The sequence below is a fragment of the Archangium lipolyticum genome (assembly GCF_024623785.1).
In the GTDB taxonomy this organism is placed as follows: domain Bacteria; phylum Myxococcota; class Myxococcia; order Myxococcales; family Myxococcaceae; genus Archangium; species Archangium lipolyticum.
Genome location: NZ_JANKBZ010000016.1, coordinates 113,265 through 221,462, shown reverse-complemented (window position 1 = coordinate 221,462; position 108,198 = coordinate 113,265). Strand labels below are relative to the sequence as shown.

Here is a 108,198-nt window from a genome sequence, read left to right as displayed (position 1 = left end):
ACTACCAGGCCATTCCCATGATGCCCGAAGACACGCTTCTGCCCTTGATGGCTCGATTCGTTGAATTGCTGGCCGAACAACCCGTTTTCCGGGAAGTTTTCGGTCCAATATGAGGGGATGGCTCAGGAGAAGATGTGCTCTCGAACCATCCATGGGGGCAGAGCATGAGCAAGAGACCGATCCGGATCATCCAGTGGGGTTGCGGCCTGATGGGGCAGATCCTCATCCGCACCCTGCGCGAGAAGGGCGCCGAGCTGGTGGGAGCCATCGACCACAACGCGGCACGGAGAGATAAGGACGCGGGGGAGGTCGCCGGGCTGGGCAAACCGCTGGGTGTGCGCATCCACCATCCCGAGCAGGCCGAGGCCGTCTTCCGCGAGGCGCGGGCCGACGTATGCATCCTGTGCACGCGCAGCACGGTGAGCGAGATGGCCGAACCGCTGCGCATGGCCGCGCGCCACGGCGTCAACGCCATCACCATCGGTGAGGAGGCGTTCTATCCCTGGACCACCTCCAAGGCGCTGACCGAGGAGCTGGACCGGCTGGCCAAGGCCAACGAGTGCACCATCACCGGCTCGGGCTACCAGGACGTTTTCTGAGGCAACCTCATCACGGTGCTGGCCGGCTCCACGCACCGCATCGACCGCATCGTGGGGCTGACGCAGTACAACGCGGATGACTACGGGAGCGCGGTGGCGCAGAAGCACGGCGTCGGACTCGACCCGGACACCTTCGCGGCGAAGATTGGCGCCAGCAGCGCGCCCTCCTACTTCTGGAACTCCAGCGAGTGGCTGTGCGCGAAGCTGGGCTGGCGCGTGCGCGACATGCGCCAGCAATTGCTGCCCACCACGCACACGGGGCCCCTGAGCTCGACGACCCTCGACCGCGAGATTCCCGCCGGGCACGCCACGGGCATGAAGGCGGTGGTGGTGACGGAGACGCACGAGGGCCCGGTCATCGAGACACACTGCGTGGGGAAGATCTACGCACCGGGCGAGGTGGACCTCAACGAGTGGACGCTCCGGGGCGAGCCCGACACGACGGTGACCATCCGCCAGCCAGCGACGCCCGCGCTCACGTGCGCCGTGGTGCTCAACCGCCTGCCGCAACTGCTGGCCGCGCCCGCGGGGTTCGTCACCACCGACCGCTTCGAGCCCGCCCCCTACGTCACCCGCCTGGAGACGGAGGCTCCGCCATCTTTTCCATCGGCGGGGTAACCACCTCATTCGTATCCGAGCGCCTTGACCAGCGCGGAGCAGGAGCGGAGTCGCTCGACGGACTCGAAGAACGACCGCTCGGCGAACCACACGTCTTCAGCTGGAAAGGTCTTGGCGAGCTCTTCGTTGTGGTGGTCAGCGACGCACGGCAGCACATCGTCCTTTGGTTTCAGGACGTCGTCGAGAAGCGCCCGGTTCGCGGACCACGACTCGATGAGCCGCACATGCTCATCACGTTCGTGTCTCCCTCGGCAATACTCGAGCAGCTCTTTCGTTGCCTGGTAGAGCCAGGACTCAATGCTGTAACAGGGAGACAGGATGATGAGACGCTCCAGAGCCGCCTCGATCTGCTCGGCCGTCAGCGTTGGGCGTGGGCGCGGATCGATGGGCTGAGCAGCCTCGCCACGCAAGATGCGCCGCACACCCTCGCGGATGATCTCCTCGAACTTCTGGCGGTTCTCGCTCTCGTGGCGCTCGGTCCACACGCGGTCGGTATCGAAGTGGAAGACGACGAACCCCGTAGACTGCATCAACTGAGCGGCGATCCGCCCGAGAAGAAGAATCGTCTCCCGAGTCGGTGGCCGTTCCTTCCACTGATTGGCACGAACCGCTTTGCGCGCGCTCTCATTCTCCGGCAGGGGATCGAGCCGAATCCGCTTCGGATTCAAATCGGCGCCCTCCACCACGAGCTTGAGCGCCTCCTTCAAGAGCTTCTGGATCGTCGGCTGCGCTTGATCACCAGAGTCCTCGCTCAGGACGAGGATACGTGCCCGGGCTTCCATGAGGTGTCACCAGAGCCCATTGGTGAGCAAGATGTCCGAGACACGCTGAATCCCTGTCTGATACGCCAGGAAGAAAGACTCGGCTTCGTCCAGAGTGGGATTGCGCCAGACGAGCTGTGCACCGGCATCACCGCTGGTGCGCTCGCAAAGAATGAACGTACGACGGACCTCATCAACGCTGTCGAACCGCAAGAAATCGAGCAACAGTGGGTTCTGGCTCGTCAAGAAAGCCTGCCGTCCACCAATTTCATCCAGACACGCCCGGATCCACTCGTGATGAAGGCCGTTGACGAGCTCGTCCGCGATGATCAGATCTTCCGATGCGTCCGCGTGGGCGAAGAAAGCGAGCAATCGCTTTTGACCGTAGCTGAGCAGGTCATGTGAGACCTCTTCGCCTGGCCGTTTGAAGAAGAACCGGAGATTGCTCAAGCGTACGATTCGCCGGCTCGGCTCTGGACTGAGCCGCTCGACATCGAAGCGCGCATTCGCGGAGTCATAACCGAGCACGCGCGCAGCCCGTTCGAGAAATTCCAGTTGAAACGTCGTCGATGTTTCCTCGAGTGTCATCTTCGAGAAGATCGAGTTCAACGTCTTGAGAATCGATCGCGGAGTTGCCACGAGATTCCACGTAGAGCGATTACCCGCGGAAGACTCTTCCCTTCTCACATCCAAGCCGAGCAACGTGTTGAATCGCTCGAGGCTTTCATCCATGCGGCCCGCGCTCTTGATTTGCGCTGAAAAAGCCGCGTTCGCCAGCTGCGTCAACGCGGAGTCCCTTTCATCCGTCACCAGCGCCATATAGAGCGCGGCAAAAGGTGCCCTCCGAGACCGCAGCTCCATACGACTCCGCTTGCCTGCCCTGTCGAGCAGGACTTCGTTCGGGAACACCTCGGCGTTCATGACGACCCCGCCATCCTTCTCGAAGACGAATGAGTCGGTCTGCTGGATGCTGGTGAGCTCTTCCCTGACAGGTCGATCCGGGTCGAGAGAAAGGGCCGGCTCCTTGCCCCGCACTCTCTTGATCGTGTGCTCGAAGTCGAGCGACCCGCCGGAGACGCGGTAACTCACATCAAGCACATCCTCATCGAGAGCTTCGCTTCGAGCGCCCACCGCGGTAGACAACAAGCGAAGAAGGGTCGTCTTTCCGGCCGCGTTCTTGCCGAGGAGCACATTGAGGCCTGGGCGGAACTCGAGGGTCGTCGGAGCAACGTTCCTGAACTTCTTGATCGAGAACTTCGTCAGCGTGTTCATCGTCCGGTCCCGCACCCGAGCGCCACGCAGAGTGACGCGGCGTCAGGACCGGACCACACGCCCTCTGATGGGTCAAGAACTCCATCACCGGCAGCCCCCCACTCCACTGGCCTCCGTGCGGGAAACTCAACCCACGACACGCGCCAGGAATGGCGCCGTGCGGCTCGCTGACGCGGTGGCGACCTCCGCGGGCGTTCCAGACGCCACCACCCGGCCTCCCTCATCACCCGCTCCCGGGCCCATGTCGATGACCCAGTCGCTCGCCGCGATGACTCGCATGTCGTGCTCCACCAGGATGACGGTGTTGCCCGACTCCACCAGCCCATCCAGCTGCGCCATCAGCTTGTCCACATCCGCTGGATGCAATCCCGTCGTGGGCTCGTCCAGGATGTAGAGCGTGTTGCCTCGCTGCACCCTTTGCAGCTCCGTCGCGAGCTTGATCCGCTGCGCCTCTCCGCCCGAAAGCTCCGTCGCCGGCTGGCCCAGCCTCAAGTAACCCAGGCCCACCTCCCGCAGGACGCTCAGCGAGCGCAACACCTGTGGATCCTCGGCGAAGAACTCGTGGGCCGCGTCCACCGTCATCCCCAGCACCTCGGCGATGTTCTTCCCCCGGTATTGAATCTCCAGCGTCTTCGCGTTGTAGCGCGCACCGTGACACGTCGGGCACGGCGCATAGACGCTCGGCAGGAAGAGCAGCTCGACGCTCACGAAGCCCTCGCCCTCGCACGTCTCGCAACGCCCCTTCGCCACGTTGAACGAGAAGCGCCCGACGTCGTAGTGACGGGCCCGTGCCGCCTTCGTCCCCGCGAAGAGCTTGCGCACGCTGTCGAACAGCCCCGTGTACGTCGCCAGGTTGGACCTCGGCGTCCGTCCGATCGGCTTCTGATCCACTCGCACCAGCCGCTTGATGCCCTCCATCCCCTCGGTGATCCGGCCTCCCGTGGTCAGCACCACGGTGCGCTCCAGCTCCTCACCCTCCTCCTCGTCCTCGGCAACCTGCTGCCCGAGCTGCTCGGCCACCAGCTCCACCAGCACCTGGCTCACCAGGCTCGACTTCCCCGAGCCGGAGACGCCCGTCACCGTGGTGAAGACGCCCAGTGGGAATCCAACATCCAGGCCGTTCAGGTTGTTGCGGGTGACGCCCTCGAGCCGCAGCCACCCCTTCGGTGAGCGCGGTGTGCGGCGTGGCACGGTCTCCCCGGCCCCGAAGAGGTAGCGCCGCGTCTGCGACGCCTCCACCGCTTCGAGCCCTTCCAGCGGACCACTGTAGAGGACCTGCCCGCCCTTCTCGCCCGCGGCCGGTCCCACGTCGACCACCCAGTCCGCGTGCCGGATGACGTCCACCTCGTGCTCCACCACGAACAGCGAGTTCCCCGAGCCCTTCAGCTGGTCGAGCGCCTTCAGCAGCGCCTCGGTATCCGCTGGATGCAGTCCCGCAGACGGTTCATCGAGCACGTACACCACGCCGAACAGGTTCGAGCGCACCTGCGTGGCCAGCCGCAACCGCTGGAGCTCCCCGGGCGAGAGCGTCGGCGTGCTGCGCTCCAGCGACAGGTACCCCAGCCCCAGCTCCGTCAGCACCTGGATCCGCGCCAGCAGGTCCTTCGCGATCCGCTCGGCCACCAGCGCCTTCTCCGGGTGCTCCCGCGCCAGCTTCGCCGCCCCGGGGGCCGTCCCGTCCGTCGCCGGCCTCAAGATGTCCGCCACCCGCTTCAGCGGCAGCCTCGACAGCTCGCCGATGTCCAGCCCCGCGAACGTCACGGACAGCGACTCGCGCCGCAGCCGCTTGCCCTGGCACAGCCGGCACTCCCCGCTCACCATGTACTGCGACACGCGCTTCTTCATCAGCGCGCTCTGCGTCGTGGCGAACGTCTGCAACACGTACTTCCTGGCGCTCGTGAACGTCCCCATGTAGCTGGGCGGTTCCTTGCGCTTGAGCGCTCGCCGCGTCTCCGCTGGCGTGAAGCCCGCGTACACCGGCACCGTCGGCTGCTCCTCCGTGAAGAGGATCCACTCCCGGTCCTTCTGCGGCAGCTCCCGCCAGGGGCGGTCCACGTCGTAACCGAGCGTCACCAGGATGTCGCGCAGGTTCTGCCCGTGCCACGCTGGCGGCCACGCCGCCACCGCCCGCTCTCGGATGGTCAACGAGTCATCCGGCACCATCGAGCGCTCGGTCACCTCGTACACCCGGCCCAATCCATGGCAGTTCGGACACGCCCCCGCCGGGGTGTTCGGCGAGAACGCGTCCGAGTCCAGGTGCGGCTGGTTCGGCGGGTACGTCCCCGCTCGCGAGTACAGGAGGCGCAGCGAGTTCGCGATCGTCGTCACGCTCCCCACCGACGAGCGGGTCGTGGGCGCGCCCCGGTGCTGTTGCAGGGCCACCGCCGGGGGCAGTCCGTCGATGGAATCCACCTCGGGTACGCCTGCCTGGTCGATCAGCCGCCTGGCGTACGGCGCCACGGACTCGAAGTACCGCCGCTGCGCCTCCGCGTAGAGCGTCCCGAAGGCCAGCGAGGACTTGCCCGACCCGGACACCCCCGTGAAGACGACCAGCGCGTCCCGGGGGATTTCCACGTCCACGTTCTTCAGGTTGTGCTCGCGCGCCCCCCGTACCCGGACGAACCCCGTCCTCGTGTCGCCTGAAGTCTCTGGAGAGGGATGACCGCGGAGTCTGCGCATTCGCACCACACAGGGAGAGCGTGAAGGCCGGGCAGGGTGCCACACCTTCGACCCAAGGTAGCCCGCGCGTTTCAATACGGCACCCCCTCTGGCGCCCGGCCCGCCCTTCGGGCTCAGCTGAATCCCCGGGCACTCGCGAAAGGAAACCCCAGGCCATGAAGCTGAACGAATACACACAGTACGACGGACTCGGACTGGCGGAGCTCGTGCGCGGCGAACAGGTGACCCCCGGGGAGCTCGTCGAGACCGCGCTCGCGGCCATCGAGCACGTGAACCCGCGCATCAACGCCGTCATCTCCCCCCTGGTGGACGAGGCGAAGGCCACGCTCGCGCGAGGTCTGCCTCGCGGGCCTTTCACCGGAGTACCCTTCCTCATCAAGGACGCCGTCCTCCACGCCGCCCAGCTCCCGTGTGAGATGGGCAGCCGGCTCGCCCAGGGGCTCGTCATGCCCTACGACTCCGAGCTGATGGCCCGCTTCCGCCGAGCGGGCATCGTCCCCGTGGGCCGCACCAACACCCCCGAGATGGCCTTCAACATCACCACCGAGCCGCTGCTCCACGGGCCCTCGCGCAACCCGTGGAATCCGGAGTACAGCACCGGCGGCTCCAGCGGAGGCGCGGCGGCGGCCGTGGTGGCCGGCATCGTCCCCCTCGCGCACGCCAACGATGGAGGCGGCTCCATCCGCATCCCGGCCTCGCTGTGCGGCGTCTTCGGCCTCAAGCCCACGAGGGGCCGCACGCCCCTCGGACCGGACATGTCCGATGGGTTGAACGGGCTGGGCATCGAGCACGTCGTCTCCCGCTCGGTGCGCGACAGCGCGGCCATGCTCGACGCCACGGCGGGCCCGGACGCGGGAGAGCCGTACCAGATTCAAGCGCCCGAGCGTCCCTACCTGAAGGAGCTGGAGCGCGAGCCGGGACGCCTCCGCATCGCCCTCTCCCGGGTGCCCCCGACCGGAGTGCCCGTCAGCCCCGAGTGCGTGACGGCCGTGGAGGACGCGGCGCGGCTGTGTCTGGAGCTGGGCCATGAGGTCGTCGAGGCCTCGCCCCAGTTCGACACCTCGGGGTTCGACCACGCCAACCTGGTCATCTGGAGCTCCAACCTGGCCATCTGGGTGGAGGGCATGGCCGCCGCGACCGGGCGCTCCCCGGAAGCGACGCTGGAGGCCACCACCTGGGCCACGGTCCAGTACGGGCGCGGCCTGAAGGCAACCGACCTGCAGCTCGCGTTCGCGACCATGAACCAGATTTCACGCGCGGTGGGCCGGTTCTTCACCAACTACGACCTGCTGCTGACGCCAACGGTGGCCGTGCCTCCGTACAAGCTCGGCGTGGTGGACGCCAATGTCCCCATGACCGCCGAGGAATGGGTGAAGCGCATCTTCTCCTTCTGCCCCTTCACCGCGCTGTTCAACTTCACCGGCCAGCCAGCCATGTCGGTGCCGCTGTACTGGAGCGAGGGCCTGCCCATCGGTGTCCAGTTCGCCGGCCGCATGGGTGACGAGGCCACGTTGTTCCGCCTCGCGGCCCAGCTCGAGCGGGCCCGTCCCTGGGCCGCTCGCCGGCCTCCGATCCACGCCGCCCTGTAGTGTTCAATGCCGGGCGGTCTCGGAATCTTGTAATTTGATTCCCAAGCAAGTTCCTACTACCAGGGAAAGCCCGATCGGAAAGACTCTCACCTCAAGGAACTTCATGGTCATGCGTACCTCCGGCCGCTGGCGGCTGTCTTTGCCGTGCTCCCTCCTGAGCGCTCTTTGCCTTTTCCTGGCATCGAGCCAGGCACGAGCCGCCTCGGGTCTTCCCAATGGCAGAATCGTGTTGAAGTCGATGAACGGCGTCTATGTCTCCGCCATGAATGGCGGTGGCGCCGACGTCCAGGTCCAGGGCGCGCGCCCCGACGACTGGGAGTATCTGGATGTCTTCAACCAGAGCGAGTCCTGGGAGCTGTGGCACGGCAGCCAGGTCAACTTCCGCGCGAACGATGGCACCCACTTCCTGCAGTCCGCCTGTGGCGGCAGCTGGGACCTGGGGGACACCTCGTGCGGCGTCGTCAACGCGAGCACGACGAACCAGCTGGGCTGGGAGACCTTCACCGTCGAGAAGCTCAACAACTGGCACCAGGGCGGGAAGATCCACACGGGAGACCAGGTGGCCCTCAAGGCCTTCAATGGCTCCTACTGCGCGGCCCTGAATGGCGGCGGCGGCACCCTGACCTGCGCGGCCGGCTCGGCGCAGGGCTGGGAGACCTTCACCGTCGAGTTCATCGACCCCAACGGGGGTGGCGATCCGGGCGGTGGCACGGGCGGGGATGTGCCGGGGACCTTCACCCGCATCTACCGCGAGGACTTCAACGCGCCCCTGGACCTGTCCCTCTGGAACCCGGACAGCGGCTTCCAATACCAGAACAGCTGGGTGACGAACGAGAACACCTGGGTGGGCGATGGCTACCTCAACCTCGCGTTCCGCAACTGGGGTGGCTACACCACGGGCTGGGCGAGCCTGAACCGGGGGAACGCGCCGTTCATCCACTACGGCAAGGTGGTGGCCCGCCTGCGGGTCGACCGCGCTCCGGACGTCACGCTGGCGGCCCTGCTGTGGCCGAGGCCGGGACAGGGCACCTACAGCCAGTCGCATCCCTGCGAGCTGGACTGGTTCGAGGACTTCGACGCCAACCACGACGGCGACCGCACCCCCATGGGCGCCTTCACGCACTACGGCTGCGGCCCGAGCGACGCCTGGGAGACGCACACCGCGCCCGACTGGGCCGCCGGCACCGACTGGCACGAGTGGAGCGTCGAGTGGACGCCCAACAAGCTCGTCTACAAGGTCGACGGCGTCGTCTGGGGCACCGTGACCGACCCCGCGAAGATTCCGGACGAGCAGATGTACGTGGGCTTCATGCTCAGCGTGTACAACAACCGCTGGCCCACCGTGAGCCAGGCCCTGTTCCAGATCGACTGGCTCGAGGTCCACTCCTGGAGCCCGTGACCCGCGTATGCTGTGAGCCATGACGCGCGGGACAGCGGTGGGAGGGGGAATCTGGGTCATCCTTCTGGGGTGGCGGTGGGCCACGGAAGGGTTCCACGAGTTCCTCCTGGCCCAGACGCTCTTCCTGCTCGCGCCCCTCGTGCTCGTCCCGCTGGGCCTCCCGCTCACCGCCGTCCCCGTGCGCTCCGGGCGCGTCTCCCGGCTCTACACCCTCGCCCGGGTCCTCCTGCCCATCGGGGCCCTGGCGCTCGTGCCAGCGTTCGTCCTGGAGCCGCCCTGGCAGGTCCGCTTCGCCCTGGGCCTGCCCTATCTGCTCTTCACCGCCTGCGCCGCGCTGCACGGGCTCGCGCGGCTGGCCGGACGCAGCGCGTTCCTCGTGGAGGAGCTGGCCCTCGACGTGGCCCTGCTGTTCCTCCCGGGCGGTGCCGTCTGGATGCTCGCCTGGTTGGGTGACTTCTCCTTCCTGGGCTTCCAGGGCCTCTGGGTCCTGCTCACCGCCATCCACTTCCACTTCGCCGCCTTTGGAGCCCTGCTCCTCGTGGGGCTGCTCGGCCGGCTCCTCTGGCACCACCGCGCGTCCGCGCCTCGCGCCTGGCGGCTCCATCCCGTCCCCGCCGTGGGGCTCATGGGAGCCTTCCCCCTGCTCGCCGCGGGCATCGCCGGCAACCGTGTCCTCGAGGTGCTCGGCGTGTCCCTCTACATGCTCCTGTTGCCCGGGGTGGCGGGGCTCCTGTTCGTGGGCGCCTCGCGGGTGCGCTCCGGGGGCGTGGGCCGCTGGCTGCTGGTGGGCTCGGGCCTCGCCGTGCTCGGCTCCACCACGCTCGCCGTCCTCTGGGGCCTCTTCCGCCCGAGCCTCGTGGCGCTGCCCACCATGCTCCGCTTCCACGGCACGCTGAACGCCCTGGGCTTCGTGGGGCTCGGGGTGCTCGGGCTGCGCCTGCTCAATCCCGCCTCGCGCGCCAACGTGGCGGGCGTGGTGTTCAGCCGGCTGAGCTCCCGCGGGCGCACGGGCCCGCGCTTCTTCGAGCGTCTCGCGCCACCGGATGGACGCCAGCCCACCGGCCTCGTGGACGACTTCTCCGAGTACGCGCGTCCCGACTTCGACCCGCTCCGGGTGGACCCCGAGGTCCGCCGCTTCTACGAGCACACCGCGAGCTACACGCTCTGGGTCGTCCCGGACTGGAAGCCCGGCTTCCGGCTCGGCGGTCGGCTGTGGGGGTGGTTCGCGCGGCACGTGCAGCAGCTCGTCCTGCCGAGCGCCACGAACCTCCAGCGTCACGGGGTGAAGGGCGCCATCGTCGCGGTGGATGACGGGGCGGACGGGCGCGAGCGGGTGCGCGGGTGGATCCGCACCTACGAGAGCGATGGGAGCCCCATCTACGTGGCCGCCTACTCCAGCCACGTGGCCGGGGCGATGCGGTACATGAACATCGCCTTCCCCCTGCCCTTCTCCAACATGACCAGCATCTTGCGGCTGGACCATGACGCGCCGGGAGGCACGGGGCTGCGGCTCACCTCGTGCGCGCAGGAAGAGGCACCGGGCGGGGACCAGGGCGTGTACCTGGCCAACCCGCTGCTCCCGCTGCGGCTGCCCCTCAACGAGACCATCTGGGTGTGGAGCGCCGGGGGCACGCCCGCGACGGAACCGCCCTGCGACGACCCGGCGGTGGTGCTGAGGGCCCGCCACGAGATGTGGTTCTTCGGCCGGAAGTACCTGGAGCTGCACTACTTCATCCAGCGCGTCGGCGAGGCCGATCCGGCGTAGGAGTAGCTGCCGTTTGATGGGAGCCGGGCGCTACTCCTCCAACGCATTCAATTGTGTTTGCGCAATCTCCCGGTACAGCGGCACGACCTCAACGGCCAGGACGTCCTCGAACAACTTCCGCGCGCCCTGTATATCCCCGGCCTCCTGGCGACGGCTGGCATCCACGATGGCGCGGGACAGGCGCCGAGAGCCTACGCGGATTCGTCGAGAAATCTTCGCTACAAGAGCTGCCGCGTCTGAAGGTGAGCGGAGACCCTGTTCAGCTTCATCATCCGACAGAGCCACTTGCCGCGTCACACGTCGCAAGAGATCGCACAGAGGCGCACTGAGCTCCAGGGGTTGGCCTCTCTCGAGCTGTTCCGCCAACCCTCGTAGCTCTTCCCAATCTGTCTCTTCGTTCATGCGTCACGTTCTCGGCTTGCACAGGTGAAATGGCCACTGGCGTTGGCCCTCGCACAACCGGAAGCAGGCATGGCAGTCACCTTTCCAACGTGGGTTCATCTGACTCTGACACTGGAACCGCGCCCGCCGACGTCATTGACTCGTCACCGGCCCGGAGAGTTCCCGCCACGAAGCACCCCATCCGGCGTAAAAATGTAAAAAGCAGGTTACACCCGGAAAACGGTTTACCCCGTCGAATGAGAGTCATTTAGTGGTGCGCCTGAAAGGAAGGGCCACTGATGCGATCCATCCGCCGCACTGTCGTTCCATTCGCCGTGATGCTGCTGTCCGCCTGCGGGCCGAGCTCGTCGTTGGAAGAGACCACCGGGGAGACCCAGGAGGCGCTCGCGACGGGCGTCGGCTCGACGGCCTTCCGCGCCGCCCTCGCCAAGCGCTGGGCTCCCATCCACTACCAGGACGTGGACGTGACGGGCTCGCACAGCCTCAATGGCCGCGCCGACTACATCTCCCGCATCGACTTCGATGGCGACTGGAGCGGGACAAACAACTGGGACAACGCCGCCTCCAAGCCGCTCACCGCCCATGCCTACCACTCCGTCGTGGAGACCAGCTCGCACTGGTACATCGTCTACACCTTCTTCCACCCGCGTGACTGGTCCGACACCATCTTCGACACCGAGCACGAGAACGATGGCGAGGGCGTGCTGCTCATCGTGGAGCGCGACGGGACGGAGTACGGCAAGCTCATCGGCGCCGTAACCGTGGCGCACAAGGACTTCTTCTCGTTCCTGCCGGATGGCAGCCCCATCACCTCGGGTGCCGAGTCGTCCGATGGCAAGCTGTCCTTCGCCACCTTCGAGGGCGTCCAGCACCCCATCACCGCGCAGGAGGCCAAGGGCCACGGCCTCAAGGCCTGGCCGGCCTATGACATCGTCGGCGACGGCGTGAAGTACTACCCCTCGCTGACCACCGCCGAGGAGCCCTCGTCCGCCACCGACTCCGACGTGCGCTACAAGCTCATCGACATCTACGGCTCCGAGGGCTTCTGGGCCCGCCGCGGCCTCTCCGAGCTGTTCGCCTCCGAGGGCACGTTCCGCGGCGACACCAGCGGTGGCTGCGGCCTCATCGCGGGCCTCTGCTCCACGAACTCGGCCAACGCGCCCTGGGGCTGGGACGACGGCAACGACGGCTCCATCCAGCGCGGGGAGATCGCCACCGACCCGGCGAAGCTCGCGGCGTACTACTTCAGCCCGTCCTCGCGCTTCTCCACCACGTACACCTTCAATCCCTTCAAGGGCGTGGGCTCGGACCCGAACGCGCCCTGAGCGCGCCGAGCAACCGCCGGGGTCCACGGGCTCCGGCGGTTGGCCCCCCCCGGGGGAACGCGCTTCACCTCGACGCCTTCACCTCGCGCCCGTGGAACGTGAGCAGCGGCTCACGCTGACCCTCGCGCCACAGCTCCGACGAGGCGTGCTCCCAGATGCCGCCGCGCTTGTCGAGGAGGATGTTCGCCTCGACCTTCCCCTTCGGACCCACGAAGCTCGTGGTGAAGCGCGCGTGGCCCGTGAGGCCCGAGCCGCCAATCTTGAAGTTGTAGAACCAGCCACGCTCCACGGGCTCGCCGAGCTCCGCGCGCAGGACCGGGTTCTCCGTCATGCGCGCCACCGACGACTTGAAGAGGGCGAAGCAGTCGGACAAGCCCGACGAGTAGAACAGCACGGTCACCAGCACGCTCGTGAGGACCAGGCCCGAGATGAGCATGGCCACCGCCTGGGGGCGGCTGAGTTGAGTCGGTGCCGGTCTGGAAGCCACTGGAAGCTCCGGCGACAAGTCTCGTTTCATACGCGCAGGTTATCGCTGGTTTCCAACAGGTGTCGATGCAATAGGTTGCCCCGGACCACCGACTCCCACCGAGGCATTCATGGATTGGAAGACGCTCTTCTTGACGCCGGAGGGCCGGATCGGCCGGCGCGATTTCTGGATTGGCTTCCTCATCGTCATGGTGGCGAGCACCGTGCTGCAGATCATCCCCTTCATCGGCCAGCTGCTCGGCCTGCTACTCGTCTGGCCGCAGATCTGCATCCACTCCAAGCGGCTGCACGACATGGGCAAGAGCGCCTGGCTCATGCTGGCGCCGTTCATCGTCAGCGGCATCTGCTTCGCCCTCTCCACGAGGACCAGGAGCATGGCCAGGATGATCGAGGCCAATACCAACGTGCAGAACGACAACGCCGCCCCCATGGGCGCCGCCGTGGCCGGGATGGCCCTCATTGCCCTGGGCCTCCTGGTGGGCATCGCCTTCCTGCTCTGGGTCGGCCTCTCCAAGGGCGAGCCCGGCCGCAACCGCTTCGGTCCACGGCCCGTCTCGCTCACGGGCGCCCCCTCCTGAACCGCCTCCCGCTGACGCGGACCGACGCTCCGTGAACGGCGCCGGGAATCCCTCCGGAAAATCCCCGGGAAGATCCGTCCCGAGGCTCGTTCTCTCCGCCGAAAGGCACGAAGCGGTGGCGGGGAGGCCACCGCACGGAGGAACGAGCAATGAATCACATTGAAAAGTGGAGAGGGTTGTCGCTGCTGTGCACCACCGCCGCGCTGGGCCTCACGGCCTGCGGGCCGGCCGAGTCCCTGGACATGCAGCCCGAAGTGGAGGCCGCCGCCACGGGCCAGGTGGCCCAGGCCGTGGGCCGCACCTTCGGCACCCTGTGCACCGAGGGCTACCAGAACGGCTGGCAGAAGACGCTGCCCCAGTCCTACGAGCGTTGCAGCTGGTTCAACGACGAGCTCAACGACACCGACACCCAGTCCTTCTATTACGGACTCAAGGGCGCCAGGCCCTACATCGAGAACTCGCTGGACAGCTCCCTGGTGGAGACGGTGGACCACGTCTTCCTCAACACGCATGGTGGCGCGTGGTCGGACGGCGCGGTGTACGCGATGTGGGACCAGAACTCGCTGGCCAACACGAAGAACATGCGCCTGGGTGACGAGTCCACCGGCCTGAGCCTCCTGTCCACCTACGCGTGCGAGACGCTCTACCACGGGGACGGCAAGCTCATCTCCCGGTGGAAGAACACCTTCCGCGGGGGCCTGCGCTTCGTGACGGGGAGCTGGAGCAAGCTCTACGACGGCATCACCACCAACGAGGTGGGCGAGGACTACGCCGACGAGCTGCAGAGCGGCTCCACCATCCGCAGTGCGTGGCGTTACGCCACCTCCGACTGGGCCACGGACCAGGACCCCTCCGTGATGGCCACCGGCACTGGCGAAGCGGACTGCGTCTCGCGCCTGAAGAACATGAAGTGGACCAACCTCACCAGCTACCCGCGCCGCGTGGACGGTGCCGTCACCTGGTACTGCATCACCTACTGGTCCAACCTGTAGTGCTCCGCCCGGAGCGCTCCCATCTTCCCAACCCTTTTCGATTCGAAGGTTCGAACGTCATGAACTTCATGAACACCCGACGTGTGCTCAACGTGGCCGGAACCGGCCTGCTCGGATGCGCCCTGCTGCTCGCCGGCGCTCCCTCCACCGCCGAGGCGGCGGACTACCCCTACCGCCGCAACTGGAACGCCAACTCCCGCGAGACGGGCCTCCAGGGCGCCGTCCTCCCCGTGCTGGAGCGCGCGCCGGGCCGCGGCGCCCGCGTGGTGGCCGATGAGCTGGTGGCGCGCTTCCGCACCTCCACCTCCGGCATCACCACCGCCGGCAACTACTCCATCATCCTCCAGCGCAATGGCATCCGCTACGTGGGCGACAGCGGCTGGCAGCTCACCGTCTACGGCGATGGCACCGCGGTGCGCTACCACAACCCCGTGGCCCTGGACGCCGGCCGCGCCGTCCCGCTCGCCTCGCGGCTGAGCAACACGGACCTGGAGGCCCTCGGCCGCCGCTTCGTCACCGAGCAGCTCGGCCGCCACGTGCTGCTCGGCACCGGCGAGACGCTCGAGGCCCTCAAGACGGAGCACCAGGTCGAGGCGCGGCAGGCGGACTCCACCACCGCTCCCCTCATCCAGGAGGTGAGCGCCAGCACCGTCATCTTCTCCCGCACCATCAATGGCGTGGGCGTGGTGGGCTCCGGCTCCAAGGTCGCCGTCATCTTCGGCAATGACCGCCTCCCGGCCGGCTTCGAGTTCGACTGGACCGCGTACCAGCCCACGGGCCGGCGGCAGCAGACGATGGATGTGAACTCCATCCACCGCCGGGCTTCGTCGGTGCTGCCGGTGGATCCGAACGACCCGAGCACCACGCTGGAGCGCCTCGAGTGCGGCTACTTCGACAACGGGACGCGGCGCCGCGACACGCTCGCCCCGGTGCAGCCCGCGTGCTTCTACCACTACACGAAGCAGGTGGTGGGCGACCCCATCCTCAACCGCGCCAACCCGGCGGACGGGCTCTTCAAGAGCGCCTACGGTGAGGCCGTCCCCGCGGGCACCACGGTGGAGCCGGATCAGCGCTGGCCCCAGGCGATGCTGCTGTGCACCGGCCACAGCCTGTGCGGCACCACCGGCACCACCACCCCGGGCCCCGTCTCCGGCCCCGGCCCTCAGTAGACCGTCACCCACCGCGCTCGCGGTGGGCCCCGCCCCGCGCCCGGCTCCACTCCCCGGGCGCGGGGCGGTTCCTTTTCCGCGACCAGTCCCTCAGTTCCAGGGGTTGGCGGGCTGATCATTGATGGCCACCCAGAACCGGGTGGTGGTGCTCAGCGAGCCCTGGGCCCACCAGCCCCAGCCACCATTGCCATCGTGGAACTCCGCCATCCGGTAGCCGGGACCGTAGGTGTTGGAGCAGAGGGTGTCCGCGGCGCCCCGCGAGGTGAGCATCGAGCCCATCACGGGAGCGCTGAGCTTCACCACGCCACCCGCCCAGCCGTTGTAGAAGTCGATGGCGATTCCCGAGGGAGCCGCCCGCCCGTCCTTGTAGAGGCAGAGGATGGGCAGCGACGTGGAGGGGCTCGTGTCGCCGCTGTACGGGTTGGTGATGCTGTCATAGCCCACGTTGACGTAGGCGCCGTTGTGCTGACGCACCTTCCACGTCATGCCGTAGTGCGTGGCGGTGCCGCCACCCGTGGTCACCTGGATGTTGCGCGACGTCGTCTTGTTGAACTGGCGGCCGTGCGAGTCATTGCGAGCCATCAGCGACAGCCCCTTCGTCCCCGTCGACGACCAGGCATGCGACACCGACACCGGGGAGGCGGGCGCGCCGCTCGGGTACGACGTGGAACCATCACCCCAGCCGAGCTGGTAGTTGACGGTGTCCCCATACGGCCAGCAGGGCCGCATCCGGGCGCTGTACGTCTGCGAGATGTTGGCGGGCACGGTCGCCGAGCCGAGCAGCATGGGCTGCACCGCCCGGGAGCCCGAGCTCAGCAGGTCCCAGAAGTTGAGGTGCCCGCGCGAGTTGTTCCACAGGTTCCACCGCTTCTCGCTGGTGAGGAAGGAGTCCGCCTGCGCGGTGACGTAGACCTGCCAGTCCAGATCGAAGGTCAGCGCATCCACCGTCTCGAAGATGCCGTCCCCGTCCGCGTCGCCGCACTGGTTGCCGTAGTAGCCCCACAGGTCGCCATACAGGTACGGGCGCACGCCCACCTGCGCATAGGCGAACCCTTCATCGTAGAGGAAGCCACGGATGGCCAGCTGCGCGTACAGCGTGGGCTGGATGCGCCCTGTCACGTTGCCGCTCAACGTCGTCGGCGCCTGCAGGTTGCTCGAGGAGAAGCTGGACCAGCCGCTGCACCCGTCGAGCGTGCAGGTGTAGTCGAAGGAGCCCGTGGCCGCCTGCGCGCCATTGTAGGTGATGGAGCCGGACGCGCTGGCACTCAGCGACAGGCCCGCGGTGATGGGAAGGTTGAAGCCCACGTACACCGGGATGGGGCCGATGAAGAAGGCGAAGGAGAAGAGGAAGGGCTTGGCGATCTGCCACTCCCACGGCTGCGAGGTGGCGTAGTTCACCGAGCCGCTGAGCGTGGTGCCATAGTTCACCACCGCGTTGCCATGCGCGCGCGCGTAGTCGAACCGGACGCCATCGGGGATGCACACGCCGAAAATCTTGAAGCGCTTGAGCCGGACCCGGATGTCTCCCGTCGCCGAGGCCTGCGCGTTGCCCGTGAGCGAGACGTTGCCCGAGAAGCTCCCGCCCGTGCCAAAGCTGCTGTTGAGCGGCGTGCTGATGTTGAAGGTCTGGCTCTTGTTGATGACCTTGTCGTCGCACCGCCCGAAGAGCCGGGCCTGTTGCTGGTACGGGACGGGCTCGTACGGAACCGGCTCGTACGGGTCATATGGGTCATACGGGTCGTACGGATCCGGCCCGGTGCCGTCGTCATAATAGTCGAGCGGCTCGGCGATGGCCTGCAGCGCCGGCGTGAGGTAGCCCTGCTGCTCGGAGATGGCGATCTCGTTGAGGATGTTCTGGCTGAGCGCGAAGGCCGAGCTCTGCGAGTCCAGCGAGTTGAGCAGGTCCTGCCGCACGCTCTCGGGGATCGGCGCGTTGTAGAGGCCGTCCACGTTCTGGATCATGAACATCGGCTCGTTGAAGTACCGCCCGTCCTCGGCGTAGCCGTAGGACTGGACGAGCCGCCAGTTGTAGCCCTCCTGAAGCGTGTACTGGGAGTAGGGCCCCGCCGGCATCGCCAGGGCGGCCGTGGCCCCCTTCGACGGCTTCTTCGCCCACGCCGGGGATGCCCCCAGCGTGAGCAGCAGACCCGCCATCAGCCCCGACGCCCATCCCGCCAGCCTGCCGGGCCTGGCGAACTCGTTCCTCGAATCCCGCATATGCGCTCCCCTCTGAAAGCCTGGGAGCGGAATATTCCATGGGTATCACTTTCAAATCAAGTGAGAACCCATTTTCTGGGGATTCGAGGAAGAGCCTGGATGTGGGGAAAAGGCGTCTACCCCTCCAGGTGGTTGATGATGCCGCCCACGGGGGACGGCTCGTTGCCGAACGTCTTGTTGAACCAGGAGCGGTCGTCCGTCTTCGAGTCGATGTTGTTGAGAAGCTCGTCGGTCTTGGCCGGGGTCTGCCTCGAGTAGTCATTGCGGCGCGGCAGGCCGTGCTCGTTGCGGATGAGGTTCTCGTTGGGCGCCCAGCCGTGGGGCGTGTGCGGGGTGGGCTTCAGGCCGACGGTCTCGAACTCCTCCTGCATGTGCGAGTGGTGGCCGATGACGTCCCCGACGATCTTGGGATTGTCCCGGATGACCGGGTCGTTGCGCCGGGGGCTGACCTCCAGCGGGCTGACCTGGAGGCCGTTGGAGGCGCGCCAGGCGTGGACCGACTCGTGGCCCAGGCTGTTGAAGCGGTTGGCGCTGGGAGCCGTCTCGTCATAGTTGATGTGGCTGGCCTGCCCGGCGCCGGGCTTGCCGTCGTAGCGGTACGCTTTCTGGATGGACTCATCGGTGCCGTCGTTCAGGGGCCTGTGCGACATGGGCATGTTGGCGTCACGGCCCGAGTAGATGTCCGCCACCGTCAGCGGCCTGCCCGGCGTGCCGATCTTGCCGGGGTTGACGGCCGAGGTGCGGCCGTTGAGCTCCTCCAGCATTTGCCGGCCATTGGGCTGCCCCATCAGCCGATGCGTGGACTGCCGCGCGTCCGTGGTCAGGTCAGTGAACTGGTGCGCCGACTCACCGTTGCCGCGGCGGGTGCGGATGCCCGGCAGATCCGGGTGCACGACGCCGAAGTCGGTGGGCCTCAGGTTGTTCTTCCCATTCAGGAGCTCCGCCGGCGTGGGCACCGAGCGGCGGGACTCGAAGCCGTCACCGAGCGAGCGCGGGCTCGTGGGCGAGGAGGGCAAGCTCCTGGTCTCCGTGGGCAGCGAAGGCGTCCTGGGACGGAGGGGGGAGAGGGAGGGGAGCGAAGGGGTACGGAAGGGGATCTTCATGGCGGAGGGTCCTCGGGGGTCGGTGCGTCCGGTGCCTGGCGACTACTGCATGGGGCGTTCCAACTCCCTTCTGGGACCCGAGCTCCTGTATTTCCAAGGGTTTGGGGCGCGCTCCCGCGAAACCGGGAGACAGCGGGCCTCCCGCCGACCGGTGACGGCGGTCACCAGGGGCGGTGACTGTTGTCACCAGGGGGCACACCTGGCGATGCCCTCCCTATAGTGGCGGGGCGATGAGCGACACGAGCGGCGGGCCGGTACGCAAGCTGGCCATCGAGGTGAGGGACCTGCACAAGTCCTTTGGCGACAACCACGCCCTGCGGGGCGTGGACCTCGCGGTGCCCGAGGGCACCACCTGCGTGCTGATGGGCATCTCCGGCTCGGGCAAGTCGGTGCTGATGAAGCACATCATGGGACTGCTGCGGCCGGACCGGGGGACGGTGCTCGTCGAGGGCCAGGACGTGGCGAAGATGGACGAGGCCGCGCTGAACCAGATGCGCCGCAAGCAGGGCATCCTCTTCCAGGCCAACGCCCTGTTCGACTCGCTCACCGTCTTCGACAACGTGGCCTTCCCCCTGCGCGAGCGCACCCAGATGCCCGAGGAGGAGATAGAGAAGACGGTGAACCAGACGCTGGCCAAGGTGGGCCTGTCCCACGCCGCCACGCGCTACCCGGGCGAGCTGTCCGGCGGCATGCAGAAGCGTGTGGGCTTCGCGCGCGCCACCATCCTCCAGCCGAAGATCCTCCTCTACGACGACCCCACCGCCGGTCTGGACCCGCTCACCACGGCGGCCGTCAATGAGATCATCACCACCGGCAAGCAACAGCTCGGGGCGACCTCGCTCGTGATTACGCCGGACGTGGCGTCCGCCTTCGGCATGGCCGACACCCTCGCCATCATGGACGAGGGCCACATCGTCGCCGTGGGCCCGCCGGACGTGGTCCGCGAGTCCCCACACCCCGCCGTGAAGGCCTTCCTGCGCAACTGGCTCGCGCGCCGCTCGAAGAACCGCCCACCCCCCGGTGAGTGACGAAGCACTCCCCTCGGGGAGGGCAGCCTGTAGACTGGACGGATGCTGCCTCTGCAACGCTGGCTGCCGCCAGACGAAGCCGCTGCCTGGCTGAGCCCCTACCAGCGGTTCTTCCGCAGCCGCGGAGCACGGCTTGGCATGGATGTCGATGCCCAGGTCCTCTCGTCCGGGTTCTCCCGCGGCGGGGCTGGCCTGTTCTCGGGCGGCCGCTTCGCGTCGCTCGCTCTCGAGAACCCCCGTGGCACGACCTTCGTCGACGGCGACCTGCTCGTCGACGGCTGGCTGGAGAATGTCGGCGGGCTCGTCTTCGTCCGGGGCAACCTGATCGCGCAGACGCTCTTCACGAGCGGCTATCTCGTGGTCCTCGGAGAGCTCCGCGTCCGGCGCCTGCTCGGGGATGACGAACCGCACGGCACGTACGTCTTCGGCGACGCCCACGTCCAGAGCGCCGTCTTCTCCCACAATCACCACTTCGACGTGTGGGGTAGGGCCGAGCTCGGAGAGGAGATCCACGATGAATCGCACGGACGCACCGCGATGAGGGAACGGCTCGTCGCCTGGAAGGTGCTCTCCGACAAGAACCAGGAGAAGTACCTCGAGGAGGCACGGCTCGGCTTGCGCGCCCAGGCCGGGACGTGGGGCCCGCTCCCCGAGGACTGGGCGGCACGGCGCTACACGCCGAAGCCAGAAGCAGGCGGAGCGCGGCCCCCACCCCCTCCCCGGTCAGCGCTCGTCGTCGAGTTGGAGCAGTGGCTCGGCTCGGAGGGAGCCACCCAGCGGCAACAGCTCGAGGGGCTCCGCACCCACTGGCTCTCCCGCCTGAACGGCGCGGCGGACCGGGAACAGGCCCGTCACTTGATTCGCAAGGCCATCAACTCGAAGAAGCTCGTCGCGGAGCGGGACGCCCTCCTGCGCGAGTTGGAGTAGCCATCCCCGCGGTCCCGCGTATCAACGCTCTCTGCAGATCCTGACCGGCAAGGTGCATGGGAGATAGGCGGTTTCCACGTCCCTCCAGTGCCCGCCGACGGCCAGGCCCAGCCCGCCCTCATCGAGCTCGGCCAGGGCTTTGCCGGAGGGGTTCTCGGGGAGCTCCGCGCGTTCCTCGGGGGCGAGGCTCGCACGGAACGCGGGATCCTTCCAGGCTCTGACAATCACTTCCTTTTTCATGACGGCCTCCCGGGTGAATGCCAGCCCTGAAGAATGAAGCTGGCACCGGGAAGGAGCCCACGCGCGTCATTTGTGACGAAGGCGGCGGCCCAGACACGCGGCGGGGGTCGGCCCACGAGCCCCGTGCTCCTCAAGCGATTGCGGCGGCCGCGGGGCGGCTGTCAGGGGCAACGGACCAGCGCGAATCCTCCACCTCCAGGGCCAGATAGCTGGGAGAGGCCGAGGAGACACAACGCACCCGCCAGTCCTTCAGCGGCACCTCGCCCTCCACCGTGGCGGGCTCGAGCACCAGGGTCGTCGCCCCATTCTGGAGCCAGCGCGCATCGCGTGATATCTTTGACATCCTCAACACCGCCGCTCCCCAACCCTTCTGAGCAGGCCGCTGCCGTCGAGAAACTGCTGGATGCGGCTGCCGAGCGCTACGTGCTTCTCAACTGCCCCGTCCACGCGCTCAGGGCTGAGGATGACGAGCGTCCCCTTGTCCTCCACCTGCCCGACTTGCACTGGCTCCGGGAGGGGCGGCACATCCCCCCACTGACGCGAGTAGTACGTCAGCCACCCCACGAAGGTGCCGGGAAGCCCTGTCTCTGAAAGATGGTCCCGGAAGTCCCGTGGAGTGGCGACCGCCCACTCTGGCTCCCATGCCAGCACCATTGCCCGCATCACTCCAGAGACCACCGGAAGGGTGACCAACCGATCCCTGCCAGGAGGCTCCGATGGAAAGTAGAGCTGAGCGAGGTTCGTGACCCCCTCGGTATCCGCGCCACAACCTAGAAGGACCATCCCCCCCTGGTTCTCCGGATGGCCCGTCCATGCACCGAAGCTGAAACCATCATCACCCGCCTGGTACTTCTTCTTCTTGAAGAAGCGCACGAAGGTGTCGGAGGTCGGCTCGAACTGGAGTTGGAGCGCACGTTTCGTTGAGCTGGCTTGCTCATACCAGCGGCTGTAGTCGGCATGGCAGGCAGACAGAAGGTGGAAGAACGTCTCAGCGCGTTTGGCACATTGCTCGGCCGACTCACGACGTCGTCCCCAATAGGCGGCTGCATAATACGGTTCGCTCAAGCGTGACCCCCTTCACCGCAACGACGTGTGGACGACCTCAATACCCGTGACGTTCCACTCCTTGAACAGCCTCTTGAGAATGTCGACCATGCGCGGCTCAGCGACCTGCCATCGTACGGGTGTACCTCCCGCGAGCCGAGCTTGCTTTTGAGCCTGCTCTCGCAAAGCCTTCAGACCCTTGAACCCGAACTTGGGTTCCAGATTACGGTTGAACCACTTATCGTACCCAGGGCCCTTCGCCTCCTGCAGGACCCCGGTTTCAGGGTCATACCCATCGTAATCCACACACTTGCCGGCGCGGCACACCCGGTAACACCACCGCCTGGGCGCGCCCGTCACCTGGGACTGGTAGTCCCGGGCCTGCTTGGACATGCTGGAGGTGTCCTCCACCCACTGCCCGGGCCCGCCCACAGGAGGCCACCCAGAACCGCCACCTGCTCCCTGGGCGCCCGTGTTGGCCATGTGCAACACGTAGGTGGCACTCATCGCGTTCCCCGCCACGGCGACAGCACCCCCCACGGGCACCGCCACCAGGCGCACCGCCAGGAGTCCTTCCCCCGAGAGTGAAAGTAGCGGCACGGCCACGCTCCCGAGCTTCCCTCCCCACGATGCCGCCTTCGCCGCCCCCGCTCCCGAGGTGCCCACCGTCAGGACCACGCCCGTCGCGAGCCGGGAGACGGTCCGCACCTTCTCCGCGTACGGCTTGTGACGAAACTCCTCCCACAGTCGCGGCGAGCTCTCGTAGAGCTGCCGCACCGCGCCCGGCAGCTGTGCCAGTCCCTCGAGCGTCTCGCCCGTATGGAAGACGAGCCGGTAGAGGCCCTCAACCATATCCACCACCGCCAGCACCGCGCCCTCGGCCACCGCCAGCCCGGGGTTGTCGTCCGGCTGGTAGATGCCCACTGGACGGGCCCCCTTCGGCACCTCGAGCCTTCCATCCACCGGAAAGAGGCGTCCGCCGTCGATCGCGTAGAAGGGGCCCACCTCGAAGTTGTCGGCTCGCAGCGTCCCGTCCCCGGCCAGCACCACCCGGCCGGCCTTCTGCACCGCCACTCCCGAGGTGGCCTTCACCAGGTAGCCGTCCGGGCGTAGCACCAGCAGCCGCGAGAAGCGCCTCATGCGCGCGTGGAGCTCGTCTCGCGTCACCAGCTCCCCGCCCGTGGCCACCTCCAGGAGCAGGTGCGCCGCCATGCGTCTCGAGCCGAAGTTCCCCAATGTCACCGGCGTGGACAGCAGGTGCGGCACCAGCTCCAACGCCTGCCGAGGCGACAGCGCGCGCCCGTCCCCGGGCAGCGCGGTGGTAGGCACTCCGGCCTGCACGAGGAAGCCCTGGAAGTAGTCGAGGCTCATGGGCACCTCGTACGGCCGACCGTCGCCCACCCCATCCGGCCACCCAACGCCCTCACCCTCGGCCGCGTTCACATCCAGCCCAGTTCCTTCCCGGTCCTCCGCGCCGGCCTCAGCGTTCTCCAGGTCCTCGCTGGGCGCGTCGGGCCTCGCCACGGCCGCCAACCGGGCCCCGCCAGCACGCTCCTCTTCTCCTGGACTCACCCTCTGAGCGCGTCCCCAGTGGCGCGCGGTGCCCGCCAGCCTCCCGCCCATGGGGTAGCCCGTGGCACACGCCGCCTGCAGCCCAAGGCCCCACAGCGCCAGCACACCCAAAGCCCACCACGATCGGCCGCGTGAGTTCCGGCGAGCCTCGAGCTGCGTACCGCCGCCCTCCCCCGCCCCAGGACTCCGGTACTCCTTCGCCATGACGCTGACCTTTCCCCCAGGTGGAACAACCCTGAAGGATAGTATTCGGCATGGCCAACCCTACAGGGAGGGCCCGCCTCTGCCCCGCCCAGTGCGACGCTCGTCCGGCTTCCGATAGCCGCGCCACGCAGTTCCCCCCCGGGCAGAAATCCGCGGTCGACATCTGGGCCGTGCGGACGCCGAGGCGGGCCCTCCCATCCCGCCCCAGCAGCCTCACCCCACGCGTTACGCGGGGATACGCCGAATCGAGATGTTCCTCGCATCACCGGTGCCGGTGAGCTTGAACTCGATCTTCTTCCCCTCGGGGCAGGCCCACTTGCTGTCCTGTGGACCGGAGGCCGCGAAGTCGACGTGGACGTAGACGCATTGCCCATCCGCGTCCTTGTCGGTGACCCACCCGTGGACGGTCGCATTCTTGCCCGACTTGCACTCCGTGCCGAGCGCATATCCCCACTTGACGCTGCTGGGGGAGTGCCAGTTCTCGCACGCCGCCCCGCTCGCGCCCTTCTCGACCTCGACCTTGGCCTCACTCGTCGCCCCGGCCGCCAACGCCGATTGGCTGAACGAGAAAACCGCGACTGCAGCACTGAGGACTCCCATGATTGCCTTACGCATCATTCTCCTCCGTGGTTGATGGCGCCCATCGGACGCGGTTCTCGAAGAGGGAGTCGGTGGAGCGGATTTGTGATGGCGGGGTTCAGCCTGTCGGACTCCTCGCATGAGAGGGCCGGCCCTCCACTGCACGCTCCCCACTCCCACGAGATGACGAGCGATGGCCGCCCTTGTCCTCGAATCCTCGGGACGGAGTGCTAATGCCGCTCCAGCTCCCTGTACCAGTCCCACAACGGCCCGCTCACCGCGTGGCTGTAGGCGCTGGAGAGCTCCTCGAACTTCTTCGGCGGAAGCGTGGAGAGACGCTCGCGCAGGAACCCCATGTCCCTGAGCACTTCGCGGCGCTTCAAGCCCGCGTCCATTTCCACCACGGTGGGCATGACCCGAAGCACGGCCTCCAGACACTGGGGCACCAGGCCTCCAGCATCTTGCGCCAGAGGTCTTCCATGAGCTCTTCCAGCGTGTACTTCCTACTCTCGAGGTACTCCCGGGCCCACCGCCTCACGCGGGCCCGGGGCAGGGTCCAGCTCAGGCGCAACGCCTGTCAGGATTCAGGATTGGCGACGCCAGCTCAGAAGTTGGCGCAGCCAGCGCACTGCACGGCGCCACTGGTCACGTTGACACAGGCGCCCGCGGTGCCACTGGCGATGCCGCAGGTGCCAGTACAGTCGGTCGTCGGGCACACGAAGGTGCTGCCACAGCCCAGGCTGAAGGAGCGGATGGAGATCAGACTCCCGACGCTGCCAGCCGCGTTGCCGCAGTTGACGGCCAGGCGCAACGTCCAGCCAGTGCAGTCCGCGGCGTCATAGAAGAGGCACTGCTCGGTGGTGCCCGTCGCGGACACGTCCGCATTGGGGCACTGCGCGCCCTTCTCGGCCACGTAGGCGTCGAACTCCTCCGTCGTCCGGTAGGCTCGCGCCACTCCCGTCTTCAGGCTCTCGTCATCCACGATGATGGAGATCCGTCCCTCGAGCTTCGACAGCGCGTTCATCGGGTAGAGCGCTCCGTCCAGCATCACGACCATGTCCGACAGCTTGTACTGGGCGCCTCCCGTCATCTTCACCTGGCTCACCGCCACCTTGCTCTCGGTGGCCTTGAGCTGGACGGAGCCCGCCTTGTCATCAGACGCCTGGGCTTGAAACGCAGACAGCATCAGCCCCACAACGAGGGACGCACCCCAGAACATGTTCTTCACTTTGGATTCTCCCGCTTTGATATGGATTGGACCCGGTAAAGGCAGCAAGACGCGCTCCCCCCCGGAGGCCCGCCTCGCGTAGGCGCTGGTTAGACTCTGTCTGTTCCGGTACGCGCAGTGATTGGACATGATCTGTCCAGCTCCCCCCAAGCGCAGGCAGGGTGATTTATGCGATATTACTCGTTTACACGTCAAGTACGATCCAACCGCTCTTGGGGTGAATACAGGAATTACAATACTCGTCAAGATGACCGCTTTTTCTGGAAATAGAGAATCGTGGCAGGACCCAGCACTCCGTGCCGTAAGCGGTTGAAGAGGAAGTGGAGATTTACACGCCGGCCCTGCGCAACGAATTGAACGTAGCCGTCCGGCGAGCTCTCCGTGAGCGCCGAGGAGCCAATATCGGGGCGGAGTGCTAATGCCGCTCCAACTCCCTGTACCAGTCCCACAACGGCCCGCTCACCGCGTGGCTGTAGGCGCTGGAGAGCTCCTCGAACTTCTTCGGCGGAAGCGTGGAGAGACGCTCGCGCAGGAAACCCGGGTCCCTGAGCACTTCGCGGCGCTTCAAGCCCGCGTCCATTTCCACCACGGTGGGCATGACCCGAAGCACGGCCTCCAGACACTCCTCCCGGGTGGCGCGAGCCATGCGCTCCACGGAGAGGGCCAGGTGCTCACGGACCGAAGCGGGGCCTTCGGGGCACCAGGCCTCCAGCGTCTTGCGCCAGAGGTCTTCCATGAGCTCTTCCAGCGTGTACTTCTTCCCGAACCGGAACGCGTAACGAGGACCCTGGAGCACCTCCCAGAAGCGCAGCAGCGAGGCGAGCCGGTTCGCCATGCGCGCAGCACCATGCGGTGGGGGCGGAGACACTCCATGGTGGAGCGCTCCCCAAGGGGTACTCAGGCAGAAGGACTCGAAGGCCGCTTCCGTGCGTTCACGCTCCTCCTTCGGGATGCACTCGTCCAAATGGGTGAAGATCTCCGCGAACAGGTGCACCCACCAGCCCGTGCGGCCCAAGTCGAAATCGGCCCCCGCGTGCATCACCAGTACCTCGCCGGGAGCCACCTGGCGCATCCGCCGAGGCTGGGCAAAGGCACCGGTCTCGAGGTACTCCCGGGCCCACCACCTTCCCTCGGTTCTCACCTTGCGAAGGATGGCGGCGGTGGTGCCGTGGAGCCACGCTGGAAACTCGAGCACCAGGGATTGTTCCGGGGTCATGGCGTCTGGCCCCTACCATCGTGGTCAGCCCGGGGGAACTCTACCGGGCCAGGCGAAAGCGGTTGAAGAGAAAGTGGAGATTTACACGCCGGCCCTGCGCAGAGAATTGAACGTAGCCGTCCGGTCATCTCACTTCTGACGGACCGCCCATCCTCGGACATGATGCGGGCCCCTCATTCCACCCCAGGAGCACCCATGCATCGCAGCCGGCTCGCCGCCTTCGTCATCGACTGCAAGACCGAGGACATCGACGCGGCCACCACCTTCTGGAGCAAGGCCCTCGGCAAGCCCGTCGCGCCCCCTTCTCCCGACAGCGGCAACTACCGCGAGCTCTCCGTGAGCGCCGAGGAGCCGATGATCCTCCTGCAGAAGGTGGATCATCCCAGCCGCATCCATCTGGACATCGAGGCCGATGACATCGAGGCCGAGGTGAAACGGCTCGAGGCACTCGGCGCCAAACGGGTGGAGTTCATCAAACGCTGGTGGGTCATGGAGGCGCCGACCGGCCAGCGCTTCTGCGTCGTCCGCCCCCAGCGCGGGCCCCTCGAGTCCCACGCCAACACGTGGAACGAGTCGGAATGACGGCCACGCGGCGGGGCCCGGCCCACGAGCCCCGCGCGCCGGGCGCTCAGCCCATCTTCATTCCCTTGGGACGCGCCAGCAGCCGATCCACATACGCGTCGATCGCCGACCTCCCGGTCGGCTTCCCCCACATCCGCATCCAGATGAACATCGAGCCGATCATCACATCGGCCGCGGTGAACCAGTCGCCGAACAGGTAGGGCCCCTTGCCCAGCTCGCGCTCGACCACGTCCAGCGTCGTCTCGAAGTCCGTCCAGCCTCGCTGCGGCGTCGTCTGCACGTTCATCAGCTTGTCGCCCATCGAGGGCTCGAGCTGCGACGTCGAGTACACCATCAGCGACAGATAGCGGCCCCGCTCCGGCGTGCCCGGCTTCGGCGCCAGGTTCGCCTGCGGGTACTTCTCCGCGAGGTACATACAGATGGCCGTGCCCTCGAACACCCGCGTATCTCCATCCACCAACGCCGGCAGCTTGCCCGCCGGGTTGATCTTCAGGAACTCCGGCGTCTTGTGCTCCCGCTTCTCGAAGTCGATGAGCACGAGCTCGTACTGCGCTCCGCACTCATCGAGCATCCACTTGCTGATCACCGCGCGGCTCTTCGGGTTGTAGTAGAGCTTCATCGGTTGTCCTCCGTGATGACGGGCGCCCTTCACCCGGCGGGGCGCACTTCATCAGAAGCGCGCCCCCCATCCGAGCACCAAAAGGTGCCAGCCCGCCGCCCTCGAGGTCGTTGACACTTGGACCCGGGGCGAAGCTCCGGAGTCCCTACCGGTTGCGCGGTGGCGGCTTGTAGTCTCCCGGCTTCGCGCGCATGGAGATGCTCAGCCGGTTCCACGCGTTGATGGTGGAGATGGCCAGCGTCAGGTCCGCCAGCTCCTTCGGCGTGAAGTGCGGACGCACGGCCTCGTAGACCGCATCGGACACGAACCCCTCCGTCACGAGCGTCACCGCCTCGGTCCACTCCAGGGCCGCCCGCTCCCGCTCCGTGTAATAGGGGCTCTCGCGCCACGCGTCGAGCCCGTACAGGCGATGCTCCGGCTCGCCCAGGGCCCTCGAGTCCTTCCAGTGCATGTCGATGCAGTACGCGCAGCGGTTGAGCTGTGACGCCCGCAGCTTGATGAGGTGCAGCAACCCCTCCTCCAGCCCGCACTGGTGCAGATACTTCTCCAGACCCAACATCGCCTGATAACCCGCGGGAGCGACCGCCCCCATGTTGAAGCGCTGTTCCATGTTCATCCTCCGCGGTGACTTCTAACGGCCACCTCCGCGGTGGACGAGTGCCACTCACGCGCGAAGTCATGGGGCCACTTCTCGCGGGCAGCCGTGTCTCAGCCCAGGGCCTGGCGCAACCGCCGGACTCCTTCGGAGCACTCGGGCTCCGGCACGGCCGCATAGCCGAGCACCAGCGCCCCGCGTCCAGACGTCTGACTCCGGAACGCGGAGAGGGGAAGCGCCACCACCCCGGCGGCCGCGGCACGCGCGGCGGCGGTACGATCGTCCATCCCCGGCGGCAGCCAGCCCACCAGGTGCATCCCCGTCTCCGCCGGGCCCACCTCGAGCAGGCCTCGCAGCTCGCGCCGGGCCTCCTCGACCAGCAGGGCCTGCCGCTCGGCATACAGCACGCGCATCCTCCGCAAGTGCCGGCTGAAGTGGCCCTGGTTGATGAAGTCGGTCAGCACCGCCTGCTCCAGCGAGGGCGAGCGCAGGTCCGCGAGCATCCGGGCCTTCACGAAGACGTCGATCAGCGCCTCCGGTACGACCAGGTAGCCCAGCCGCAAGGACGGCGACAGCACCTTGCCGAACGTCCCCGAGTAGATGACCCGCGCGTCCGGCGTGAGCCCCTGGAGCGCGGCGAAGGGCCGGCCGGCGTAGCGGAACTCGCTGTCGTAATCATCCTCGAAGACCCAGGCGTTCGTGCGCTCGGCCCACTCCAGCAGCGCCCGCCGGCGCCGCAGGCTCATGTGGACACCGAGCGGGTGCTGGCTCGAGGGCGTCACCACCGCGAGCCGGGCGTCCGGACGCAGCCGGTTCGCGGCCTCCACATCCAGCCCCTCCGCGTCCACGGGGACTGGCACCAGGGCCGCGCCCGCCGCGATGAGCGTGCCGCGGACCGGAGGGTAGCCCGGGTCCTCGACCCAGGCCGCATCGCCCGGATCCAACAACACCTGGACCGTCAGGCTGAGGGCCTGCTGCGTTCCATTCACGATGAGCACCTGCTCGGGAGCACACCGCACGCCGCGCGAGGTGGCCAGGTAGTTGGCGAGTGCCTCGCGCAGGGGACGGAACCCGCGAGGATCCCGATGGGAGAGCGTGTCCCTCCACGAGCGCCGCCACCGTTCGTGGTGCAGCCGGCCCCAGAGCTCATGAGGGAAGGCATCCAGGGCGGGCATCCCGAGGCGGAACGCCATCGTGCTGCCCGACACGTCCTGCTCGAAGGGGAACAGCGGGGGTGCGGCCGCCAGGACGGCCCCCCGCTTCGACAGCGAGGGCGGGTTCGCGCGACGTGCGGCGGAAGGTGCCGGGGCACGCCGCGCGGAGAGGGCCCGCTCGGGGAGCTCGTCCGCCACGTAGGTCCCCGAGCCGTGGCGGCCAACGAGGTAGCCCTCGGCGAGCAGCCGCGTATAGGCGGTCATCACCGTGTTGCGTGACAGGTCGAGCTGCTCGGCCAGCGCACGGGTGGCGAGCAGGCGCGTTCCCGCGGGCAGGCGGCCGGTGACCATGGCCGTGCGCAGCGCCTGATAGAGCTGCTCGTGCAGCGGTGCTCCCGACGAAGCGTCCAGCACGAGCGCGGAGGCCACGGGGGCCCGCTTCTTCCCGGGTCTCGTCCTCACCGCGAGGAGGAACCCGGCCGCCACTCCCGCCGCAGCAGCCCGTACATCACCGCGTCCTGAATCTCGCCGTCGATGATGTAGCGCTCGCGCTGGCGGCCCTCATGTTGGAAGCCCAGCTCCTCGAGCACCTTGATGGAGGCCACGTTGCGCGGGTCCACGTCCGCCTCCACCCGGTTCAGCTCCAGCTCCGTGAAGCCGAACTCCACCACCCGGCCCACCGCCTCCCGCCCGTAGCCCTGACCCCAACAGGCGCGGTTCAGCGCGTACCCGAGGCTCGCACGCCGATGCGTCTGGCTCAGATCCGACAACGTGCACGTGCCCACCACCTTGTCGTCCTCCCGCCGCGCGATGCCCCACTGGAACAGCGAGCGCTCGGCGAAGAACGCGTGGATGGCCCGCAGCAACTTCTCCGCCTGCGCCACCTCCGTATACGCCGCCCAGCTCCAGTAGCGCGTCACCTCCCGGTGCGAGAAGAGCTCGAAGAGCGCCGGCACGTCCGCCTCCGTCAGCCAGCGCAACCGCAGGCGGGGCGTCTCCAGCGTGGGCAGGGTCTTCGCATCCGTCAGCATGGTGCCCACCAGCCTAATGACACCGCTTCCCCAGGGACAGCGCCAACCAGTGGCGCCAGGCCCCCACGTCCCCGCCGAAGTCCTGCCCCGCCAGTCTCGCCAACACCTTGCGCGCCGGCTCGTGGTCGAGCTCCGACCGCATCCCCGCCATCTCCACCAGCACCTCGCCCGCCTTCTGGAGGATGCGCTCGCGATTCACCGTCTCCTCCGCCTCCAGCAGGTGCACCAGCGTCCAGCCCGCCTTGTTCCGGTCCGACGCCAGCGGGTACCAGAGCGCCTCGAGCACCGGATCCAGCGGAACGAGGCCCGGCTTCTTCGACGCCTGTCTCGCCGAGCCCAGCCGGCGCAGCACCTCGTTGCGTACGCCCTCGTGGGGGTCCCGCACCGACGGGAGGATCGCCGCCACCAGCTGCTCGGGCGAGGACAGATAGGTCAGCAGCATGAGCGCGTTCATGCGCTTGCCGCCGTCCCGGTCCTCGCGCAGCACGCGCACGAGCGCATCGGCGTTCCGGGGCACCCCCTCGATGAAGCGCTGCTCCAGGGGCGCGAGCTCGGGGTGATCGAACCCACCGTAGCACCCCAGGGGCGCCCGGCAGGTGCCCATTCCCCACTCGGGGACCGCGCCCTCGCTCCTCAGTCTCCAGAATGTCTTCAGGTAGTCCGCCCAGGCCGCGAGCAGGCCCTCCGGATCCGCGACCTCCTCCGCCGGCTCGGCGGAGAAGGGCATGCGCCATTCGTCCCCCGCGTCCACCAAATCCACCGTCACACGCATCGTGTGATTCTTGTCCTGGATCACCGACATCCGGATGAACGCGAAGGTGTACGCATCGGTGAGCCGCTTCTTGCTCTCCACGAGGCTCGTGACGAACGCCTGTTGGTCCTTCTCCATGTCCAGACGCGTGCCCGGCGCCGGCAGCGTGATGAGCGCGAGCAGCTTCTCCCTGGGCACCTTGCGCGAGCCGAAGACTTCCACACCCTCGAACACGTAGACGGAGTCGGGCTTCCGCGGCGCCTCGGACGCGGGCGCGGCGGCCGCCGGGGCGGCGGGCGGCTCGGGCTGACGGGTGGTGGCACAGCCGGAGAGCAGGGCGAGACCGAGGACGAGGCGTTTCATGATTCCCCCTGTACCCGGAAGGGGCACGGGCCCCGCACTGTAGTGGCCCGTTTCCCGGGAGTCAGCCCTGAGTGGAAGCCAGGTGCGCCATGGGCTTCATGCCCCGTCCAGAAACCGGCGTTCCCAACGGCGCCTGTCCTCCGGGCGGAACTGGCTCTCGGGCAAGGGGCCCTCGTAGAGCCAGGGCTCCAGCACTCGCGCCAGCTCTCGATAGGCGGGCAGTGTTCGGCCCTGCTCGGTATCTCCCGCTTCCGGCCACTCCCCCAGCATCACCACCGCTCGCTCACCGTCCAATTCATGCACGGAGGTGTCCGGTGAGCGCAGCCGCGCGCGCAACGCCGCAGCACCTCCCAGCTCTCCCAACACGGGCTGGCCCAGGAACGTCAGCCACGAGGGGCCGCGCACCCTCGTGCCGATGTTGTACGAGTAGAGCGCCACATCGGGAATGTCCATGCCCGGGTAGCGGAAGCACCGGTCCTGAATCTCCTTCGTCACCCCCACTGCATCGTTCAAACCCAGGAAGGCCAGTCCTGCGTTGCCGGAGCAGAAGGGCAGAGGGGCCGCCAGCTCCAACGCCAGCGCTCGCACCCGCCCGGGTCCCTGCTCCTCCAGGTACTCCGTGGACAGCCAGAACGACGCCACGCATGCATACTTCTTCGACCTTTTCCTGTCGGTGTCATCGAGCCGTCTGCCGTAGTACTCGAAGCGATACCTCTGCGGACCACTCGTTCTCGCGTCTCTCAAGATGATGCGAGGCCAGGGGTCATCCATCAGACTGCGCCGGGTAAGTGCCCAGCCAGACGGGTCGAGTTCCCAATATTCGCCCTCGTCGTCCATGTAGAAGCCTAGATTCTCCACGCCCACCGCTTGCACGTAGGTGTCCAACGAGCGCATCACCGCCCGCGCCATCTCCGTATGCGGCCGGCGCATGTAGAAGTCCAGCCGCAAGCCCTCGTAGATCAAATAGCCTCTGGACTCCGTGCTGAGGCGGATTCTCGGGTAACGCTCACTCACCAGAAGGCTCCCTTCCGCGGACCGATGGGGTGGACTTCGGGCCCGAAGGCTTCCTTGTAGACATCCCCTTGCAACCTACCCTCGTAGCGGTGTCCCGGCGGGTACCTCCTCCATTCAGGATACTCGTCGAAGTTCACACACTTGAATTTGAAATCATAGACAGCCTGGACCTGGAGCGGGTCTCCATCATGGATGACCACATCAGGTTCCAGCGTTCCTTTCAGCTCCTCTCCGCCCTGGCGCAGGAGCGCCTCCTTCTCCTTGGCGCTGATGAGCGACTTCTCTCCCGTCTCCCTGTCGAACCGGTAGCGCTGCTTCAGGCTGAACCTCAGGTTCATCTCACTCAGCTTCGCCTCGGCGCACTTCATGGCCGCCTCGTGCATCTCCAGTCCGAGCCTCATGGCCCACGTCACGCTCCGCCCCTTCGCGTCCACCGTCATCTGCTTGCACTCTCTCGCGTTGGGCACCAGTCCCTCGAAGGTCCCCGAGTGGCTCAGCAGCACCTCCGTGCGAGCCATGTCCGCGCATTGCTCCAGTGCGCTCTTGATGGAGGGTTTCGTCGCCTCGTCCAGTGCCGCCACCACCACGCCCGTGGACGCCACGGCCGTTCCCACCGTCTGCACCGGCCCGGTGGCGACCTCCCGCCCTGTCGCGGTGGCGCAGTAGACGGGATTCACCCTGCACCGGGCACTCAGTGAGTCCTGGGCGTAGTGACTCGGAACACCTCGGACAGGCCTGCCCGCACAGGCCCCGAGCAGCAGACAGCCAGCAAGCAGCAATTCCAGGCGGCGCATGAACCGGTCCGGCATCTCCACTCCTTTTGGCACCCACTGGGCGGCACCCGCATTCTACGGTGCTGCTCCTCCAAAGCCATCACAGTCCGTCAAGGAACCGGCGCTCCCAGCGGCGCCTGTCCTCCGGGCGGAATTGGCTCTCGGGCAGGGGCCCCTCGTAGAGCCAGGGCTCCAGCACTCGCGCCAGCTCTCGATAGGCGGGCAGTGTTCGGCCCTGCTCGGTATCTCCCGCTTCCGGCCACTCCCCCAGCGTCACCACCGCTCGCTCACCGTCCAATTCCTGCACCGTGGTGTCCGGTGAGCGCAGCCGCGCGCGCAACGCCGCAGCACCTCCCAGCTCTCCCAACACGGGCTGGCCCAGGAACGTCAGCCACGAGGGGCCTCGCACCCGTGTGCCGATGTTGTACGAGTAGAGCGCCACGTCGGGAATGTCCATGCCCGGGTAGCGGAAGCACCGGTCCTGAATCTCCTTCGTCACCCCCACTGCATCGTTCAAACCCAGGAAAGCCAGTCCTGCGTTGCCGGAGCAGAAGGGCAGAGGGGCCGCCAGCTCCAACGCCAGCGCTCGCACCCGCCCGGGTCCCTGCTCCTCCAGGTACTCCGTGGACAGCCAGAACGATGCCACGCATGCATACTTCTCCGACCTTCTCCAGGTAGGGTCGTCGAGCCGTCTGCCGTAGTACTCGAAGTGGTACCTCTGTGGGCCCACCTCCCTGGCTTCTCCCAGGATGACTCGCGGCCAACGTGCCTCCAGCAGCTTGCGCCGTGTGAGTGCCCAGCCCTCCGCATCGAGTAACTGAAAGTCCCCTTCGTCATCCACGTAGAAGCCGAGATTCTCCGAACCCACCGCGTCCAGGTAGGCATCCAGCGAGCGCATCACCGCCCGTGCCATCTCCGTGTGCCGCCGGCGCATGTAGAAGTCCAGCCGCAATCCCTCATGCACCAGATAGCCGCCGAACTCCGTACGAAGGCGGATTTTCGGGTAACGCTCGCTCACCAGCAGGCTCCCTTCCGCGGACCGATGGGGTGGACTTCGGGCACGAAGGCTTCCTTGTAGATATCGCCTTGGAGTTCACCCTCGTAGCGGTGTCCCGGAGGGTACTCCCTCCATTCGGGAGGCTTGTCGAAGTCCACACACCGGAACTTGAAGTCATAGACGGCACGCACCTCGAGCGGATCTCCCGTGTGGCTGTGGCCCCATGCAGGAGGGCCCGGCTGACGTGCCCGCCTCCCTCACCGCGGCCGCCACGGGCCCCAACCTGCTCGCCAACGGCAGCTTCGAGAAGGACCTTCTGGACTGGAAGACCTGGCAGGCCACCCTTGTCGCCCACCACCTCTGCATCCAACTCGATGCCTTCAAGATCACCCTGGGCGGCCCCGTGAAGATGTATGTCGATTGGGTGAAGATCTACCAGCGGTAGACCCTCACCCCAGCCCTCTCCCAGAGGGAGAGGGGGCATACACGGGTTCAACTCGCGGTCCTCGATACCCTCACCCCGTCCCTCTCCCGATGGGAGAGGGGTGGGTGTTCCTCTTGTTGTTCCTGGTGACTCAGTTCCCCATCAAGCGCTTGGACCCGCTCCCCGGTGGTGCCGTCCTCGTCGACTCCGGCCTCCTCGGCTCCAGCTCCTCCTCGATTCCGTCCGGTCTCGACATCCGGATCCTCGTCATCACCTCCAACAACGTCACTCCCAAGAGCAGGCACAGGAACACCGCTGATACTGGCAACACCACCCTCCTCGCCCCCGGCTGCTCCACCAGGTGCATGAAGAACATCGCCACCAGCACCGTCTTCATCACCGCCAACCCCAACGCCACCGGCAACGAGAACGCTCCCAGCTTCAGCTTCGTCCCCAATACCCACGTCGCCACTGTCAGTACCGTCAGCGCTCCCCACACCACCACGTAACCCCACGCGGACTTCTTCTTCTCCTCCGCCATGCTCCCCCCTCACTCCACCAGGTACAGCAGTGGGAAGATGAACAGCCAGAAGATGTCCACCAGGTGCCAGTACAGCCCTCCTACCTCCACCGGGATGTGGTACTCGGCTGTGTATTTCCCTGTCAGCGCTCCCCACACCAGCCACCCCAACAGCCCCAGCGCCACCAACATGTGGATCGCGTGCAGCCCCGTGAGCAGGAAATACAACGTGAAGAACAGGCTCCCCCCTCGCTCCGGCACTTCCGCCAGCCGGTAGTACTCCCCTGGCAGCGCCCCCTCCTTCCAGTGCTCCCAGTACTCCCACCCCTTGATCCCCAGGAACCCCAGCCCCATCCCGATCGCCAATACCAACACCAGCACCGTCTGTAATTGTCTCCCCTGCCGGATGGCGTGCACCGCCAACACCACGAACAGGCTGCTCGTCACCAACAACAGCGTCTGCACCATCGCCCAGTCCGCCTTCAGGTGCTTGCTCGCCTCGACGAACACCTCCGGGTAGTAGTACCGGTACACCGCGTACCCAACGAACAGGTTCGTGAACAGCAACACCTCCGAACCCAGGAAGATCCACATCCCCAGCTGCGCCGCCTGGCTCTGGTTCTCCCTGCTCCCGAAATGCTCCTCCCACGGTGAGCTCTCAGTAGACACGCGGCACCTCCGCTACCGTGTAGTCGTGCACCTCCCGCTCGAACCTCGGCGCCTCCGTGAAGTTGTGCGGCACCGGGGGAGACCCGCTGTACCACTCGTACCCCCTCGAACCCCATGCGTTCACCGGCGCCTCCGCCCCGTACCTCAGCGACCACAGCAGGTAGATGGCGATCAGCCCGAACCCGAACGCCAACAACGACGCCCCCGCAGTGCTCAGCACGTGCAGCCACTGCATCTCCCTCGGGTACTCGTAGTACCTCCGCGGCATCCCCATGTTCCCCAACAGGAACTGCGGCAGGAACGTCACGATGAACCCGAAGATGATCGTCATCGCCGCCAGGAACGACCAACGCTCCGGATACAGCCTCCCGAACATCTTCGGCCACCAGTAGTGCAGCGCCGCAAGGAACGCCATCAGCACCGCCCCCACCATGATGTAGTGGAAGTGCGCCACCACGAAGTACGTGTCGTGCCAGTGCACGTCCAACGACGTCGTCGCCACCGCTACCCCCGTCATCCCTCCAAACATCAAAAGGAAGATGAACCCCAACACGTACAGCAATGGCACCTTCAGATCGATCGACCCCCCATACAGCGTCGCCACCCAGTTGAAGATCTTGATCGCCGTGAAGATCGCCACCAGCATGCTCAGCACCCCGAACACCCCGGACCCGAACGTCGACTGGCCCGACACGAACATGTGGTGCCCCCACGTGAAGAACCCCACGAACGCAATCCCAAACGTGCTCGCCGCCACCATCTTGTAGCCAAAGATGTTCTTCCGGCTGTACGCACACACCACCTCGGTGATCACCCCCATCGCCGGCAACACCATGATGTAGACCGCCGGGTGTGAGTAGAACCAGAACATGTGCTGGAACAGCACCGGATCTCCCCCTCGCGACGGGTCGAAGATCCCCATCCCCAGCACCCGCTCCGCCGCCACCAGCAGCAACACCATCCCCAACACCGGCGTCGCCACCACCTGGATCACCGACGTGCCGTAGATCGTCCACACGAACAGCGGTATCCGCGTCCAGTGCATCCCCGGCGCCCTCAGCGTGTGCACCGTCGTGATGAAGTTCAGCCCCGTGATGATCGTCGAGAACCCGATGATGAACACCCCCATCAAGATGGGTGTCACCGTCGTCGGTGAGACCGTGCTGTACGGCGTGTAGAACGTCCACCCCGTGTCCGCTCCGCTCCACAGCATCCCGAACACCGTCAGCAGAGATCCCGCCAGGTAGATGTAGAACGACGCCAGGTTCAGCCTCGGGAATGCCACGTCCTTCGCCCCCAGCATGATCGGCAATACGAAGTTGCCGAACGCCGAGGGAATCGCCGGAATCATGAACAGCCACACCATCGTCACCCCGTGCAGGGTGAACATCCGGTTGTACGTCATCGGGGCCATCACCGTCGGCCCCGGGGTCAGCAACTCAATCCGCAGCGCCATCGCGAAGATGCCGCCCAGCAGCAACGCGAAGATCACCCCCACCAGGAACATCACCCCGATGCGCTTGTGGTCGCGCGTCAGCAGCCACGACCTCACCGTCGTCTCATGGTTGAGATAGGTGATCGCCGGTTGATTACTTCCCGCCGCCAGGTTCATACACGGGCCCCTCCGAACGGGTGTTCTCCAGCCGCGCGCTTCTCAACGTCTTGATGTACTCGAGCAGCGCCGCCACCTCCGCCGCCCCCAGCTGCCCCTGATACGACGGCATCACCGGCTCGAACCCCTCCACCAGCCGGTCCTGCGGCTTCATCATCGACTCGGTCAGGTACGCCTCGTCCGCCACCACCGTCTCCCCCGTCGTCAGCCGCTCCCGCCTCCCGTACAGGTCCAGCCACGTGGGCCCGATGTGCGCCGTCCCATCCACTGAGTGGCACTTCAGGCACCCCCGCTCCGCCGCCAATCGCTCACCCCTCTCCGGCAGCGTCCCCCTCTCCGCGTACATCAGCTCCCCGTGCGGCTCCTGTGCGTCGTACCTCGCCGCCCGCCGCGCCGGGATTCCCGACTCCTCACGCTCCGGTCCGCTCGGGCTCGCGTCCTTCAGCGCCACCAGGCCCTTCCTCTGCTCCTTCATCCACGCGTCCCAGTCCGCCTCCGAGAGCGCCACGACCTCCGCCCACATCTCCGAGTGCTTCAGCCCGCAGTACTCCGCGCACATCACCCGGTAGCTCCCTGGCTTCGTCACCTCGAACCAGGTCTGCGTATACGCCCCAGGTATCGCGTCCTGTTTGATGCGAAATGCCGGCACGTAGAACGAGTGGATGACGTCCCTGCTCGTCAGCAGCAGCCTCACCGGCTTCCCCACCGGCACCCTCAACACCCCGATGGCGTTGGGCCCCTCCGGATACGTGAACTTCCACATCCACTGCTTCGCCACCACGTACACGTCCATCGCCTCCGGCGGCGGCGTCTGCATCCGGATGAAGTCGTGGTACCCGATGTAGAACCACACCAGGAACGTCGTCAGCGGTACCCCCACGAACAGCAACTCCCACCCCAGCGTCCCCTGCACCCTCGGCGTCACGTCCGTCTCCGAACGTCTCCGGAACCGGATGAGGCAGTACGCCGCGAACCCGAAGATCAGCGCCGCCATCACCAGCGCCGCCGTGATGATCGCGTAGTGCAGGTGGTCCACGTCCTTCGCGATGCTCGACGCCTGCTCCGGCAGGAACAGGCTCTTGCGGAAGAGTTCCTCCAGCACCCCGCTGTCCGTGCTCTCCGTGCCCGCGTGGGCGGTGTCTCCCCCGTTCATCTCCCGCCTCCGTCCCGCCGCTGCTGCTCGCCCACCACTCGCTCGATCGCCCGATCGATCGGGATGTGCACCACCCCCCCGTCACGATCCACCCACCCGTATTCGTGCAGCTTCCGCCGCTGCTCGTTCGTCTCCTCGTAGGCCCGCGTGTCCAGCTGGAACAGCCCCGTGTTGACGATGTTGATCTCCGCCCTGCCCAGCTCCGGGGGCTCCGATGGGCCCGCCGGGTTCAGGTTCTTCCCGCGCTCCTGCAACTGCGCCCACGCGCTCACCACGAAGAACGTGAAGAGGATGAACGCTCCCGCGATCACCCCGCTGATGAGCCTCCCGCTCACCGCGTCCCTCGCTCGCGGCGGCGTCTCCCACTCCACCTTGGACTCGTCCCCGGTGCTCATTCGTCGTACCCCAGGGATTCGTGCAGGTAGGGGTCCCCCACCGGCACCGTCGCGTACCCTCGCAGCCTCCACAGCGTGAAGGCCACCGCCGCTCCTCCCACTCCCAGCCACGCCGATACGTCCGCCCAGTGCACCCGCACCTCCCCCGGGCTCACCACCGGAATCACCAGCCACCACGTGTCCACCACGTGCCCCAACAACAGCCACCCCGCCATCACCCCCAGCGTCCGCCGGTGTCTCTTGAAGGGCCTCGACAGCAACACCAGGAACGGCACCGTGAAGCGCGCGTTCACGATGAACAGCGCCACCGGCTCCCACGCCCCCCTCGCTCGCAGGATGTACCAGGGCACCTCGTGCGGCAGATCCGCGATCCAGATCAGGAAGAACTGGCTGTACGCCATGTAGGCCCAGAACACGCTGAACGCGAGCAGGAACTTCCCCAGGCTCGCACGGTGCGAGTCATTGACCAGCTCCCCATACAGGTTCGGCCCCCGCGCCAGCGTCGTCGCCAGCGTCAGCATCGCCACCACCCCCACGAACGCCCCCGCGAACCAATACAACCCATACACCGTCGAGACGAACAGCGGCTCCAGCGACATCAGCCAGTCCAACGACGCGAACGACATCGCCAGCCCCACCACCGGCAGCGCCCCCGCCCCCAGCCACCTCTGCCACTTCGTCAGCCGCAACTCCCCCGTCTCGTCCTGCTTCCGCGACCAGCGCAGCAACAGCTCGCTCGCGGCGATCCACACCCCGAAGTACACCGCCGAGCGCACCGCCCAGAACGGCAGGTTCAGGAACGCCCGCTTGTGCTCCAGCTTCTTCAGCTCCCTCTCCGGCAGCGCCAGGTGCGGATCCATCCACGGGTACAGGTGGCTGGCCCCCGCCAGCAGGGGAACGAAGAGCACCGCGAACAGCGGCAGCGTCCCCGCCATCGTCTCCAGCATGCGCCGCAGCACCACCGGCCACCGCGCCTTCGACGCCTGCCACGTCCCCAGCAACACCAGCGACGCCACCCCCAGCCCCGCCCAGTACGCGAAGGCGAACAGGTACCCGAAGAACGCCCTCCTCGTGTCCACCGCGAAGCCCCACCCCGTCACCGCCAGCCCCACGGCGCCCACCGCCGCCGCGGCCAGCATCGGCACCCTCCCTCCCGTGAAGCGCTCCATCACCTTCACGGCGTCCCCTCCTTCAACAGCAAGGGTCTCGCCTCGGGCGGCACGTCCTCCAGCCTCGCCCTCTGGCTCCCCTGCAGCGCCCTCACGTACGCCACCACCGCCCAGCGCTGCTCCGGCGTCAGCTTGTCCTCGTACCCCGGCATCAGCCCGAACCCCCGGCTGATCACCTCGTAGTAGTAGCCGTCCGGATGTGGCGGCAGGTCCAGCAGCGACGGCGGCTGTCTCAGCCCCATGTTCCGCGCTACCTGCGCCCTCCCGTCCCCCAGGATGCCGTGGCACACCGCGCAGTAGACCTCGAACGACTCCCCTCCGCTCTCCACCACCTCCCGCGTCAGCGTCAGCGGATTGCCCTCCACGAAGCCGCCATCCGGCCCGTCCTTCCCCAGCAGGAAGAACCGGTCCTTCCCCCTCCTGTCCCTCGGCACCGTCCCCGCCGGCGGCTGGCGCATCGCACGGTCGTCCGCGAAGAACTCGCTCTCCCGGTACGGCAGCGCCTTGGGTTGATCCTTCATCCCCGCCCAGCCCTGCCAGTCCACCGAGCAGCCGGACAGCAGCTGCGTCACCGTCACCGTCACCGTCACCGTCACCGTCACCGTCAGGAGGAGTCGCTTCATTGCGCCTCCTCCACCACCGAGGTGTTTCGCGCCTTCAGCTCACGCAGGGCGCTCAGCAGCGCCTCCGTCTCCTCCCGCCGCTCCGTCGTCACGCTCACCCAGAAGCCTCCCGTGGACGCCGTCCGGAAGGTCTCCAGCTCGAAGAGCGGATGGTGCGGCCTCGGGAAGCGGAACAGCCACATCAGCCCGAAGAAGATGGTCAGCGCCGCGAACAGCACCATCGTCTCGAACGTGATGGGAATGAACGCCGGCCCCGCGTTCAACGGGCGGTTTCCCACGTTGAGCGGCCAGTCCACCGCGTTCGTCCACCACTGCACCGCGTACCCCAGCGCCGCCCCGCTCAGCCCCGCCACGAACGCGAAGCCCCGGATGGGCGAGGGCTTCAGCCCCAACACCTCGTCCATTCCCTCCACCGGGTAGGGCGTGAAGGCATCCAGCTTCTCCCGCGCGTGCCCCAGCTCGCGCAGCCTCCCGAGCGCCTTCTTCGCCTCGGCCCCCGAGCCGAACTCTCCCACCACCCAGTAGCGCATCTCTCAGGCCTCCTTCTCCCTCAGGGGGCTCTCCGTGCGCTCCCGCTCCTCCTTCGCCGCCAGCTCCTCCTTCAGCTCGTGGTGCAGCTCCTTCACCTCCGTGATGGACACCGAGGGGATGAATTTCAGGAACAGCAGGAACAACAGCCCGAAGAAGCACATGGAACCGCCCAGCAGGCTCAGGTCCACCCACGTGGGCGAGTACCCCTCCCAGCTCCTCGGCAGGAAGTCGTGCGCCAGCGACGGCACGATGATCGTGAAGCGCTCCACCCACATGCCCACGTCCACCGCCAGCGCCGCGAACCACACCACCACCAGGTTCTTCCGTGCCTTCTCGAACCAGAACACGTGCGGCAACAGCACGTTCGAGAACATCTGGAACCAGAACAGCCACGCCCATGTGCCCGTGCGTTTGTCCGCGTACGACGCCATCTCGTACTCGTCCCCGCTGTACCAGGCGAAGAAGTGCTCCTGCAGGTAGCCGTAGGACACCATCATCCCCGTCACCAGCAGCAGCTTGCACAGGATGTCCACGTGCCTGTCCGTAATCACGTGGTTCAGTCCCAGTGAGCCTCGCACCGGCAGCAGCAGCGTCAGCACCAGCGCCAGGCCCGAGAAGATGGCTCCCGCCACGAAGTACGGCGGGAAGATGGTCGAGTGCCACCCCGGCACCTGCGCAATGGCGAAGTCGAAGCTCACGATGGTGTGCACGCTGAGCACCAGCGGCGTCGCCAGCCCCGCCAGCAGCAGGTACCCCGCCCGCCAGTGGTGCCAGTGTCTCGCCGAGCCCGTCCACCCCAGCGAGAACACCCCGTACCAGAACTGTCTCCTCGGCGTGGTGGCACGGTCGCGCGCCGCCGCCAGGTCCGGCAGCAGCCCCAGGTACCAGAACAGCAGCGACACCGTGAAGTACGTGGTGATGGCCACCATGTCCCACGGCAGCGAGCTGCGGAAGTTCGGCCAGATGCGCATCGTGTTCGGGTACGGCACCAGCCAGTACGCCACCCACGGTCTCCCCATGTGCAGCGCCGGGAACAGCGCCGCCTGTATCACCGCGAAGAGCGTCATCGCCTCGGCGAACCGGTTCACCGACGCCCGCCACTTCTGCTGGAACAACACCAGGATCGCCGAGATGAGTGTTCCCGCGTGGCCAAAGCCAATCCACCACACGAAGTCGATGATCCCGAACGCCCACGCCACCGGGATGTTGTTGCCCCATGCCCCGATCCCCCTCACCAGCGTCACCGTGACGGCCAGCAGGAAGAGTCCCGTTCCTCCCAGAGTGAGGAGCAGCAGCGCCCAGAAGATGAGTCCCGGCTTGCGCTCGATGGGCCTCAGCAGTGAGGCCGTGAGGCTCTCCGCGCTCTGCGCCCCCTCGATGAGCGGCACGGGCTCCAGTGGGTCCTTCGTCGGCGTCTCCGAAGCCTGCTCAGCCATGCTCGAGCTCCGGGTTCGGGTTCTTGATGCGCGCCAGGTACGCCGTGCGCGGCCTCGTCCCCAGCTCGTGCAGCACCGCGTAGTGCCTCACGTCCCGGTGCCGTCTCGAGACCTCCGCGTCCTCCTCGTGCAGCGAGCCGAAGACAATCGCCTCCGTCGGGCACGCCTGCGCGCACGCGGATTCGAGTGACTTCGTGTCGATGGGCTTGCGCGCCTTGCGCGCATCGATCCGGGCCCGTTCAATCCGTTGCACGCAGTACGTGCACTTCTCCATCACCCCGCGCATCCTCACCGTGACGTCCGGGTTCATGCGCAGCTTCTCCAGCTCGTCCACCCTCGGGTTGTAGTCGAGGTAGTTGAACCGCCGGACCTTGTACGGGCAGTTGTTGCTGCAGTACCGCGTGCCCACGCAGCGGTTGTAGATCATCTCGTTCAGGCCCTCGTCCGAGTGGACCGTCGCGTTCACCGGGCACACGTACTCGCACGGCGCCGCCTCGCAGTGCTGGCACATCATCGGCTGCGGAATCGCCTGGGGCTGCTCCGGCGGGCCCTCGAAGTACCGGTCCACCCTCAGCCAGTGCATCTCCCTCCCGCGCTCCACCTGCTCGCGCCCCACCACCGGGATGTTGTTCTCCGCCTGGCACGCCACCACGCACGCCCCACACCCGATGCAACGGTTCAGGTCCACCGCCATCGCCCACTGGTAGGGCTCCCCGTACTTGAACGGGTCGTACAGCTTCTCCACGTCCCCCTTCAGGTGCCCGAGGTAGTGCGCCTTCTTCTTCTCGAAGTCCTCCAGCCTGTCCTGGATGGCGATCTCCCGCCCGTGCATCGACCAGTGGTCCTGTGACGTCGCGTAGCGCCCCTTGCCCTCCACCTTCTCCACCTGGAGCCCGTCCGCGAACCACGGTGCGTCCGCGTGTCTCAGCAGGTACGCGTTCACCCCCAGCGTCCCCGGCTTCTCGATGCTGTCATCGAGCCACTCCCGCCCCCAGCCAAGCTCCAGCGACACCGTGTCGTCCGCGTGCCCAGGCAGCACGTACACCGGTGCCTCCACCCAGCGGCCTCGCAACGTCAGTCTGGCTTTGTCTCCTGGCTCCAGCCCCAGGCGCTCGGCCGTTCGCGGGCTCATGAGCGCCGCGTTCCCCCACGCCAACATCGTCAGCGGGTCCGGCATCTCCTGCAGCCATGCGTTGTGGAAGTAGCGTCCGTCCCGCACCTTGTAGCCGGGCAGCAGGTTGAGCTCGAGCCCCTGTGAAGGTCTGCTCGTGAAGGCCCGGACGCTCGCCTCCACCGCTCCCGCGTCCACCGTGGCCGTCACTCCAGGCCGCGCCGTGTCTGGAATCGTTCCCACCGCCAGCCACTGGTCCCAGGTGTCGTCGAACACCGGGCCCGCTCCGCCCCGCTGTCTCGCGTGGTGGGCCTTCACCCACTGGTATGCCGTTTGATCCGCCACTCCCGCGAATGGCGAGAGCACGTCCAGCTCCGTCAGCCCTCCGTAGAGCGGTTGGATGAGCGGCTGGATGATGCTCGTCGTTCCATCGAGTGACCTCGCGTCACCCCAGCTCTCCATCACGTGCGCCGCCGGGAGCACCCACGCGCACTTCCTCGCCGTCTCGTCCTCCCGGTACGCCAGGTACACCGCGTTCGGCACCGCGCTCAGCGCCGCCCCCAGTGTCACTCCCACCGGCGCCGTGTAGGCCGGGTCGAACGCCGTCACCACCACCGTGTCCACTCGCCCCGCGCTCGCCGCCTCCGCCAGCTCGCGCAGGACCTGGGGTCCGCTCCGCACCCCGTCCACCGCGGGTTCGTGCAGTGTGATGATGTGACCCTGGCTCCCCAGCGCCGCGTTGAGCAGGTGCGCCACCGCGTGCACCCTCGGCGGTTGTCTCTCTCCCGCCACCACCACCGCGCGCTCCCTGGTTCGCGCCAGGTCCGCCGCCACCGCTCGCACCTCTCGCGCCTTCTCCGGCCAGCCGGGCTCCAACTCCCCGAAGCGCTCCAGTGTGGGCAACTTGTGGGTCCGTGCCAGCTCGCCCAGCACCGCCAGCGCGAAGCGCTCCACCTCCGAGGGCTTCATCCTCACCCGGTGGTCCGCGTTCATCCCCGTCACGCTGTGCTGGGACTCCACCACGTACAGCCGGCTCATCCGCTCGCGCTCCGGCGCTCGCGACTCGGCCCACTCTCGTGCCTCTCGTACCGAGAACGGGCCCCGTGCCAGGAAGTCCGCGTCCAGCGACAGCACCACCCGCGCCTCGTCGTACCGCACCCGCGTCTCCAGCGGCCGGCCAAACGCGAGCCTCGCCCCCTCGTGCACGTTGTCCCGGGAGAGTGCGTCGTAGGTCTCCACCCTCGCCCTCGGGTAGCGCTGGCGGATCCGCTCGAGCAGCTCGCGCCTCGCCGGTGACGTGGAGGGTTCCAACAGCAGCCACAGCCCCTCGCCTCCGTTCGTCTCCAGCCCTCGGGCCCGCTCCACCTGCGCCTCGAGGTAGTCCTTGAAGGACCGCGAGCCGCCCCCGTGCTTCACCCCCTTCACCCTCGTCGTGTCGTAGAGGTCCACCAGCAGCGCCTGCGCCACGTGGTTCGTCGCCCCCAGGCTCGCCGCATGGTCCGGGTTCCCCTCCACCTTCGTCGGCCTCCCCTCCCAGCTCGTCACCACCAGCCCCACCCCGTAGCCGTCCACCGTCCACGCCGTCGCGTATGCGTTCGGTATCCCCGGCTTCACGTCCGGCGGCTGGTGCGTGTACGGCATCACCTTCTCCGCCGGCTTCTTGCACGCCGCCAGCCCCGCCAACGCCAACGTCGTCCCCGCCAGCCGCAGGAAGCTCCTCCTCGCCAGGCCTCTCGGGGGCTCGGCCGCTCCCGGTGGGAATTCTCGCGCCGCCGCCTGCTCCAGCTCCGGTGCGTTCCTCCACTCCTCCAGGCTGCGCCACGCTCGCGGGCGCTCGTCTCCCCCCGCCTGCGGCGGCTCCTGAAGCACCGGCAGTGGGTAGCGGTCGGTCAGCGGTGGCATGTCGTGCAGTTCGTTCTCGGGTTCACGTCGTAGCGGCGCGCCAGCTCCTCCGCCGATGGGTCTCCCTCTCCGCGCTCCCAGCGCATCGAGGTGATGGTCTCCAGTGGCCGCAAGTGCGGCCCCGGGTTCCGGTGGCACTCCAGGCACCACCCCATCGACAACGGCTGCACCTGCTCGATCGATGGCATCAGGTCCACACGCCCATGGCAGGTCACGCACCCGATCCCCTTGTTCACGTGGATCGCGTGGTTGAAGTACGTGAAGTCCGGCAGGTCGTGCACTCGACGCCACGGAATCGGCTGGTCCGCGAAGTAGGCCTGACGCACGGGCTCCAGCAGCGGACTCTGGTTCCAGATCTGCGCGTGGCAGTTGAGGCACGTCGACACCGACGGGTACCCCGCACTCGACGAGACCTCCACCGTCCCGTGGCAGTAGCGGCAGTCGATCGCCTCGTCCCCCGCATGGTGCCGGTGATCGAACTGCACCGGCTGCCCCACCGGCTGCCTCATGTTCTGCGCCAGCGGGCTCCTCGCGTACAGCCACACCCCGAACACCCCAAGCACCGGGGTGCTCAGCAGCCCCGCCGCGACCACCCGGGCCACCGTGTTCGCGCGAGGTGTGAAGATCCACGCCATAGAGCCCTCGCGCTCCGCGCTCTCTCGCGGCTCCGAGGACTCTCGACCCTAGAGAGCACTTGGGGGGGCCACAATTACCGCGTTTCGTGGGCTTTCAGTTGTGAACCTGATTCCTCTCGAACTGTCTGGAATCGCTCTCCGTCCACGGCAACGGTCTCGCGGATCCAACTCGGGTCTCCCCTATACCCTCACCCCGTCCCTCTCCCAGAGGGAGAGGGGTTGATGCTCAGGTGAGGTTCTCCTTCAGCACCCCAGCTCCCTCCTTCAACGCCTGCTTCGTCTGGGTCAGCGGTTGCTCTGGAAGTGTTCTGAGTCCCAGCAGGCCCAATGCCACCGAACCCCCCAACAGCCCCAACCCCGCACACACCACCCCCTTCACTGGATTCCTCGGCATCGCCATCGCCACCGCGATTACCAGCGCGCTCAATCCCGTCATCCCCATCCACGCACTCGCCCCCAAGAGCGCGCTCCCCTTCGCCGCATCCCTCGCGTTCTCCCTCAGCTCCTCCTCCGCCCTCCTCGCCCCTGCTCTCGCCACCCTCCTCCCCTGCGTCAGCAGCTCCGCCAGGATCGACCCGCTCGCCTGCTGCTCCTTCCTCTCTTCCATGCTCGTCTCCAGCCCCCTCCCCCACCTCACACCCTAGGGTCGTCCTCCCCCTCCCCGCAGTGTGCGCTACTCGCCCGTTCCTCCCCCCAGCTCTCGACTCGGGCCATGTCCGCCCCCTCTCCTCCGCTACTCTCTTCCTCCCCGCGCCACACCGCGTCCGACCTTCTCCTCGTGTGGCCTCCGGGCCCAGGAGATGTTCATGCGCACCCCTCTCCCTTCCTCGTGGTGGCTCCTCCCCCTCGCCGCCCTCTCCCTCTCCGCATGCTCCCGCTCCAGTCTCGCCCCTGGCTCCCGCTTCGTCCGCTGTGACAACCCCACCAGCGATTACTCCATCGCCTACCCCAGTGGGTGGATCGCCAACTCCCCCGGGCAGATCGAGCCCTGCCGCTTCTTCCACCCCTCCCCCTTCACCGTTCAGCCCGGCACCGAGGAGCCTCCCCTCGCCGTCTCCGTCAAGCGCGAGCCCCTCTCCCTCCAGGAATTCATCCAGGGCAACACCGGCCCCGGCTACGACGTCCTCCAGCAGGAGCGTGTCACCCTCGCCGGTCAGCCCGCCGTCCTCCTCGAGCTGCGCACCACCGACGAGTCCACCTTCCTCCCCCCTGGCACCCGCGAGTACGTCTACGCCGTCTCCGCCGGCCCCAATGCCCTCGTCCGCGTCGGCACCCTCGACGTCCCTGGTCTCGACTACTCCCTCCACAAGGACGTCGTCGACCAGATGGTCCGCACCCTCCAGCTTCACTGACGCTCCCCTCCCGCCGCCACCCGGTTGCAGCTACAACCCGACAAAAGCTATTCTCTCGGTTCTCTCCTGATTCGCGAGGAAGACCGCGATGACGCTTCCCCTCAGTCTGGCGGTGTGGGTGCTGGCTCCCCTGGTGGAGGCGATGGTGAAGGGCCGGAGGGTGGCCAGCGCGGCCCTGGAGGGACTCGTCTTCGTCGCCCTCGGCGGCATGGTGCTGGTCCACATCCTCCCCCACAGTCTCTCCCTCGCCGGACCGGGCGCCCTCGCCGTCGCCACCCTCGGGCTGGGCCTGGCCCTGGGGCTCGCACGGCGCCTGCCCTCCATCGCCGGGCTGGTGCTCGCCGTCGCCGGGCTCGCGGTCCATGCCACCCTCGAGGGTCGCGCCCTCTCCCTCCACGGCACCGGCGGTGAGCCGCTCGCCCTGCTCGCCGTGGTCCTCCACCGGCTTCCCCTCGGCATGGGACTGTGGTGGCTCGTCCGCCCCGTCGCCGGCCCCCTCGGCGCCACCGCCGTGCTGGGCTCCGTCGCCCTCCTCGGCGCCGCCGGCCTCGGCTGGGGGGACTCGGTGCTCGGTCCCGACTCCCTCCGCGCCGCCGCCCTCTTCCAGGCCTTCTCCGCCGGCGCCTTCCTCCCCGCCCTCTTCCGCGGCGGCCGCCCCGGCCCCCCCCTCGAGGCCCCCTCCCAGCGGCTCGCCAGCGGCCTCGGCGCCCTCGCCGCCGTGGCGATGCTCCTCCTCATCTCCCGCGCCCACCCCATGCTCGGCACCCAGCCCGGGGAGCTCGGGGCGGGCACCACCTTCCTCCACCTCTCCCTCGAAACCGCCCCCGCCCTGCTCGCCGCCTACGTCCTCACCGGCCTCTTCCAGGCCTTCCTCGGCGAGGCCTCCCTCGGCTGGCTCAAGCGCGGCTCCTCCCTCTCCCAGGCCCTGCGCGGCACCATCGTCGGCCTGCCCCTCGCCCTCTGCTCCTGTGGCGTCCTGCCCGTCTACCGCGGCCTCATCCGCAAGGGCGTCCCCGTCGCCGCCGCCCTCTCCTTCCTCGTCGCCGCGCCCGAAATCGGCGTGAGCGCCTTCCTCGTCTCCGTCCCCCTCATCGGCTGGCCCCTCACCCTCGCCCGCCTCGGCGGCGCCTTCGTCGTCGCCCTGCTCTCCGGCGTCCTCGTCAGCCGCCTCCTTCCCGCCCCCATCGACTCCTCCTCCCCGGCCTCCTCCACCCCGGCCCCCTCCCTCCCCCTGCGCCAGCGGCTCGCCCTGGGGTTGCGCGAGGGGCTCGTCGAGTCGGTGGACCACACCGCCCCGTGGATCCTCGTCGGCCTGGGCATGGCCGCCCTCGTGGAGCCGCTGCTCTCCGCCGAGTGGCTCTCGCGCCTGCCTCCCGGCGTGGACGTGCCCCTCTTCGCCCTGCTCGGCGTGCCCAGCTTCGTGTGCGCCTCGGGGGCCACGCCCCTCGTGGCCGTCCTGCTTCACAAGGGCCTGTCCTCCGGCGCCGCCCTCGCCTTCCTCATCACCGGCCCCGCCACCAACGTCACCACCTTCGCCGTCATGGCCCGGCTCCATGGCCGCAAGGTGACCCTCGCCTTCGGCGCCGTGGTGGCCCTCACCTCCATCTTCCTGGGCTTCGCGCTCAACGCGCTGCTCCCCCCGCAGGCGGGGCTCGCCCACGAGCCGCACGCGGACCATGAGGGCCTCCTGGAGTGGGTGGGGCTGGTGCTGCTCGGCGCGCTCTTCCTCGCCTCGCTGCTGCGGCAGGGCGCGCGCGGCTTCCTCATCCAGCTGCTGCCCGGCACGGACTCAGGCGAGGGCGCCGCGCCCACCGGCGACAAGCTCTCGGAGCTGCACGTCCACGGGCCCTCGTGCGGGCACGACCACGGCCATGCACCCCCCGCCCCTGGGGCCCGCGGCTCCTTCATCCGGCTCCCCCAGGCCCACGTCCATGGCCCGGGTTGCTCCCACGAGCACGAGGCGCGCGCTCCCCTCCTCGTGCTCCCCTCGCCGCACGTCCACGGCCCCGAGTGCCGCGACGGCGCGAGCTGCTCCCACCGCGCCCCGCTCGAGTAGGCGCGCCCGGGAGCGGGCTCAGCTCACCACGCGCAGCGCGCCGTGGTCATCGCAGTGCCCACCGTGCGGGTGGTGCAGGTGGCCCCCCACCAGGTAGTCCACGTGGTCACCGTGCGGCACCGCCTCGTGGCCGCACTTCGGGCCGTGCTGGTGGTCCTTCGCGTGGTCCGCGCAGGCGTGCTGCGGCGTGCACTTCGCGGGATTCACCGCGTTCGCCTCGATGCTGCACTCCTGGCCATTCTTCCCGTGCAGGTGCCCCTCGTGCAGGTAGTCCACGTGGTCCCCGTGCTGCACCGCGGTGTGGCCGCAGCCGCTGGTGTGCTGGTGATCGTGCGAGGCGTGAGAATGGGTGTGGCTCATGACGCTCCGTCCTTTCAGGTTGCGTGGCGTTCCAGGTCCCCCCCTCCGGGCCGGACCCTCGGCGAAGGTACTGACGGGCTCCCCGAATGAAAACCTCTCAACACTCAGGGCCCGTGATTTTCCGCTCGGAATTGCCGCTCTGGCCTCGATTTCCAGGAAGAGGAAACGGGTTTTCTCCTGCAACCTGGATACACCAGCCACCAGGCTGGAAGTGGACTCTCGCGGGCCTCCGGCTCGCACCAGGATTGCTCCTGCCATCGAATCTCAGCTAAGAGGCGGGCCGATGAGGCACGAGCTCCCGGCGCGCGGGCAGGACAAGACATTCCCCGGAGTCGGGCGCTGGGATGCGTGGGGCCAGGGGCTGTCGCTGCTGTGCATGGCCCACTGTCTGCTCCTGCCCCTGGTGCTGGGTCTGCTGCCGTCGATGATGGGCCAGTCCCTGGAAGAGACACCCATCCACCTCGGCGTGGTGCTGCTGGCCGTCATCGTCGGCGGGGTCAGCTTCGTGACCGGCTTCCGCCAGCACCGCGACTGGTACATCCCCACGCTCGGAGCCACGGGCCTGGCCCTGCTGGTGCTCGCCCAGTCCGTCCTCCACGAGGGCCTGGCCGAGACGGGCGTCACCCTCGCTGGCGGCACCGTGCTCGTGGTCGCCCATGGGCTCAACCGCCGCCGCTGCCAGCACTGCTGCTCCGCCGCGGCCGAACAGGGCCGCTGAGCCCCGCGCGAGTCCCTCAACGCGGGTGGACCCTCACCACGCGCCCGACGACCGCCTCCCGTTTCACCCAGCCATTCACCCGGCCCAGGTTGTTGCCGATCAGCAGCCGCTCCCGCGTGGCCTCCTTGACCAGGTGGAGCAGCACTCCCCCCTTCCACCGGACCAGCACCACTTCTCCGGCCTCGACCTCCCCGGGGTCCACCGGGCCCAGCGTCACCGGCTGCCCGTCCTCGATCCGCCCCCTCATCGAGCCCCCTCGTGGCCGGATCGTCACCTGCTCCCCCCTCGCCAGCGCGCGCATGGCCTCGGTCGCCCATCCCATCGTGTGTCTCCTCGTCGGGTATCCGCGTCCGGGGACGGCCTCACCCGCCCGGAGCTGACGGCCCACCCCGCACGGCTCCACCCGACAGGCCGGGGTCCGGGCGCGAATCCGCTCAACTGGTCCGATGGTCGGACCAGTTGGCGCAACTCGCGACCGGAGGGTCCCCAGTGCGCGCTCCTGGTTCGAGCAAGGGACTTCCGGTGCCCTGTCCGACTTCTGTTAGGGTGAACTCCGGAGGTGCTCCCCCCTGGCACGACTTTTCCCGTGGTTACCGCTCGTCTTCCTCCTGATGGGAGCACGGGCGGCGGCACAGCCCCAGCTCCCCCTCCGCGAGGAACAACGGCGGCAGGTCGTCCTCCCCAGCGCTCCGGGCGAGCCCGTGCCCGAGGTCCGGGTCGCTCTCAACGTCACCTCCTATCTGCGCTTCGATGCGTCGCTGGAACGCGGTTCCCTGGAGGTGGAGGGGCGCGCCACGCGCTTCCGGTTCCTCGACGTGGGCGAGCGGCTCGTCGCCTTCGAGCCCCTGGTCGCGCCGGGCCCCGGTGAGCGGCTCGTCATGCGGGTGCGGTACAGGGACGGTGGGCAGGCCGTCCTCGCGCTCGTCTCCCATCCCTCGGTGGTGGACAAGGAGGTGGAGCTGGTGCGCCAGCCGCGTCCCCCCGAGGGGCTGGAGGTGAAGCTGGTCGAGAAGGAGGCGGAGCTCACGGTGATGAGGGCCCGATGCGCGGTGGCGGGCCCCGCCGGGCTCGTGGCGTCGGGGCTGTTGGACTCGCGGGGAATCCGCACCCAGGAGTTCGAGGGGAAAGTGCCGCCTGGCAACAGGAGTGGCCTCACCGCGGGGCGGGGGGCGGGTTACCGGGCTTTCCTCTGGGCCGTCGTGGCCGTCCGGATCACCAACACCGGGCAGAAGCCCTGGACCCCTGGCTCAGCGCGCCTCTTCAGCGCGGAGGGCACTCCGGTCAAGGTGCGGCTGGTACACCTGGACATGCTCCAACTTCAACCTGGAGAGTCCAGTCTCGTCGTCGTGGAGACGGACATTCCCGCCACCGGCACGCCCCCCTTTCTATTGGAGTTGCTGGACGCGGAAGGCGGGCGGCTGCTCCCCATCCATGGAGTGAGGCTCTAGGAGGATCGGTCCATGACGGAAGCGCTTCACCCCGAGCACCTCCAGGCTGGTGACACCGTGGGGCCCTGGCGCATCCTCTCGGTGCTGGGTCAGGGAGGCTCGGCCCGCGTCTTCAAGGTGGAACGGGACGGCCGTATCAAGTCCATGAAGATGATGCTGCGTCCCGTGTCAGACTCCGCGGAAGACATCTCGGAGGACGAACAGGCACAGGAAGCAAACACCTGGCGGCGGCTGGCACGCGAGGCAGCGGCCCTCTTCACGTACTCCTCACACCCCAACCTCCTGCGCGTGTACGCGGTGGACTTCTGGCCCAACCCCAGCAAGGGCTATCCCTTCCTCATCACCGACTTCGTGGATGGGGACACCTGGCACGAATGGCGCTGGCGGAAGCACCCTCATGCCGCCGAGCTCGTGGATACCTTCTCGCAGATCGTGAGCACGGTGGGAGATCTCCACCAGCGAGGCGTGTACCACCGGGATTTGAAGGCGGAGAACCTCCTCATCCGCCGCGAGGACGGCCGCCCCTTCCTCATCGACTTCGGCACCGTGCGTCTACCGGGAGCCCTCACGAAGACGCTGGGCGTGCCCGAGGGCGTGCTGCACCTGCTACCGCCCGAGCTCATCGCCTACACGCGCACCGAGGCGTGGAAGCGCAACGAGCCGTTTCAAGGAGGCACCGCTGCGGACCTCTACGCCCTGGGTGTGCTGCTCTACCAGGGGCTCACGGACAAGCACCCCTTCGACCCAGAGCTGCCAGACGAAGCGCTGGTGGCCGCCATCGCCACCGTCCCTCCGGACGCGCCCCACCGCATCAATCCCCGGGTACCACGCTCCCTCAGCGACATCACCCTGCGGCTGTTGGAGAAACGGCCCGAGGCGCGCTACCCCGACACCCCGGCGCTGCTGCAAGCCCTGTGGACCGCCGCCAAAGAGCGCAACTCCCCCGACTGGCGAGTGCCGCTCACGCCGCACGACGCGGCCCCAGCGGAGGCCACGCTGGAGGAGAAACAGGCGAGGATCGCACTGCACCAGGATGCAGTGCCCGAGGCCGTACAGGTGCAACATCCGGAGGACGCGAAGCATCCGGAGGAAGTTGGAACGACGGCTGCTCCCGCCAAGCGCCCAGGTTGGAGCGCGAAGCGGCTCCTCGCGCCGCTGGCGGGGCTGGGCGTTCTCTGTCTCATCGGCCTGCTCTGCGGACGGGCCGTGTTCGTTCCCTCAACCCCGAAAGGAAGCTCGCCCGTGTCTCCTTCCACCCCCGTCCAGGACTCCACCGCGTCCTCCCACGGCCCCCCACTCTGGGGGATCCTCGTCACCTGGCTGTGCGCCACCTCCGGGCTCGGATGCCCCGCCGCCCAGGTGAGGCCAGAGCCGGGAGAGTGTCCCGAAGAGGCCCGGCATGCCATGTACGAGGAACTGAAGATAAGCCCCCTGGGGCTCGGGACCGTCAACGTCATCATCGACATCCACCAACCCGGACCCATCGTGGGTTCTGGGCATGGCACCTATCGAGACGGCCCGCTCCTCGGACGGGTCATCCGGGACAGATACTCGGACCCGGAGATACCGGAGGGGACCCTGCTCTATGGGTACCTTTGGACGACGGGCTTCGTGGACGACTACGACGGGAGCACCGCGGTCTACGGCCGCTACACCCAGGCCCTGCTGCCGGACGGCCGCAAGTTCCCGGTGTGCTTCGTCCTCTCGCGCAAGGGGATATGGCCCTGGGGCGAGGGCTCCAAGCCCGGGGCCATCATCCTGCCGCGAGTGCTTGGGATCAACGCCGTCAAGCGCTGGCCGTGAACGCGCGCCCTCGCGTCCACGGTCTTCTCAACGGAGCCCCTCCGCGTTTCTTTCACAGGGAGGCGTGGATGTTAGAAGGGCTGGAGAACAGGTCGAGCGGAGCACCACGATGCGACTGAAGAGTCTCTCCTTCGAGGACAAGCGGACCGGCTGGAAGCTGGACGACCTGCACCTGGACCGCTTCAACCTCCTCGTGGGCGCGTCGGGGGTGGGCAAGACGCGAATCCTGATGGCGATCCGCACGATCTACATGCTTGGCCGGAATGGTGATACCACCGACGCGGATCAGGGCGTTCGCTTCGACCTTTGCTTCGAACACGAGGGCCAGCACTACAGGTGGCAGTTCGACAGTGCGGACCGCGACCTGCCGCCAGAGGAAGAAGGTGGAGCCCCGGCCAAGAACAGCAACGTGGTCGTTCTCTCGGAGCATCTCCACAGCAGTGGAGAAGGGCAGCTCGTCGAACGAGACCCGCACCGTTTCTTGTTCGGTAGCAGAGAACTACCGGCGCTCAACCGCACCGAGAGTGCCCTTCAACTCCTGGATGAGCCATCCATCGTACGGTTGCGCCAGGCATTCGCGACGTGCTTCCTGCGGGTCATGGACGCACAGAGCACTGCATCCATTGTCGTCAATGCACGTGGCATGCTCAGGAGATTCCCTACTCTCGAATCATTGCGTGGCCTTGTTGGCCTGCAGCCTGTCGTGAAGGCTTTCGTGCTGCAGAATGGCTTCGTCGAGCAATTCGAGCGGTTCAAACAGCTTTTCATCGACATCTTCCCCTCCGTCGAAGATGTCATCGTGAACCAACGAGAATCATACACACAGAGGGGGGGCCCCCGGGATCGCCTGTCCTTCAAACTCAAGGAGCGAGGTGTTCCCACCTGGATCGAATCCCAGGACATCTCCTCCGGAATGGCGCGCACGCTCAACCACCTCGTGGACCTGATGCTCGCCCCCGCCGGGACCGTGGTCCTCATCGACGAGTTCGAGAACAGCCTCGGCGTGAACTGCATGGGCCCGCTGACCGACTTCGTCCTGTCGCGCGCCAAAGACCTGCAATTCATCATCACCAGCCATCACCCCTACATCATCAACAACATCCCCAAGACCCATTGGAAGCTCGTGCGGCGCAAGGGAAGCACCGTGCGCGTCACGCCCGCCTCGGAGATCGCCGCGTTGCAGGGCACTTCCGCCCAGGACGACTTCATCCGGCTCATCAACTCGCCCGAGTTCGAGGAGGGCATGGAGTGAAGCTCTACTTCCTCGTCGAGGGCCGGCGCACCGAGAAGAAGCTCTACAAGGCCTGGCTAGGCCACTGCTTCCCCCTGTTCCGCGCAGTGGACAACCCCGCGGACCTCACGACGGGCTCCTTCTTCATCCTCGCCGGCATGGGCTACCCGTCCTATCTCCAGCGCATCCCCAAAGCGCTCGAGGACTCCGCCCAGCATGGGGCCGACCACCTCTTCATCTGCATCGATGCCGAGCAGCTCTCCTCCGCCGAACGGCGGCAGGAGGTGCTGTCCATCCTGGCGAACGCGACGCGGGAGTTGCGCGGCAGGGGCATCCACTACCAGGGGCAGGTCCACGTCATCGTCGCGGACTGCTGCGTCGAGAGCTGGTTGCTCGGACACCGCAGGCTCGTCCCCCGGAATCCCGAAGCGGCGCTCGCCGAGCTCAAGCGTTTCTACGATGTCTCGAACGATGACCCGGAGCGGATGGGCTGCCCCCAGGGCAATCCGCTCGAACGGGCGGGGTTCCACCTCGAGTACCTCCGCCACGTCTTCCGGCATCACGGCCACTCGTACACGAAGGAGCGGCCGGGCATCGCCACCGAGGCCAACTACCTCGCGGCCCTCCGCGACAGGTGTCTCGACCCCTCCGCGCACCTCACGAGCTTCCGCCACCTCTGGGACACGTGGGCCTCTCTCGGTGGCCGCTCCGATGTCGAGACCGCGCTCGTGACCGTGACGCCCTGAGCTTCACGGCACGGGGGCCCACCGGGGAGCCCCCGCGCCACGACAGCCGCCTACTGCTGGCCGAAGTCCTGCGTCCAATAGTGCTTATAGGTGCTCGACGGGGCGTAGTAGTAGCCCACTCCCAGCTGCTTGAAGTTCGAGCTCATGATGTTGTTGCAGTGGCCCGAGCTCTTCATCCAGCCGTCCACCACCGCGCTCGGGGTTCCGTAGCCCGCCGCGACGTTCTCCCCCGCCCACCTGTACGTGTAGCCCGCGTCCGTCATGCGCTGCCACGGCGACGAGCCATTCGAGCCCGTGTGGCTCATGAAGTTGTTGAGGCCCATGTCCTTCGAGTGCTTGCGCGCCGCACACCGCAGCCGCGTGTCCAGCGTCAGCGCCGGCACCGCCGGCTTGGCCACGCCACCACACGTCGCACCCGCCGCCCTCTTCTGGTTCACCAGCGTCAGCACCTGGCTCTCGAAGCTGTCCCACGCCGGATCCCAGGTGGTCACATCGTCACAGTAGCCAGCCACCGCCAGCGCCTGCGCCCCGCTCGGCTCCGTCGTCGACACCGGCTCGCCCAGCTGCCCCTCTCCCTCCTTCTCCACAGGCCCTTCCGCTCCACAACCCGCAAGCAGGGTGGCTCCCAACAGGACCGACAGCACGCCTCGGTTCGTCTTCATCGTTCGACCTCTCGTCGTCAGTGTGAATGGGTTCGGGAACCCGGAAACGCGCGTAACTAGACCAACCCGTATTCACCTGCAAACCAGGAAAGTCATCCACCTCGTTTCTCAACTTCCCAAATGCCCGTGGACGTGAACCATTCCGTCTCGAACCGTCTTCCGGCCCGCTCAGCCCTCGGTCAGCAGCTCGAGCAGCAACCTGGCGGTGCGCTCCGGCTCCGCCACCATCGCGTCGTGGCCCGCATCCAGCTCCCGGAAGCGCAGGCCCCACTCCCGCGCCTTCCGCGCGAAGGGCGCGAGCGGATCCGTCCCGAAGGCCCCAATGAGTCCCTCGCGCCGCGTGCAACGCACGTACGTGCACGGCACCGCGCTCCGGCCCCGCTCCAGGTGCAGCGGCTCGTCGAGCGTGCGCAGCGGATGCGGCACCCGGCGCGGTCCCGCCCACGCCACGTCCTCCTCCCGCGTCACCCCCATCGCCCCCAGCGGCAACGGCGGCAGCAGCCACGCCTCCCCCTCCGCCCTCGCCCGCGCGTTCAACACCTCGCTCGTCCCCTCCGCGAATGCCCCGCTCGCCGCCTGCCCGCTCTCCGGCAGGTGCGCGTCCAGGTACACCAGGTGCCGCAGTCTCTCCGGCATCAGGTCCGCCACCCCCGTGATGACCATTCCCCCGTAGCTCTGCCCCACCAACACCACCTCCCTCAGGTCCTCGTACTCCAGCACGTTCGCCACGTCCTGGATGTGCGTGGCCAGCCCCACCTCCCTCGTCAGCAGGTGGATGCGCTCCCCCGCCCCCGTCAGCGTCGGCGTGAACACCTCGTGGCCCGCCTCCCTCAGCAGGCCTCGCACGTGCCTCCAACACCAACCCCCGTAGAAGGCTCCATGCACCAGGACGTACGTCGCCATGCGCGCGCTCCTTCGCTGTACCGGCCGAGACGGGCTCCTCTCCACCACGCTACCGCCCGCCCCCCTCGCGCATTCACTCCGCCCCCGCGAAGTGTTCAGCTCGCGTCGTCAGCCACCCCGGCTCAGGGCCTCGCTCCCGAGAGCAGGTTCTGGATGCGCACCCCATGCGTGGACGTCGGGTAGCGCTTCCGGAAGGCCTCCGCGCGCGTCCCCGCCTCCGCTCGCCGGCCCATCCTCACCAGCGCGTCGATGGCGAGCACCTCCCGCTCCTGCGCGAGTGCTCCCGCCGGAAAGCGCTCCGCGTGCCGATCCGCCTCGGCGAGCGCCTCCGCCGCGTCTCCCCGCTGAAGCGCCTGGTACGCCGACTCGAGCAGCGTCAGTTCCTCGTCCGCCGACGCACGCTCCCCGGCCGCGGCGGGCGCGGGTGTCCCGGCGGCTCTCGGGCGCGACACGCGCGGGGCCGGCACGGCGCTCGTCTTCGCGCTCGGGGCCACGGGCATCTCGACAGGCTCCGGCATCGGCGCGGCGATCGTCTCCGGGCTCGGGGCCACGGGCGTCTCGACAGGCTCCGGCGCTGGCGTGGCGCTCGGAGCGGGTGCCGGTGCGGAGACCTCCCGCTCCACCCGAGGCGCGCGGGGGTGCTCGCGCTCGAAGTCGCGGCCCGCCTGGAAGCTGACTCCCGCGAGCGCCATCCCGGCCACTCCCACGAGCACCTTGAGCTTCAGCCCCGTCGCCCCCACCGAGGCGAGCCCACCCGACGCGGCCGGCGCCGCCGTGCCCGTCGCCGCTCCCGCCGTCGCCGCTCCCCCCGCGGGCCCCAGCAACGGCCCCAGCTTCCCCGCCAGCCCCGCCAGTTGCTCCGCCGAGGGCTCGTCCAGGCTCGCCGCACCGAGCAGCTCGCGCAGCTCCGGCGTGGCCTCGGAGCCTTCCTCCAACAGCCGCACGGGCTCGCGCTCCCTCATGACTCGCCTCCTCTCGCCCTCGCCACCGCCTCCTTCACCCGCTCCCGCGCCGCGTACAGCCTCGCGTACGCCGTCTGCAGCGGACACCCCACCGCCTGCGCCACCTCCGCCATCGGCCACTGCTCCAGCTCGAACAGCACGAACACCGCCCGCTTGTCCTCGTCCAGCTCCTCGAGGATCCGCTCCAGCAGCGCCCGGGCCTGCCTCCTCGCCACCACCTCCACCTGCTCCGGCGGCAGCGTCCCCTCCGGCACCTCCGACACCGCCGTCTCCCGCCGGATGTGCGCCCTCCTCCGGTAGTCCGACGCCACCCTCAGGCTGATGCCGAACAGCCACGTGCGCAGCGCCGCGCTCCCGTCGAACTCCGGCAGCCTCCGGTGCACCACCACGAACGCCTCCTGGCACACGTCCTCCAGGTCCGCCTCCCTCACGCCCAGCCGCCTCAGCGTGCGCCAGACGAACGGCGCACACTCGGCGTAGACCTGCTGGAAGCTCGGAAGGGGCGGCCCCGCCGTCGGTGCCGGTGCCAGTTGCGGAAGTGCCATCGCGGTGGGACGAACACCGCCACTCTAGTCCATCCTCCCAACATCCGTGCGGAGCGCGCACCGCCCCTCGCGTCGGCTCTCAGGAACCGGGAAACGTCACCCCCACGTCCACCTCCGCCCTCACCGGCCATCCGATTGCCACGTCCTCGGCCGTACCGTCCGGCTTGAGCAGGCGCACCGGCGGACGCAGCCAGCCGAACCCCGCTCCGAGGCTCGCGTGGAGGCTCATCCTCCCCGCCAGCCTCCTCTCCAGCCGGGCGCGCACTCCCACGTCCCCCCGCACCAGCACCGCGCCCCGGCCCTGCTGGAACCCCGTGCTGTAGGCCAGCACCGGCGCGAACGCCGCCGTGCCACAGCCCCACACGCTCCACACCTCGCCGCTCACCGACACCGGGCACATCCCGCCCTCGGCCACCACGCTCGACAGCGACAGCCGGCCTCCGTCCTTCTCGTAGGGCTCGTACGGGTAGAAGGCGAACCGCAACAGCCACGTCCCCTCCCGCGCCCCGAACCAGAACCCGCTCGCCAGCCCCGGCGCCACCCCGAAGCCCAGGCCCGCCACCCCCGTCACCGCCACGCTCACCGCGGGCCCCCTCCTCCGCTCCACCGGCGCGTCCCTCCACTCCCGGGGCTCGGGCTCGCGGACCCCGGCGCCCGGCGCCTCTGGCTCACGAGGCCCGGGCTCCGGAGTCACCGGCTCCGGCTCCGGCTCCGGCGGCGGGGGCGGCGGCGGCGGGCTCGCGGGCGAGGAGAACGCCGCCGATGGGTCGATCATCAGCGCGATGACCAGCAGCAGGCGCGGCTCGATGGCCGTGCACGCCTCCTCCTTCGTGGACACCTCGCGGCTGCCGAGCACGTTGCCGCTCGCGTCCACCAGCGACAGCTTCGCCTTCCACCCCGACGGCGTCCCCCTCTCCAGCACGCCATCGACGAGGAACTCCGGCTCGGGTCCGAACACCGTGCGCCCGAGCCGCCCCTCCACCGCCCTCGCCAACGGCGCCGCCTGGATGCACCCGGGCGCGGCGTTCCAGCGCAACCCCCAACGCGACTCGGGGCGCGGCCCGGCCCACGCCGTACCACTGGCCAACAGCAGCAACACCGCGCACCGCACGAACACATCCATGCGCGGCGTTAAACCACGCGCTCCTCCTCAAGGCGACGCGGCCGAGGCCCTCCGTATCACCAGCCCCTCGTCCCCCACCGCCCACACATCCGCCCCGCTCGAGCCCCACACGTCGTTCAGGTCAGGCAGGTCCAGATCCTCACCCAGCTCCTCCGTCCACGCCTTCCCGTCGAAGCGATGGACCCTCCCGTAATTGCCCACCGCCCACAGCTCGCTCCCCGCGGCCCAGATGCCATTCCAGGCATACGAGGCATCGAGGGTGTCTTCGTCCATGGGCAGCAGCTTCCAGCCCCCCGTGCCCTTGAGCGCCACCCGCTTCTTGTAGGCCACATCGCACAGGACCAGCAGATCCCCGGCTCCCCACGCTCCCAACTCCTCACAGGTGGGGTACGAGCCAATCTCCAGGGTCTCCGTCCTCCAGCTCGCGCCCGTCCAGTGCATCAACTCCCCGTCGCGCTGCAGGGTCACCCAGACATCGCTCGGACCCGTGCCCCACACGCGCATCGGCTGGCTCCTCGCGTTGGAGACTCGCCGCTTCCACTCCCTTCCATCGAAGTGCAGGAGCCCATCCCCATACGGGTAGGAGTCCTCGACCACCCACACATCGCTCGGAGCGCTGGCCCACACACTGATGAGGCTCTCCTTGCTCCCCACGTCCACCCGCGACCAGGTCGCCCCGTTCCACTTCAACACCACGCCCTGCTCGCCCACGGCCCACGCGTTCGCCTGGTCCACCGCCCACACCGCGTGCAGGTCCACGCTCGTCCCCGCCTCCTTCACGGACCAGGCCGTGCCGTTCCAGTGGATGATCGTCCCGAGCTCCCCCACCGCCCAGACATCCTTCGGGCCCGTGCCGTGGAGCGCCTCGAGCGCGTTCGTCGTCTTGCCGTCGGCGCGCACCCACTCGGACCCGGGCCCGCCGCAGCCCGCGAGCACGCCGCACACCCCCAGCAGCAAGGCCGCGCGCATCACAGCACCTCCCGCGAGGGGGTGGACTTCGGCGTGGGGAGGACCTCCACCTCCGTGCCACTGAAGGCCAGCAGCGTGACGCCCCCGCCGAGCAGCGCCAGGCCCCCGCCCGCGGCCGCGAACTTCCAGGTGGTCTCCTCGTTCATCGGCCCCCCGAGCACGGGCTTGCCCAACGTGCCATCCACGAGCACCATCGCCGCCACCAGCGAGAGGGCGGTGATGCCCACCACCGTCGACGTCCACCCGAGCGCCCGCGTCACCGTGCTCCCCGGCTTCACCCTCAGGGTGACGTCCTCCCCCACCCCGAGCAGCGAGAAGCGCTCCGAGGGCGTGATTCCCCTGCCCGCCACGAAGAAGTCCGAGCGCGGCTCGGGGACCGTCACGTCGCAGGGCGCGAAGCACTCGCGCTGGAAATGCACGATGCCCACCGTCGCGCTGCGCGTGAACGTGGAGATCGTCCCCACCCCGTCCGACGTCACCCGGTACAGCTCCACCTTCGGTGAGTCCGTCTCGATGTGCAGCCGCACCTCGCTCGCCTGGGACGCGGACTGCGCGAGTGTCGTGGTGGCGGCGAGTCCCAGTGCAATCAACATGCTCATGTCTCTTCCTCGTGTGTTGGCCAGACGGCTCCCGTGACGGCGGTGGACACGGGGTGTGCCCGCCGCCGCCCGGCGCTGCCTGGCCGTTGTGTGGCGCTGACCCCCTCTGAATGGGTGGTGCCCCGCGTTTTTTTGAATCGATTTTTCCGGACGCTTTTTCCGCGCCCCCAGCGTCCTTCACGGGTTCGAGCGTTGGGGACTGGACCTCCCCCGTGAATCCGGGGTGGGGGGCCGCGGGGAGCCGCGCTGATCCACGGCAATGTCAGACGCTCCTTTTAAGGTGTTGTTTAGAAGATGTGGATCACGAGGTGCGGCATGAGCGGCATGAGCTGGATTGTGTATTTGATGGGCGCTGCGGGCTTCGACTCGGTGCGAGACTTCCCCGAGGGCTGGTCCCCTCCGGTGCTCGGTCCGCGAGAATCCGTCATCCGCAAGCTGAGAGAGGCCCTCCCCTCCATCTCCTTCCCCACCCCCGCCGAGGGCATCTTCCACGGTGACGGCTTCTCCATCACCTTCGAGCTCGGCCCCTGGGAGCAGACGCCTCGCGTGAAGCTGTTCGTCCACGGCGAGGGCGAGGAGGTGCTGGATTTGATTGGCAGGGCCGCCGAGGCGCTCGACGCCCGCGCGCTCGACACGGGCCTCGGTGACTTCATGCGCTTCCGCAAGGACCCCGACACCGGCCGCCATGTCTGGCGCGATGCCCCCACTCCGGGACAGTGGGTCGCTCCCGCCTGAGCACCGGCGTCTCCCGCGCCTGCGTGCGCTCCGTCATGAGAGGTGCCGCATGCGGGACTCGCGACTGCTCGCCCTCACGGTGGCGCTGCTGGCGGGTTGTGTCACGCGGCAGGTCAGCAAGATTCCTCTCCTCGACGATGCACGGGAAGCTGCCTTGAAGGAGCCGCGGCAGCTGTTTCCGGGCATGCGATAGAGAGACGATTCATGAAGCAGATGGACCTGCCCGGACTGGAACGACTGCTGGAGGTGTGTCAGCGCTTGAAGCGCACCCTGCTGACCACTCCTCCGGGAGGCTCGCCCCCACTCGCGGGAACGCGAATCCTCGGACATCCCCTGGACCCGATGCTCGCGGCCTTCTATGCGCGCTTCGGCAAGGCCATGTTCGCCGCGGATGTCGCGGGAATGGGGCTCTTCCAACTCGATGACACCGTGAACCACTTGGAGGCACAGAACCGCCAGTGGCAGAGCGACTATCAGGAGCAGCTCCCCGTACCCCTCTTCGTCTTCGGAGGTGAACCGGGGATGGCCTACTACTACGCGACCGTCCCCGGACTCGCGGACGCCGAGGGCCGCCAGCCCGTGGTCCGCGTCGATCCCTACGAGGACCCCTTCGCCCTTCCCATCGCCTCGGATGTCGACCACCTCTTCGATTCCTATTCGCGCTACCTGGAGACCCTGATGGCTCACCCGGACTACGCGGACTACGGCTCGGCGGCCCTGACCTTCCCTCGAGGCATTCCCGACATCCTCGCCAGGGATGAACGGTTGGTGCGGTTGCTCCGCTCCGGACGCTTCGACCCGGTGTTGACGAATGATGACTGTCGAGAGTGGGCAGCTCAGTTGACGGGCTCGCCTGGCCACTGACCCTCACCCCGGCCCTCTCCCAGAGGGAGAGGGAGCGCACGGGCGGACGCTCCTTCCTGGCTCGCCCTCCCGCTCCCTCCCCGGGGTGACGGGCCCGGGCCGCGTTGCCCCTCGCCGGGATGCTCCCCACGGTTCCCGAGAGCGGTGCCCGTCCGACGCCCCGCGGCACCCACAAAGGAGCGGCCATGGCCAGGAAGATTCATGAAGTGATGACTCGCGACGTGGAGGTCATCAACCCCAACGACACCCTCCGCGACGCCGCCGAGAAGATGCGCAGCCTCAACGTCGGCCCCCTCCCCGTCTGTGACGGCCAGCGAATCCTGGGAATGATTACCGATCGCGACATCGTCGTGCGCGCCATCGCCCTGGGACGCGACCCCAACACCACCCAGGTCGCCGACGCGATGAGCCCCGGCATCGAGTACTGCTTCGACGACGATGACGTCGACGGCGTGCTCGAGCGCATGCGCGACAAGCAGATCCGCCGCGTCATCGTGGTGGACCGCAACAAGAAGCTCGTCGGCATCGTCGCCATCGGCGACCTGTCCGGCGAGGTCAGCGAGCGCAAGGTGGGCGAGGCCCTCGAGGGCATCTCCGAGCCCTCCAGCCCCAACATCTGACGGTCATGCGCCCTCGGAGCCGGGGCCCCTCGGGGTCCTCCGGCCCCGGAGCCCGGAGCGAGGTGTCTCGTGAGCGCAGCCTTCCGAATCGCCACCCTGCGGGGCATCCCCATCCGGGTGCACTTCACCTTCCTCCTGGTGCTGCCCTTCCTCGCCTGGCTCTTCGGTCAGGCCTTCCGCAACGCCGCCGACGCCGCCGACGTCCCCCCCGAGCGCCTCATGGGCTCTCCCATCCTCTGGGGCCTGGGACTCGCCGTCGCCCTCTTCCTCTCCGTCCTCGTGCACGAGCTGGCCCACTCCTTCTACGCCCTGCGCAAGGGCGGCCAGGTCTCCGACATCACCCTCATGATGATCGGCGGCGTCTCGCGCATCACCCGCATGCCCGACGGCCCCCGCCAGGAGGCCCTCATGGCCGCCGCCGGCCCCGCCACCAGTCTGGGGTTGGGCTTCCTCTTCCTCGCCGTGTACGCGCTGCTGGCCGGCGCCCACTCCTTCAACCTGCGCTTCGCCTTCTTCTACCTCGGCTACCTCAACGTCTTCCTCGGCCTCTTCAACCTGCTGCCCGCCTTCCCCATGGATGGCGGCCGCGTCCTGCGCGCCCTGCTGTCCAACCGGCTCGGCCGCGTGCGCGCCACCCGGGTGGCCGGCTTCGTCGGCAAGGCCTTCGCCGTGCTCTTCGGCGTGCTCGGCCTGCTCAGCGGCAACTTCCTCCTCCTCTTCATCGCCTTCTTCGTCTTCATGGGCGCCGAGGGCGAGTCGCGCGAGGTGCTCATGCAGTCGCAGCTCACCCGGGTCCGCGTGGGCGAGCTGATGGTGGCACGCATGGCCTCGGTGGAAGCGGACGCCACGCTGGAGGAGGTGGTCACGCGCATGCAGGCCGAGCGCCGGCGTGCCCTGCCGGTGCTGGAGAACGGGACGGTGGTGGGGCTGGTGACGTTGGCGGCCGTGCGGCAGGTGCCCGCCCAGCAGCGCGCCCGGGTGCGCGCGCGGCAGGTGGCACTGCCCGTGCCCACCCTCACCCCCGAGTCCACCGCCTGGGATGCCCTGCGCGAGATGGGCCAGCGCCGGCTGCCCCAGCTTCCCGTCGTCCGCGACGGCGCCCTCGTGGGCACCCTCACCCAGGACGACGTGATGCGGGGCCTGGAGCTGCGCGAGTTCGAGGACTCCCAACCGCGGGGCCCCTGGGGACTCGGCCCGCGCGAGTCGCCCACCTGAGCCGCTCGCCCGCGCTCACCTCCATGGCGCGCGGGGCCCCAGCGCCTCGGAGAGGCCCTCCAGCGCGCGCCGCTCCTCCCGGCGCACCGCGCCCATGAGCCCCAGCAGTCCACTGGAGGCCCTCGCCACGCGCCGGCCCACGTCGAGCAGCAGGTGCTGGAAGCGCGACGCCTCGCCGAGCCCCAGCCGCCGCGCCACCCGCTCGCATACCGGGCGCAGGGGCTCCAGGTCCGGCCGCCCCGAGATGAAGTCCCACCCCGGCGCGTCCAGCCGGCGCAGGGCCTCGCCGCAGATGTGCCCCACCAGCGGGCTGCGCGAGAGGAGCCCCTCCCCGAGTACCCGCCGGCAGGCCTCGCGCTCCGCCGGGTGCACCGGGCCGTCCGCCAGGGCCACGTACAGGAAGGCGCGCAGCGGCGCCCCCTCGAGCACCAGCCACTCGTCCTCCGAGAAGCCGCACCGGGCGAAGGCGCGCGCCATCGCCCGCGCCGCCTCGCGGCCCCTCTCGTCGGTGTGCGTCACCGGCGTCCCCGTCCCGTCGCGAATCGGCCAGACCGGGTTCGTCATGAATTCCCCCGCGTGTGTCCGGCACGTCCGCGCCGTGACACACGGGGCGCCAACGTATGAACGCGCCCGGGCCCGACAACCCGCCCCCCAGGCGCTCCGCCGGAAACCCGACACCCGCGCGCCGCTCGTGTGGCGTGCGCATCACCCGCTCGCCCCCCGGTCCGCCGGGTACGCTCCGCCTCCATGCGAAGCCACCTCTTCTCCGCCAGTGCCGCGCTGTGTCTGGGTCTCGGTTGCGCCACCGCTCCGGCCCTCAGACCGGCTCCTTCTCCCGCCCCCTCGCCCACCGCCACCGGCCGCGGCGGCGCCGCCGCCACCGTCGACGCGCGCGCCACCTCCGCCGCCATCGAGGTGCTCGCCTCCGGTGGCAATGCCGTCGACGCCGCCGTGGCCGCCGCCAGCGTGCTCGGCGTCACCGACCCCTACTCCTGTGGCATCGGCGGCGGCGGCTTCATGGTCATCTACCTCGCCCGGGACGAGCGCGTCGTCACCGTGGACCACCGCGAGACGGCGCCCCTGGCCCTCGAGCGCTCGCGCCTCTACGAGAACGGCGCCCCCATTGCCTTCGACGAGCTCGTCACCAGCGGCCTGTCCGTCGGCGTGCCCGGCACCCTGATGGGTTGGGACGAGGCCCTGCACCGCTTCGGCACCCGCTCGCTCGCCGACGTCCTCCAGCCCGCCATCCGCGTCGCCGAGCACGGCTTCGACGTCGACTCCACCTTCTTCGAGCAGACGCGCCACAACGCCCCGCGCTTCCGCGACTTCACCAGCTCGGCCGCCCTCTTCCTCGGCCCGGATGGACGGCCCTGGCCCGTCGGCTCCACCTTCAAGAACCCCGACCTGGCGAAAACCTACCGGCTCGTCGCCCAGGGCGGTGTCCCCGTCTTCTACCGGGGGGAGATCGCCCAGGCCATCGTCTCCACCGTCACCCAGCCGCCCGTCACCCCCGGCGCCTCGCGCCCCGTGCGCCCCGGTGTGATGCGGCTGGAGGACCTCGCGAGCTACGAGGCCCTCATCCGTCCTCCCGTGACGAGCACCTACCGCGGCTACACCTTCCACGGCATGGGCGCCCCCAGCAGCGGAAGCCTCACGCTCGCGCTCACCTTCAACCTGCTCGAGGCCTACCCACCAGCCTCCATGTCCCGCGCCGACTTCCTCCACCGCTACCTGGAGGCCTCGCGCCTGGCCTTCGCGGACCGCGAGGCCTTCATGGGGGACCCCGCCTTCACCCGCGTGCCCGCGGCCGGCCTCGTGTCGCCCGGCTACGCCGCCCGGCGGCGCCCGGCGCTCAACGCGTCCCGGGCCTCCACCTCCGCCGCCGCTCCTGGGAATCCGCTCCCCTTCGAGGCCGAGCACAAGGAGACCACGCACCTCACCACCTCGGACGCCGCGGGCAACATCGTCTCGTACACGTGCACCATCGAGAGCGAGGGCGGCAACGGCATGGTCGTCCCCGGCTACGGCTTCCTCCTCAACAACGAGGTGACGGACTTCGACCTGCCGCCCACCGTGGACGCGCCCCACCCCAACGCGCCCGCCCCCGGCAAGCGGCCCCGCAGCAGCATGAGCCCCCTCATCGTGTCCAGGGACGGAGTGCCCGTGCTCGCGCTCGGCAGCCCCGGCGGCGCCACCATCATCACCACCGTGGGCCAGACGCTCCTCAACCACCTGGACTTCGGCATGCCCATCGCCGAGGCGCTCGCGGCGCCACGCGTGTCCCAGCGCAACTCGCCCGACCACAGGAGCCAGGCCGAGCCCGACTTCATCGACTCGCCCGAGGCCGACGCGCTCGGCGCGCTCGGTCATGCGTTCACCAACGTGGGCCACATCGGCGCGCTCACCGCCATCCGCTTCAACGCCGATGGCACCGTCACCGCCGCCGCCGAGCCCCTGCGCCGCGGCGGCGGCAGTGCGCAAGTGGTCGAGCCAACGCGCTGAGCCGCCGCGCCGTCCGCCTCCGGACAGCGCAACCCCGCGTCACGACGCGCCAACCTCCACCGGCTCCGCGCGGCCCGTTGCCCTCCAGGCGCCCCGGCCCGCCGGGACGTGTGGTGTCTCACGGGCGGCTCGCGCGCGGGGACGGGGTGACTCCCCTCGGGACGGGTCGCTCCCTAGCTTGCGTCTCCATGCGGAGAACCCTCGAGGCCCGTCGGGACGCGGGCCAGCAGGAGCCTCGTCCCTGGAAGACCCGGGCGCTCGCCGAGCTCTCCGCGGCGCGCGCGCGCATGCTGCGGATGCTCGAGGGCCTGCCCGAGGACGCCCTCATCCGCCAGCACTCACCCCTCATGTCCCCCATCGTCTGGGACGTGGTCCACGTGGCCAACCAGGAGGAGCGGTGGCTGCTGCGCGCGCTCGGCGCCCCGGCCCTCACCGACGCGGCCTTCGACGCCCTCTATGACGCCTTCCGCCACCCGCGCGCCACGCGCTCCCAGCTGCCACTGCTGACACCGGAGCGCGCCCTCGCCTACGCCGCGCGCGTGCGCGAGGCCTCGCTCGAGTGGCTCGAGCGGCTGCCGGAGGACTCGGACGCACCGCTGCTGCGCGGGGGCTTCGTCCACGGCATGGTGGCCCAGCACGAGCAGCAGCACCTGGAGACGCTCGCGGCCACGCTGCAGCTCATGACGAGCCACGTGTACCGGCCCACCGCGCGTCCCCGCCCGAGCCCCGGCCGCGCCGCGCAGTACGAGGTCTTCATCCCCGGCGGCCCGGTGCGCCTGGGCAGCGACGCACCGTGGGCCTACGACAACGAGCGCCCCGCGCACGTGGTGGAAGTCGCGGACTTCCTCATGGACTCGCACCCCGTCACCAATGGGGACTACCTCGTCTTCGTCGAGTCCGGGGGCTACGCGGACGCGCGCTGGTGGGAGCCCAAGGGCTTCGAGTGGATTGCCTCCGAGGGCATCCGCCACCCGCTCTTCTGGCTGCCGCAAGAGGACGGCACCTGGCTGCGGCGGCGCTTCGGCCACGTGGAGCCGCTGCCCCGGGACGAGCCCGTGCAGCACGTGTCCTGGTACGAGGCGGACGCCTACGCGCGCTGGGCCGGCAAGCGTCTGCCCACCGAGGCCGAGTGGGAGAAGGCCGCGGTGGGCTCGGACGGGAGGCCGCGCACGTACCCCTGGGGCGACATGCGGCCCTCGGAGGCGCACGCCAACCTCGGAGGAGACACGTGGGGCCCCTCGCCGGTGGGCAGCTACCCGGCGGGGCAGAGCGCGGACGGTGTCTGGGGATTGCTGGGCGATGTCTGGGAATGGACCTCCAGCACGTTCGACGGCTACGTGGGGTTCAACGCCTTTCCCTACCGTGAATATTCAGAGGTGTTCTTCGGGACGGACTACCGGGTCCTGAGGGGCGGAGCCTGGGCGAGTGCACCCGTGGCGGTGCGCAACAGCTTCCGCAATTGGGATTACCCCATCCGGCGGCAGATCTTCGCCGGCTTCCGGTGCGCGCGCGGCACGAGGTGAGACATGGAGATGGCGTGGACGGGGTGGGGGCTGGAGCGCTCACCGGTGCGGGTGGAGGTGCACGTACGGCCGGGGGACGCGCGGCGGGCGCTGCACCTGGAGGTACTGGCGGGGCTGTGCGAGGAGGACCGGCCCAAGGAGCTGTCGCCGAAGTGGCTCTATGACGAGCGCGGCAGCCAGCTCTTCGACGAGATTACGCGGCTGCCCGAGTACTACCCCACGCGGCGCGAGCGGGAGATTCTCGTGGCGCACGCGGGAGACATCGCCCATGCGAGCGGGGCGGACACGCTGATTGAATTGGGCAGCGGGAGCAGCGAGAAGACGCGGCTGCTGCTCAACGCGATGAGGCGGGAGGGGAAGCTGAGACGCTTCGTGCCCTTCGACGTGAGCGAGGCCTTCCTGAGACAGGCGGCGCGGACGGTGGCGGGCGAGTACCCGGGGCTGTTCGTGCACGCGGTGGTGGGGGACTTCGAGCGGCACCTGGGGCGGCTGCCGACGGGAGGCCGGAGGCTGGTGGCGTTCCTCGGGGGAACCATCGGCAACCTGAAGCCGGTGGAGCGGGCGCGCTTCTACGCGGAGCTGGCCGCGGGGCTGGAGCCGGGCGAGGGACTGCTGCTGGGGACGGATCTGCTCAAGGACCGGGAGCGGCTGTTCGCGGCGTACAACGACAGCGCGGGGGTGACGGCGGAGTTCAACCGCAACGTGCTGAAGGTGCTCAACCGCGAGCTGGGCGCGGACTTCGAGCCCGAGACCTTCGAACACCTGGCGCCCTTCGACGAGGAGAACGGCTGGGTGGAGATGCGGCTCATCTCCACGAGGGCGCAGGCGGTGAGGCTCCCGGCACTGGGGCGGTACGTGAACTTCGCCGAGGGCGAGGTGCTGCGCACGGAGGTGAGCTGCAAGTTCCGCCTGGAGCAGGTGGAGGCGGAGCTGGCCCAGGCGGGGCTGCGGCTGGAGGAGCGCTGGACGGACGCCGCGGGGGACTTCGCGCTCTCGCTGGCCCTCAAGCGCTGAAGCCCCGGCGACCCCCGTGTGTGACAGACCGAGAGGTCCGCTGTCACACACTGGGAGTGAGCATTGCTCATACCCGGGCTGGAATATGTTGGACCATTAAGCGTTGCGTAGACAAAGGTCACCCGACATTTCCAGTCCAGGGGAGGAACCCTCGTCCGGCCACGGACGTACTCGTGACCCGAAGAGAGAGGCCCGGCACTCCATCCACGAGGGAGTGCCGGACCAGCGGCATTCACACATGTACCCGCGTGCCCGACCCTCCGGGGGGAAGGCTGGGCGCACGGGTCCGCAGGGGGGATTCATCGGGCGCGCAGTCCGGGGGAAGACGGGCCCTCGGAGTGTGGCGCCCGATGTCTTGCGGGCCCCCGAGGCTCAGCGCGGTCGTTGGAACTCGATGCCGCGGCAGGCCTCGCCGGCCCGCAGCACTTCGTCGGCGGTGACGCCGGGGAAGGTGGCGCACAGGAACAGGTCATCCTGCACGCGCCGGGCTCCGAAGAGCGCCGGGTAGTCCGCCCCCATGCCTCCGTCCGGCAGCTTCGGCGCGAGCGTCACGCGGACGAGCGTGAAGTCCGCGCCGCCCTCCTCCTGGTCCAGCGAGCGCTCGAAGCCCTTGAAGGATTCCTCCAGCGACTGGACGAGTGCCTCTGGCGAGGGCAGCGCCGCGCCCTGTCCGGGACGCAGGTCCACGCGCAACACCGGGTGACCCGGGGGGCCGAACTGGAAGCTGCCATCCTGTGCCACCTGGGCGGACCAGCCCGGCGGCATGGGCACCTTCACACCCACCCGGCGCGGAGCCGCCGGCGTGTCCTCCGGGGTCAGCTCCTCCGGAGGGACGAGCGGCACCTCCTGCTCGGCGCGCCGCTCCTTGCAACCGTCGCAGCCGGACGCCAGCACGGCGAGCGCCACCAGGGTGGCGCGGACATGCGGGCGCCCGGCGCGGCGCACTACTTCTTGCCCTCGCCACCCGGAGGCGGCGGGTTGCCACCCTTGCCCCCGAGGTTCTCCATCTTGCTGGTGCCCTCGAAGATGACACCGCGGTCCATGGTGAGCGCGGGCGTCTCCACGTTGCCCTTCACGCGCGCCGGGGCGTGCAGCTCCACCAGCTGCGTGGCGCGCACGTTGCCCTCCACGGTGCCGTTGATGATGACGGTGCCGGCGTTGATCTCCGCCTGCACGCGGGCCCCATCACCGATGACGAGCACGTCCTTGGTGAAGATCTGCCCGTTGAACTTGCCGTCGATGCGGACCTGGCCTTCGAAGGTGAGCTTCCCCTCGAACTCACTGCCCTTGCCCAGCAGCGTGTGAACCTCACCCGGACGCGTTGCCACCGATTCATCCTCCCGTCTGCCGCCTATGCCTAGAAGCGGTACGTTGGTCTTCTCTTCCTTCTTGCCGAGGAGCGCCACGCGCTACTCCTTCCTGAGTACCTTCAGGATGCGATCGAGATCATCGTACGAGAAGTAATCGACCTCGATGGTGCCTTTTCCACTGCCCTTCTCCACCAGGCGCACTTTCGTACCCAACAACCGCTGAAGCTCCTCGGTGAGGGACTTCACCTGGGGACTCTGCTTCTGGGGCTTGCCGGCGTCGCGGGGCTTGGAGCCCTTGGCCTGCTGCACCAGCTTCTCGGTGTCGCGCACGCTGAGCTTCTTGGCGGCGACCTGGGCGGCCAGCTCCGTCATCTCCGGGATGCGGGGCACGCCGAGCAGCGCGCGCGCATGGCCCGCGCTCAGCGAGCCCTCGCCCACCATGCGCTTCACCTCGTCCGGCAGGCCGAGCAGCCGCAGGGCGTTGGCCACCGTGGAGCGCTCCTTGCCGACGCGCTGGGCCACCTGGTCCTGCGTGAGACCGAACTCCTCCACCAGGCGGTGATAGCCCTCGGCCTCCTCCATGGGGTTGAGGTCCGCGCGCTGGAGGTTCTCCACCAGGGCGAGCTCGAAGGCCTCGACTTCCGTCACCTCGCGGATGATGGCGGGAATCTCGTGCAGGCCCGCGAGCTGCGAGGCGCGCCAGCGGCGCTCACCGGCGATGAGCTTGAAGCCCTCGCCGTCCTTGCGCACGAGCACCGGCATCAACACGCCCTGCGCCTTGATGGACTCGGTGAGCTCGCGCAGCTTCTCCTCGTCGAAGTGGCGGCGAGGCTGGAGGGTGTCGCGCTGGATGGCCTCGATGGGGAGCTTGACGATGCCGTTCTTCGGAGGCGGGGCGGGCTCGGGAGCCACGGCGGCCGCCGCCACGGCACTGGGAGGAGGAGCTGCCTGGGGGATGAGGGCGGAGAGGCCACGGCCCAACGCCCGCTTCTGCTTGTCACCGTTCAGCACTGCGTCGTCTCCACCGGGAGCACCCGGCATCATCATCGGAGGGGGTCCATCACATCACTTCCGCCGGGAGGACCCGAGGACCCGGCGGTGGGCCAGCCCGGGGAGCACACGGGCCGGCGGGGGGAGGGCTGGAGGGAGCCCGCCTCTATAAGGATGCGGGCGGGCGCGGCTCGGAGACCGGCCCGCCGGACGGCCTCAGGCCACCTTGCGAGCGGGCGGAGGCGGGTTGGCCTCGCGCTGCATGATTTCGCGGCCGAGCGCCAGGTAGCTCTCACAGCCCTTGGACTTGATGTCGTAGAGCAGGATGGGCTTGCCGAAGGAGGGGCACTCGGACAGGCGCACGTTGCGCGGGACAACCGAGGTAAAGACCTGCTCCTTGAAGAACTCGCGCACGTCGGCGACGACCTGGTTGGCGATGTTGGCGCGCGAGTCGAACATGGTGAGCAGGATGCCCTCCATCTTCAGCCCGGGATTGAAGGCCTGCCGCACCAGGTCGATGGTGTGGTTGAGCTGGGAGAGGCCCTCGAGGGCGTAGTACTCGCACTGAAGCGGGATGAGGACGGAGTCCGCGGCGATGAGCGAGTTGAGGGTGAGCAGCCCGAGCGAGGGCGGGCAGTCGATGAGGATGTAGTCGTACTGCTCGGCGAGGGGCCGGAGGGCATCGCGGAGGCGGTACTCGCGACGCTCCTGGTTGACGAGCTCGACTTCCGCGCCGGTGAGATCCGGGGTGGCGGGGACCACCTGGAGGAAGCGCAGCTCGGTGGGGTGGAGGAGCTCGCTCATGGGGCGGCCGCCGAGGAGGGCGTCATAGACGGTGCCCTGGAGCTGGTCGCGCTTGAGACCGAGGCCGCTGCCGGCATTGCCCTGAGGGTCCATGTCGACGAGGAGCACCTTGCGCTCAGCGGAGGCGAGGCTCGCGGCGAGGTTGATGGCGGTGGTCGTCTTACCGACGCCGCCCTTCTGATTGGAGATGCAGATGATTCGACCCACGTGGCCCATCCTTGCGACGCCCCGGGAGGTGCCCGGGGGCTCTGCGGGGGAGGCATGTACCGAGTCCGCATTGATCCATCAAATCGGCGGCTGATCCAGTCCTCGACCGGATCAGACTTCTAGCCTGCCTGCCTGACATGCCCGCTACTCCCTCTCCCTTCGGGAGAGGGTCGGGGTGAGGGTACGAGGACCCCGGGTTGGATCCGCGAGAAGCCCCCTCTCCCCCTGGGAGAGGGCTGGGGTGAGGGTCGACGCGAGCCCGGGAGGCCCGACTGGCTTACGCATAAGCCAAGGCTCCGCGACTCGTTCCACGTGGAACAACTCAGCCACGAATACCTCCCGACTTATGCCTAAGCCGGGGCCTCCGCGAACACGAACCAACCGCCCCCTGCATGAGTCACGCGGCACGGGCCCGTGACTTACGCATCAGGCAAAGCCCGGAGGCCGTTCCACGTGGAACACCGCCCGGCGGGAGAGCCTCTCCACGAGCGGGCTGGGGTGAGGGTCGACGCGAGCCTGGGAGGCCCGTTGGCTTAGGCATAAGCCAGGGCCCCGAGACCCGTTCCACGTGGAACATCCCTTCGCGGGAAAGCCTCCCTCCGCGAGCGGGCTGGGAAGAGGGTCGACGCGAGCCCGGAGAACCTCTGGCTTACGCATAAGCCAAGGCCCCGTGGCACGTTCCACGTGGAACACGCCGGCCGAGGGCCTCGGCCCGGAGCATTCCGGACCGGGGCCGCCCTTCCCCATTCCGCATCTTGCCTCCGGCCTCTTCTCTGCCCCTGTTCCACGTGGAACGGTGGCCCTCCCTGTTCCACGTGGAACACGCCTGCCCAGGGGCTCCGCCCAGGCGCTTTCGGACCGAGGCCCCCTCCCCGCTCCTTTCTTTCCGCCGGGCTCCGTCCAGGTCCTGTTCCACGTGAAACGCCGCCTCTCCCTGTTCCACGTGGAACGTCCCGGGGGCATGTTCCACGTGGAACACGAGTCGGGCCCCATCCCGGTGTCTCCGCCTCGGGCCTGTTCCCGTTCCACGTGGAACACTCCCGGTCCCCTTTCCCAGGAGCCCCGTCCTCCTCCCTGGCCCGGGTTTTCCGCCGGGGTTCCCGTGACTAGCTTCCTGGCCAATCACCAAGCACACAGGAGCGCTTCACATCGGGCACCCACGAGATGGATCCCATCCTTCGACTCGCTGAAGTGGCTTCGAGCATCGTGCGGTCCACCGATTCCGCGCATGTCGTCAACTTCATCGCCGTGTCGCTGGTGATGTTCCTGATGGCCGTGGTCTGGGTCCTGCTCAAGGGCCGGAGAGCCCCTCCCAGGACCCGCCGCCGTCGCCGGTAGCGGGGCCGGTTGTTCCACGTGGAACGGTACCCGCCCGTGTTCCACGTGGAACAGGCTCCGGGGTTCCGGACCCGGCGCCCCCTGCTACCCTGTCCCCATGGAACGACTCGCGGGACGACGGGTCATCGTGGCGGGACTCTTCTCGGCGAAGGTGCCGGACCCGGAGGCGCTCCTCGAGGTCCTCGCCGGACACGTTCGCACCCGCTCCAGCACGGTGGTCGGACAGGTCCTCCAGCGGCGCGGCGTCTCCCGCTCCCACCGGCCCGGCGGCGTCCTCCTCCTGGACCAGCCCCTGTCCCGGAAGACGGTGCTCGGACCGGGCAAGGCCCGCGAGCTCGCAGCCCTCGCCCGGTCCGCCTCCGCCGACCTCATCGTGTTCTGGAATCCCCTCACCCCGCACCAGCGCGCGAGCCTCGAACAGCTCACCGGTGTGGCTGTCCGCGATGCCCACTCGCTCGGGCTCGGACTCGGGTGACGCGGGGCCCTCCCCTCCCCGGTGTTCCACGTGGAACACGCCGTGCCGCCGCCACCCCCTCGTGGCGTCAGCCCAGACGCCCGCATCCGTCCGTTCCACCCCCATGCCCCCCCATCCCCCCAACTCCTCCCAGGACCAGGCACGCCGAGCCCTCGATGCGCTCTGGTCCGAAGCCCTCTCCCAGGTGCTGGAGGCCGCACTCATCGAGGCCCAGGAGCAGGAGAACGCGGAGGCGTTCATCGCGAGCCTCTGGCCCGCGTGCTCCCCCGAGGACATCCTCGCCCTGGCCGAGGGACGCCCCGAAGCGTTGATCCGCAAGCGAGGACTCCCCGACACGCTCCAGCAGGTCCTCGTCCGGCATCTCGTCGCCAAGGTCCAGGAGCCCCTGTCGCGGGCACTCCCGGACAATGACGGCGTCCGCGGCGGCCGGTTGCGGAAACTGGTCGACGGCAGGGTCGCGCGGCGCTGGGACGAGGTCCGCCGCGCCGCGGAGGCGCTCCTCGAGGGCCACCCCTCCGAGTGCCTGGCCTCGCCCGGTGGCATCCGCGTGCGTGCGCTCCAACTGCTCGCCGATCACTGCCGGCGGGAATGCCTGGACGCGGGCACGACCGGCAACCTGGAGGTGCTCCGCCATCTGAAGCAGCTCACCGCGCTGCTGACCTACGCGGGGACGCGTGCGAACCTCGCCGACCTTCTGCGGAACATGGAGGACGGCCGCACCCGGCACTACCCCTACGTCCTGCGCTACCTCTCCCCCGGAGAGCTCCCTGTCATCCGCCGTTTCCCCAGGCCCTCGGGAGACCCGACCCTGGCCGGGTTCACCCCCCGGCTGCTGAGCCTCTTCCCGCGCGCCGCACGCCTCCAGAGCGCCCTCGACCGCTATCTGCGCAAGGAGGGCATCCTCTCCCACTACCTCGACGAGCAGCGCCCCATCGCCTCGGAGCTCCAGCAGCGCTTCGACGCCCTGCCCGAGTTCGTGCCCTCAACCTCGGGGACCCTCCTTCTGCCCAAGCAAGCGGCGCTCGAGCTGTCGCGCAAGCACCGCACCTCGCTCCCCGACGGCATCATCTGCGCGGTGGGCGTGGGCATCCTGCTGGAGTGGCTCCTCCGGCAGGCGCTCCACGCCACCCAGCCCGACTCCAACGTCCGAAAACCGCGGGGGCCGCAGCTGCTCGAACGCCTCTCGGCCACGGCGGGACTCGTCTCGCCGACGACCCGGCAACGGCTGGAGATCGTCTTCAGCCAGAGTGGGCTGAGCCTCCGGGATGCCCTCAGCCACGCGGCCTTCTTCGCCAACGACGAGGCCCTGCTCCATGAAACCCTCGCGGGTCTCACCCAGACGCTCGCGAGTCTCCTGGAGGATCTGGAGCGCTCGGGGCACATGGACCTCATGCTCACCACGCCCCGGTGGGATGGCTCCTGGACCCTCGCGCCGGAACACGCGGCCACCTTCCGTGAGCAGTTCCAGCGCCAGAACAACCTGCTCAGCATCCTGCAGGTGGAATACCTCCGCGCGAACCTCTTCCGGCTCTTCACCGACTTCATCCCCGACAAGCGCCTGCTCGCACAGGCCAGCTTCCTCTTCTTCGTCACCTCGGGGCGACGGGCCGGCGCTCCCCACTCGGATGACGAGCGGTTCGTGTCTCTCCTCGGCACCTTCATCGCCTTCGAGGAGTTCCTCCGCGCCCTGCTGGAGGAGCAGGGGCTCGACACACTCCTCATCAGTGCCGACGGCGATGCGGTGAAGACGGAGCTCGCGATCCTCGCGCCGCAACCCGGGCAGCTGTTCGCACCGGATCGCAGGGAGGCGCTGTTCGGCACGGGCAGCAGGTCCGATGAGCTGGCGCTACACCAAAGCATCGACGCCGTGCGAGCGCTGCGCGACCTGCTCTTCCATGGCGCGTGGGAGGCCTGGAGCTTCCCCGATGACCACGCCATCCACCTCGCCCTGAAGTTGATGATGCAGGCCGCTTTGCCCTGGCAGCCCGGCGCCCCGACTTCGTAGCCAGCGAAGCTCCGCCCACACGGGCCCGGTAGACCCTCACCCCAGCCCTCTCCCAGAGGGAGAGGGGGCCTCGCACGGGTTCAACCCGCGGGGCCCGGTACCCTCACCCCCGTCCCTCTCCCGAAGGGAGAGGGGGTGTTGCTCACCGCTTCGCGAACGCCGCGACCTGCCTCTCCGCTCCCGAGAATGGAAGGCGGTACGCTCGCGCCGACACCAGCTTCAGCCCTCGCTTCTCCGCCTGCGCTCGCAGCTCGTCCTCGCCCTGCGCCTTGCCCAGCATCGCCACCACGTGCCCGCCCTCCGCCAGGTACGCCGGCGCCAGGTCCAGCCAGTCCGGTAGGTCCATGAACGCTCGCGCGATCACCCGCTCCGCTCGCGGCAGCCCCTCCGCCTCCGGCTTGCCCTCCGCTCGCGTGTGCACCGCCTTCGTCCCCGTCAGCCCCAACCCCGCCACCGCGATCACCGCCTTCAGGTACCCCACCTTCTTCCCCACCGCGTCCACCATCGTCACCGACAGCGACGGTCTCGCCATCTTCAACGGCAGCCCCGGGAATCCCGCCCCCGCTCCCACGTCCAGCACACTCCCCGCTCCCTCCACCTCCGGCAGCACCGCCAGCGAGTCCAGGAAGTGCTTCTCCAGCACCTCCTCCTCCGCCGTGATGGCCGTCAGGTTCACCTTCGCGTTCCACTTCAGCAGCTCTCCCATCAGCCGCTGCAGCCTCGGCGTCACGTCCTCCCCCAGCTCCACTCCCAACGCCTTGCATCCCTGCTGAATCTGATCGGCGAAGCGCGCGTTATCCACAGCCAGCCCTCCCTCCCCGGGGTCTCAAACCCCCGGAATGATTCGCACCCTTCGGTGCTCCAAAGTTTCCCACACGTTGTCCACACCCCCCTGTGCGATCAGGAATCGCACTCGCGAGGGCCTCCGCCGCCTCCCAACCCGCCCCGCTTCAGCGCCACCAGCAACAGCGAGAACGCCGCCGGTGTCAGCCCCGGTATCCGCCTCGCCTGCCCCACCGTCGCCGGCCGGTGCTTCTCCAGCTTCTCCACCGCCTCCGCCGACAGCCCTCGCACCGTCCCGTACGTGAAGTCCCCCGGTATCCGCCACCCATCCCACGCCTCCGCCTCCCTCGCCGCCGCCCGCTCCGCCATCACGATGTAGCCCTCGTACTTCACCTCCACCTCCACCTCCTCCACCACGTCCTCCGGCAGCTCCGGCCACCCCTCCGCCTTCTCCGCCGCCAGCGCCGCGTATGTCACCTCGGGCCGCTTCAGTCTCGCCGCCAGCCCCGTCCTCTTCAGCCGCGCCACCTCCTCCGCCACCGCCCGGCCCCGCGCCTCCACCCGCTCCAGCACCTCGCGCGACACCAGCCCCACCTTCGCCCCGTGCTTCGCCAGGCGCAGGTCCGCGTTCCCCTCGCGCAGCTTCAGCCGGTGCTCCGAGCGGCTCGTGAACATCCGGAAGGGCTCGTCCACCCCCTTCGTCACCAGCTCGTCCACCAGCACCGCCCCGTGCGCCTCGTCCCTCCCGAGCACCAGCGGTGGCTCGCCCCGCACCTTCAGCCCCGCGTTGATGCCCGCGTACAACCCCTGGAACGCCGCCTCCTCGTACCCGCTCGTCCCGTTGAGCTGACCCGCGAAGTAGAGTCCCTCCACCCGCTTCGTCTCCAGCGTCTCCTTGAGCTGCGTCGGCGGCGCGTAGTCGTACTCCACCGCGTACCCGTACCGCGCCACCTCCACCTTCGCGAGCCCGGGCAGCGTGCGCAGGAAGGAAAGCTGCACCTCCGCCGGCATGCTCGTGGACAGGCCCGCCGGGTACACCAGCGGGGACTCGGGGCCCTCGGGCTCCAGGAAGACCAGGTGCCGCTCGCGCGCGGAGAAGCGCACCACCTTGTCCTCCAGCGAGGGGCAGTAGCGCGGGCCCCGGCCGACAATCTCTCCCTGGAACAGCGGCGAGCGGTGGAGGTTGTCGCGCAGGATCCGGTGCGTCTCCGCCGTGGTGTACGTGAGCGCGCACGTGACGGAGGGCTGGCACGGGAAGTCCCCTCCTGCGAGCCCCCACTTCGTGCGCAGCGACAGCGGGCGGGGTGGGAAGTCTCCCGGCTGGGGCTCGAGCGCCGCCCAGTCGATGCTGTCGCGCAACAGCCGCGCGGGCGTGCCCGTCTTGAAGCGGCCGAGCGTGAAGCCCAGCGAGCGCAGCGACTGGGACATGCCCTGGGCGGCCTCGTCCCCGAGCCGTCCGCCGACCTCCTTCTTCTCGCCCACATGCATGAGGGCCTGGAGGAAGGTGCCGGTGGTGAGCAGCACGGCGCTCGCGGCCACCTGCGTGCCATCTCCGAGCACCACGCCGGCCACGCGTCCGCCCTCGGCGACCACCGCCGACACCTCGGCCTCGTGCACGGTGAGGTTCGGCTGGGCCCACAGCACGGACTGCATGATGCGTGCGTAGGCATCGCGATCGCACAGCACGCGGGTGGCCTGAACGGCGGGGCCCTTCGAGGCATTCAGGGTCTTGAAGTGCGTACCCGCGAGGTCGGCGGCGCGGCCCATCTCACCGCCGAGCGCATCGAGCTCGCGGACGAGGTGGCCCTTGGCGGTGCCGCCGACGGCGGGGTTGCAGCTCATGATGGCGGCGCGGTCGCGCTTGAGGGTGAGGCCGAGGGTGGACAGGCCCATGCGAGCGCAGGCCAGGGCGGCCTCGCAGCCGGCGTGGCCGAGGCCCACCACGATGACGTCGTACCGGAGCTTCATGTCGGGCAGGAGAGACGGCGGGCAGGCGACGTGCGAGCCCGGCTCAGGTCTCTTCTCACGTGGGAACACGGGGAAGGCAAGTCGGGAAGCTCCCTCTCCCTCTGGGAGAGGGCTGGGGTGAGGGTGTTCCCTCGAGTACCCCGCGAGCATGGAAACGAAGAAGGGGAGGACGGAAGCGCCGCCCTCCCCTCTCGACTTCACACGGAACCGCCGAGCCTACGGGCAGCCGCCGATGGGGGTGGCCGGGTTGCCGGTGTTGCGGACATCGTGCTGGTACTTGGGCCAGGGCGCGTTCGCATCCAACCCGCGGCTGTCGACGACGAAGGCATACAGACTGCCGCCCACGGGCACGTACAGGACGCCATGGTTGCCCTCCACCAGCGCGCCCGAGGCATCCCTCGGACAGTCGAGCGTGGGCGAGGCCTCGGCGGAGCCCAGGGCGCTCGAGGCGGGGGAGGACCAGAGCGAGGAGAGGGAGTCCGCGGCCCAGGCCTCGACCCGGCCGGCGGTCGTCACGGTGTAGACCGCCCCATTGGCCCCGAGGACCGGCGTCGAGCGAATGGCGGAGTCCCTCGCGACGGTCTGGGTGGTGGAGCGCGTGCTCAAATCGAACCGATTGAAGCTCTGCCCGCCGCCGCTGGCCCGCTCGGCGCCGAAGAAAGCCATGTTGGAGCTGCCCACCGCCAGGCGGAAGACGAGCGAGGACCAGGGAGTGGAAGGATAGAGCGGCGTCAGGGCCGCCGCCCCCGCCTGCGGGTGTTTGAACAGCCCGCCCGAGGGGTTGCTGGGATCTGCCGCCGCGCCCACGAGCTCGGAGCCAACCAACACCACGTCCGTCGGGAGGATCGGAGCACCCACCGGCCAGTTGGCACGCGGATAGGGTGAGCCGAAGGCGTAGCTGGTGAGCACGTGACCGTTGGAGACGAACCCGGAGTAGAAGAGGTTGTCCCCGTTCATCACGACAGGCGTTCCCGGAATCAACCCGGGAGAATGGGAGGCACCGGACCCGTCGATGACGACCGGGCAATACGGATTGCCCATTCCGATGCCAGCGATGAAGGAAAACCCTTCACTGGAACGATAGACACTGACCGCCGTCTCGCTGTGTTGGGTCGAGGAGATCCTCCCCAGGGCCAGCCCGCCCTGGTAGGCACCCGCCACCGGGGAATGGCAGCTCATCAGCGCCTCACCCTGCTTTGAATCGAGGGCGAACAGCGACCCGTCCGCGGCGGTGTTCGCGCTCACGTAGACCCGCTCGGAGCCTCCATCGGACGCGCCCACGGCGGGACCGCCGACCACCGCACCGACCCTGGACTCCCACTTCACGGTGCCCGCCGGAGTGAGCGCGAGCACCTTGCCGTCCGAGCTCGCATTCGTGCCCACGTAGACGGTGCCCCCCGCCCCGATGGCGGGAGTCGACTTGATGGTGCCCGACGCGCCATTGAACGCCCACTTCCAGCGGGTGACGGGGAAGGAAGAGGAGCCGGTGGCCTCGTGGCCCGCCTTGTCACGGCCTCGCACCTCGGCCGTCATCTGGCCGCGGAAGGCGGCGAACGGCGGCTCCCAGAGCTTCACCCGGGCCACACCGCAGAAGCCTGCGTCACAGGGCTCGCCCGGCGCGAACGGAGTCACGGCCACCGCGGGCGCGGCGCCCCCATCGGTTCCATGCAGACGCACCGACACGCTGGGGACATCGAGGTTCGGCTCGTTCGTCCGGACCTCCACCGGCACCACCTGATCGCGCCGCCACGCGTTGGGGAGCGACGGGTCCGTGTACGTCGTGCTTGCACTCGCCACCCCCGCGTCCGCGGGCGGCACCCTCACCGCGAAGGAGGGCGGCGTGGCGTCCACCGTCGCGCGCCGCGTGGTGCTCGGACCTCCGGCCACCGGATGTGCCACCGTCACCCGGTACACGCCCTCTCCAGGCGGCGTCCACTCCGTGCGGTAGAGCTCCCCGTCCCCCCTCGAGGCAACGGAGAACGAGCCGCCCGGGCCCCCGTCCTCGCGCACCGCGCTGAAGCTCAGGGTCTCCGGCAGGTTCGCCGCGAAGCCCTGCCGCACCAGGAAAGCGGCGTACACCAGAACGGGGCCAGCGGGCACCACGCTCTTATCATTATCGCCCACCAACATCCCCAGCGCCTCATAGCGAGGCACACACGTCTTCCCGGCGGTGCAGGCCTCGTAGGGAGCGCAGGCGGGACTGCATTGGGTGGCGTCCACCTCCGTCCCCACGCAGAAGCCCTCCACGCACGAGAGTCCCTCGGGACACTGGAAGGACTGGCCGCAGGTGCGCGTGCGCTCCTCCAGGAACTCCTGCTCGTTGGGGAGGGTGCAGCCCACGAGCAGCAACAGCGGGCACAGGGCCCAGGACAGGCGCTTCATGGATTCGACGCTCCGGAGGAGGAAGCGGGCGAGGACGCGTCACCCGGCAGGAGGAACCACGTCACCACGGCGCTGGCGACGGCCAGTCCCGCGGTGCCGAAGAGGATGTTGGCGGTGCGGGCGCTGCCGTGGGCGTCGTTGAACTTCGCGAGCGCGTCCTCGCGCAGGGGAACCACGCGCGCATCGGCGAGCTGGCCGTTGGCGCTCACGCCGAAGTAGGCGCCCAGCCCGCCGGCGACCACGCCCGCGCCGAGCAGCGCGAGCGGCACCACGGGCACGCGGCGCGGCTCGGTTTCCACCGCGGTGGGAGTCAGGGCGAGGGAGGTCTCGGAGGGGGTGAGCTGACGCGGAGGAGGCTGCACGGGGCGGTCCGAGGAGACCACCGGAGGCGGCGCCTTCGAGGAGCCGGAGGGAGTGGCCCCCGGCTTCGCGGGAGGAGCCTGAAGCCGGACGAGCTCCTCGCGAGCGCGGACGCGCTGGGCCTCGAACTCCTTCTCCACCTTGGGCGAGACGCGCAGGGGGAGGGTGGCGTCGGGCTGGAGGAGGAGGGCGGTGAGGAAGGACTCGCGCGCCTCGCCCCAGCGGCCGAGGTCGGCGAGGATGATGCCCTCGTAGAGGCCGAGGGTGACGTCCTGCTCGACGCCGCGGGAGATGCGGCGGGCGCGTTGAATCTGGTCGAGCGCGCGCTCGTAGGAGAGGTTCTCGTAGAGGCGCCGGGCGGCGGCGACGTAGCGCTCGAAGTCATCGGCGGCGAGGGCCGTGCCCGAGGGGCCACCCACGAGGAGCAGCCCGAGGAGAAGCGCGCGGGGCGTTCGGAGGCGAGGGAAGGACATGGCCCCGGATACTACGGGGCGGCCCGAGGGAGGAGAGAAGACAGAGGAATTTCAGCCCCGGTAGTGCTCGGCCACGCGGTAGAGCTGGGTGAGCGAGTAGTCGAGCAGCGCCTGTCGCGAGCGCATGTAATGGCGAGCCCTGGCGAAGGGGAACCAGACGCGCTTGCCCACGAGCACCTGTGCCTCCTCGAGCTTCTGGCGCGCAATCCACCTGCCGCCCAGGTGGCGCACCAGCACCTCGCCCAGGTACGCGCCAATGGCGGGCACCGCCTGCTCGTCGATGACCTCCCGCGGGCGACTCTTCGGGAACTCCTCGCGCCAGAAGTAGAAGTCGGCATCCGTGAGCGAACCGGGCGTCGCCGCGGAGACGGAGGGGACCTCCGCGTGCAGCAGCGCCACGAGGTGCTCGGCATGGAGGCTGTACTGCTGGAGCGCGCGCCCCTCATCCTCTACATCCGAAGGAAGGGCGGAGCCGGCGGGGCGCCACTCCTCGGGCTCGGGGGGCTGCCAGGCGTTGAGCTCGGCGATCCTCCGCTGGCGCTCGTGACTGGCGGCGCGGTCCACCACACGCGAGAGAAGCGGGGCCAGGTCCGGGTGGAAGCGGGGCTCCACGGGAGTGAGCAGGGCACTGCGCTCGAGCAGGTTGCGCAGCACGGTGTCGAAGTCGAGCTCCGGCCGCAGGTGGACGTGGGCGCGGGCCTGCGCGAGCCGTGCCTCCTCGCTGGCGAACTCCGCCACCGTGGGCCACGTCACGAGAAGGACGGAGCCGTTGGGTAGCTCCTCCACGCGGTGGGCTGGGGTGGACAGCATGCGCTCGCGGCCGACCGTTTCCACCAGCTTGGGGCCGAAGACGTTGAGCCAGAAGACCTCGTAGATTCTGTCGAACCCGTCTCTGCGTCGAGTCTTGTTGTCGCGACCGAAGCCAGGAGAGCCCGCCAGCTCCGTGTCATCAGCGCTGTGAGCCTTGGCATGAGTGACCGGGAAGCGCGAGGCCCAGGCGCGCACCATTTCCACGAAGTGGTGACAACGCTCCACTTCCGCGAAGAAAGAGAGAGGCTGCACGTTGACCGTTATGTCCAGTTTGGGAGGCAACGGCGGGAACCAGAGACCGAGCGACATGTCCAGCGCGGGCCATTGCGTGCGATAGAGCCCGAGCCCCGTACTGTTCTCGTCGCGCCGCTCCTCCAGGGACTTCCAAAAGGAAGGGCGAGAGTATTTCCGTTGCCGCTTGCCATTGACGACGTCCGGCATCCACCCGTCGGAGTGCTCCTCGAGCGCCTGGAGAAAGGGCGCCATCTGTCTTTCCAGTGCCGCCTTCTGGTCGAAAGCACCGTCAAAAGTGAGTCGGAGACAATCCTCCGGCTTCAGGTCGTGCACGCTCAGCCGCTTCATTGAAATACCACCTCGACTCCCGGAACCGCGCTCTCGGTTGCATCCACGGCGCGCTGCAACACGTCCATCTTCTTGGGTATGAGCTCGCCGCCTTCGTAAATGAGGCGAGCCCTCGACACCTTCACCTCACTGCCCCCTGGGAGAAGGGACTGGATGGAGCCTCGGCGGATGTCCAGCGTCTCGCCGTAGTTTCGCAGAGCTTCACTCGCGTCCGCCTTCATCTGCGCCTTCAACGCCTCTTCCTCTAGTAACACGAGGTTTCGGCTCTTGAAGCTGAACGTCTCCACGCGCCGTGGCTGCCCGCCGAGCCCACCCTCTTCGATGACGAGCACATCCGCGTAGCGCAAGCCGGGGCCGGGCTTCCTCACGCCCACCTGCGTTTCAACGCGTGGCTTGTCGAAGTCCCCGAGGAAGTCGCGCTGCGACCGAGGCTTCCTCGCGTCCTCTCGCAGCAGCTTCACCATGTCGCGCTCGAAGGCCAACCCCCGGGCGAACCACCCGCGCATCCGCTCATAGGGCTCCCACTTCAGGGGGCCCTCGGGGGCTTCGCCCTTCTTCACCTCATCGAGGCGCCTCTCGTAATAGTCCACGTACTCGCGCCAGCGCGGGTTGCCCCGGGCCTCGGGCGGCGGGGCGTCGAGAGCCGGGCGGTGCTGCTCCAGCACCCTCACGTCCTTGGGCAGGCGCGGGCCCACCGCCTCGAGCTCCGCCGCCGCCAGCTTCGCCTCCACCACCGCCGGCGTGTGGCCCACCCCCTCATCCACCAGCGAGGCCAGGGTGCCCTGGCGCCCCACGGTACCGGCCCCCACGCCACTCTTCACGGGTGGGGAGCCCGTGGCCCCGGGCTTGGCCCTGGACATGAGCGGCCGCGCCCTGGCCACCTCTCCCCGGGCCTCGTACAGCGCCAGCGCCGCGTCCGCCCCGCCCACGGAGACGAAACGGCCCGCCTCCCGGCTCGCCTGGAGGTGGCGCACCAGGTCGCGCAGGCCCTCCAGGCCCATCACCCCTTGGAGCTGCCGCGCCGTCTCCCTCAGGGCCCGCGGCCGCGCTTCCACCGCGGCGCCTCTCCCCTTGGCGAGGTAGCCCAGGCCCTTGCCACCCGCGTGCACGGCCACCAGCAGCGCCGCTGGCGCCAGCTCGCGCGTGGCCTCCTCGTACTTGCCCCGCTTCAATGACAGCAGGCCCTGGCCGGTGCTCCCGAGCAGTCCGTAGACACCCAGCGGCACGCCAAAGGTGAGGTGGTCAAACGCACTCAGCGCCAGCGTGTCCGCCGAGGCGTTGCGCACCCACTCCTTCTCCGCCTTGGCCAGGGCCTCCTGGTACTCCGGCGGCAGTTGTCCTCGTATGGGAAGGAATGCGAAGTCCCCTCCGTCCACGCTCAGGGGAGAGCTGGAGAGCGCGTCCCTTCCTGCCCGCACCAGGCCCCGGCCCACGTCTCCCAGCTCGGAGTCCCGGTCCACACGCGCCGTGGGTTTCAGCCCCCGCTTCTCCAACGCCACCTGGAAGGCGGGCAGCAGCGCGAGGGTTTCCGCCAGCCGCTTGTCCTGGGCCAGCAGGAAGAGAATCTCCCTCAAGTCATTGTCGTAGGCCGAGTCGGTGATGAAGACGGCGAGCACCTGCGCGTTGAGACGCCCATAGGCCTCGGGGGCTCTGACGAGCAGCGCGGTGCGCTTCTTGTTGAGCAGGAGGGCAACGTCCTCTCGCGGTGGGCCCAGGGCACCGAGTCTCACCGCGCGCCAGTCGTCCAACGCCTCCAGCAGCCGGGGCATGTCCACCCGCTCCTGCAGGGCGAGGACTTCCCCGGGCGAGGCACAGGTGAGGAAGGGGGCCAGCAGCGCCTCCCGGCTGGAGGAGAAGTCGGGCCAGCCCGGGGGCACGGCCCGCCCTCCGCACGAGGGCGGCTCCTGGGGGGCAGGCCCCACGCGGGCCACCTCGTACGCGGGCGCCTCGAGCGCGAGCGCGGTTGCCCCCGTGTCTCGCAACGTGGAGAAGGCGAGGACGCCCTCCCCGGGGCCGCCGCCCTGTCGCGGCGCCAGCGTGACGCAGCCGGTGCAGAGCAGCACGGCTCCCAGCAGCGCCGCCCACCTGTGCGCCAGGGCCTCAGCGCGCATGGTCCACCCCAGAAGCAGCAGCACGGCCCATCGGTGAGTCCTCATTCTCCGTGCCCCTGGGAGTGCGCGGCCGTGGCGCCCAAGCGGGAGCACCCCGTGACGACGAGGATGTTGGGAGTCACGCGGCCTCTACGAGAGCACGGGGCGAAGTAGCTCCTTCGAGCACGGAACATGAGCACAGCGTACCGGCTGTACACCCCGACTCGTCGTACATGGACGGTGCGTTCGGCAAGCGGCTCCGAATGCTGCTCCGGTCCCGTCCTCGTCCAGCGTCTGACCGCCGCTCGCCCGCTCGCGACCTGTGGGCCCGCCCGGCCTGAATCACCAGCGGGTCGGCCACCCGCTCACGCGGCGCACCCGCGCGGCCATTCCCACCATCGGCCGCCACATCGCAACTCCCAAGCATGCCGGGAACGAACGCGGCAGGTACCTGGCCTCAGGAGCATGGCCGGAAGTGGCGAGACAGCCCCACTGTTACTCCCTGTCCGGCGCTCGCGAGGACGCGCTGACACAGTCCCTCGCTGGGATTTGGGTACACTGCTGAATGAGCCGCCAGTCCTCCATTAGTCGGGGACGCACGGCGTCTCGCGAGCCATTCCGCTCGGGGCCATTCCCCTCCCCTCGACTCCTCCGCGGAGCTCGCCATGCCCCTACCCTCCTCTCCTGACTTCCAGCTCCTCTTCGAGAAGAGCCCGGGCGCCTACCTCGTCGCCCTCCCAGACGCGGACTTCACCCTCGTGGCGGTGAGCGACGCCTACCTGCGTGCCACCTTGACGACCCGCGAGGGCATCCTCGGCCGCCCCTTCTTCGAGGTGTTTCCCGACAACCCGAAGGACCCGAATGCCACCGGGGTGCGCAACCTGCGCGCCTCGCTCGAGCGGGCCGTGGCCACGCGCGCCCCGGACACCATGGCCGTGCAGAAGTACGACATCCGCCGTCCCGAGGCCGGGGGAGGCGGCTTCGAGGAGCGCTACTGGAGCCCCATCAACACCCCCGTCCTCTCCCCCGAGGGCGAGGTGCTCTACCTCCTGCACCGGGTGGAGGACGTGACGGACTTCGTGCGCCTGTCCCACCGCCGCGAGGAAGAGCGGGAGCGCACCGCGGCCCTCCACAGCCGCAACCTGGAAATGGAGGTGGAAATCCTCCACCGGGGCCAGGAGCTCCAGGCCACCAACCAGGAGCTGCGCGAGGCGGTGCGCGAGCGCGACGAGTCCCTGGCCCTGGCCTCCCAGGCCCGCGCGCAAGCCGAGCGCCAGCGGCAGTGGCTCCAGTCGCTCTTCATGCAGGCACCCACCGCCATCGCCATCTTCCGGGGGCCCCGCTACGTCATCGAACTGGCCAACCCCCTGGTATGCCGCCTGTGGGGCCGCCGGCCCGAGCAGGTGCTGGGCAAGCCCCTGTTCGAGGCCCTGCCCGAGGCCGCGGGCCAGGGCTTCGAGGAGCATCTGGACGAGGTGCTCGCCACGGGAGTGCCCTTCGTCGGCAAGGAGCTGCCCGCGCGGCTGGCGCGCCTGGAAGGCGGGGCGCTCGAGGAGGTGTACTTCAACTTCGTCTACGAGCCCATGCGCGACGCCCAGGGCCAGGTGGAGGCCGTCATCGTCGTCGCCTCGGACGTGACGGAGCTGGTCCAGGCGCGCCGACGGATGGAGGCGCTCGCCGCCGAGAAGGTACGCGCCGCCGAGGAGCGGCTCCGCCTGGCCACGGAGGCCATGGGGCTTGGGACGTGGGAGATGAACCCCGCCACGGGAGCGCTGGAGTGGAACGAGCGCGCGCGCACCCTCTTCGAGGTGCCCGAGGACGTCCCCGTCGACTACCCCACCTGGCTCTCGCGCGTGCATCCCGAGGACCGCGCCCAGGTGGAGCAGCTCGTGCGGGAGGCCCTCGCGCCGGGCGGCACGGGGTGCTTCGCCCTGGAGTACCGCACCCTTCCCCTGGAGAACCGGGAGGAGCGGTGGGTGAGCACGCAAGGCCGGGTCCACCGTGATGCCTCGGGGCATCCCGTCCGCTTCCTGGGCACGGCCCTGGACATCACCGGGCACAAGCGGGCCGCGCAGGAGCTGGCGCGCAACGCGGCCATTCTCGAGGCCATCCTCCAGAGCATCCCGGACGCCCTGTACGTGGGTGATGCCAACGGCATTCGGCTGGCCAACACCCCGGCACTGGAGATGCTGGGCTTCCACTCCCTGGAGGATCTCAATCAACACGTGGCCACCCTGGGGGAGCGGCTTCAAAACCGCGCCGCCGAGGATGGCCACCGGCTCACTCCGGAAGAAGAGCCCTTCATGCGGGCCTTCCGCGGGCAGCCGACCACCCAGGAAGTCCTCTCCCGCCATCTCCTCACGGGCCGGGAGGTGGTGGTGCGCTGCGCCGCCGCCCCCGTCCGCATCGGGGACGACATCGTGGGAGCCGTTGCCGTCAACACCGATATCACCGAGCGCAAGCGCGCCGAGGCGGAGCTGAGGCAGGCGGCGGAGTTCCGCGAGCGCTTCATCGGCATTGTCTCGCATGACCTGCGCAACCCGCTCAACGCCATCATGCTGTCCGTCAACGCACTGATGGGCTCGGATTGCGTGACCGAGCGGCACTTCAAGACCGTGCGCCGCATCGCCACGAGCGCCGAGCGGATGGGGCGGATGATCGCCGACCTGCTCGACTTCACGCGCGGGCGGTTGGGCGGCGGCATTCCCATCAGCCCCCGCCCGGCCAATCTGCGCGCCATCTGCCGGCAGGTGCAGGAGGAGCTCGAGGTGGGCAACCCCCAGCGGGAGCTCCGATTGGACACGAGGGGAGACAGCTTCCAGGGGGAGTGGGACCCGGACCGGCTCGCCCAGCTGCTCGGCAACCTGGGCAAGAACGCGCTGGACTACAGCCCCGACGGCATGCCCGTGGACTACGTGCTACGCGACGAAGGGGGGAGCGTGTGCGTGGAGGTTCACAATGGGGGTCCGCCCATTCCGGCGGACCTGCTCCCGCGCATCTTCGAGCCCTTCCGGCGGGCCACGGACGACGGACATCCGACGTCCGGCCTGGGCCTGGGCCTCTTCATCGTCCAGCAGATCGCCCGCGCTCACGGAGGCCGCGTCGAGGTGCGCTCCACGCAGGAGGAGGGGACCACCTTCGGGGTGTGGCTGCCGCGCTCCGTCACGAGCACGTGAGGTCCTCACCCCCGGTGCACGCACACCAGCGCCAACGCACGCAGGGTCCACCACGGCCTGCCCCGCGAGGCCATCCCATGGCTACCCAGGGTCAAGGGCCCAGGTGCCTTCCTCCCATCGCTTCAGTGCCTGACCGGCTTCGAAGGGCACGAGTCCTTGGCCCTTGGCGGCCTCCTCCAGGACCGCTTTGGCCTCGGCCGTCCGGTAGCGGAGCAGATGCGCGGCGGCCATGACGCGCACGTCCATGCGCTCATGCTTGAGCAGCACGAGGAGGGCCTCACGTCCGGCATCACCGTGGGCCAGGAGCTTATCAACCGCGGCACCGTACTTCCTGGCGTGCTTGTTCCCGGTCTTGGCGTCACCCCGCCAGATCGATGTGATGCCACTCCTTCCCAGTGCCCGCCGAGCCCATGGCCCTCTTGAAGCCGCTGTACGAGCCCCACGCCCTGAATCCGTTGGGGGGCGCCTTGGCAACGGCGCCGCTCATGGCCTGGGCCGTCATGGCAACAGCTCCAGGAGCAAGAGCGATGGTGACGGTCTCGGCGCTCACGGCGACCGTCTCCACTTCCCCCACCGCCGCGAGACGGATACCTACCTGCGTTTCCGCTTCGGTACCTTCGCGGCCAGCCCCGGCGCCGTGTTGCCCATGGCCACCATGGCAAACGCTCGCGCCGCGTTGCGGCCCATGAGCTTGTCCAAATTCCCGCGCTTCCCGGTGATCATCGACACGCGAGGCAGGGATATGCTTTCGCCATGGGCGTGACCTTCTTCTGGCTCTCTGTCTGCATCCCCCCCGAGCATTCCTCCGAAGTTGCCTCGAGCTTCGCCGCAGCAGTAGCCGCCTCGCCCGTGAGCCCGTCCGCGCGCCAGTTGCTAGACCGCTGGCGCGAGACCCCGAGCTCCCTTTCTCCCGAGGCTATTCCCGATCCTGCAAGTCCTGGCTTCTGGACGTTCCCCGAAGGGACCGAAGAGTTCGAGGAGCTCTTCCGCCCGGAGGCGCTGAGTGCATTCGGGCAGGGATTCATCAGAACAGGCACGGAGGCGAACGGCTGGGGCCTCCAGCTCGACGAGGACAATGGCAACCTGATGATTACCGACCGCGTCCCAGCCCCCGCCGCCTTGTACTTCGGCTTGGGGCCAGAGAAGGCGACCCGCCTACCCGGCCACTTCGGCGCCCTCTTCGTAGCCCCGAGCGATGTTGGCGGGCTTCTGCCAACCCTGGAGGCCGTGCTCGAACGCCCCTCCCCGGAGATGCTCGCGCGGGCCCGGAGGTGGCTGAGAGGCGGGAACAACACCCGCGTCCGGCCCGAGGAGGTGTTCTCCTTCATCCCCCTCGCCCTCCGGAAAGCCGAGGCGCGGAAGGAAGGAGTGCTGGTGCTCACGGCCAGGGGCTGACCTGAAGCCGCTGTCAGCGTTTGCACCCCGTCACTACGACCTTGATCTGCAAGCCCGCCTCTTCCAGCGCTGGTAACAGCGCGGCCTTGTGCTCCTCGGTGCTAACCCCGACCGCGAAGTCATACCCACAGGCCCGCGCGATGCTGCTCTCTTCCGCGAATTCCACCAGCTCGTCCGCTATCTGCTTCTTTTTGACGAACCGGTTGTACCTGCCGAACTCGTCCGTCTTGATCTCCCACAGTACGCGCACCCCGACCTGCAGCGCGTCGAAGGCCTTGCCGCCTACAACCGCGTCCTTTCCCGGCCAGCGGTTGGGCGGATACCAGTCGGCGCAATCGTCGTGGGCCTTGTCGCCGCCGCGGTGCTTCTCCGGAAAGGCCTCGCAGCTGCGGTCGCGCTCCTTGTCGGTGGGCTCGGGAGGCAGCGGAGGCGGCCAGTCCTCCCCCGCCGGCTCCGGCTTGGGCCGCCGCTTCGTCTTCGGTTGCTGAGGAACGGGCTTGGTCTCTGCCACCGGCCGCGCTTCCGGCACGGGCCGTGTCTCGGGGACGGGCCGCGTCGGCGTCGGCCGCACCTGGGGACGGCCCCGCTTCTCGTACGCCTCCAGCGCCTCTGAAATGGCGAAGCCCACCACCACCACGCCCACGACGACCACGGCCCCCACAACCAGCTCCGGCGCCGCGAGGACACAGACCCCGATGCCTATGGCCCCGGCGCCCGCGGAGGCGACTGAGCACCGCCCCGTGGGGTCCCTGAACTGCACCCGCTCCTGGTCGAGCGCGTAGAAGCACCGCTCCACCAGGTCGCTCCAGGGCTGGCCCGCCTCCTCAACGACGCACCGGCCCCCATCCGTCCAGGGCAGCTTCGCCGCGCGCCGGAGGTTGGCGACCACCTGGTCCTCACGCAGTTCCTCGGCAGCCACCTGGGCACCACCCCCGCGCCGCCAGCTGCGCGCCGTGCCGGTGAGCGTTCCGCCCATGGGGTAGCTCGTCGCGCAGGCCAGCTGCAGCCCGAGTACCGCCACGACAACCGCTCGCAGGGCCCCCCACATTCGGCCTCGCGGGCCCCGCCTCCGGGCCTCGAGCTGTGTACCGCCGCCCTCCCCCGCCCCAGGACTTCTGGACTCCTTCGCCATGGCGCTGGCCTTTCCCCCAGGTGGAACAGCCCTGAAGGTGCTCCGAACTTCGCCTTGGAGTGCTTCAGGGGACCGAGTTGGCGGCGACGGGCCCGGTGGGCGTATCCGCCTGCATGACGATCCACGACACCACGGAGCTCAAGAAAGCAGTGCCCGCGATGCCGAACATGATGCCAGCCGTGGTCTCGTCCTCCGCCCTCGTGGACGAACGGTCCGCGCCCCCCGCGAAGTATCCACCTATGCTCCCAACCACCACGCCCGTACCGAACAGCACGATCGGCAGAACGGGCATGCCGCGCTGCGCGATCTCCGCCGTGGGAGTCAGGGCAGGAGAGGGCTCTGGAGGAGAGAGTCGAACCGGAAGAGCTTGCTCGGGACGGTCCGAGGCTGCCACCGACTTCTGTTCGGACGGCTTCGCATCGGCCTCCGGCTTCTGCTCGACACTCGCATCCGAGATGACCACCGGCTCCTGCTCGGGCGGCTTCGCCTCAGCCACCAACTCCTGCTCGGGCGGCTTCGCCTCGGTGGTGGCGGGGGCAGCCGAGCCCGGAGTCGCCCCCTGCTCACGCCTGGCGATCGCGGTGTTCACGTCCTGGCGGATGGATTCGAAGTGCCGCTCCACCTTGGGGGAGACGCTCAGGGGGAGCCTCGCGGTGGGCTCGAGCAACAGGGCCGTCTCGAAGGAGGTACGGGCTTCGTCCCAGCGCCCCATCTCCGCGAGGAAGATGCCCTCATGGAGACCGAGGGAGACGTCCTGCTCGACACCACGGGCGACGGTGCGAGCGCGCTGCACCTGGGCCAGGGCGCGCTCGTACTCGAGGTTCTCGTAGAGCTGCACGGCGGCCGCGAGGTAGCGCTGGAAGTCATCCGCGGCGAGCGCGGAGCGAAGCGGGCTGCCCACGAAGAGCAGGCAGAGAACGAGCCACGAGGAGGCTCGAAGGGGACTTGGAGACATGGCGCGGGATAGTAGGCGAGCGCGCGGACACGTCTCTAAATCCGCTCGGGCGCGGGACCTTCGCGACTCAAACGATCATTCCGAGGAGGGGAGAACGGAAGCACTCCACTCTCCCCAGGCCTACGGCGAGCACCTCAGGGGTCCGAGGACTCGTCAACGGGAGCGGACTCGGCCGACGTGCCAACCTGCGAGACGGCCCATGACACCGCGGCGCCCACAAGCGCCAAGCCTGAGGTGACGAACAGGGTGTTGGCCGTGGACTGGTCACCCTGACTGCGGAGCCCGCCCGGATCAGGTCTCAAGGCGAAGTACGCGCCCAGGCTCCCGGTCACCACGCTTGTCCCGAGCAGCATCACTGACACCACACGTGCCGAGCTCGGTGACGCCTCCATGTGGGGATTCAGGGCGGGGGAGGGCTCGGGAGGCACGAGGCGTGCTGAAGGAGCCTGCTCGGGACGATCCGATTCAACAACCGGTTTCTGCTCCGGAGGCTTCGGGATCACCACCTGCTTCTGCTCGACACGCGCCTCCGAGACGACCACCGGCTTCTGCTCGGCGGGCTTTGCCTCAGCCACCGGCTTCTGCTCGGCGGGCTTTGCCTCAGCCACCGGCTTCTGCTCGGCGGGCTTTGCCTCGGTGCTGGTGGGGGCGGGAGTACCCGGAGTCGCCCCTTGCTTCCGCCTGGCGATCGCGGCGTTCACGCTCTGGCGGATGGATTCGAAGTGCCGCTCCACCTTGGGAGAGACACTCAGGGGGAGCTTCGCGGTGGGCTCGAGCAACAGGGCCGTCTCGAAGGAGGTACGGGCTTCGTCCCAGCGCCCCATCTCCGCGAGGAAGATGCCCTCATGGAGACCGAGGGAGACGTCCTGCTCGACACCACGGGCGACGGTGCGAGCGCGCTGCACCTGGGCCAGGGCGCGCTCGTACTCGAGGTTCTCGTAGAGCTGCACGGCGGCCGCGAGGTAGCGCTGGAAGTCATCCGCGGCGAGCGCGGAGCGAAGCGGGCTGCCCACGAGCAGCAGGCAGAGGACGAGCCACGAGGAGGCTCGAAGGGGACTTGGAGACATGGCGCGGGATACTAAGCCAGGCGGCGTAAGTCCTGTCAGGGGGGCCCCGGGCGCGAGCAGGAGCAACTCTGACAGTCAAACCCGTTCGTCCGGCGCGTAACCGGACGGCCGCCCTTCTCGGGTTCCGCTCGTGACCGAGCGAACATGACACGCTCTCTCCGGGCTCCGTTGAACTGACGGCGCGATTCACCGCCAGTCCGGAGGAGCCCAGCCGACGCGGGGCAACGGGTAACCCTCGGGGCCCTGCAGCACGGTCTCGAAGCGCGGGTCGTTGAGCACCACGCTGCCGGGGCTCGTGTCCACCTTCACGGGGTCCACCCTGGCGCCACGCATGGGCAGCTTCGCGTACGTCGGGATGCCGTACTGGTGCAGGCCATCCACCGCCACGCCGCAGATGGGCAGCGAGGTGCCATCCGGCAGATGGAGTTGGTCGAACTGCATGTAGAGGCGATGGGGCAGCGTCATCGCCTGGCCGGAAATCATCACGCGCATTTCCTGCCCCTTCACCTCGGCGAACATGGAAGCGGTAACGGGGCCTGGTTTGACGTTGATGGAGCCGCCCTCCTCGATGGAATCGTCCGAGGCCGGAGTGCCCGTCTTCAGGAAGGAGGGGTTTTCCCGTGGAGCGAAGCCCAGCTTGACGGGAGTGGCGCGGGACTCGAGGGAGCAGCTCGCGAGGTAGGTGATGGGATCGGGCCGCGAGGGCACGGTGACACACCCGGCGAGCTGCGCGACGGCCACTCCCAGCAACTGGGTGAGCAGCGCGCACAGACGAGAGGGTGGCTGAGCCGGGGAAGAGGAGCTGGTGGATTCGGGAAGGGGAGCGGGGGACACGGTCTGCGTTCCTTTCACGGAAGGCGCCGGAGGAGCCGGCGCGCGGAGGAGCGTCCACCCTATGCCGAGCAACCCCAGGACGAGCGCCAACGCCACGAGGCGCACGGGCCACCGGAGCACCCGCCAGACACGCGTGAGCAGATGAGCCGCCTCTGAAGGCGATGACTCTGGCCCCGGGTTCTCCTCCAGCATGTCCACGTCTGGAAATGGCGCCAGTCCACGCTCGCCATCAGAGGGACGCCGGGCCGGGGCCTGCCAGGGGGCGGTATGTCCCTCCTGTTCGCGCAGCCGCTCCAATTCCTCGCGCACGGCCCGGGCGCTCGGAGGGCGCTGCTCGGGCTCCTTCGACAGCAACCGCAGGGCCAGGGCGCACAGCGAAGCGGGTGCCTCGGGAGCGAGCCGCTGGGGTTCGGGGGGAGGCGAGGACGCGATGGCGACCAGCAACTGCTCCAGCGGCAGCCGGGGGTTGAAGGGGTGGCAGTTGGTGAGGGTCTCGTAGAGCAACACGCCAAAGGCATACAGATCGGCGGCGGGCAGGGCCTCCAAGCGAGAACCCTGACGTGCCGCCTCGGAGACCAGGAAGGCGATGGCCTCGGGTGGCTGACAGTGGAGCGTGCCTGGCGCGAGCCCCTCCGTCAGCGCGCGAGCCCACGGCAGGTGCACCGCGCCGAAGTCGATGAGGAACGGCTGGTCATCCTCGTGCCGCACCAGCAGGTTGTCCGCCTTGATGTCCCGGTGGCACACGCCGCGCGCGTGCAGGGACTCCAGCGTCTCCAGCACGCCACACAGCACGCCCACCGCCCGGTACAGCGAGGCCTGCTCGCGCCACCGCCACGCATGAAAGGTGCTCCCGGCGACGTAGGGTGTGACGAACCACGCATAGCCTGTCTCCGGCTCGGGCCACCGCCCCCACTCGATCACTGGCAGCAGGTGAGGGTGCTCCAGGCACTCCAGCGAGAGCACCTCGCGGCGCATCCAGGCATCCACCCGGTCCTCATCCACCTCCGATGCCGGCTGGGCGGCCATCTTCAGGGTGTAGTGCCGACCCGCGCGCTCCACGAGGAACACGAAGGCGAAGCCTCCCACGCCCAGCCGGCGGACGATGCGGAAGTCCCGCACGACGTCCCTCGCGCGGAGCTGGTTCGGGTGCAGCGGACGCCTCACGGGGACACCGGCCCCTCTCTCCCCGGGAGCGGCTGGAACTCACCCGGGACGTCCTCTCCATCCAGGGCCAGCTCCAGGCGCGAGGCCTCCTCTGGAAGCTGGCTGGTGAACACGTGGTGCTGGCGTCCCGCGCCCACCCGTCCAGAGACGAGACGGGCGGACCACTCCAGCCAGGAATCATCCGCGAGCACCGTCCGCAACCGCACCTGCACCAACCTCCAGGGAGGAGCACCTTCTCCACTGCCCCTCACGGACACGGTGGAGAAGAAGCGTCGGCCCATCCAGAGCACGGAGTCGACCTGCGCGCGCGAGCGCCCCGCGTGGAGTTCCACCACCTGCTGGGGTAGGGCAAGCGTGGCGCGAGCATCCGGCGCATCCAGGAGCTGGAGCGCCATGGCCTCGGAGGCGTCCTCTAAAGAGTCCGAGAGAGCGAGCACCACGCGCACCCGCGCATCCACCTCGCCACGCCGGGTGACGAGCGAGAAGCGAAGGGATTCGGAGCCAGGCACGGCATCCAAGGTGAGGAGCACCTGCTCGCCCTCGGAGAGGGGAGAGGTGGGAACGAGGACCCACGAGTCCGCGCTCACGGGGACGAGTTGGATGCGCGCCTCGCCCGCCGGGAGCCTCGGGGAGCCTCGCGCCAGCGGCGGTTCGAACTGGACGAGCGTGGGCAACCCCACGGCCACATGCAGGGACAGGGGAGGAGCCTCGCCGGGACGTGAGGAGACCACGAGCGTGCGCCTGCGGAGCACGGGTGCGCCGAGCCCCTCGCGTGCGGCGGCCGGGAGGGAGGACAGGAGACACAGGAGGAGGAGCCAGGACCCGAAGCGCACGCGAGGCCTCCACGAAAAGGGGGGCACGGTAGGAGAAGGCCGCGCACGAGGGCAAGCGAGAAACCACTTTTGCCGTCACCCTGGTGGAAATGACCTGATGGATGACGGCCGGACCCGCGTGCAACCGGGCTGGAGACCCGGAATCACGTCGAGCACGTAACCTTTCCAGGCATCTTGGGCTACAGGATACGAGAAGTAGTGTATAGCCTGCGGGCATGAACACGGAATCCAGCGGGGCACCGGCACCCGCGCAGCAAGAGACCAGTGACTCCAGCGGGGCACCGGCACCCGCCCGGCAAGAGACCCATGAGCCCAGCGGAGCACCGGGCCCTGCACAGCAAGAGACCAGTGAGTCCAGCGGCGCACCGACACCTGCGCGGCAAGAAGAGGTCAGTGAGTCCAGCGGAGCGTCGGAACCTGCACGGCAGGAGGCCCTTGAGTCCCGCGGAGCGCCAGAACCCGCGCGGCAAGAGACCGGTGCATCCAGCGGCGCCCCAGAACCCGCGCGGCAGGAGGCTAGCGCGGAGAGCAAGCCTCCGGACGCGAGCGCCAGCGGCGAGAAGCGCAAGGCGACGTACGCGGACCTGGAGACGATACCGTTCGACCACGTGGCGGAGCTGGTGGACGGCGAGCTGTACGCGTGTCCCCATCCAGGCGCGGCGCACATGGTGACGGCGACGGAGCTGTTCGGAGAGCTGGGAGGACCGTTCAGCAAGGGCCGGGGAGGGCCGGGAGGGTGGCGGCTGATGTTCGAGCCGGAGCTGCACCTGGGCGAGGACGTGCTGGTGCCGGACCTGGGGGGCTGGCTGCGAGAGCGCATGCCGCAACCGCTGGGAGGAGCGACGCTGCGGCTCGCGCCGGACTGGCTGTGCGAGGTGCGCACCGCCACGTCGCGGGCGTTGAACTGGGAGACGAAGCTGCGGCTCTACGCACGAGCGGGAGTGCGGCACGTGTGGAAGGCGGACCCGGAGACGCGCACGCTGGAGGTGCTGCGCCTGGAGGAGACGGGCTACCAGCTGCTCGCCACCCACCAGGGCGACGGCCTCATCCGCGCCGAGCCCTTCGAGGCCCACGAGCTGGACCTGAGCCTCATCTGGGACGAGTGAGCGGACCGGGGAGTGGCGCGCGCCGGAGGACGTGCCCTTCCCGTACGGTGCCACCATGCCCCGCTGGTTCAACACCGCTGGTCCGTGCCGGCCGGACCGCCACTACATGCTGCCGGCCCTGCGGCGCCTCCCCGAGTTGCGCCGGCTCATCGACCCACAGGGCTATTTCGTCCTCCATGCTCCTCGGCGGTTGGGCAAGACGACGGCCATGCTCGCGCTGGCCCGCGAGCTCACCGCCGAGGGCCCCTACCTGGCCGCACTGGTCTCCATGGAGGTGGGGGCCGCCTTTCCCAGTGACACTGGAGCGGCCGAGGCCGCCATGCTCGAGAGCTGGCGCCTGGCGATGCGCGCCCAACTCCCCCCCGAGTTGCAACCCCCGCCCTTCCCGGAGGCACCCGCGGGCAGCCGTATCGGCTCCGCGCTGTCGGCCTGGGCCGAGTCCTCTCCGAGGCCCCTCGTCGTCTTCCTGGACGAGATCGACGCGCTCCGGGACGAGGTCCTGCTCTCCGTGCTTCGCCAGCTGCGCGATGGCTACCGCAACCGCCCCGAGCACTTCCCCGCGTCGCTGGCGCTCATCGGGCTACGGGACGTGCGCGACTACAAGGTGACCTCCGGCGAGAGGGCTCACCTGGGAACGTCCAGTCCGTTCAACATCATGGTGCGCTCGCTCACGCTGCGGGACTTCACCGAGGAGGAGGTCGCCGAGCTCTACGCCCAGCACACGCGGGACACGGGCCAGCGCTTCGAGCCCGAGGCCCTCGCACGAGCCTTCGAGCTGACACAGGGCCAGCCCTGGCTGGTCAACGCCCTGGCCCGGGTCGCCGTCGAGGAGCTCGTCCCCGACACCGCCCGGCCCATCCGCCGCGAGGACATCGAGCGCGCCAGGGCGGTACTGGTGGAGCGCCAGGAGACACACCTGGACAGCCTGGCCGAGCGCCTGCGCGAGCCTCGCATCCGCGCCATCCTCGAGCCCATGCTGGCGGGTGGACTGCTGGGGGAGGTGCCCGAGGATGACAGGCGCTTCGCCATCGACCTGGGCCTGCTGCGCCGCGATGCCCAGGGCACGCTGGAGGTGGCCAATCCCATCTACCGGGAGATCATCGTGCGCCAGCTCTCCAGCGGAACGCGTGACACGCTGCCGCCCCTTCAGCCCACGTGGAAGAGGGAGGATGGGCGTCTGGACACGGAGCGCCTGCGGGACGCCTTCCTCGCCTTCTGGCGACAGCACGGCGAGCCACTGCTGGCCACCGCGCCGTACCACGAGATCGCTCCCCACCTGGTGCTGATGGCCTTCCTGCACCGGGTGGTGAACGGAGGCGGCTCCATCGAGCGCGAGTACGCCATCGGCCGGGGGCGGATGGACCTGTGCGTGCGCTACGGGCCGGACACGCTGGCCATCGAAATCAAGGTCTGGCGAGACAAGGAGCCGGACCCGCTGGCCGAGGGACTGACCCAGCTCGACGGCTACCTGGAGGGATTGGGCCAGGAGACAGGCTGGCTGGTCATCTTCGACCGCCGGACGGGGCAGCCGACGCTGGCCGCGCGCACGCGAGCCGAGCAGGCCACCACGCCCGGGGGACGCACCGTCACGCTCATCCGGGGTTGAGCGGGCCCGAGAAGACACCGGGCCCGGAGCCGGTACGAGGCCCCGGGCCCGGAGGCTACGGCAGCAGGGGGATGCGCCAGGGCTCCTGGCCGGACATCTCATCGGAGGCGGAGACGTAGAGGCTGTCGCCGACCTGGGTGAAGTACAGGGGCCACGAGGAGACGCTGGAGGGCGCGAGGTTCGCGAGCAGCCGGGTACCCGCCCCGGTCCCATCCGACACCCACGTCTCCATGCCATTCACGCCATCATCGGCGCGGAACGCCAGCAGGCCGCTGGGGAGGACGGTGAACATCGGCGCGGGGTCCAGTCCGTTGGTGGGACCGGGCCGGATGTCGCGGACGAGCACCGTGCCCTCGGCCGTGCCATCGCTCTTCCACAGCTCGCCGCCGTGCGCGGTGTCCCCGGCCCGGAAGAAGAGCGAGCCATTGAAGGCCACCAGGCTGTCGACCCAGCGGAAGGAGCCGACGACGAGCGTGCCCTCGGGCGTCCCATCCGTGCGCCACAGCGAGTTGTTGGCGGAGAAGAAGAGGACGCCGCCCACGTCGGTGGGCTTCACGCTGGGACGGGAGCTCGAGGTGGGGAAGGTGACGGGCAGCCGCACCGTGCCGGCGGCGGTGCCATCCGAGCTCCACAGGCCCCACTGCGACGTGGCCTCCTGGGCGACGAAGAAGACCCGGCCCCCCGAGGCCGTCAGCTCCATGGGGTTGGAGCCCGTGGCCCCCGCGACGACGTTGGCCACGAGCGAGGTGCCGGCGGCGGTGCCATCGCTCTTCCACAGCTCGCGCCCGTTCACCCCATCATCGGCGGTGAAGAAGAGCGTGCCGCCGGCCCAGGCCATGGACAGGTCATAGCTGCTGCTCCCCAGGCCGCTGGAGGTACCGGGGCGGATGTCCTTCACGAGGACGGTGCCGGCGGCGGTGCCATCGCTCTTCCACAGCTCCTGGCCGGCGGTGGAGGAGTAGCCCCTGAAGAAGATCGTGCTCCCACCCACCAGGAGCTGCCCGGGGTAGATGCTGTCGGTGCCGGGCGCGGCGTCGGCGACGATGCGGGTGCCGGCGGCGGTGCCATCGGTGGTCCACAGCTCGATGCCGGTGGCCGACTCGCTGGCGGAGAAGTAGAGCTGCCCGCCCATCTTCACCCACTCGGAGGTGTTGGCGAAGAAGGGGGAGGCGGAGCCCCGGACGCGCACGGTGCCGGCGGAGGAGCCATCGCTCTTCCACAGGTCATACCCGGTGCCGTCGTTGCCGCGGAAGTACAGCGAGCCACCGAGCTCCGTCAGCAGGTTGGGCGAGGAGGACCTGGGCTGGCGGGAGATGTCTCGCACCATCGAGGTGACGGAGCCATCGGTGCGCCACAGCTCGCGGCCGTTGGGGCTCTCGTTGGAGTCGAAGAGGAGGACATTGCCCAGGGCGGCCATCTTCCGGGGCAGGCCGCCATCGGGAGGAGTGACGTAGCGGAGCGTCCACGTGCCCGAGGCCGTGCCATCGCTGCGCAGGAACGAGTAGGAGTTCGAGCCGCCCGCGATGTGGAAGTACACCATGTTGTCGGTGGCGGTGAGCAGGAGCACGTACTGGTAGAAGCCGAGCGGGAGGTCGACGACGCGCCAGGTGCCGGCGGCGGTGCCATCGCTGCGCCACAGGTCGCCACCCGAGGTGCTGTCATCGGCGACGAAGTAGAGCACGCCGCCCATCTTCACCGTCAGACGGGGGCCCGAGTTGGAGGCGCCGGCGCGGATGTCCTTCACGAGGACGGTGCCGGCCTCGGTGCCATCGGTGCGCCACAGCTCGTTGCCACTCACGCCGTTGTTGGCGGAGAAGTAGAGGGCGCCCCCCAGGTCGACCAGGTACGAGGGCTCGGAGCTGGTCGAGCCCGGCCAGAGGTCCTTCACGCGCACGGTGCCGGCCTCGGTGCCATCACTCTTCCACAGCTCGCGCCCGCTCACGCCGTCATCGGCGGTGAAGTAGAGGGCGCTGCCCACGGCGCGCAGGGACTGGGGCGAGGAGGCGGCGGAACCGGGGCGGATGTCGCGCACGAGCCGGGTGCCCTCGGCGGTGCCATCGCTCAACCACAGCTCGGTGCCCGTCACGCCGTCATCGCGGGTGAAGAAGAGGAACCCACCGGCCGCGGTGAGGTTGGAGAGGTAGGTGCCGGCGGAGCCGGGGTTGAGGTCCTTCACGAGCCGGGTGCCCTCGGGGGTGCCATCGGTCACCCACAGCTCGGAGCCATTCACGCCATCGGTGGCGGTGAAGAAGAGCGAGCCGCCCACGACGGTGAGGTTGGAGGCGCCGCCGGAGGTGGCGCCGGGGATGAGGTCCACGACGCGCCAGGTGCCCTCGGGGGTGCCATCGGTGCGCCACAGCTCGTAGCCGGAGCCGGGCTCCTGCGCGGAGAAGTAGACGATGCCGCCGAGGGTGGCGAAGGAGGAGGGATTGGAGTCGGCCGAGCCCGGGTTGAGGTCCTTGACGAGGACGGTGCCGGCCTCGGTGCCATCGGTCTTCCACAGCTCACGGCCGACGAAGGGGTTGGTGGCGCTGAAGAAGACGGTGTTGCCGGAGGCGGCGAGCTCCTGCGGCGAGCTGGAGCCGGAGGTGTCGAAGCCTGGGACGAAGTCGCGTACCAGCACGGGAGTGCCGGCGGAGAGAGCGGCCGGGAGCTGGCCGTTGGGAGCGGGCTCGGAGGCGCCGCCCTCGGGGCCCGCACAACCGCCGAGCATGGCCATACCGGTGGCCAGACAACCCACTGCATTTCGAATACGTGTCATGGTGATGAGCTTCCCCCTCGATGGAACGGGCTCCCGGGAGGGGAGCCACGCTGCGCGCGAGCCACGGGACGAGGCCTGCGCGGGCTCGCGCACGGACGGAGGTATAGGTTCTCTGTCTGACAATTCGAGAAGGGTGGGGGTGGAATGCACGGGGAGTGCGGCCCACTGTTTCCGCGAGGCGAGCAGTGAACAGGCGGACACTGCGGACGAATGTCTGGCGGATAGCGGATGAACAGGGAATCCAGCACTTCCCCGTAGGGGTCCGGGTGAGCACAGTGGGGTGCCACCTGGGGGCAGGACAGAATGAAGCTGGGCAGGTATCAGGTGCTCGACAAGCTCGCGACCGGAGGCATGGCCGAGGTGTACCTCGCGCGAGCCACGGGGCCGATGGGCTTCGAGAAGGAGCTGGTGGTCAAGCGCATCCTCCCGCACCTGGCGTCGGACGAACGGTTCGTGGAGATGTTCCTGGCGGAGGCGCGGCTGGCGGCGCGGCTCAACCATCCGAACATCGTTCAAGTCTTCGACTTTGGAGAGGCGGACGGCACCTGGTACCTGGCGATGGAGTACGTCGACGGGTTGAACCTGAAGGTGCTGTTGAAGCGGGCGAGGGAGGCGGGGGTGGAGCTGCCGCCGGCGAGCTGCGCGCGCATCATCGCCTCGGTGTGTGAGGGCCTGGCGTACGCGCACGAGCGGACGGACCCGGCCACGGGCGAGCCATTGGAAATCATCCACCGGGACATCAGCCCGGACAACATCCTGCTGTCGCGAGACGGAGCGGTGAAGGTGGTGGACTTCGGCATCGCGAAGGAGGCGGGCCAGGAGCTCCGGACGCAGACGGGGGTGGTGAAGGGGAAGCTGGCGTACATGCCGCCGGAGCGCTTCCGGGGAGTGGAGACGGACCGCCGGATGGACGTGTACGGGCTGGGGGTGGTGCTCTACGAGCTGCTCACGGGGCACAAGCCGTACGAGACGGACTCGGGGGGCGAGTTGGTGAGGGCCATCCTGTACGAGCAGCCGGTGCCGGTGACGAAGTGGAGGCCGGAGCTTCAGCCGGCGCTGCGGCGCATCCTGGAGCGGGCGATGGCGAAGGAGCGCGAGCACCGCTATGCGGACTGCCGAGCGCTGCAGGCGGACCTCGAGCGGTTCATCCTGGGCACGGGGGAGCCGGTGGGGGCGTGGCAGCTGTCGAGGCTGCTGGCGCGGGTGATGGAGAAGCGCGGGGAGGAGAAGACGGTCGTCGAGAGTGGAATGACCGGGTCCCAGCAACAGCAGCGGACTCCGACGCCGAGACCCATGCAGCGCGTGCCGGCATTGCCGTGCGAGACAGTGGCGCCGGTGGCGCTGCGGATGAAGAAGGAGGGCACGACCCGACCGGAGGCGGCGGACGCGGTGACGCTGAGGGAGAGGGCGCCGCAACGGTCGGAGGCGCCCACCATCCGGCTGGAGAAACCGCCCCAGTTGCAGGAGCCCCGGCCGGCGGCGGGTGCGCCGGTGGAGGCGCCCTCGGAGAGCGCCCAGCGCCGCTCGCAGCTGAGGAAGACGGGAGCGGGAATCATGCTCCTGCTCGCACTGGGGGCCTGCGCGTTCCTGTGGAGCGAGGAGCCCGCCCAGGCGGAGCCCCTGACGGCCCAGGTGACCAGCGAGGGATGACGCGGGCGAGTTCTTCTCCGCTCCCACGCTCGCCCGGGAGGCAGCGGCCCGTGGGCACGTGAAGAATGGTGACCTTTCCAGTCACCCAGGGCTACACAACGTTTGGAATCGGGTGTAGTGTGCCCGTATGAGCACCGAAGCCAGCAGTGTGCCCTGGAGCTCCCTTGAAGAGGCCCGCCCGGCTGCCCATGCTCGGGACATGGGCGGAGGGCAGAAGCGCAAGGCGACCTACGCGGACCTGGAGGCAGTGCCTCCACACCGCGTGGCGGAGCTGGTGGACGGCGAGCTGCACGTGAGCCCCCGGCCGGCCTCGCCGCACGCGCGGGCGGCGGGGAGGCTGAACGCGCAGCTCGATGGACCCTTCGATCAGGGGAGGGGTGGCCCTGGCGGCTGTCTGCTGCTCTTCGAGCCCGAGCTGCACCTCGGCGAAGACGTGCTGGTGCCGGACCTGGCTGGCTGGCGTCGCGAGCGCATGCCGAAGATGCCCCAGGTGGTGGGCTTCACCCTGGCACCGGACTGGGTCTGCGAGGTGCTCTCCCCGTCCACGGCGGTGCTGGACCGCGAGAAGAAGATGAGGGTCTACGCCCGGGAAGGCGTGCGCCACCTGTGGCTGGTGGACCCACTGCGCCAGGAGTTGGAGGTGTACGGGCTGGAAGACGGCCGGTGGAAGCGCCTGGGCACGCACGGCGGACAGGAGCGGGTGCACGCCGAGCCCTTCACGCCCCTGCAACTGGAGCTGGGCCTGCTCTGGGCGCGCTGAGACGTGTGAGACCCGTGGTACACCGCCCTCGTCTGGCGCCGAGGTGGGCACCCTTCGAGGAACGACATGGCCACGAAAGCCCGGGGAAGAGCACAGCTGGGAAAGCGCAAGCGGGCTGGCTCGCACAAGCAGCAGACCCCTCTGCCCGTGTACTTCGTCTCGTTGACCCTCGAGAACGTGCGCTGCTTTGGACCACCCCAGACCCTGCGGCTTTCCACGAATGAGGGACGCCCGGCGAGATGGACGGTGATTCTGGGCAACAACGGCATGGGCAAGACGACCCTGCTGCAGGCGCTCACCACCTTCGAGCCTGCTCTGTTCGATCCGAGCTCCGCCGAGCCTTCTCCCTACGTGCCCAAAGGGTACTTCCGGCGCCAGCGCCTGCCCGGGTATCCCATTCGTCATCAATCCGATGGGGCCCGTCTGTCAGCCGAGCTCAAGGCTGGAAGGTTGATGGCGGCGAAGGGCGGTCAGGAGCATCCCGCCCGATTCCGGTATGCATTGAAGGTGAGCGAAAGGGGAACCTACTCGCAACACATCGAAGACGAGTTCCCCGAGTCCCTCCTCAACCTGGTGTGTTACGGCTATGGAGCGACCCGCCGGATGGGAGCTGGCTCGTTGTCCGCGCTGAAGGAGGCACAGCCCAGCGACAGTCTCTTCCTCGAGGACGTCCCGCTGCGCAATGGGGAAGAGTGGCTCCTGCAAGCGGACTACGCGGCCAGCAAGGAGTCCATCGAACGGGGAAGAACGAGCGGAGCCCGGGAGAGGAGGGATCGCATCAAGCAGCTCCTGATCGACCTGCTCCCCGAGGTGAGCGACCTGCGCTTCGCTCCACCCGATGCGCGCAACCCCTCGGCCCGGGTGGAAGTGCGGACCCCGTACGGCTGGGTACCGATACGGGATTTGAGCCTGGGCTACCGCACGCTCATCGCCTGGATGGTGGATCTCGCCAGCCGCCTCTTCGAGCGCTATCCCGACAGTCCCAATCCATTGGCCGAGCCGGCGGTGGTGCTCGTGGATGAAATCGATCTCCACCTGCATCCCACGTGGCAGCGCAAGCTCATCGGCTATCTGACCGAGCGTTTCCCCAACACGCAGTTCATCGTGACCGCGCACAGCCCGCTCGTGGTCCAGAGCGCGACGGATGCGAACATCGTGGTCCTCCGGCGCGAGGGGGACCACGTCGTCATCGACAACGACATGGAATCCATCCAGGGCTGGCGGGTGGACCAGATCCTCACGAGTGACCTGTTCGGGCTGAAGAGCGCCCGGCCGCCGCAGCTCGAGAAGTTCCTCGCGGAGCGGACCGCGCTCCTGTCCAGACCGCGCCTGACGCCCAGGGACAAGGCCAGACTGCGGGAGCTGGACGAGGCCATCGGGCCATTGCCCGCGGGAGAGACGAGCACCGAGCTCGAAGCGCTCGAGCTCATCCAGCGCGCCGCCTCGCGCCTGCGGGATGGACGGGAGTGATCCGCGTCCGAAAGCCAGCCGAGCCCCCCGAGGTCCTTCGCTCGAAGGGCGCGAGTGCCCGGCGCGCCATGAGCACGGCGTACTCGCGTGCCCGGAGGAGCTACGAGAGCGGCAGGAAGTCGTTCGACTTCGACCCGGACATCTACGGACACGAGACCGTCAAGCAGGCGCTCCTGGAGGCGCAGCACGGCAAGTGCGCCTTCTGTGAATCGAAGCTCACGCACATCGCCTACGGAGACGTCGAGCACTTCCGTCCCAAGGGCGGGTGGCGTCAGGAGGAAGAGGAGCCACTGCGCCGGCCCGGCTACTACTGGCTCGCCTATGAGTGGGCGAACCTGTTCCTGGCCTGCACGCTCTGCAATCAGCGGTTCAAGAGGAACCTCTTCCCTTTGGGGACTCCCGCGCGGCGCGCACGGAGTCACTCAGAGGAGGTGTCGGCGGAAGACCCGCTGCTGCTCGACCCCGCGGTGGACGACCCCGAGGCCTTCATCTCGTTCCGGGAGGAAGTGCCTTACGCCGTGGGAGGCAGCGCTCGCGGCGAGGCGACGATCCACCTCCTGGGGCTCGGGCGGGAAGCGCTCGCGGAGCGACGCAGAGACCGACTGGCCTACGTGAAGGCGCTCCAGAAGCTCATCAAGCTTGGGGCTCCGGAGGCCACGGAGGCACGGAAGCTCCTCCAGCGTATGCAGCAGGACTCGGCGGAGTACGCCG

The 108,198-nt window shown here is 68.7% G+C and carries 101 protein-coding genes and 1 pseudogene (1 of these 102 cut by a window edge); 39 read left to right on the top strand and 63 right to left on the bottom strand.

Annotated features, from left to right (window positions below):
- The first annotated feature begins 164 nt into the window (after positions 1-164).
- Together NR810_RS30610 and NR810_RS30605 are read left to right on the top strand one after the other, a co-directional pair.
- Positions 165-599, top strand: a complete 435-nt coding sequence (locus NR810_RS30610; protein ID WP_257457908.1) for a hypothetical protein — start codon at positions 165-167, stop codon at positions 597-599.
- Positions 600-614: 15 nt separating this feature from the next.
- Positions 615-1,217, top strand: coding sequence for a hypothetical protein (locus NR810_RS30605; RefSeq protein ID WP_257457907.1), 603 nt, complete (start codon positions 615-617; stop codon positions 1,215-1,217).
- Between the two features lie 5 nt (positions 1,218-1,222).
- Here NR810_RS30605 and NR810_RS30600 read toward each other — a convergent pair whose 3' ends face one another.
- The 3 genes from NR810_RS30600 to uvrA form a co-directional block, all read right to left on the bottom strand.
- Positions 1,223-1,999, bottom strand: a complete 777-nt coding sequence (locus tag NR810_RS30600) for a hypothetical protein (protein ID WP_257457906.1) — start codon at positions 1,997-1,999, stop codon at positions 1,223-1,225.
- A 6-nt stretch (positions 2,000-2,005) separates the two neighbouring features.
- A complete protein-coding gene (locus NR810_RS30595) occupies positions 2,006-3,250 on the bottom strand; it encodes an AAA family ATPase (RefSeq protein WP_257457905.1) in 1,245 nt (414 codons plus the stop codon).
- Positions 3,251-3,376: 126 nt separating this feature from the next.
- Positions 3,377-5,929, bottom strand: a complete 2,553-nt coding sequence (uvrA, locus tag NR810_RS30590) for an excinuclease ABC subunit UvrA (protein ID WP_257457903.1) — start codon at positions 5,927-5,929, stop codon at positions 3,377-3,379.
- 155 nt (positions 5,930-6,084) lie between these two features.
- On the opposite strand from uvrA, the gene NR810_RS30585 reads away from it, so the two are divergent.
- From NR810_RS30585 to NR810_RS30575, 3 genes are all read left to right on the top strand, one after another.
- Positions 6,085-7,518 (top strand): amidase, encoded by a 1,434-nt coding sequence (locus NR810_RS30585; protein WP_257457902.1) that lies wholly within the window; start codon positions 6,085-6,087, stop codon positions 7,516-7,518.
- 226 nt (positions 7,519-7,744) lie between these two features.
- Complete coding sequence (locus NR810_RS30580; protein ID WP_257457901.1) at positions 7,745-8,917, top strand: family 16 glycosylhydrolase; 1,173 nt, start codon at positions 7,745-7,747, stop codon at positions 8,915-8,917.
- A gap of 19 nt (positions 8,918-8,936) precedes the next feature.
- Positions 8,937-10,682: a YndJ family protein gene (locus tag NR810_RS30575; protein ID WP_257457900.1), complete on the top strand. Its 1,746-nt coding sequence runs from the start codon at positions 8,937-8,939 to the stop codon at positions 10,680-10,682.
- Between the two features lie 30 nt (positions 10,683-10,712).
- On the opposite strand, the gene NR810_RS30570 is transcribed toward NR810_RS30575, so the two are convergent.
- Positions 10,713-11,084, bottom strand: a complete 372-nt coding sequence (locus NR810_RS30570) for a DUSAM domain-containing protein (protein WP_257457899.1) — start codon at positions 11,082-11,084, stop codon at positions 10,713-10,715.
- Positions 11,085-11,362: 278 nt separating this feature from the next.
- Between NR810_RS30570 and NR810_RS30565 the strand changes: the two genes are divergently transcribed.
- Positions 11,363-12,409, top strand: coding sequence for a hypothetical protein (locus NR810_RS30565; protein WP_257457898.1), 1,047 nt, complete (start codon positions 11,363-11,365; stop codon positions 12,407-12,409).
- A gap of 64 nt (positions 12,410-12,473) precedes the next feature.
- On the opposite strand, the gene NR810_RS30560 is transcribed toward NR810_RS30565, so the two are convergent.
- Positions 12,474-12,845 (bottom strand): hypothetical protein, encoded by a 372-nt coding sequence (locus NR810_RS30560; RefSeq protein WP_257457897.1) that lies wholly within the window; start codon positions 12,843-12,845, stop codon positions 12,474-12,476.
- A 160-nt stretch (positions 12,846-13,005) separates the two neighbouring features.
- On the opposite strand from NR810_RS30560, the gene NR810_RS30555 reads away from it, so the two are divergent.
- The 3 genes from NR810_RS30555 (at position 13,006) to NR810_RS30545 (ending at position 15,634) form a co-directional block, all read left to right on the top strand.
- Entirely contained in the window at positions 13,006-13,473 is a 468-nt protein-coding gene (locus tag NR810_RS30555; protein WP_257457896.1) for a DUF805 domain-containing protein, read from the top strand.
- A gap of 149 nt (positions 13,474-13,622) precedes the next feature.
- Complete coding sequence (locus tag NR810_RS30550; RefSeq protein WP_257457895.1) at positions 13,623-14,465, top strand: DUF6345 domain-containing protein; 843 nt, start codon at positions 13,623-13,625, stop codon at positions 14,463-14,465.
- Positions 14,466-14,533: 68 nt separating this feature from the next.
- Positions 14,534-15,634, top strand: a complete 1,101-nt coding sequence (locus NR810_RS30545; RefSeq protein ID WP_257457893.1) for a hypothetical protein — start codon at positions 14,534-14,536, stop codon at positions 15,632-15,634.
- A 90-nt stretch (positions 15,635-15,724) separates the two neighbouring features.
- Here NR810_RS30545 and NR810_RS30540 read toward each other — a convergent pair whose 3' ends face one another.
- Both NR810_RS30540 and NR810_RS30535 read right to left on the bottom strand, forming a co-directional pair.
- On the bottom strand, positions 15,725-17,851 hold the full coding sequence (locus NR810_RS30540; protein WP_257457892.1) for a hypothetical protein: 2,127 nt from the start codon (positions 17,849-17,851) through the stop codon (positions 15,725-15,727).
- Between the two features lie 116 nt (positions 17,852-17,967).
- Positions 17,968-18,867, bottom strand: a complete 900-nt coding sequence (locus tag NR810_RS30535) for a type III secretion system effector protein (RefSeq protein WP_257457891.1) — start codon at positions 18,865-18,867, stop codon at positions 17,968-17,970.
- A gap of 317 nt (positions 18,868-19,184) precedes the next feature.
- On the opposite strand from NR810_RS30535, the gene NR810_RS30530 reads away from it, so the two are divergent.
- Positions 19,185-19,982 (top strand): ABC transporter ATP-binding protein, encoded by a 798-nt coding sequence (locus tag NR810_RS30530; RefSeq protein WP_257457890.1) that lies wholly within the window; start codon positions 19,185-19,187, stop codon positions 19,980-19,982.
- Positions 19,983-20,024: 42 nt separating this feature from the next.
- Positions 20,025-20,909 (top strand): hypothetical protein, encoded by an 885-nt coding sequence (locus NR810_RS30525; RefSeq protein WP_257457888.1) that lies wholly within the window; start codon positions 20,025-20,027, stop codon positions 20,907-20,909.
- A gap of 21 nt (positions 20,910-20,930) precedes the next feature.
- On the opposite strand, the gene NR810_RS30520 is transcribed toward NR810_RS30525, so the two are convergent.
- The 8 genes from NR810_RS30520 to NR810_RS30485 form a co-directional block, all read right to left on the bottom strand.
- Positions 20,931-21,149 carry a mersacidin/lichenicidin family type 2 lantibiotic gene (locus NR810_RS30520; RefSeq protein ID WP_257457887.1) on the bottom strand — a complete coding sequence of 73 codons (219 nt, stop codon included), beginning with the start codon at positions 21,147-21,149 and terminating at the stop codon, positions 20,931-20,933.
- Positions 21,150-21,279: 130 nt separating this feature from the next.
- A complete protein-coding gene (locus NR810_RS30515) occupies positions 21,280-21,492 on the bottom strand; it encodes a hypothetical protein (protein ID WP_257457886.1) in 213 nt (70 codons plus the stop codon).
- Between the two features lie 2 nt (positions 21,493-21,494).
- Positions 21,495-22,214, bottom strand: a complete 720-nt coding sequence (locus NR810_RS30510; protein WP_257457885.1) for an immunity 52 family protein — start codon at positions 22,212-22,214, stop codon at positions 21,495-21,497.
- A 12-nt stretch (positions 22,215-22,226) separates the two neighbouring features.
- Positions 22,227-23,564 (bottom strand): restriction endonuclease fold toxin 5 domain-containing protein, encoded by a 1,338-nt coding sequence (locus tag NR810_RS30505; protein WP_257457884.1) that lies wholly within the window; start codon positions 23,562-23,564, stop codon positions 22,227-22,229.
- Positions 23,565-24,194: 630 nt separating this feature from the next.
- Complete coding sequence (locus tag NR810_RS30500) at positions 24,195-24,587, bottom strand: hypothetical protein (RefSeq protein ID WP_257457883.1); 393 nt, start codon at positions 24,585-24,587, stop codon at positions 24,195-24,197.
- A gap of 191 nt (positions 24,588-24,778) precedes the next feature.
- A complete protein-coding gene (locus tag NR810_RS30495; protein WP_257457882.1) occupies positions 24,779-24,994 on the bottom strand; it encodes a hypothetical protein in 216 nt (71 codons plus the stop codon).
- A 158-nt stretch (positions 24,995-25,152) separates the two neighbouring features.
- The gene (locus tag NR810_RS30490; RefSeq protein WP_257457921.1) at positions 25,153-25,767 is read right to left on the bottom strand and encodes a hypothetical protein; all 615 of its coding nucleotides are present in this window, start codon (positions 25,765-25,767) and stop codon (positions 25,153-25,155) included.
- A 424-nt stretch (positions 25,768-26,191) separates the two neighbouring features.
- Positions 26,192-26,992: a hypothetical protein gene (locus NR810_RS30485; protein WP_257457881.1), complete on the bottom strand. Its 801-nt coding sequence runs from the start codon at positions 26,990-26,992 to the stop codon at positions 26,192-26,194.
- 195 nt (positions 26,993-27,187) lie between these two features.
- On the opposite strand from NR810_RS30485, the gene NR810_RS30480 reads away from it, so the two are divergent.
- The gene (locus NR810_RS30480) at positions 27,188-27,574 is read left to right on the top strand and encodes a VOC family protein (RefSeq protein WP_257457880.1); all 387 of its coding nucleotides are present in this window, start codon (positions 27,188-27,190) and stop codon (positions 27,572-27,574) included.
- A 46-nt stretch (positions 27,575-27,620) separates the two neighbouring features.
- Here the strand turns inward: NR810_RS30480 and NR810_RS30475 are convergent, their stop codons facing one another.
- From NR810_RS30475 to NR810_RS30440, 8 genes are all read right to left on the bottom strand, one after another.
- Positions 27,621-28,193, bottom strand: a complete 573-nt coding sequence (locus tag NR810_RS30475) for a glutathione S-transferase family protein (RefSeq protein WP_257457879.1) — start codon at positions 28,191-28,193, stop codon at positions 27,621-27,623.
- Between the two features lie 145 nt (positions 28,194-28,338).
- Positions 28,339-28,803: a carboxymuconolactone decarboxylase family protein gene (locus NR810_RS30470; protein WP_257457878.1), complete on the bottom strand. Its 465-nt coding sequence runs from the start codon at positions 28,801-28,803 to the stop codon at positions 28,339-28,341.
- A 98-nt stretch (positions 28,804-28,901) separates the two neighbouring features.
- The gene (gene pdxR, locus NR810_RS30465) at positions 28,902-30,371 is read right to left on the bottom strand and encodes a MocR-like pyridoxine biosynthesis transcription factor PdxR (protein WP_257457877.1); all 1,470 of its coding nucleotides are present in this window, start codon (positions 30,369-30,371) and stop codon (positions 28,902-28,904) included.
- 29 nt (positions 30,372-30,400) lie between these two features.
- A complete protein-coding gene (locus tag NR810_RS30460; protein ID WP_257457876.1) occupies positions 30,401-30,973 on the bottom strand; it encodes a GNAT family N-acetyltransferase in 573 nt (190 codons plus the stop codon).
- Between the two features lie 13 nt (positions 30,974-30,986).
- A complete protein-coding gene (locus NR810_RS30455; protein ID WP_257457875.1) occupies positions 30,987-32,087 on the bottom strand; it encodes a HEAT repeat domain-containing protein in 1,101 nt (366 codons plus the stop codon).
- A 96-nt stretch (positions 32,088-32,183) separates the two neighbouring features.
- Positions 32,184-33,101 carry a DUF3396 domain-containing protein gene (locus NR810_RS30450; protein WP_257457874.1) on the bottom strand — a complete coding sequence of 306 codons (918 nt, stop codon included), beginning with the start codon at positions 33,099-33,101 and terminating at the stop codon, positions 32,184-32,186.
- Complete coding sequence (locus NR810_RS30445; RefSeq protein ID WP_257457873.1) at positions 33,098-33,910, bottom strand: hypothetical protein; 813 nt, start codon at positions 33,908-33,910, stop codon at positions 33,098-33,100. Before NR810_RS30445 ends, NR810_RS30450 begins: the two co-directional genes overlap by 4 nt.
- A 64-nt stretch (positions 33,911-33,974) precedes the next feature.
- Entirely contained in the window at positions 33,975-34,892 is a 918-nt protein-coding gene (locus NR810_RS30440) for a DUF3396 domain-containing protein (RefSeq protein WP_257457872.1), read from the bottom strand.
- Between the two features lie 223 nt (positions 34,893-35,115).
- Between NR810_RS30440 and NR810_RS30435 the strand changes: the two genes are divergently transcribed.
- Complete coding sequence (locus tag NR810_RS30435) at positions 35,116-35,316, top strand: hypothetical protein (protein WP_257457871.1); 201 nt, start codon at positions 35,116-35,118, stop codon at positions 35,314-35,316.
- Between the two features lie 130 nt (positions 35,317-35,446).
- Here NR810_RS30435 and NR810_RS30430 read toward each other — a convergent pair whose 3' ends face one another.
- The 12 genes from NR810_RS30430 to NR810_RS30375 all read right to left on the bottom strand — a co-directional run bounded on the left by NR810_RS30430 (position 35,447) and on the right by NR810_RS30375 (position 47,658).
- Entirely contained in the window at positions 35,447-35,836 is a 390-nt protein-coding gene (locus NR810_RS30430) for a cytochrome C oxidase subunit IV family protein (protein WP_257457870.1), read from the bottom strand.
- A gap of 9 nt (positions 35,837-35,845) precedes the next feature.
- Positions 35,846-36,484 (bottom strand): cytochrome c oxidase subunit 3 family protein, encoded by a 639-nt coding sequence (locus NR810_RS30425; protein ID WP_257457869.1) that lies wholly within the window; start codon positions 36,482-36,484, stop codon positions 35,846-35,848.
- Complete coding sequence (locus NR810_RS30420) at positions 36,474-38,096, bottom strand: cbb3-type cytochrome c oxidase subunit I (protein WP_257457868.1); 1,623 nt, start codon at positions 38,094-38,096, stop codon at positions 36,474-36,476. The genes NR810_RS30425 and NR810_RS30420 overlap by 11 nt, the downstream gene beginning before the upstream one ends.
- A complete protein-coding gene (gene coxB, locus NR810_RS30415; protein WP_257457920.1) occupies positions 38,074-39,195 on the bottom strand; it encodes a cytochrome c oxidase subunit II in 1,122 nt (373 codons plus the stop codon). Before coxB ends, NR810_RS30420 begins: the two co-directional genes overlap by 23 nt.
- A 50-nt stretch (positions 39,196-39,245) precedes the next feature.
- On the bottom strand, positions 39,246-39,644 hold the full coding sequence (locus tag NR810_RS30410; RefSeq protein WP_257457866.1) for a hypothetical protein: 399 nt from the start codon (positions 39,642-39,644) through the stop codon (positions 39,246-39,248).
- Positions 39,641-40,813 (bottom strand): hypothetical protein, encoded by a 1,173-nt coding sequence (locus NR810_RS52235; RefSeq protein ID WP_306818644.1) that lies wholly within the window; start codon positions 40,811-40,813, stop codon positions 39,641-39,643. Before NR810_RS52235 ends, NR810_RS30410 begins: the two co-directional genes overlap by 4 nt.
- 5 nt (positions 40,814-40,818) lie before the next feature.
- Positions 40,819-41,436 carry a c-type cytochrome gene (locus NR810_RS30400; protein ID WP_257457865.1) on the bottom strand — a complete coding sequence of 206 codons (618 nt, stop codon included), beginning with the start codon at positions 41,434-41,436 and terminating at the stop codon, positions 40,819-40,821.
- The gene (locus NR810_RS30395) at positions 41,433-41,966 is read right to left on the bottom strand and encodes a DUF3341 domain-containing protein (protein WP_257457863.1); all 534 of its coding nucleotides are present in this window, start codon (positions 41,964-41,966) and stop codon (positions 41,433-41,435) included. The genes NR810_RS30400 and NR810_RS30395 overlap by 4 nt, the downstream gene beginning before the upstream one ends.
- 3 nt (positions 41,967-41,969) lie before the next feature.
- Entirely contained in the window at positions 41,970-43,403 is a 1,434-nt protein-coding gene (gene nrfD, locus NR810_RS30390) for an NrfD/PsrC family molybdoenzyme membrane anchor subunit (protein ID WP_257457861.1), read from the bottom strand.
- Positions 43,396-46,416 (bottom strand): TAT-variant-translocated molybdopterin oxidoreductase, encoded by a 3,021-nt coding sequence (locus NR810_RS30385; protein ID WP_257457859.1) that lies wholly within the window; start codon positions 46,414-46,416, stop codon positions 43,396-43,398. Before NR810_RS30385 ends, nrfD begins: the two co-directional genes overlap by 8 nt.
- A complete protein-coding gene (locus tag NR810_RS30380) occupies positions 46,404-47,051 on the bottom strand; it encodes a cytochrome c3 family protein (RefSeq protein ID WP_257457858.1) in 648 nt (215 codons plus the stop codon). The genes NR810_RS30385 and NR810_RS30380 overlap by 13 nt, the downstream gene beginning before the upstream one ends.
- A gap of 226 nt (positions 47,052-47,277) precedes the next feature.
- Positions 47,278-47,658, bottom strand: coding sequence for a phage holin family protein (locus NR810_RS30375; protein WP_257457857.1), 381 nt, complete (start codon positions 47,656-47,658; stop codon positions 47,278-47,280).
- Between the two features lie 199 nt (positions 47,659-47,857).
- On the opposite strand from NR810_RS30375, the gene NR810_RS30370 reads away from it, so the two are divergent.
- Together NR810_RS30370 and NR810_RS30365 are read left to right on the top strand one after the other, a co-directional pair.
- Entirely contained in the window at positions 47,858-48,403 is a 546-nt protein-coding gene (locus tag NR810_RS30370) for a hypothetical protein (protein ID WP_257457856.1), read from the top strand.
- An 88-nt stretch (positions 48,404-48,491) separates the two neighbouring features.
- On the top strand, positions 48,492-50,459 hold the full coding sequence (locus NR810_RS30365) for a permease (protein WP_257457854.1): 1,968 nt from the start codon (positions 48,492-48,494) through the stop codon (positions 50,457-50,459).
- Between the two features lie 18 nt (positions 50,460-50,477).
- Here the strand turns inward: NR810_RS30365 and NR810_RS30360 are convergent, their stop codons facing one another.
- A complete protein-coding gene (locus NR810_RS30360) occupies positions 50,478-50,819 on the bottom strand; it encodes a hypothetical protein (protein ID WP_257457853.1) in 342 nt (113 codons plus the stop codon).
- A 283-nt stretch (positions 50,820-51,102) separates the two neighbouring features.
- Between NR810_RS30360 and NR810_RS30355 the strand changes: the two genes are divergently transcribed.
- Positions 51,103-51,537 (top strand): MerC domain-containing protein, encoded by a 435-nt coding sequence (locus NR810_RS30355; protein ID WP_257457852.1) that lies wholly within the window; start codon positions 51,103-51,105, stop codon positions 51,535-51,537.
- 16 nt (positions 51,538-51,553) lie between these two features.
- Here the strand turns inward: NR810_RS30355 and NR810_RS30350 are convergent, their stop codons facing one another.
- On the bottom strand, positions 51,554-51,859 hold the full coding sequence (locus tag NR810_RS30350; RefSeq protein ID WP_257457851.1) for a S24 family peptidase: 306 nt from the start codon (positions 51,857-51,859) through the stop codon (positions 51,554-51,556).
- Between the two features lie 247 nt (positions 51,860-52,106).
- On the opposite strand from NR810_RS30350, the gene NR810_RS30345 reads away from it, so the two are divergent.
- The 4 genes from NR810_RS30345 (at position 52,107) to NR810_RS30330 (ending at position 56,765) form a co-directional block, all read left to right on the top strand.
- Positions 52,107-52,985, top strand: coding sequence for a DUF2381 family protein (locus NR810_RS30345; protein ID WP_257457919.1), 879 nt, complete (start codon positions 52,107-52,109; stop codon positions 52,983-52,985).
- Between the two features lie 12 nt (positions 52,986-52,997).
- Positions 52,998-54,788, top strand: coding sequence for a serine/threonine protein kinase (locus tag NR810_RS30340; RefSeq protein ID WP_257457850.1), 1,791 nt, complete (start codon positions 52,998-53,000; stop codon positions 54,786-54,788).
- A gap of 109 nt (positions 54,789-54,897) precedes the next feature.
- The gene (locus NR810_RS30335) at positions 54,898-56,040 is read left to right on the top strand and encodes an AAA family ATPase (protein WP_257457849.1); all 1,143 of its coding nucleotides are present in this window, start codon (positions 54,898-54,900) and stop codon (positions 56,038-56,040) included.
- Positions 56,037-56,765, top strand: coding sequence for a hypothetical protein (locus tag NR810_RS30330; protein ID WP_257457848.1), 729 nt, complete (start codon positions 56,037-56,039; stop codon positions 56,763-56,765). Before NR810_RS30335 ends, NR810_RS30330 begins: the two co-directional genes overlap by 4 nt.
- A gap of 50 nt (positions 56,766-56,815) precedes the next feature.
- On the opposite strand, the gene NR810_RS30325 is transcribed toward NR810_RS30330, so the two are convergent.
- The 7 genes from NR810_RS30325 to NR810_RS30295 form a co-directional block, all read right to left on the bottom strand.
- Positions 56,816-57,427: a CAP domain-containing protein gene (locus NR810_RS30325; RefSeq protein ID WP_257457847.1), complete on the bottom strand. Its 612-nt coding sequence runs from the start codon at positions 57,425-57,427 to the stop codon at positions 56,816-56,818.
- 168 nt (positions 57,428-57,595) lie between these two features.
- Positions 57,596-58,330 (bottom strand): alpha/beta fold hydrolase, encoded by a 735-nt coding sequence (locus tag NR810_RS30320; RefSeq protein ID WP_257457846.1) that lies wholly within the window; start codon positions 58,328-58,330, stop codon positions 57,596-57,598.
- Between the two features lie 122 nt (positions 58,331-58,452).
- Positions 58,453-59,292: a hypothetical protein gene (locus NR810_RS30315; RefSeq protein ID WP_257457845.1), complete on the bottom strand. Its 840-nt coding sequence runs from the start codon at positions 59,290-59,292 to the stop codon at positions 58,453-58,455.
- Positions 59,289-59,837, bottom strand: coding sequence for an RNA polymerase sigma factor (locus NR810_RS30310; protein ID WP_257457844.1), 549 nt, complete (start codon positions 59,835-59,837; stop codon positions 59,289-59,291). Before NR810_RS30310 ends, NR810_RS30315 begins: the two co-directional genes overlap by 4 nt.
- Positions 59,838-59,916: 79 nt before the next feature.
- Positions 59,917-60,960, bottom strand: coding sequence for a hypothetical protein (locus tag NR810_RS30305; protein WP_257457842.1), 1,044 nt, complete (start codon positions 60,958-60,960; stop codon positions 59,917-59,919).
- A 27-nt stretch (positions 60,961-60,987) separates the two neighbouring features.
- A complete protein-coding gene (locus NR810_RS30300) occupies positions 60,988-61,929 on the bottom strand; it encodes a WD40/YVTN/BNR-like repeat-containing protein (RefSeq protein WP_257457841.1) in 942 nt (313 codons plus the stop codon).
- Positions 61,929-62,528 (bottom strand): hypothetical protein, encoded by a 600-nt coding sequence (locus tag NR810_RS30295; RefSeq protein ID WP_257457839.1) that lies wholly within the window; start codon positions 62,526-62,528, stop codon positions 61,929-61,931. The genes NR810_RS30300 and NR810_RS30295 overlap by 1 nt, the downstream gene beginning before the upstream one ends.
- Before the next feature lie 315 nt (positions 62,529-62,843).
- Here NR810_RS30295 and NR810_RS30290 point away from each other — a divergent pair, with 315 nt between their 5' ends.
- From NR810_RS30290 to NR810_RS30270, 5 genes are all read left to right on the top strand, one after another.
- Complete coding sequence (locus NR810_RS30290) at positions 62,844-63,263, top strand: hypothetical protein (RefSeq protein WP_257457837.1); 420 nt, start codon at positions 62,844-62,846, stop codon at positions 63,261-63,263.
- 49 nt (positions 63,264-63,312) lie between these two features.
- Positions 63,313-63,456 (top strand): hypothetical protein, encoded by a 144-nt coding sequence (locus NR810_RS30285; protein ID WP_257457836.1) that lies wholly within the window; start codon positions 63,313-63,315, stop codon positions 63,454-63,456.
- An 11-nt stretch (positions 63,457-63,467) separates the two neighbouring features.
- Positions 63,468-64,127: a hypothetical protein gene (locus NR810_RS30280; protein WP_257457835.1), complete on the top strand. Its 660-nt coding sequence runs from the start codon at positions 63,468-63,470 to the stop codon at positions 64,125-64,127.
- A gap of 185 nt (positions 64,128-64,312) precedes the next feature.
- Positions 64,313-64,747: a CBS domain-containing protein gene (locus tag NR810_RS30275; RefSeq protein WP_257457834.1), complete on the top strand. Its 435-nt coding sequence runs from the start codon at positions 64,313-64,315 to the stop codon at positions 64,745-64,747.
- Positions 64,748-64,816: 69 nt separating this feature from the next.
- Positions 64,817-65,962, top strand: coding sequence for a site-2 protease family protein (locus NR810_RS30270; protein ID WP_257457833.1), 1,146 nt, complete (start codon positions 64,817-64,819; stop codon positions 65,960-65,962).
- Between the two features lie 15 nt (positions 65,963-65,977).
- Here the strand turns inward: NR810_RS30270 and NR810_RS30265 are convergent, their stop codons facing one another.
- Positions 65,978-66,526: a hypothetical protein gene (locus NR810_RS30265; RefSeq protein WP_257457832.1), complete on the bottom strand. Its 549-nt coding sequence runs from the start codon at positions 66,524-66,526 to the stop codon at positions 65,978-65,980.
- Positions 66,527-66,709: 183 nt separating this feature from the next.
- On the opposite strand from NR810_RS30265, the gene ggt reads away from it, so the two are divergent.
- From ggt to egtD, 3 genes are all read left to right on the top strand, one after another.
- A complete protein-coding gene (gene ggt / locus NR810_RS30260; protein WP_257457830.1) occupies positions 66,710-68,464 on the top strand; it encodes a gamma-glutamyltransferase in 1,755 nt (584 codons plus the stop codon).
- A gap of 188 nt (positions 68,465-68,652) precedes the next feature.
- On the top strand, positions 68,653-69,987 hold the full coding sequence (gene egtB / locus NR810_RS30255) for an ergothioneine biosynthesis protein EgtB (protein ID WP_257457829.1): 1,335 nt from the start codon (positions 68,653-68,655) through the stop codon (positions 69,985-69,987).
- A 3-nt stretch (positions 69,988-69,990) separates the two neighbouring features.
- A complete protein-coding gene (gene egtD, locus NR810_RS30250; protein ID WP_257457827.1) occupies positions 69,991-71,001 on the top strand; it encodes an L-histidine N(alpha)-methyltransferase in 1,011 nt (336 codons plus the stop codon).
- A gap of 372 nt (positions 71,002-71,373) precedes the next feature.
- On the opposite strand, the gene NR810_RS30245 is transcribed toward egtD, so the two are convergent.
- The 4 genes from NR810_RS30245 to NR810_RS30230 form a co-directional block, all read right to left on the bottom strand.
- Positions 71,374-71,946, bottom strand: a complete 573-nt coding sequence (locus NR810_RS30245) for a hypothetical protein (protein WP_257457826.1) — start codon at positions 71,944-71,946, stop codon at positions 71,374-71,376.
- Entirely contained in the window at positions 71,946-72,407 is a 462-nt protein-coding gene (gene bacM / locus NR810_RS30240) for a bactofilin BacM (protein WP_257457817.1), read from the bottom strand. The genes NR810_RS30245 and bacM overlap by 1 nt, the downstream gene beginning before the upstream one ends.
- 3 nt (positions 72,408-72,410) lie before the next feature.
- Entirely contained in the window at positions 72,411-73,352 is a 942-nt protein-coding gene (locus NR810_RS30235; RefSeq protein ID WP_306818640.1) for a ParB/RepB/Spo0J family partition protein, read from the bottom strand.
- A gap of 165 nt (positions 73,353-73,517) precedes the next feature.
- Positions 73,518-74,321, bottom strand: a complete 804-nt coding sequence (locus NR810_RS30230; protein WP_306818623.1) for an AAA family ATPase — start codon at positions 74,319-74,321, stop codon at positions 73,518-73,520.
- A gap of 1,197 nt (positions 74,322-75,518) precedes the next feature.
- Between NR810_RS30230 and NR810_RS30225 the strand changes: the two genes are divergently transcribed.
- The 3 genes from NR810_RS30225 to NR810_RS30215 all read left to right on the top strand — a co-directional run bounded on the left by NR810_RS30225 (position 75,519) and on the right by NR810_RS30215 (position 78,130).
- Complete coding sequence (locus NR810_RS30225; protein WP_257457811.1) at positions 75,519-75,650, top strand: hypothetical protein; 132 nt, start codon at positions 75,519-75,521, stop codon at positions 75,648-75,650.
- Between the two features lie 97 nt (positions 75,651-75,747).
- Positions 75,748-76,125 carry an HflX-like GTP-binding protein gene (locus tag NR810_RS30220; protein ID WP_257457810.1) on the top strand — a complete coding sequence of 126 codons (378 nt, stop codon included), beginning with the start codon at positions 75,748-75,750 and terminating at the stop codon, positions 76,123-76,125.
- A gap of 103 nt (positions 76,126-76,228) precedes the next feature.
- Complete coding sequence (locus NR810_RS30215) at positions 76,229-78,130, top strand: hypothetical protein (RefSeq protein ID WP_257457808.1); 1,902 nt, start codon at positions 76,229-76,231, stop codon at positions 78,128-78,130.
- A 142-nt stretch (positions 78,131-78,272) separates the two neighbouring features.
- Here NR810_RS30215 and rsmG read toward each other — a convergent pair whose 3' ends face one another.
- The 6 genes from rsmG to NR810_RS30185 form a co-directional block, all read right to left on the bottom strand.
- Positions 78,273-78,932: a 16S rRNA (guanine(527)-N(7))-methyltransferase RsmG gene (rsmG, locus tag NR810_RS30210; RefSeq protein ID WP_257457806.1), complete on the bottom strand. Its 660-nt coding sequence runs from the start codon at positions 78,930-78,932 to the stop codon at positions 78,273-78,275.
- A 98-nt stretch (positions 78,933-79,030) separates the two neighbouring features.
- Entirely contained in the window at positions 79,031-80,881 is a 1,851-nt protein-coding gene (gene mnmG / locus NR810_RS30205) for a tRNA uridine-5-carboxymethylaminomethyl(34) synthesis enzyme MnmG (RefSeq protein ID WP_257457805.1), read from the bottom strand.
- Positions 80,882-81,097: 216 nt separating this feature from the next.
- Positions 81,098-83,263, bottom strand: coding sequence for an outer membrane protein assembly factor BamB family protein (locus NR810_RS30200; RefSeq protein ID WP_257457803.1), 2,166 nt, complete (start codon positions 83,261-83,263; stop codon positions 81,098-81,100).
- Positions 83,260-84,096: a tetratricopeptide repeat protein gene (locus tag NR810_RS30195; RefSeq protein ID WP_257457802.1), complete on the bottom strand. Its 837-nt coding sequence runs from the start codon at positions 84,094-84,096 to the stop codon at positions 83,260-83,262. Before NR810_RS30195 ends, NR810_RS30200 begins: the two co-directional genes overlap by 4 nt.
- A 51-nt stretch (positions 84,097-84,147) precedes the next feature.
- Positions 84,148-85,488: a hypothetical protein gene (locus NR810_RS30190; RefSeq protein ID WP_257457801.1), complete on the bottom strand. Its 1,341-nt coding sequence runs from the start codon at positions 85,486-85,488 to the stop codon at positions 84,148-84,150.
- Positions 85,485-87,599 (bottom strand): hypothetical protein, encoded by a 2,115-nt coding sequence (locus tag NR810_RS30185; RefSeq protein WP_257457799.1) that lies wholly within the window; start codon positions 87,597-87,599, stop codon positions 85,485-85,487. The genes NR810_RS30190 and NR810_RS30185 overlap by 4 nt, the downstream gene beginning before the upstream one ends.
- A gap of 644 nt (positions 87,600-88,243) precedes the next feature.
- Here NR810_RS30185 and NR810_RS30180 point away from each other — a divergent pair.
- Positions 88,244-90,754 carry a PAS domain-containing protein gene (locus tag NR810_RS30180; RefSeq protein WP_257457797.1) on the top strand — a complete coding sequence of 837 codons (2,511 nt, stop codon included), beginning with the start codon at positions 88,244-88,246 and terminating at the stop codon, positions 90,752-90,754.
- Between the two features lie 81 nt (positions 90,755-90,835).
- On the opposite strand, the gene NR810_RS30175 is transcribed toward NR810_RS30180, so the two are convergent.
- Both NR810_RS30175 and NR810_RS53050 read right to left on the bottom strand, forming a co-directional pair.
- On the bottom strand, positions 90,836-91,150 hold the full coding sequence (locus NR810_RS30175) for a DUF2019 domain-containing protein (RefSeq protein ID WP_257457918.1): 315 nt from the start codon (positions 91,148-91,150) through the stop codon (positions 90,836-90,838).
- Positions 91,128-91,447, bottom strand: a pseudogene (locus tag NR810_RS53050) (AHH domain-containing protein); the annotation flags it as partial. The pseudogene NR810_RS53050 and the gene NR810_RS30175, both read right to left, overlap by 23 nt.
- 60 nt (positions 91,448-91,507) lie before the next feature.
- Here NR810_RS53050 and NR810_RS30165 point away from each other — a divergent pair.
- Positions 91,508-92,149: a hypothetical protein gene (locus tag NR810_RS30165; protein WP_257457791.1), complete on the top strand. Its 642-nt coding sequence runs from the start codon at positions 91,508-91,510 to the stop codon at positions 92,147-92,149.
- Positions 92,150-92,162: 13 nt separating this feature from the next.
- Here the strand turns inward: NR810_RS30165 and NR810_RS30160 are convergent, their stop codons facing one another.
- The 5 genes from NR810_RS30160 to NR810_RS30140 all read right to left on the bottom strand — a co-directional run bounded on the left by NR810_RS30160 (position 92,163) and on the right by NR810_RS30140 (position 98,134).
- Positions 92,163-93,170 (bottom strand): DUF6310 domain-containing protein, encoded by a 1,008-nt coding sequence (locus tag NR810_RS30160; RefSeq protein WP_257457789.1) that lies wholly within the window; start codon positions 93,168-93,170, stop codon positions 92,163-92,165.
- 175 nt (positions 93,171-93,345) lie between these two features.
- Entirely contained in the window at positions 93,346-94,236 is an 891-nt protein-coding gene (locus NR810_RS30155) for a hypothetical protein (RefSeq protein ID WP_257457788.1), read from the bottom strand.
- Between the two features lie 134 nt (positions 94,237-94,370).
- Complete coding sequence (locus NR810_RS30150) at positions 94,371-95,303, bottom strand: hypothetical protein (protein WP_257457787.1); 933 nt, start codon at positions 95,301-95,303, stop codon at positions 94,371-94,373.
- Between the two features lie 186 nt (positions 95,304-95,489).
- A complete protein-coding gene (locus NR810_RS30145) occupies positions 95,490-97,301 on the bottom strand; it encodes a serine/threonine protein kinase (protein WP_257457786.1) in 1,812 nt (603 codons plus the stop codon).
- Positions 97,298-98,134 carry a DUF2381 family protein gene (locus NR810_RS30140; protein ID WP_257457785.1) on the bottom strand — a complete coding sequence of 279 codons (837 nt, stop codon included), beginning with the start codon at positions 98,132-98,134 and terminating at the stop codon, positions 97,298-97,300. Before NR810_RS30140 ends, NR810_RS30145 begins: the two co-directional genes overlap by 4 nt.
- Before the next feature lie 584 nt (positions 98,135-98,718).
- Here NR810_RS30140 and NR810_RS30135 point away from each other — a divergent pair.
- On the top strand, positions 98,719-99,240 hold the full coding sequence (locus tag NR810_RS30135; protein WP_407653849.1) for a Uma2 family endonuclease: 522 nt from the start codon (positions 98,719-98,721) through the stop codon (positions 99,238-99,240).
- Positions 99,241-99,271: 31 nt separating this feature from the next.
- Complete coding sequence (locus tag NR810_RS30130; RefSeq protein ID WP_306818622.1) at positions 99,272-100,846, top strand: ATP-binding protein; 1,575 nt, start codon at positions 99,272-99,274, stop codon at positions 100,844-100,846.
- Between the two features lie 55 nt (positions 100,847-100,901).
- On the opposite strand, the gene NR810_RS30125 is transcribed toward NR810_RS30130, so the two are convergent.
- Positions 100,902-103,607 (bottom strand): ELWxxDGT repeat protein, encoded by a 2,706-nt coding sequence (locus NR810_RS30125; protein ID WP_257457782.1) that lies wholly within the window; start codon positions 103,605-103,607, stop codon positions 100,902-100,904.
- A gap of 303 nt (positions 103,608-103,910) precedes the next feature.
- On the opposite strand from NR810_RS30125, the gene NR810_RS30120 reads away from it, so the two are divergent.
- The 4 genes from NR810_RS30120 to NR810_RS30105 form a co-directional block, all read left to right on the top strand.
- Positions 103,911-105,257 (top strand): serine/threonine protein kinase, encoded by a 1,347-nt coding sequence (locus tag NR810_RS30120; RefSeq protein ID WP_407653847.1) that lies wholly within the window; start codon positions 103,911-103,913, stop codon positions 105,255-105,257.
- A 199-nt stretch (positions 105,258-105,456) separates the two neighbouring features.
- Positions 105,457-106,017 carry a Uma2 family endonuclease gene (locus tag NR810_RS30115; protein ID WP_257457915.1) on the top strand — a complete coding sequence of 187 codons (561 nt, stop codon included), beginning with the start codon at positions 105,457-105,459 and terminating at the stop codon, positions 106,015-106,017.
- Positions 106,018-106,083: 66 nt separating this feature from the next.
- Positions 106,084-107,487, top strand: coding sequence for an AAA family ATPase (locus tag NR810_RS30110; protein WP_257457780.1), 1,404 nt, complete (start codon positions 106,084-106,086; stop codon positions 107,485-107,487).
- Positions 107,484-108,198: the 5' portion of an HNH endonuclease family protein gene (locus tag NR810_RS30105; protein WP_257457778.1), read on the top strand. The gene runs 26 nt beyond the window's last position; 715 of the gene's 741 nt are visible here — the first part of the coding sequence; its start codon is at positions 107,484-107,486; its stop codon lies beyond the right edge, outside the window. Before NR810_RS30110 ends, NR810_RS30105 begins: the two co-directional genes overlap by 4 nt.

Excerpts from the sequence above, each read along its gene's own strand:
- NR810_RS30280 (WP_257457835.1), top strand. The coding sequence starts at position 63,468 with ATGAAGCAGATGGACCTGCCCGGACTGGAACGACTGCTGGAGGTGTGT.
- NR810_RS30395 (WP_257457863.1), bottom strand. The coding sequence starts at position 41,966 with ATGCGCTACTGGGTGGTGGGAGAGTTCGGCTCGGGGGCCGAGGCGAAG.
- NR810_RS30555 (WP_257457896.1), top strand. The coding sequence starts at position 13,006 with ATGGATTGGAAGACGCTCTTCTTGACGCCGGAGGGCCGGATCGGCCGG.
- nrfD (WP_257457861.1), bottom strand. The coding sequence starts at position 43,403 with ATGGCTGAGCAGGCTTCGGAGACGCCGACGAAGGACCCACTGGAGCCC.
- NR810_RS30430 (WP_257457870.1), bottom strand. The coding sequence starts at position 35,836 with ATGGCGGAGGAGAAGAAGAAGTCCGCGTGGGGTTACGTGGTGGTGTGG.
- NR810_RS30365 (WP_257457854.1), top strand. The coding sequence starts at position 48,492 with ATGACGCTTCCCCTCAGTCTGGCGGTGTGGGTGCTGGCTCCCCTGGTG.
- NR810_RS30505 (WP_257457884.1), bottom strand. The coding sequence starts at position 23,564 with ATGAGCCTCGACTACTTCCAGGGCTTCCTCGTGCAGGCCGGAGTGCCT.
- NR810_RS30150 (WP_257457787.1), bottom strand. The coding sequence starts at position 95,303 with ATGTCTCCAAGTCCCCTTCGAGCCTCCTCGTGGCTCGTCCTCTGCCTG.
- NR810_RS30570 (WP_257457899.1), bottom strand. The coding sequence starts at position 11,084 with ATGAACGAAGAGACAGATTGGGAAGAGCTACGAGGGTTGGCGGAACAG.
- NR810_RS30335 (WP_257457849.1), top strand. The coding sequence starts at position 54,898 with ATGCGACTGAAGAGTCTCTCCTTCGAGGACAAGCGGACCGGCTGGAAG.
- NR810_RS30550 (WP_257457895.1), top strand. The coding sequence starts at position 13,623 with ATGAATCACATTGAAAAGTGGAGAGGGTTGTCGCTGCTGTGCACCACC.
- NR810_RS30560 (WP_257457897.1), bottom strand. The coding sequence starts at position 12,845 with ATGCTCATCTCGGGCCTGGTCCTCACGAGCGTGCTGGTGACCGTGCTG.
- NR810_RS30475 (WP_257457879.1), bottom strand. The coding sequence starts at position 28,193 with ATGAAGCTCTACTACAACCCGAAGAGCCGCGCGGTGATCAGCAAGTGG.
- NR810_RS30185 (WP_257457799.1), bottom strand. The coding sequence starts at position 87,599 with ATGCGCGCTGAGGCCCTGGCGCACAGGTGGGCGGCGCTGCTGGGAGCC.
- egtB (WP_257457829.1), top strand. The coding sequence starts at position 68,653 with ATGCGGAGAACCCTCGAGGCCCGTCGGGACGCGGGCCAGCAGGAGCCT.
- NR810_RS30180 (WP_257457797.1), top strand. The coding sequence starts at position 88,244 with ATGCCCCTACCCTCCTCTCCTGACTTCCAGCTCCTCTTCGAGAAGAGC.
- egtD (WP_257457827.1), top strand. The coding sequence starts at position 69,991 with ATGGAGATGGCGTGGACGGGGTGGGGGCTGGAGCGCTCACCGGTGCGG.
- NR810_RS30215 (WP_257457808.1), top strand. The coding sequence starts at position 76,229 with ATGCCCCCCCATCCCCCCAACTCCTCCCAGGACCAGGCACGCCGAGCC.
- NR810_RS30110 (WP_257457780.1), top strand. The coding sequence starts at position 106,084 with ATGGCCACGAAAGCCCGGGGAAGAGCACAGCTGGGAAAGCGCAAGCGG.
- NR810_RS30610 (WP_257457908.1), top strand. The coding sequence starts at position 165 with ATGAGCAAGAGACCGATCCGGATCATCCAGTGGGGTTGCGGCCTGATG.
- NR810_RS30600 (WP_257457906.1), bottom strand. The coding sequence starts at position 1,999 with ATGGAAGCCCGGGCACGTATCCTCGTCCTGAGCGAGGACTCTGGTGAT.
- NR810_RS30235 (WP_306818640.1), bottom strand. The coding sequence starts at position 73,352 with ATGCCGGGTGCTCCCGGTGGAGACGACGCAGTGCTGAACGGTGACAAG.
- NR810_RS30300 (WP_257457841.1), bottom strand. The coding sequence starts at position 61,929 with ATGCGCGCGGCCTTGCTGCTGGGGGTGTGCGGCGTGCTCGCGGGCTGC.
- NR810_RS30290 (WP_257457837.1), top strand. The coding sequence starts at position 62,844 with ATGAGCGGCATGAGCTGGATTGTGTATTTGATGGGCGCTGCGGGCTTC.
- NR810_RS30380 (WP_257457858.1), bottom strand. The coding sequence starts at position 47,051 with ATGGCGTGGATCTTCACACCTCGCGCGAACACGGTGGCCCGGGTGGTC.
- NR810_RS30265 (WP_257457832.1), bottom strand. The coding sequence starts at position 66,526 with ATGACGAACCCGGTCTGGCCGATTCGCGACGGGACGGGGACGCCGGTG.
- NR810_RS30320 (WP_257457846.1), bottom strand. The coding sequence starts at position 58,330 with ATGGCGACGTACGTCCTGGTGCATGGAGCCTTCTACGGGGGTTGGTGT.
- NR810_RS30115 (WP_257457915.1), top strand. The coding sequence starts at position 105,457 with ATGGGCGGAGGGCAGAAGCGCAAGGCGACCTACGCGGACCTGGAGGCA.
- NR810_RS30565 (WP_257457898.1), top strand. The coding sequence starts at position 11,363 with ATGCGATCCATCCGCCGCACTGTCGTTCCATTCGCCGTGATGCTGCTG.
- NR810_RS30545 (WP_257457893.1), top strand. The coding sequence starts at position 14,534 with ATGAACACCCGACGTGTGCTCAACGTGGCCGGAACCGGCCTGCTCGGA.
- NR810_RS30125 (WP_257457782.1), bottom strand. The coding sequence starts at position 103,607 with ATGACACGTATTCGAAATGCAGTGGGTTGTCTGGCCACCGGTATGGCC.
- NR810_RS30220 (WP_257457810.1), top strand. The coding sequence starts at position 75,748 with ATGGAACGACTCGCGGGACGACGGGTCATCGTGGCGGGACTCTTCTCG.
- NR810_RS30350 (WP_257457851.1), bottom strand. The coding sequence starts at position 51,859 with ATGGGATGGGCGACCGAGGCCATGCGCGCGCTGGCGAGGGGGGAGCAG.
- NR810_RS30355 (WP_257457852.1), top strand. The coding sequence starts at position 51,103 with ATGAGGCACGAGCTCCCGGCGCGCGGGCAGGACAAGACATTCCCCGGA.
- NR810_RS30305 (WP_257457842.1), bottom strand. The coding sequence starts at position 60,960 with ATGGATGTGTTCGTGCGGTGCGCGGTGTTGCTGCTGTTGGCCAGTGGT.
- NR810_RS52235 (WP_306818644.1), bottom strand. The coding sequence starts at position 40,813 with ATGGAGCGCTTCACGGGAGGGAGGGTGCCGATGCTGGCCGCGGCGGCG.
- NR810_RS30585 (WP_257457902.1), top strand. The coding sequence starts at position 6,085 with ATGAAGCTGAACGAATACACACAGTACGACGGACTCGGACTGGCGGAG.
- NR810_RS30575 (WP_257457900.1), top strand. The coding sequence starts at position 8,937 with ATGACGCGCGGGACAGCGGTGGGAGGGGGAATCTGGGTCATCCTTCTG.
- NR810_RS30370 (WP_257457856.1), top strand. The coding sequence starts at position 47,858 with ATGCGCACCCCTCTCCCTTCCTCGTGGTGGCTCCTCCCCCTCGCCGCC.
- NR810_RS30410 (WP_257457866.1), bottom strand. The coding sequence starts at position 39,644 with ATGAGCACCGGGGACGAGTCCAAGGTGGAGTGGGAGACGCCGCCGCGA.
- NR810_RS30595 (WP_257457905.1), bottom strand. The coding sequence starts at position 3,250 with ATGAACACGCTGACGAAGTTCTCGATCAAGAAGTTCAGGAACGTTGCT.
- NR810_RS30230 (WP_306818623.1), bottom strand. The coding sequence starts at position 74,321 with ATGGGCCACGTGGGTCGAATCATCTGCATCTCCAATCAGAAGGGCGGC.
- NR810_RS30460 (WP_257457876.1), bottom strand. The coding sequence starts at position 30,973 with ATGCTGACGGATGCGAAGACCCTGCCCACGCTGGAGACGCCCCGCCTG.
- NR810_RS30165 (WP_257457791.1), top strand. The coding sequence starts at position 91,508 with ATGGGCGTGACCTTCTTCTGGCTCTCTGTCTGCATCCCCCCCGAGCAT.
- NR810_RS30385 (WP_257457859.1), bottom strand. The coding sequence starts at position 46,416 with ATGCCACCGCTGACCGACCGCTACCCACTGCCGGTGCTTCAGGAGCCG.
- NR810_RS30200 (WP_257457803.1), bottom strand. The coding sequence starts at position 83,263 with ATGAAGCGCCTGTCCTGGGCCCTGTGCCCGCTGTTGCTGCTCGTGGGC.
- NR810_RS30420 (WP_257457868.1), bottom strand. The coding sequence starts at position 38,096 with ATGAACCTGGCGGCGGGAAGTAATCAACCGGCGATCACCTATCTCAAC.
- NR810_RS30375 (WP_257457857.1), bottom strand. The coding sequence starts at position 47,658 with ATGGAAGAGAGGAAGGAGCAGCAGGCGAGCGGGTCGATCCTGGCGGAG.
- NR810_RS30445 (WP_257457873.1), bottom strand. The coding sequence starts at position 33,910 with ATGCCGGACCGGTTCATGCGCCGCCTGGAATTGCTGCTTGCTGGCTGT.
- NR810_RS30470 (WP_257457878.1), bottom strand. The coding sequence starts at position 28,803 with ATGGAACAGCGCTTCAACATGGGGGCGGTCGCTCCCGCGGGTTATCAG.
- NR810_RS30360 (WP_257457853.1), bottom strand. The coding sequence starts at position 50,819 with ATGAGCCACACCCATTCTCACGCCTCGCACGATCACCAGCACACCAGC.
- NR810_RS30195 (WP_257457802.1), bottom strand. The coding sequence starts at position 84,096 with ATGTCCTTCCCTCGCCTCCGAACGCCCCGCGCGCTTCTCCTCGGGCTG.
- NR810_RS30525 (WP_257457888.1), top strand. The coding sequence starts at position 20,025 with ATGCTGCCTCTGCAACGCTGGCTGCCGCCAGACGAAGCCGCTGCCTGG.
- uvrA (WP_257457903.1), bottom strand. The coding sequence starts at position 5,929 with ATGCGCAGACTCCGCGGTCATCCCTCTCCAGAGACTTCAGGCGACACG.
- NR810_RS30515 (WP_257457886.1), bottom strand. The coding sequence starts at position 21,492 with ATGTCAAAGATATCACGCGATGCGCGCTGGCTCCAGAATGGGGCGACG.
- NR810_RS30120 (WP_407653847.1), top strand. The coding sequence starts at position 103,911 with ATGAAGCTGGGCAGGTATCAGGTGCTCGACAAGCTCGCGACCGGAGGC.
- NR810_RS30325 (WP_257457847.1), bottom strand. The coding sequence starts at position 57,427 with ATGAAGACGAACCGAGGCGTGCTGTCGGTCCTGTTGGGAGCCACCCTG.
- NR810_RS30190 (WP_257457801.1), bottom strand. The coding sequence starts at position 85,488 with ATGAAGCGGCTGAGCGTGCACGACCTGAAGCCGGAGGATTGTCTCCGA.
- ggt (WP_257457830.1), top strand. The coding sequence starts at position 66,710 with ATGCGAAGCCACCTCTTCTCCGCCAGTGCCGCGCTGTGTCTGGGTCTC.
- NR810_RS30310 (WP_257457844.1), bottom strand. The coding sequence starts at position 59,837 with ATGGCACTTCCGCAACTGGCACCGGCACCGACGGCGGGGCCGCCCCTT.
- NR810_RS30155 (WP_257457788.1), bottom strand. The coding sequence starts at position 94,236 with ATGTCTCCAAGTCCCCTTCGAGCCTCCTCGTGGCTCGTTCTCTGCCTG.
- NR810_RS30295 (WP_257457839.1), bottom strand. The coding sequence starts at position 62,528 with ATGAGCATGTTGATTGCACTGGGACTCGCCGCCACCACGACACTCGCG.
- NR810_RS30490 (WP_257457921.1), bottom strand. The coding sequence starts at position 25,767 with ATGTTCTGGGGTGCGTCCCTCGTTGTGGGGCTGATGCTGTCTGCGTTT.
- NR810_RS30530 (WP_257457890.1), top strand. The coding sequence starts at position 19,185 with ATGAGCGACACGAGCGGCGGGCCGGTACGCAAGCTGGCCATCGAGGTG.
- NR810_RS30285 (WP_257457836.1), top strand. The coding sequence starts at position 63,313 with ATGCGGGACTCGCGACTGCTCGCCCTCACGGTGGCGCTGCTGGCGGGT.
- mnmG (WP_257457805.1), bottom strand. The coding sequence starts at position 80,881 with ATGAAGCTCCGGTACGACGTCATCGTGGTGGGCCTCGGCCACGCCGGC.
- NR810_RS30540 (WP_257457892.1), bottom strand. The coding sequence starts at position 17,851 with ATGCGGGATTCGAGGAACGAGTTCGCCAGGCCCGGCAGGCTGGCGGGA.
- NR810_RS30315 (WP_257457845.1), bottom strand. The coding sequence starts at position 59,292 with ATGAGGGAGCGCGAGCCCGTGCGGCTGTTGGAGGAAGGCTCCGAGGCC.
- NR810_RS30500 (WP_257457883.1), bottom strand. The coding sequence starts at position 24,587 with ATGATGCGTAAGGCAATCATGGGAGTCCTCAGTGCTGCAGTCGCGGTT.
- NR810_RS30520 (WP_257457887.1), bottom strand. The coding sequence starts at position 21,149 with ATGAAAAAGGAAGTGATTGTCAGAGCCTGGAAGGATCCCGCGTTCCGT.
- NR810_RS30480 (WP_257457880.1), top strand. The coding sequence starts at position 27,188 with ATGCATCGCAGCCGGCTCGCCGCCTTCGTCATCGACTGCAAGACCGAG.
- NR810_RS30340 (WP_257457850.1), top strand. The coding sequence starts at position 52,998 with ATGACGGAAGCGCTTCACCCCGAGCACCTCCAGGCTGGTGACACCGTG.
- NR810_RS30275 (WP_257457834.1), top strand. The coding sequence starts at position 64,313 with ATGGCCAGGAAGATTCATGAAGTGATGACTCGCGACGTGGAGGTCATC.
- NR810_RS30485 (WP_257457881.1), bottom strand. The coding sequence starts at position 26,992 with ATGACCCCGGAACAATCCCTGGTGCTCGAGTTTCCAGCGTGGCTCCAC.
- NR810_RS30455 (WP_257457875.1), bottom strand. The coding sequence starts at position 32,087 with ATGAAACGCCTCGTCCTCGGTCTCGCCCTGCTCTCCGGCTGTGCCACC.
- NR810_RS30400 (WP_257457865.1), bottom strand. The coding sequence starts at position 41,436 with ATGAAGCGACTCCTCCTGACGGTGACGGTGACGGTGACGGTGACGGTG.